The following is a 110,995-nucleotide window of genomic DNA, read 5'->3' on the forward strand; positions in this document are numbered from 1 at the left end:
ACCTATGAATCATTGAAAAATTGATTCGGGAATCCTATAAAGCACGGCAAAATCAACGATCTGCCAAAGTAGTGCTAGTCTCATCGCGCTTTAGTCGAGCGGCGCGCCAGTGCGATCATCGGTGTGGAGCGATTGCGTCTGGAAGCGCACGAACAACGCGACGATCTCCTGCCCATTGTCGAACGAGATGAATAGCGCGCCATCGCCATGGGTGCGGTTGTCGCTCGCGAACTGTCCGCGATTGCCCTGCATCATGTGGATGTCGTGAATCCCGCGCTCGGGCCGGAAGTGGAAATACTGGTCGGTCTGGCCGTGGTCCTCAAAATATTCGCCGAACGCGACCACCATGGCGTTAGGGTCTGCCTTCGCCCGCTTGATGTTGGCGTTGAGCAGGTTCTTCAGCGATACGCCGCGGCCCGTCGCCGGGATCGGCTGCATCGCATCGACCGGGAAGAGCTTGTCGCGGAGATAGTCAAGCCCACCGGAGCCTGACGGACCGGTCTCGAGCCGCCGAAAGCCGCGATTGCCCTGCAGATATGGCTTCAGATCCAGAGTTCCCGACCTTGCGAAGTCGGGGTCGAAAAAGGCCAGCACCTCACTGTCGTCGACGGACTGGACGTTGACGGCGATCCGGTAGTCTCCGGCGCCACCAACGTGAATCTCGTAGTGCGGCGATGAGCCGTCCGAGCTTTGCAGGCCATCGACGACGGTTCCCGCCAGGACACCATAGTGACGAATTGCACCCGGGGGTTTTCTGCGATGGGTCATGACGGCGATCCTCCTGCGAACATCAAAATCGCGCATGTCGCGCGATGCTCCCTCAACCGGATTGACAGGGACAGTAGACACCGCTTCACGACGCCCTGGCGTGATCTAAACCACAGATTGAACGGCATTTTGACGGCTCGCGGCAGGCCCCGCATCGCGAACGTCTACCGGAGGGCCAACAAGTTGCGGTCTTTGCCCGCGCCGCGCGACTGACGGACGGCGGCAGCTGGGGAGTTGACCATCGCCACAATCAGGACCATATCCGCCACCGGGCGCAAGCCGCGCGGGCTTCGGCGGGTTTCACCAGATGATAGCGCAGACGGACATCCAGCGCGATCCGCTCATCGAGCGGGTGGTATCCACGCTTGGCGACGTCGCGGGCGTCGAGGCCATCGTGCTCGGCGGGTCGCGGGCGCGCGGGACGTCGCATGAAAACTCCGACTACGACATCGGCCTGTATTTCTCCGAGAACCGCAAACTCGACACCGATTGCCTGCAACAGGCGGCGCAGCAACTCGCCGACGATCCCGAGGCGACGACGGTCACCTCGGTCGGCGAATGGGGGCCGTGGATCGTCGGCGGTGCATGGCTGACGATCGAGGGGCAGAAGGTCGATCTGCTCTACCGGAACATCGATGCGGTCCGCCGGACGATGGAGGCCTGCCGGGCGGGACAGATCAGCATGGACTATCAGCCCGGACATCCGCACGGGTTCTGCTCGGCGATCTGGATGGGCGAGATCGCCTGCTGTCAGCCGCTGCGCGACGAACGCGCGGTGATCGCGGAGCTGAAGTCGATCGCACTGCCCTATCCAAAGCCGCTGCGTGAGGCGCTGATCCGGCGCTTCCGGTGGGAAATCCTGTTCAGCATCGAGAATGCCGAACTCGCCGCGCTGCACGAAGACCAGACCCACGTCGCGGGCTGCGTCTACCGCGCGCTGACCTGCGTCGCGCAGGTCCTGTTTGCGCTGAACGGAGAATATCTCATCAACGAGAAGGCGGCTCTCCAGCAGGCCGCGGAGTTTCCGCTGACCATTCCGAATCTGATGGAGGAAACGTCGGGGATCTGGCGCCGCATCGGAAATCATGCGTTCGAGAGCGCGCTGGCGCACCTGCGCACGATCGAGCGCATCTTGACCGCGCTGGCATCCCGTTGACTGTTCAGTCCTCGGACGCGCCCGTTCCGAACGTCAGTTGATTGCCGTCGAGATCCACGACGTCGAAATCGCGCATCCCGTAATCGTAGTTCGCGGGCGGCTTGACGATGGTGGCGCCGCGCGCCGCCAGCTCGGCATGAACCTGGTCCACGTCCCTGACGAACACGCAGATGGCGCCGTTGCCGGGAAGGCGCTTGGTGCGGGCCGACGCGATCAGATGCAGGGCGACCTCGTCGCGGCAGAGACAGACATAGGACGTCGGCTCGCCATATTCGAACGTAACGTCGAAGCCGAATGCGTCGCGATAGTGCACGAGGCTCTTTGCGATGTCGCTGACGACGAATACGGTCGCGGCCCCGACCATCATCGGACGTTCGTCGGCCATCCCTTACCTGCCCCAGCGATCCTGCCAGATCTTTTCCCCGATCAGGCAGCTCACGCGCGGCTCCTTCTCGGCAACGTGCACGACGTTGCGCTCAGGCGTGCGGCCGGCGACCTCCATCAGAAGCTTGGTGCGGATCGCCTCCTTGAACTTGTCGCGGTCCTTGATCGCGATCACGAAGGAGCCGGGACCGCCAACCACGCAGTCCTCGTAGTAATAGTCGAGATTGTCGATATCCATGGTCGAATAAGACGGCTCCTTGACCATGATCGGCAGCCCGTTGATGACGATACCCTTCTCCAGCGCGGCATCGCGCGAGACCGTGACCGGCCCGCCATTGTTGTTGGGACCATCGCCGGAGATGTCGATGACGCGGCGCAGGCCGCGATATGGATCCTCATCGAACAGCGGCATCGCGAAATTGATCGCGCCGGAGATCGAGGTGCGCGAGGCGCGCCGGATCGGCGTCTTCAGGATTTCGGCGGCGACCGCATCCGCCGTCTCGGGCCCGTCGATCAATCGCCAGGGAATGATGATCTTCTGGTCGCTGGAAGCGGCCCATTCGAAATAGGTCACCGCGATCCGGCCGTTGGGCCCCGCCTTGAGCGCCTGGAGGAATTCCTTGGATTGGATCGCCTGCGCATAGCCCTCGCGCTGAATCGCAAGCTCGTCCATATCCATCGAGTAGGAGACGTCGACGGCGAGGATCAGTTCGACATCGACGCTCTGCGCGTCCTTGTCTGCTGCTTGCTGCTGATACCTGGTTCCTGGCGCAGCGACGCTCGCAGCGTCACCTCCGGCAAGCATGCCGGCCACCAGCACAGCCCCGATCGAGAACAGCAAGCGCATCGCGCCCTCCCGTCGTATGACGCGATGGTGACATGCAAATGCATTTAAGCAAAGCGCGAAGATCGCCCCTGCTTCACATTCGAGTTAGGCGCGTGAGCTGTAACGCAAAGCTGCCGCAGCGCTGCCACGCTCACGCCGCTTCGGGCAAGCGGCAACCATCACTGTCATTCCGGGGCGGCTCGGAGAGCCGAACCCGGTATCTCGACATTCCGCGTTCTCGCTTCGCGAGCCTCGGAATGACAAGCAACTTCCCCCACCCTATTGTGCGGCGCGATTTCCATGCTAGGCTTGTCACACAGATGGGGATGGAGTCCCCCGATAACCGCCCGACGATGTCAGATTGTATGGGCTGATGACTCCTGCTTGAGGTGAGGCAATTGGAAAGCCTCGCCTTCGGCGGGAGCATGGATAACCCGCCGGTGGCGGGTTTTTTTATTGCCTGAATGCGAAGGGCAAGACGTGACGACGGCGACGCCAAATTCAGCCCTAACCGCGGTCCCCAGGGGAGTCTGGGTGCTCGGCTTCGTTTCGCTGCTGATGGACGTCTCCTCCGAGATGATCCACGCGCTGCTACCGGTCTATCTGGTCACCGTGCTCGGCACCTCCACCATGACGGTCGGCATCATCGAGGGCATCGCGGAGGCGACCGCCTCGATCACGAAGATCTTCTCCGGCGCTCTGTCGGACTGGCTCGGCCGGCGCAAGCTGCTCGCAGCGCTCGGCTATGGGCTCGCCGCGTGCACCAAGCCGCTGTTTCCGCTCGCGCCCAGCGCTGGATGGCTGGTTGCGGCGCGCTTCATCGACCGCGTCGGCAAGGGCATCCGCGGCGCGCCGCGCGATGCGCTGATCGCCGACATTGCACCAGTGCAGTTGCGCGGCGCGAGCTTCGGCCTGCGCCAGTCGCTCGATACGATCGGGGCCTTCGTCGGCCCGCTCGCGGCGATCGGACTGATGTGGTGGACGGCGGATAATTTTACAGCCGTGTTCTGGGTCGCGGTGCTGCCGGCGTTCCTCTCCTTTGCCCTGATAACGTTCGCCGTCAGCGAGCCCGAGCCCGACGGGGCCCGCGCGCCGGCGCCAAACCCGCTCAACACCGCGGCGATGCGGCAGCTCGGCTCGGCCTATTGGCGCGTCGTGGCGGTCGGCATCGCCTTCACACTGGCGCGCTTCAGCGAGGCCTTTCTGATCCTGCGGGCGCAGAATATCGGGCTCAACGCGATGTGGGTGCCGGCGGTGCTGGTGCTGATGAACATCGTCTATGCGCTCTCGGCCTATCCGGCCGGCGCCTTGTCCGACCGCATCAACCGCACCGGGCTGCTGGCGCTCGGGCTCGCTTTCCTCGCCGCCGCCGATCTCGCGCTTGCGCTGCTGCCGAGCCTTGCAGGCCTCGCGCTCGGCGTCGTGCTTTGGGGCCTGCATATGGGACTGACGCAGGGGTTGTTCGCGGCGCTCGTCGCCGATACCGCGCCGCCAAGCTTACGCGGCACCGCGTTCGGCTACTTCAATCTGTTCACGGGGCTCGCGACGCTCGCGGCCAGCATACTCGCGGGCGCGCTATGGGACGCCTATGGGCCGGCGGGCACCTTCCTGGCCGGGCTCGGCTTTGCGCTGATCTCGCTTGCGGGACTGCTTGCGATCGGCAAGAGCTTCGCGAGACCGGCGGGACATTGAGGGAAAAACTGGGGGATCATTCGACGTGTTGAGCGGTGTTCTGGCAATCATGATCGGCAGCGTGCTCGGCGGCTGCGCGCGCTATTTCCTCTCCGGCGTAATCGCGCGGCGCTTCGGCGAGACGTTTCCCTGGGGGACCATGACCATCAACGTCACCGGTGCTTTCCTGATCGGCATTTTCGGCGCGCTGGCAACGCATCCGGGCTCGATCTTCGCCGCGCCGACGCCATGGCTGTTCGCGGTGACCGGCTTCCTCGGCTGCTACACCACCGTGTCTTCGTTCAGCCTCCAGACCCTGACGCTCGCGCGCAACGGCGAGCAGCTTCACGCACTCGGCAACATCGTGTTCTCGGTCGGCCTGTGCCTCACCGCGGTGACCTGCGGCTTCCTGCTTGCTGACAGGCTCGGAGGCTAGAGCCGATGACCACCCTCACCTCCAAGGACCGCTGGCGCACCGCGCTGCTTTATGCCTGGGTCGCCGCCGGCAGCATCGTCGGCGGGATGACGCGCTGGCTCGTCGGGCTCTTGCTCGACACCGGGCCCGGCTTTCCGTTCGCGACTCTGTTCATCAACGCCACGGGGTCCCTCATCATCGGCTTCTATGCGACGCTCACCAGCCCCGACGGCCGCGTGCTGGCGCGGCCCGAGCACCGGCAGTTCGTCATGACCGGCTTTTGCGGCGGCTACACCACCTTTTCGACCTTTAGCCTGGAGACCTTCCGCCTGTTCCATGGCGGCATGAAATACACCGCACTGGCCTATATCGCCGCCTCCCTCATCTGCTGGCTGGTGTCGGTATGGCTCGGTCATATGATGGCGAGCCGCTATAACCGCTTGAAAAGGAGCTGATCATGCAAATTCCGCGACAAGCAGTCCTGCTCCGCATCTTCATCGGCGAGAACGACCATTTCGACGGCAAGCCGCTGTATGAAGCGATCGTGATCAGCGCGCGCGAGCGTCACCTTGCCGGCGCCACCGTGCTGCGCGGGCCGATGGGCTATGGCAAGTCGAGCCGGCTGCACACCTCGAAAATCCTGCGGCTGTCGGAAGACCTGCCGCTGGTGATCGAGATCGTCGACAGTGAGGACAATATCAACGCATTCCTGCCCATCCTGGATGGCATGATGTCGAGCGGGCTGATCACCTTGGAGAAGGTACAGGTCCTGCAATATGGTGAGAAGGCCGCGCCTTGAGCACCGCGGCTGGAACCCCAGGCGTGTTTCGGAGGCGGAATGAACGATACCGTCACCAAGACTAAACCCAAGACGAAGACCAAAGTCGAGCGGCCGCGACTGCACAAGGTGATCCTGCTCAACGACGACTTCACGCCGCGCGATTTCGTCACCCTGGTGCTGAAGGCCGAATTCCGCATGACCGCGGATCAGGCCTACAAGGTCATGATCACCGCGCACAAGCTGGGCGCCTGCGTCGTCGCCGTCTTCACCAGGGACGTCGCCGAGACCAAGGCGACGCGCGCCACCGATGCCGGCCGCGCCAAGGGCTATCCGCTATTGTTCACGACCGAGCCTGAGGAATAGAGCGCGCCAGTCTGCCGCACGCATTTGCGTCAATTTTACCGATCGGCGCTACGACAGGTTTAATCTCCTGTGTCACGACCGTGCGATGACAATCGCACTGCGCAAGCAACTCGAGCTCCGGCCCGGCGCCACGAGACCTCGTTCGGCCCCTTCAAGCTTCTGCATGCCCTGCCCTGGCTGATCCTGAAGGCCGCCATGCACTCTCTTTCGGGCAGGAGCTGGTTCGCAGCGCGATCTGGAATTTCTGGCAGACGTCGCTCGCGAGCCAGTTCATCAAGAACCTGATCTATTTCGTGTTCATCTTCAGCTTCGCCATGCTGCGGCTATGCATCACCCTGGCGATCCCAACGCTCGGCTTGAAGCAGTCGTATATGCATAGGGATCGCAGTTAGTTGCAGCGCGCAGTTGAAGCTGCGCAATAATCTGAAGCGTACCGATTGGCGCTCGGACCCGGGCCTGACGGCCCAGAGACAGAAAGACGCCACGATAACGATCTGGGAGCCCCGCTCTGTCGCGGACGGACGGAGGACGGCAACACCATTGCCTCCCACTTAAATATGTAGCGCGCAAGGGGCTTGCTTCAAGACCCCGACCATCCCGTAGAACCGCCGGCCCAAGGCCAGAAACCTACGGGAGCACGGAATGACTGAATTGCTGTCGACCAGGCATGCGGTGGTGATCGTCGGAGCAGGTCCGACGGGTTTGATGCTGGCGGGCGAGCTGGCGCTGGCGGGGGTCGACGTCGCCATCGTCGAGCAGCGCGTCAGCCAGGACCTCATTGGCTCGCGCGCGGGCGGACTGCATGCCCGCACCATCGAGGTGCTCGACCAGCGTGGACTGGCCGACCGGTTCCTTGCACAGGGCCAGCTGGCGCAAGTTGCAGGCTTCGCCTGGATCCGCCTTGATATCAGCGACTTTCCCACTCGGCATCCCTATGGCCTCGCGCTGTGGCAGAACCAGATCGAGCGCATCCTCGCCGACTGGGTCGATGAATTGGAGGTGCCGATCTATCGGGGACGCAAGGTGACAGACATCGCGCAAGACGAGACCGGCGTCGACATCGCACTCGCCAACCGCCATTCGCTACGGGCGGACTATCTCGTCGGGTGCGACGGCGGACGCAGCGCGATCCGGAAGGGTGCCGGCATCGACTTCCCCGGCTGGGATCCGACGATCAGTTGCCTGCTCGCCGAGATCGAGACGGCCAAAGAGCCGCAGTGGGGCCTTCGCCGCGATGACGGGGGCATCCATTCCTTCTCTCGCCTGGAGAACGGTCCGGTGCGCGTCATGGTGACCGAACGGCACGTCGGACAAACTGCTGAGCCCACACTGAGTGATCTCAGCAAGGCGCTCATCGCCGTCTATGGCACCGATTACGGAATCCACAGCCCTACCTCGATCTCCAGATTCACGGACATGACGCGGCAGGCGGCGTCCTATCGGAGCGGACGGATCCTGCTGGCCGGCGACGCCGCACATGTGCATCCGCCGGTGGGTGGACAGGGCCTCCAGATCGGCGTTCAGGACGCGGTGAATCTGGGATGGAAGCTTGCCCAGGTGGTGAACGGCACCTCGCCGGAAGCTCTCCTCGATACCTACCATTCCGAACGCCACCCGGTCGCCGCACGTGTCCTGCGCAACACGATGGCGCAGTCCGCGCTGCTTCGCCACGACGACCGCGTCGAGGCGTTGCGCGAGGCCGTGTCCGAACTCTTGGGCATGGATGAGCCGCGCAAGCGGATCGCCGCGATGATGTCGGGTCTCGACATTCGCTACGATCTTGGCGCGGGACATCCACTGCTCGGACGCCGCATGCCCGATCTCGATCTCGTCACAGCGAACGGCCCGCTGCGGGTCTTCAGTCTTCTGCACGATGCACGACCGGTCCTGCTCAACTTTGGTGAGCCCATCGGCCTCGACATCGCGCCGTGGCAGGATCGGATTAGGGCGATCGATGCAAGATGCGCCGCGACCTGGGAGCTTCCGGTGATCGGCGCAGTAGCGGCGCCCGACGCCGTGCTGGTTCGGCCCGACGGCTATGTCGCGTGGGTGGGCGACCGGACGCGGTCGGGGCTCGCCGACGCGCTCACCATATGGTTTGGACCGCCCGTTGCGGCGTAGCGTAGAATCTCCGTGTCCCAAAGCGCGATGACCAGGCCATCAGGCTCCTTCCGACCTTGCCCCCGCGGTTCACGCGGTCCGTTAGGCGCCAGCCGAGGTGTCGGGCAGATCGACGCGCTCGCCGCCCGGCTTGCTGACATAGAGATGGCTCGCCAACACGGATTGCATGGTCTCGAACATCGCATAGAGATCGTCGCAATAGACCGAAGGATTGTCATAGCCGTTCTTTTTGGAGAAACGATGCGGAAGATAGCCTCCCCCGCAGGCGTTCATGAACTTGCACTGACGACATTTCGCGCAAAGATTGATTGAAGCATCGCGCGCGGCTTTCCAGCGGGGCTCGTTCCTGACCTCGTCGATCGCATGATCGAAGATGTTGAAGTTCGTGTTCGTAAAGCCGTCGCCTGCGATCCGCAGCACATCGTGGGCCTCCACGGAGCCATCGGTCATGACGGTGCAAAGCTCGACGGGTTTGTGGCCTACGCCCTCGGTCGGCGAATTGTTGCCAAGCAGGGCCGTGATCATGTCGGAAATGATACGGATATTGGTCGTCGGCCTCGCGCGATTCGCTTCCAGCCACAGGTCGAACAGACCCTTGTAGAATGCGGCAATGGATGGCGGCTCCTCATCCACCGTCGCATCGGGGATCATGATGTCGTAATTGGAGATTCCACACGCGGCGAAAAAATCGGCGTATTGCTGCGGAGCGTAGGCGGGATTGCAGACTGCCAGGGCAATGACGCCAATGTCGCGCGATACCAGCATGCGCGCGGCACGTTCCACGGCGGCATGGGTGCCCGTACCCTGAAACGTCTTGCGGTGAATGTCGTGAATATGTGCTGGCCCGTCCATGCTGATCGCAACCGAAATGTTGTGGGCCTCGAAGCAGGCCAGCCATTGGTCGTCGATCAGCACGCCGTTGGTCGTGACCGCGATGGGTACGTCGCAGCCGGTCCGCGACGAAATAGCCTCGCAGGCCTCGGCAAAACGGTGGAAGTTCTCCACGCCCCACAGCAATGGCTCGCCACCGTGCAGAATGATGGGAAAATCGAAGAGCGGGTATCGGACGACGTGCTCCTCGATGCGCTGCAGCAACCGATGCTGCACGTCGGGGCTCATCAGCTTCGGCTTGCTATAAACGGACGCGTCCCGGAACCAGTAGCAGTAGGAGCAGTCGATGTTACATCTCGTTGCGACCTTGACCAGCAACTGCGTGATCGGCTGATCCTCGAAGACCGCACAATCTGAACTGTCAGCCGACATGCCGATACCGCAACGGGCTGGAAGAAATTTGTCTAGTATCCCCTTACAAATCCCCCGCGGCGGAACGCGCCCACGCCGGGAGCGTATCCTCCTCTGCGAAAGGCGCCAGCATTTGGCCCTTTGGCAAAAGCCCCTCGTCTGAAAGCGGCCTGGGTCGCTACGGGTTCGCCGGAGACAACGCCCTGCTCCGCACCCTGCCCACGCAGATCGTTCAGCAATGCGTCGATACCCTGATGGTCGCTCTGAATGGTTGCCCCTGGCCCGTGCAACTGTATGAGGCTCGCCAAGACCTTCAGCGTCGTAATCGACATGGTGATGCTCCTGTTTTCGCGACGCAATGCAGGATCGAACGAAATGCCGGGTGTCGAACCGGCCGAGCAATGACAAATAGTATACCCTTTCTATTGTAGCGGCAATGTGTCGGGCCCGGTCCGCTCGACACGCCCTATGCCATCACCACCGGCGCTTCCTCAGCAAGCCCATACACCCGCTGCGCCTTGGAGAACCCCGCGATCGGAAATTCGCCGAGCTCGTTCCACACGGCGCCGCAAGCGCCGACGAAATTCTCGGAGGCCACCACCGTCCGCCCCATGCGACCGGCGAGCTTCTCCAGTCTCGCCGCGAGATTCACGGCGGGGCCGATGCAGGTGAAGTCGAGACGGTTGCCGCCGCCGATATTGCCGTAGAGGATGTTGCCGACATGCAGCGCGACACCGAAGCGGAAGCGCTCGACCGTCTCGCCGACTGGAAATGCCAGCGCATCGACGCTGCAGCGTGATTCGCGCGCGGCCTCCAGCACACGCGCGCAGACGTGGTTCGCATCCCCGATATATTCGTCGATCGGAAACACCGCGAGCAGCCCGTCGCCCATGAACTTCAGCACCTCGCCGCCATGAGCGCGGATCGAGGTGACCTGGCAGTCGAAATAATGGTTGAGGATCTCGACCACGGTCTCGGCCGGCAGCCGGTCCGACAGCGCGGTGAAGCCGCGCAGGTCCGACAGCCAGATCACAGCCTGCATGGTGTCAGTATGGCCGCGGCGGATCTGGCCGCCCATGATGCGCTCGCCGGCGCGATTGCCGACATAGGTGTCGAGCAACGTCGTGGCCGTGCGTCGCAGCGTGATGATCTCGGTGATGCGGGTCAGAGGTTTCGTCAACGCGCGCAGGGCCGCGACCTGCGCATCGCTGAAGCCGCCGGGTTCTCTGGTGGTCAAGGTCATCGCGTGGACGGTACCGTCGAGGAAGCGCAGCGGCATCGCGACGTAATCCGTGGCGCCCTCCTGCTTGAGATCCCCCAGAAACGGAAAGCGCTCGACGTCGCCGGGGTTGTCGGGATTGCCACGCACCTCGAGGCCCTGGTTGAAGACGAGGCTGAGCGGGCTCTTCTTGAACTCCGGCGTCTCCTGGATCTCGAAATCCACCGTGCCGACCTCGACCTCGGGCGCGCCCTGCCGCCAGATGAAATTGCGGCCGAAGATTTCGGGGTGCAACGTGCGGATGAAGACGCCGACCCGCCACAGCGGCAGGCCGGCTGCGACCATGCGCTCGCAAGCCTGGGCCATCATCTGGCTCGGCATCGGCGCCGAGCGCGCGCCGTCGATCAGCCACTCGGTGATGGCGTTGATTTCGGATGCATCCATGGCGCCACAATTTGCGGACGAACCTTGCACCCCGTCAAGCCGCGCGGGCGGCTAGCGCTGCGTGTTAGCGTCCGACCTGCCCGCGATCACGCAAGAAGTGGTCGGCGAGCACGCAGGCCATCATGGCCTCGCCGACGGGAACCGCGCGGATGCCGACGCAGGGATCGTGGCGGCCCTTCGTGAAGATCTCGGTGTCGGCGCCCTTGCGATCGACGGTCAGGCGCGGCTGCAGGATCGACGAGGTCGGCTTCACCGCAAAACGCACCACCACCGGCTGTCCGGTGGAAATGCCGCCCAGCACGCCGCCGGCGTGGTTGGACAGAAATCGCGTGCCGTCATTGCCGGTGCGCATCTCATCGGCGTTCTCCTCCCCGGTGAGCTCGGCGGCGCCGAAGCCTGCACCGATCTCGACGCCCTTCACCGCGTTGATGGTCATCATCGCGGCTGCGAGATCGGAATCGAGCTTGGCGTAGATCGGCGCGCCCAATCCTGCCGGCACGCCCTCGGCGACCACCTCGATGACGGCTCCGATCGAGGAGCCGCTCTTGCGGATGCCGTCGAGATAGCTCTCGAAGAATGCCGCCTTGTCCTTGTCCGGACAGAAGAACGGATTCTTGGCGACCTCGTCCCAATCCCATTTGGCGCGATCGATCTTGTGCGGACCGATCTGCACCAGCGCGCCGCGCACGGTCACGTCTGACAGCACCTTGCGCGCGATGGCGCCGGCGGCGACACGCATCGCCGTCTCGCGCGCCGAAGAGCGCCCGCCGCCGCGATAGTCGCGCAGGCCGTATTTGGCCTCGTAGGTGAAGTCGGCGTGGCCGGGGCGAAACTTGTCCTTGATCTCGGAATAGTCCTTCGAGCGCTGGTCGGTGTTCTCGATCAGAAGCCCGATCGGCGTGCCCGTGGTCACCTGCTCGCCGGTCTCCGGATGCGCCATCACGCCGGAGAGGATTTTCACCTGGTCCGGCTCCTGGCGCTGGGTCGTGAAGCGCGACTGGCCGGGCCGGCGGCGATCGAGGTCGCGCTGGATGTCGGCCTCATTGAGCGGGATGAGCGGCGGACAGCCGTCGACCACGCAGCCGATCGCCACCCCGTGGCTCTCGCCGAAGGTCGTGACACGGAACATATGGCCGAAGGTGTTGAAGGACATCGCAGCTCGCCGGATCGGTTCCGGCGTGTGGTAACGCGCCCTCGAAGACGGGTCAAATGGCGCGCCTCGTAACCGCGGCGCGGGACGGTCACAACCGCCCCCTGGCTACTTTGCATGGGGTTGTTTTGCGACTTTTTGTCCGGAACCCGAAATGCACTTTCGGGGGTGGTATCGCCCGTTACCCATGCTTCTCCAGCCGGCCGTTGCGGAACACGTAAACCACGCCCTGCTCAATATAGAGCTCGGCGGCGCTCGCGGGCGTCTCCAGCCCAAGGGTCACCATCAGGGCACGCGCGGTGCCGCCATGGGCGACCGCGACCGTGTCGGTCCGGAGCTGGTCGTACCATTCGCCCATGCGGGCCTGGACGTCGGCATAGGTCTCGCCATCCGAGGGCGCCACCGTCCACTTGTCGACCAGGCGTCGCGCGTAGACGTCGGGATCGGCGGCCTCGCTCTCCGGCAGCGTCAATCCCTCCCAGGCGCCGTAGCCGATCTCGCGCAGGCGGTCGTCGAGCGAATAGTCGGCAATCGGCAGGCCAAGCTTGCCGCGCGCGAGCTCCATGGTCATGCGCGCGCGCCCGAGCGGGCTCGAGACATAGGGCAGCGAAGCCTTGTCGCGGCCCTCGCGCGCAAAGAGATCGGCGAGGATGCCGGCGGCCTGCACGGCCTGGCCGCGGCCGCGCGCGTTCAGCGGGATGTCCTGCGTGCCCTGAAGACGCCCGAGCGCATTCCACTCGGTTTCGCCGTGGCGAAGATAGTAGATCGTGGGCGCGGGCATTGTCGGATGGCGTTAGCTCTTACTTTTTGAGCATGATCTTTTCGGAAAACCGCTACACACTTTTCCGGATCATGCTCAGTCCTTCCCGCCCAGCGCCATGTCAGGCGCATCCGGCCGCTTCATGCCGAGCACGTGGTAGCCGGAATCGACGTGATGCACCTCGCCGGTGACGCCGCGCGACAGATCAGACAGGAGATAGAGCGCACTGCCCCCGACGTCCTCGGTCGTCACATTGCGCCGCATCGGTGCGTTGACCTCGTTCCATTTCAGGATGTAGCGGAAGTCGCCGATGCCCGAGGCGGCCAGCGTCTTGATCGGTCCCGCCGAGATCGCGTTGACGCGGATGTTCTTCTCACCGAGATCAGCGGCGAGATAGCGCACACTGGCCTCCAACGCGGCCTTCGCCACGCCCATGACGTTGTAATGCGGCATCCACTTCTCGGCACCGTAATAGGACAGCGTGATGATCGAGCCACCGTCGGTCATCAGCTTCTCGGCGCGCTGCGCGATCGCAGTCAGCGAGTAGCAGGAGATCAGCATCGACTTGGTGAAGTTCTCTTGCGTGGTGTCGACATAGCGGCCGTCGAGCTGCTCGCCATAGGCGATCGCGTGCACCACGAAGTCGATCTTGCCCCATTTCTCCCGCACGACCGCGAACGCCGCATCGATGGTCGCAGCATCCGTGACGTCGCAATGACCGAGCACGAGGCCGCCGATCTCGGCGGCGAGCGGCTCGACCCGCTTCTTCAGCGCGTCACCCTGATACGTGAATGCGAGCTCCGCGCCGGCGGCGTGGCATGCCTTGGCGATGCCCCAGGCGATCGAGCGGTTGTTGGCAACGCCGAGGATCACCCCGCGCTTGCCCTGCATCAGACCCGAATTCTGCGCCATCCCTGTCATCCAATCGAGCTGGTCAAGAGATTTGGAGGTACACCAGCGCTTCCCGGCGGTACAGTCCTAATCCACGGCGTTAACGCTGTTTCGGTTGCCGGAATAGCCGTTCCATTCGGGTGTTATGATGAGTGAAGGCGCTCGCGCCGAACGTGAAGGACAATCGAGGCGGCATGAGCGCGTTTCGCCAGAGTGTTGAAGCCATGATCCCGGCGCTTCGGCGCTATGCTCGTGCGCTCGCACGCGACGCCGACATCGCCGACGATCTGGTGCAGGACACGCTGGTCCGGGCGCTGCGCTCGGAGCGGCTGTTTCTCGGGGGCGACGTCAGGAGCTGGCTCTACACCATCCTGACCAACCTCAACAAGAACCGCCGCCGCTCGCTCGCGAGGCGGCCGCAGTTCATGCAGCTCTCCGAGAACAATCCCGACGCCAGCGGGACGGAAGCAGAAGGGCGGGACATCGAGAAGGCACTGGCGACGCTGGTGGAGGAGCAGCGCTCGGTGCTGCTGCTCGTGATGCTGGAAGGACTGAGCTACCGCGAGGTCGCCGACATCCAGGGCGTCCCGATCGGCACGGTGATGTCGCGCCTGGCGCGCGCCCGGGCCCACATCAAGGCGGCGCTGGACGGCGAGCGGCCGGCGCTGAGAAGGGTGAAGTGATGGCAGGGTCCACGCAAAGGTCCACACATCGGATTTTCAACGCCCTGTGCATGCAGCGGGGACGAATGGATTTGAACGGCGAACGATATTTTGGGCCGACGAGCCAGAGATGACTGATATGACCGAGCGCAGGATTTCAGTGACCGAGGACGAATTGCACGCCTATGTCGATGGCGAGCTGCCGGCCGAGCGCCGCGCCGACGTCGAGGCCTGGCTCGCCACCCATCCCGAGGAGGCCGAACGGGTCAACTCCTGGCGCACGATGGCCGAGTTGCTGCACGCCCGCTATGACACCGTGGCGCAGGAGCCGGTGCCGAGGCGCCTGGAGCTCGAGCGGCTGGAGCGTCGCCCCAGGCAATGGCTCTATGGCGCCGCGGCGGCGGCCCTGCTGGCCTTCGTGGCCGGCGGCGCGGCCGGCTGGGTGGCGCACGGCGCTGCCAATACGCCCTCGACCTTCCAGAGCTTCACCGAGGACGCGCTCGACGCCCACCGCCTCTATGTCGTCGAGGTCCGCCACCCCGTCGAGGTCCCCGGCAACGAGCGCGACCATCTCCAGGCCTGGTTGACCAAGCGCTGCGGCTGGACGGTGTTCGCGCCGAACCTCGAGGCAAGCGGGCTCAAGCTCGTCGGCGGTCGGCTGCTGCCGGGGCCGAGCGGCCCGGCCTCCTTCCTGATGTATGAGGGGGCCTCCGGGGAGCGGTTCACGATCTACACCGCCAAGACCAAGGCCGGCGAGACGCAGATGCGCTACACCACGATGGACAAGGATGGAGCCTTGTTCTGGGCCGACCGTGGCGTCGGCTATGTCGTCAGCGGCGGCGGCGACCGCGACAGGCTCACCAAGGTGGCGCGCGCCGTCTACGACCAGGCGGAGAAGAACGGCACTTGAGCAACGCAAGGGCGCATTCGCCAAAATTCGGTCATTGAAAATTTGGAATCAAGACATCGACACGTCTCATTATCGCACCGGATGATCACGCGAAAATGAGTAGCGTTCGATCCGCCGATCGGCGCAGGCGGCCTCGATTGGGGTTTTTGGTACCGCGCTGGTCCCCCTCTCGAGGCCGCACTCTTTTCGCGGCTGCATTTGCGGCAGCCGGCACGCCGGACACGCTAGCGTCGAAGCGCTACCGCGCTCCATGCGTCTATTGGAGCATTACCTGCTGGGAAAATGCTCGCTGCGAGCGCATGATCCGTTCGGACAAGCCGCCCCGCTTGTCCCGATCATGCGTTAGCCGAGCCCACTACGCGGATTGTAGGGGTGCTGGTCCCGCCACTTTTGCATCAATGCTTCAAGCTCGGCATCGTTCCCGTCCGGCAGCATGATGCGGGTGGTGACGAAGAGATCGCCGGTTCCACCCGATTTCGGCAGGCCTTTGCCCTTCAGCCGGAAAGTCCGGCCGCTCGAGGTGTTCTTCGGGATCGTCAGTTCGACCGCGTTGCCGAGGGTCGGCACACGGACCTTGCCACCGAGCACCGCCTCATAGAGCGTGACCGGCAGGTCGATCCGCAAGTCGGCGCCATCGACCTTGAAGAACGGGTGCGGGCCAATGGTGACGGTGATGAGCAGGTCGCCGGGCGGATGGCCCGGCGCAGTCTCACCCTGCCCTTTCAGCCGGATCTGCTGGCCGCTCGCGACGCCGGCCGGAATCTTGACGTTGAGCTCCTTGCCGGTCGGCAGCCGGACGCGTTTGTCTCCGCCGTTGACCGCCTCCTCCAGCGACACCGTCATGGCGACGTTGAGGTCGAGATCGACGCCGACCCCGCCGGTATCGAACTCGAACTGGGGTCCGCCGCCACCGTGCCGCGCACCGCGCGCCGCGCCGCCGAACATGCTGTTGAGGATGTCCTCGAACGCGCCTCCACCCGGGCCGCCGCCGCCGGAGCGGAATGAATATTCGAAGCCGCCGGGGCCGGCGCGCCCGCGCGCGCCCCCGCCGCCCGGAAAGCCCTGGAAGCGCGGCTTGCCCTCGGCGTCGATCTCGCCACGATCGAACTGCTTGCGCTTGTCCTCGTCGCCGAGGATCTCGTTCGCAGTGTTGATCTCGGCGAAGCGCTCGGCTGCCTTGGGGTCGTTCTTGTTGCTGTCGGGATGATGCTTCTTGGCGAGCTTCCGATAGGCGCTCTTGATCGCGGCAGCGTTGGCGCTCCGCGGCACCCCCAAGACCTCATAGGGGTCGCGCATCCGTCACGTCTCCCTTCACGGAAATCGATGGTGTCAAAAGGGCTCCCCGCCCCCGTCTGGGGATCATCTGGGGTGTCCGTGGCATTTTTGCAACTAGGCTCGCCGAGCGAATCCTAGCTCCGCCATGGCTTTAGCGTATGAATCTCCCAACGGCCATGGCCGCTCCGACAGCCGGCCCCCTGGAGCCAGCTTTCGGTCCGGCCGTTGACGTAGCTCGCCAGGAAATCCCGGCATTTGCGACCGTCCTCGGCGGCGTAGGACTGCGCGATCGGGGTCACCGAGCCGCGTGCGCCGGTCTCCGGATTTTCCCAATGCTGGCTGGCATCCTTGTCGCCCTGGCTCAGCACGTCGGAGGCCGCGTTGCGAGCGAAGGCGAGATCGCCCTCCGTCGGCGCCTGCGTGGTGATCGAGCCGGTGACCTCGCTCTCGTCCATCTTGGCGAACGGCCCCTTGGCCAAGACACCGCCGGCTTCATTGCGTGACAGGCTACAGCCGCCGGCGCCGAGCCCGATTAGAATCATTGTCATGACGAGGCTGGAGGGCCGGATCGCCGATAGGCCAACGGTGCCCCATGCCCTATATAGGGCGGAAGCGGACAACAACGCGCTTTGGGCCGCAGAACGCAACTCGGACTCCAGACATGACCGATACGACCTCGATGAAACACCAGACACCCTTAACATCCGGTGATTTCACCGCCGCCGACGAGCCGTTGGCGCTGTTCGAGGCCTGGCTGAACGAGGCGATCAAGAGCGAGCCGAACGATCCCAATGCCATGGCGCTCTCGACCGTCGATGCGGAAGGCCTGCCCGACGTGCGCATGGTGCTGATGAAAGGCTTCGATTCCGACGGATTCGTCTTCTACAGCCACATCGCGAGCCAGAAGGGCCGTGAACTCGCCGCAAATCCTAAGGCCGCTTTACTTTTTCACTGGAAGTCGCTGCGCCGGCAGGTGCGCATCCGCGGCAACGTGACGCCGGTGACCGACGCCGAAGCCGACGCCTATTTCGCCACTCGCCCCAAGCAGGCGCAGATCGGCGCCTGGGCGAGCAAGCAGTCGCAGCCGCTTGAGAGCCGCTTCGCCTTCGAGCAGGCGATCGCCAAGATCGCCGCCAAATACGTGATCGGCGAGGTGCCGCGGCCGCCGGGCTGGAGCGGCTGGCGCATCACGCCCTTGCGGATCGAGTTCTGGCACGATCGCCCGTTCCGCTTGCACGATCGCATCGAATTTCGCCGTGACGCGGCGGGCCAGCCATGGTCCAAGACGCGGATGTATCCTTGAGCCTCAACGTCAGCTTCGGGCCGACCTGAAAGATGTCCATGCCGCATTCGTCCAATGCGCCACGCCGCACGCTGCTCCTGACTGGGGCGAGCCGCGGCATCGGCCACGCCACCGTGATCCGCTTCTCCTCGGCGGGCTGGCGCGTCATCACCTGCTCCCGGCATGCGTTTCCGGAGGACTGCCCTTGGGACGCCGGCCCCGAAGATCACATCCAGGTCGACCTTGCCGATCCCGAGGATACGGCGCGCGCGATCCATGAGATCCGCCGCCGCCTCGAAGGTGGCGCGCTGCATGCGCTCGTCAACAACGCCGCAATCTCGCCGAAGGGCCCCGGCGGCTCGAGGCTCGGCTCAGTCGACACCGATCTCGACACCTGGACGCATGTCTTCCACGTCAACTTCTTCGCGCCGATCATGATGGCGCGTGGGCTGATCGAGGAGTTGAAAGCGGCGAAGGGATCGGTGGTGAACGTCACCTCGATCGCCGGCTCGCGCGTGCATCCCTTCGCGGGGGCGGCCTATGCCACCTCGAAGGCCGCGCTCGCCGCGCTGACGCGCGAGATGGCTTCCGACTTCGGCCGCGTCGGCGTGCGCGTCAATGCGATCGCGCCGGGCGAGATCGACACCTCGATCCTGTCGCCGGGCACCGAGAAGATCGTCGACCAGCAGATCCCGATGCACCGCCTCGGCACGCCCGACGAGGTCGCCAAGATCATCTACGTGCTGTGCACGGAGACGTCGTCCTACGTCAACGGCGCCGAGATCCACATCAACGGCGGCCAGCACGTGTAAGGCGAGGAAAGGACCGCGGGTGGAGCGATGGGTCGATTTGCGACGACGGCAGCGCTCTACGAGAACCTGCGGCCGCCTTATCCGCCGGAATTCTTTCGCAGTGTCGCGCAGAAGCTCTCCCTCACCGAGCGATCCGCGCTGATCGACCTCGGCACCGGGCCCGGACTGCTCGCACTCGGCTTTGCCCCCTATGTCGGCCGCATCGTCGGCGTCGACCCGGAACCGGGCATGCTCGATGCCGCACAGCGTGCGGCCGCGCGCGCCGGCCGGGACCTCAGGCTGATCGAGAGCAAGGCCGAGGGGCTTCCCGCCGACATCGGGTCCTTCGACGTCGTGACGATCGGGCGCGCCCTGCATTGGATGGATCGTGCGCCTATCCTTGCAGTGTTCGAGCGGCTGGTCGCGCAGGGCGGCGCGATCGCCGTCTGCGCGTCGTTTCCAACCCACGATGGGCGCAATCCGTGGCTCGACGATTACAATGCGGTGCGCCGCAACTGGTCGCCAGCGGGCCTCTGGGAGGATGCTGGCCGCGGCGAGCGAACACACCGCGACCTGCCGGCCTTTTTCCAAGGCAGCGCATTTCACGTGGCGGATGTGATCAGGGTCGAGACGAGGCACGAGATCAGCGTGAGTGATCTGGCGCGGCGCGTTCTCACCTTTTCCTCGTCATCCCCCGAAGCATTGGGCGACAGTGTCGAGGCGATGCTGCGCGATGTCGAGGAGCATCTTACGCCATTCAGCCGCGACGGCATGATCACCGAAACGCTGCTAACCGTGGCCGAGATCGCAAGGCGCTAAGAGCACTGGAATTGCGCGACGATGCGGCGGGTGTTCATGATCCGTGTTTCGAACGGAAGCAAGGCAATCCAGAACAAAGCCGCCGCAAGACCTGGATTGCCTTAACCCCTCCCGTTTCTCAATCGGCACGAAGCCGACGCGACGTCTCGCGCACCCGCGGAGCGGCTACATTGAATGCGGTCGAACAGTCGTCGTCGTTCTCGCCGTCGAGCAGCGGAGCACCACAGTGCCGGCACAGCCGTGCCGACGTCGACGACGCCTTGCCGTTCGCCAGGACCTGACGATAGCTCGCCAGATCGATGACGTTGCGGGGCGTCGTTATGCGTTTTTCAACCATGGCTGTTCCTCGCGGCTTACCCGCTGCTTATCGCAGACAAGTTTCGCCCAAACGTTCAGCCCAACGCTCAAATTTTAGCTGAGGAAATGAGGCAGAGAATGTGACCTAGATACGGCCTACGCAGCGCCACATTTCACAACGCGCGTTCACTGTCTCTCTGTGAGCCATGTAACAGTTCGGTAGCTATCTCACAGCCACTTCTTCCACTTGAAGATCCAGTACGGAACAATCGCAGCGGCGAGCATCATCACCAGCGCCATGGGATAGCCGTGCGCCCATTCGAGCTCCGGCATCGCCTTGAAGTTCATGCCGTAGATGGACGCGATCAGCGTCGGTGGCATCAGGACCACAGCCATCACCGAGAACAGCTTGATGATGTTGTTCTGCTCGAGATTGACGACGCCGAGCATGGCGTCGAGCACGAAGGTGATCTTGTTGGACAGATACGACGCGTGGTCGGTCAACGAAGCCACGTCGCGCTGCATGGTCTTGAGCTGCTCGCGCATGTCCTTGGACCATTTGACGCCTTCCACGATGGCCGAGAGGAACGTGACGACGCGACCGATCGACACCAGGCTTTCGCGAACCTTCGAGGTCAGGTCGCCCTTGCGGCCGATCGCGATCAGAATCTGGGAATATTGCTTGGCGTGACCGTGGCGCTCGCTCTCGGGCTCGAAGATGTCATGCGAGACCTGGTCGATGTCGGCGCCGCAGCGTTCCAGGATGTCGGCGCAGCGGTCGATCACGGCATCCAGAAGTTCCATCAGCACCATCTCGCCGGTGATGGCGGGGGTGCAGGAGCGGGCGAGCTTGGCCTCGACCAGCGCGAAGGGCTTCGGTAGGTCATAGCGTACCGTCACCAGGCGATGGTCGCCGAGGATGAAGGTGACCGCCGTGGTCCGGGGCATGTCGGTATCCGAGTGGCACATCAGCGTCGCCGTCATGTACCGCGCGCTGTTCTCGATATAGAGGCGGCTGGAAATCTCGATCTCCTGCATGTCCTCCCGGGTCGGGATCGCGATACCTGCGAGCCGTTCAACCGCCTTGTCCTCGGCGGCGGTGGGATTGAACAGGTCGATCCACACCGCGTTCTCCGGCAGGACCGCGAGGTCTTCGACGACGGCCTTCTTCAGGGAGGACTCGGAGGGAACGAACACCGAAAACATGAAAAACTCCAGCAGGGGGCCGAAAAGGCCGACTTACGGCCCTTAGCGCGATTCTGACAGGTGCAGGATGACAATCACATTAATGGGGCGTTTGCACTTATGGCTGGGCGGCGGCGCAAACCGTGGCAGGGAATCGACATTCAGGCATTCCTTGCCCAAAAATCGACCTGGAGTCTCAAAAATTGCGGCAAAAAAGCCACAGCTTGGGCTTTGCAGCGCGGGATAAAGCCCTAAAAGCTGGAATTGTGGCAGGTTTCAACCGATAATACGCCCATCGGAATCGTGGAACTTGGGCGGTAAGCTCAGGGCCGCGCATGGGTATTTGTTTCGATTGGAACCAAGCCAATGTCGTCGCTGAAAGTTAAGTTGGGAATTCTGGCCGCCGGTTTGATGCTGTCGGGCTGCATGCAGGCCACGCATTTCGAAGCGACCGATACCAAGGCCTTCAAGCCAAAGGACAAGGAACTCCTTGCCAAGATTCGGTACGAGAACACCCCCGTCGCCGAGCCGTTCCGCCGTGCCATCGTCGATTACCACCGCAAGGAATCGCCTGGCTCGATCGTGGTCGATTCCGACAATCATTACCTCTACTACGTAATGGATAGCGGCAAGGCGATCCGCTACGGCATCACCGTCGGCGAAGAAGCCATGGCCTGGTCGGGTATCGCCAAGATCGGCAGCATGACCGAATGGCCGGCCTGGCATCCGACCCCCGGCGAAATCTCGCGTCTGGGCGTCCCGACCTATGTGGCGCCGGGTCCTGACAATCCGATGGGCTCCCGCGCGATGTACCTGTACTCGGGGGGCAAGGACACGCTGTTCCGCATCCACGGTACAAACCAGCCTGAATATATCGGTGCCTCGATTTCCTCGGGCTGCATCCGCCTGACCAACGAGGACGCGATCGACCTCTACAACCGCGTCAAGGTCGGCACCATCGTGGTCGTGCTCGAGCCGAAGCACGGTGACTCCCCGTACAATTCGCAGCTTGCCCTGCGTGGAGGCGGCAACAGCACTTCACAGTACTGAGCTTTCCTGAGGCTTTCGAAGAAGCGCCGGCTCGCTACCGGCGCTTTTTTGTTGCCCGCTTTCGGGGCGCTTGGGCGGCGCTCGCAGGCTCGCCCGGTTGTGACGTGCCGGACTTCGCCGCATCGCCCTGCTCTGCACCCTCCTTGGTCTCATCCGACTTGCCATCCGACTTGGCATCCGACTTGGCCGCCACCTCGCGCGGCGGGGCGTCCTCCGGCCGCTGGGCCGGCAGCAGCGGGGCGACCTGCGGCAGCGGGTCCCAGACATTCCACTGACAGATCCGGTAATCGTTGCGGCGCTGCATCAGATCGAGATGGATGTGGTCCTCGTGATACCAATCCGATCCCGGCCCCAACACTGTTGAGAAGCGCGTGCAGACCGAATGCAGCACGCGCTCGCGCAGGTCCCGCGGCACGGCGCGGTCGGTCAACCCGATCGACTGGCCGTTGGCAAGTTTGAACGCGCGCACGTCGAGCGCGTTGGCGCGGCCGTGCTCGGACAGCATGGCGCCGACGATGCGGTTGCGGCCACGGCACTCGAAGGAATCGAAATTGTCGAGATCGCTGATGGTGCTTCCAAGGCTCGCCGCGAGCGGCGCCATGTCCGAGCGCACCCAGTCGGCAATGGCCGACGCCATGCTGCAGCGAAGGATCGCGGCCGGCTTGACCTGCACCTTTCGCTTGTCCGGCAGCACGATCGCCTCGAGCCGCACCAGATCCTCGCCACCGCAGCTACCCGGACCATGAATGTCCGGGATCGATGGCGCGATCGCAATTTCCTCGGTCAGGGCGAGGCGGCAGGCCGAGGCCCGCCTCTCAGGCGGGGCCGCCGGTCCGGCCGGCTTGTCGGCAGCAGGTTTTTCTTCCGCCGCCGGCCGCTCCGGCGCAGGCTTGGCCACTTCCTTGGGTGCATCTTCCGGACGCGGTCTCGGCAAGGGAATTTTGGCCGGCATTTTTGCCGGATGAACGGTGGCACGAGGCCGCGGCGGACCGAAGCCGAACAGGTCGAGCGGCGCGGCATATTTCCGCGCCTCGGCAGGCGCAAGCGACAGCCCCAGCGCGACGGTAACCATTGCCGCGCCGGCGGACATATAGCCGCGACAAGGCCATTTGCGGCAAAAGTCCGGCAGGCTAAAGTTCATGACAATTCTTTGGCCCAGACCCGAGAGTAATAACAAGTCCAGCCCTATTCGGAGGAACGTCGGAATGCTTGGTTTGATGCAAGATTGGCCCCTGCTCTGCCACCGGATCATCGAACACGCCGCCAGAATTCACGGCAAGCAGGAGGTCGTCACGCGTTCGGTCGAAGGACCGATCCATCGCACCAACTATGCCGAAATCCACGCGCGCGCCCTGAAGGTTTCGCAAATGCTGGAGGGCGATGGCATCAGGCTCGGCGACCGCGTCGCCACGATCGCCTGGAATACCTGGCGCCACCTGGAGGTCTGGTACGGCATCATGGGCATCGGCGCCATCTGCCACACCGTCAATCCCCGCCTTTTCCCCGAGCAGATCGCCTGGATCATCAACCATGCCCAGGACCGCATCGTGATGACCGACATCACCTTCGTTCCGATCCTGGAGAAGATCGCCGACAAGCTGGGAAGCGTGGAGCGCTTTGTCGTCCTTACCGACAAGGCGCATATGCCGCAGACTACGTTGAAGAACGCAGTCGCCTATGAGGAGTGGATCGCGAAGGCCGACGGCAAGTTCGAGTGGAAGGACTTTGACGAGAACACCGCGGCCGCGATGTGCTACACCTCCGGCACGACGGGCGATCCCAAAGGCGTGTTGTATTCGCATCGTTCCAACGTGCTGCACGCCTTGATGGCCAACAATGTCGACGCTCTCGGCACCAGTGCCGCCGAGACAATGCTGCCGGTGGTCCCGCTGTTCCATGCCAACAGCTGGGGCATCGCCTTCTCCGCTCCCTCGCAGGGCACCAAGCTGGTGATGCCCGGCGCCAAGCTCGACGGGGCCTCGGTCTACGAGCTGCTCGAAACCGAGAAGGTGACGCACACCGCGGGCGTTCCGACCGTGTGGTTGATGCTTCTGCAACACATGGCCGCCAACAATCTGAAGCTGCCGCATCTGAAGATGGTCATTTGTGGCGGCTCGGCGATGCCGCGCTCGATGATCAAGGCGTTTCTCGACATGGGCTCGAACGTGCGCCATGCTTGGGGCATGACCGAGATGAGCCCGATCGGCAGCGTATCGGCGCTGAAGCCGCCGTTTGCCAACGCGATGGGCGAACAGCGGCTTGATGTGCTCCAAATGCAGGGCTATGCGCCGTTCGCCGTGCAGATGAAGATCACCGACGACGCCGGAAAGGAACTGCCTTGGGACGGCACGACGTTCGGCCGCCTGAAAGTGTCGGGACCTGCGGTCGCCAAGGCTTATTACCGCGTCGACGCCAACATCCTTGATGAAGAGGGCTTCTTCGACACCGGCGACGTCGCCACCATCGACGAGGCCGGTTATATGCGGATCACCGACCGCTCCAAGGACGTCATCAAGTCCGGCGGCGAGTGGATCTCCTCGATCGATCTGGAGAACCTCGCGGTCGGCCATCCGGCCGTGGCGGAAGCGGCCGTGATCGGCGTCTTCCATCCCAAATGGGACGAGCGCCCGCTGCTGATCGTGCAGCTCAAGCAGGGCCAGCAGGCGACCCGCGACGACATCCTGAAGTTCATGGACGGCAAGATCGCGAAATGGTGGATGCCCGATGACGTCGCCTTCGTCGACGGCATTCCGCATACCGCCACGGGCAAAATCCTGAAGACGGCGCTGCGGGACCAATTCAAGGATTACCGTTTCCCGAACGCGGCGGCGTAGCGCATCACGAGAACATCGGCGGCGCGGCCCCCTGCGCGACCCGCGGGGGCCACGTCGTTTCCGAGCGCTCACAATCGCAAACGGCGAAAGCCGTCTCCGGCCGCAGAGGGATCCGGAATGGGGATGAAGGCGGGGGATAAACCGCTTCACAGCCCTGCGGAAAATGCGCTAGGTCAGCTTGCTCCCGTCGCCGTGTTCCGCAACCGGCGACTGACATCGGTGATGGAACAGCATGGCCCGCAGGTTTTCCGCTCCCTACCAGTCGGAGCCCGTGTCCGGGCTCGCCAGCTGGGCGCGCAATCTGGCCGTGTTCGCGGTAGTGGCGGTCCTGGTCTCGATCCTCATCGTCCGTTTCGGCTTTCTGGAGATCAAGCCGGCGCTGGCGACCTTCTTCGGCGGGCTTGCGATCGCAGGGCTCTCGATCCTGTTCGGACTCGCGGGCTTTGCGGCGATCTGGCAGAACGGCTCGCGTGGCATGGGGCGCATCCTGCTCGCCTTCCTGATCAACGCGCTGATCCTCGCCTATCCCGCCTATCTCGCCTTCCAATACCGCAGGCTGCCGGCGATCCACGACATCACCACAGATCCGATCGACCCGCCGCGCTTCGAGGCGCTGGCGCGCCTTCGCACCGGCGACGGTGCCAATCCGGCTGCCTATGCCGGCCTCTATTCGGCCGAGCAGCAGCGCCATTTCTATCCGGACATCGAGCCGATCGAGCTCGAGATTTCCGTCGACCGGGCCTACGCGCTGTCGCTCCAGATCGCCAGCAAGCGAAAGTGGCTGATCATCGACGAGCGTCCGCCGCAGCCTCCGCGCCGCATCGGCCGCATCGAGGCGGTAGCGCGCACGCCGATCATGGGTTTCCGCGAGGATGTCTCGATCCGCATCGTGCCTGACGGCGACGATTCCCGCGTCGATATCCGCTCGGCCTCGCGCTATTTCGACAGCGACCTCGGCAGCAACGCCGCGCGCGTCAGCAAGTTCATCGACGATCTCAACACCGCAGCCGACGCCGATGCGCTGAAGCCGGCGAAGAAGGCGCCCGTCGTGCCGGTCAAACCACCGGCGAAAACGGTGAAGAAATAAACCTTCCGTCATACCGGGGCGCGCAAAGCGCGAACCCGGAATCCAGAGATTGTGGCGCGAGATTCCGGGTTCGATGCTACGCATCGCCCCGGAATGACGGAGGCTAGGCTGCGGCCAATCGATACGTGCCCGAAATCACGGGATCGCCGTCCGTCGCCACCACGCCGCGGGCGACGAGGTCCTCCAGATGCGCCAGCACGGAATAGCCGGCCGCGGTCGTGAGCCTCGGATCGATGCCGATATAGATCGCACGCACCATGGTCGGGATGTCGGCCTCGCCCTTGGCGAGGCGATGCAGGATCGAGGCTTCGCGCGCCTTGCGATGGCGGATCAGGAAGCGCACATAGCGCGGCCCTTCGGGAATCTCGGCGCCGTGGCCGGAGAAATACAGATCCTCCTCGCGTGCTGCGAGCCGGTCGAGCGAGTCCATATAGTCGATCATCGAGCCGTCGGGCGGAGCGACGATCGAGGTCGACCAACCCATCACGTGATCGCCGACGAAGCTGAATTTCCGCTCGGGCCAGGCGAAGGCAAGGTGGTTGGCGGTGTGCCCCGGCGTCGCGACGGCTTCGAGCCGCCAGCCTGAGCCTTCGATGACGTCGCCATGGGCAACTGTCACGTCAGGCGCGAAGTCGCGGTCGGCACCCGATTCCGGATTGTGCTTCTCGCTCTCGAAGCGCGGGCGCGAGGCGCGATGCGGGCCTTCGGCATAGACGGTCGCGCCGGTCGCCGCCTTGATCCGGCCGGAGTTGGGCGAATGGTCGCGATGGGTGTGGGTGACCAGGATGTGCGTCACGGTCTCGCCGCTAACGGCATCGAGCAGCGCCGCCGCATGGGCCTCGTTGTCCGGACCCGGATCGATGATCGCCAGCTTGCCCTGGCCCACGATGTAGCTGACCGTGCCGGTGAAGGTGAACGGGCTCGGATTGTTGCAGAGCACACGGCGCACGCCGGGACAGACTTCCTCGACGACGCCCGGCTTCAGCGGAAAATTGCGGTTGAACGGGACGTCGTCATTATCGCTGTCTCTTATACACATCTTGACAGCGGAGCATACCAACCGCGTTCGACTTCCGTGGCGATCAGAAAAACGCCTGGATGCCCGTAATCGCGCGGCCGAGGATCAGGGCGTGGACGTCGTGCGTTCCCTCGTAGGTGTTGACCGTCTCGAGGTTATGGACATGGCGCATCACGTGATATTCGATCTGGATGCCGTTGCCGCCGTGCATGTCGCGCGCGACCCGCGCGATGTCGAGCGCCTTGCCGCAATTGTTGCGCTTGACGATCGAGATCATCTCGGGCGCGAACTTGCCTTCGTCCATCAGGCGGCCGACGCGCAAGCTTGCCTGGAGGCCCAGCGCGATCTCGGTCTCCATGTCCGCGAGCTTCTTCTGCACGAGCTGGGTCGCGGCGAGCGGCTTGCCGAACTGCTTGCGGTCGAGCGTGTATTGCCGGGCGCGGTGCATGCAGTCCTCAGCCGCCCCTAACGCCCCCCAGGAGATGCCGTAGCGGGCGCGGTTGAGGCAGCCGAACGGCCCCTTCAGGCCGGACACGTTGGGCAGCAGCGCGCTCTCGGGCACCACGACGCCGTCCATGACGACCTCGCCGGTGATGGAGGCGCGCAACGACAGCTTGCCGCCGATCTTCGGCGCGGAGAGGCCCTTCATGCCCTTCTCCAGCACGAAGCCACGGATCTGGTTGTCGTGCTCGGCCGACTTGGCCCAGACCACGAACACGTCGGCGATCGGCGCATTCGAGATCCACATTTTGCTGCCGGTCAGGCGATAGCCATCCGAGACCTTCTCGGCGCGGGTCTTCATACCGGCCGGATCGGAACCGGCGTCGGGCTCAGTGAGGCCGAAGCAGCCGACCCACTCGCCGCTGGCGAGCTTCGGCAGGTACTTCTTGCGCTGGTTCTCGTCGCCATAGGCATAGATCGGATACATCACCAGTGAGGACTGCACCGAGTTCATCGAGCGATAGCCGGAATCGACCCGCTCGATCTCGCGGGCGACGAGGCCGTAGGCGACGTAGCCCGCATTGGCACAGCCATATTCCTCCGGCAGCGTGATGCCGATCAGGCCGAGCTCGCCCATCTCGTTAAAGATCTCACGGTCGGTCTTCTCTTCGAGATAAGCCTTGGTGACGCGCGGCAGCAGCTTGTCCTGTGCGTAGGCCCGCGCAGTGTCGCGCACCATGCGTTCATCTTCGGTGAGCTGCTCGTCGAGCAGGAACGGATCGTCCCACTGGAAAGAAGCCGCAGCCGGCTTGTCCTTGGCCTGAGGGCGCACGCTCATGAAACGTCCTTTCGCGTCTGGTTCCGTCTAATTGACCGTTAAATTAAAACGCCGCCGCTCCAGTTGCAATTGCGTCCTGGTTTCGGTCATTCCGGCGCCGCCTGGCGCGCGCACGGAATGACGGCGCATCAGGTCTCGAGCTGCTCGTTGGCGACGATCTCGATGCCGAAGCCGGACAGGCCCTTGTAGTCATGCACCGACGACGTCAGATGCCGGATCGAGGTGACACCGAGATCGCGCAGGATCTGCGCGCCGACGCCGACCTCGCGCCACTGCCGGTTGCGGTCAGCCTCCGCCGTCGACTCGTCCGGCAAGGGCTCCACGGGAACGCCGGCGGCGCCATCGCGCAAGTAGACCAGGACGCCGCGGCCAGCCTTCTTGAAATGATCGAGCACGAGCTGCATGCGCTTATGGCCGGTGAAGATGTCCTTGACGATGTTCGGCTTGTGGAAGCGCGTCAGCACGTTCTTGCCGTCGCCGACGCCGTTATAGACGAAGGCGACATGGGCGATGGAATCGAAGGGCGAGCGATAGGCATAGCCCTGCAACGGCCCGATCGGGCTTTCGGTCACGAAGGTCGCGACCCGCTCGATCAGCTTTTCGCGCGCTTGGCGGTATGCGATCAGGTCCGCAATCGTGACATGCTTGAGCTTGTGCCGGACGGCGAACTGCGCGACCTGCTCACCCTTCATCACGCTGCCGTCGTCGTTCATCAGTTCGCTGATGACACCGACGGGCGGCAGACCGGAGAGCTTGCAGAGGTCGACGGCTGCCTCGGTATGACCGGAGCGGAGCAGCACGCCGCCATCCTTGGCGATCAACGGAAAGATGTGGCCCGGACGGGCGAAGTCGCCGGCGCCGACATTGGGATTGGCGAGCGCGCGACAGCAGGAGGCGCGCTCCTCGGCCGAAATGCCGGTGCCACCGTCGGGCTTGTAGTCGATCGAGACCGTGAAGGCCGTGGTGTGGGCGGAGTCGTTGTGGGCGACCATCGGATCGAGCCGCAGGCGCCGCGCGTCCTCCGTGGTGATCGGCGCGCAGACGATGCCCGAGGTATGGCGGATGATGAACGCCATCTTCTCGGCGGTGCAGAGCGAGGCGGCGACGATCAGATCGCCCTCGCCTTCCCGGTCCTCGTCATCGGTGACGACGACGAGCTCACCCTTGGCGAAGGCCTGCAAAACTTCCTGAACGGTATCGGGCATTTCCCAATCTCTGACTGTTGTGGGCCGGAGGCTTAGCCGGACTCCGATCCGCGCGCTAGTGCGCCGGGCGCAACCGCTTATGCCTTCAACAAGTCCCGCGGGGCCCGGCTTGCACCGGAAATACCAAGGATATAGGCCCCTCCCGGGCCGCGTGGAAGGTTGCCGAGCGCGCCTAGGGCAGCACTTCGCGCCGTTCGCTCAACCGTAGATCAAGCTCCGACCGCTTGTCCTCCAGCAGGCCAGCCTGGGCCGCCTCGATGATCGTGAACAGCTCATGCGCATCGCTGAGGCGGGTGACGGTGACATAGTCGGCGCCCGCCGCGTAGAGGTCGCCGACGTCGGACAGCAGATCGGCGGTCGCCACGATCAGGGCGCTGGGGTTGAGTACGCGGACGTGGCGGACGAGCTTCTCGTTGGTGGCCCCCTTCAACAGCGCATCAGGCACGCTGAGAATGATCATCTCGGACTTGCCGACGCCGGCATGGACGAGCGTGTCGACGTTGCTGATGTCGCCGTAGATGACATGCAGGCCGCGCGAAAGCAGCGTCTGGTACACATTGGGGTTGAAATCGACGACCGTGATCTGCTCGAGCAGCACCGGCGCCTGCCGCTCGATCTCCGCGAGCAGCGCGCTCGCGGCGCGGAAAAATCCGAGGATGACGATGCGCCGCGCCTCGCCATGGCCGCCTTCGTGCCCCTCCTCGGCGTGAGCGTGATCGAGGTCGCGAAGGCCGAACCGCTTCAAGGGACCGATCGCCCGGCGCGTGATCTCGTCGCTCCTCACCATCACGAAGGTCGAGAGCACCGCGAGCACAACGAAGGCGAAGGAGGCAGCGTTGGCGGTCTCCTGGGCGATATGGTTGTCGGTGACGCCGGTCTGGATCACGACCAGCGAGAACTCGCTGATCTGCGCGAGGTTGATCGCCGGCAGCAGGCTCGCGCGCAGGCCCTGCTGCATCAGATAGAGCGGCACGAAAGTGGTGACGAGCCGGCTCACGACCGTGAAGGCCGCAATCATCAGGGCAAGCCCGATCACCGACATGTTCGGCACGGGAATGGTCATGCCGAGCGCGACGAAGAACAGCGTGATGAAGAAATCGCGCAAGGTCGTGACCTTGGCGGTGACATCGAGCGCGTACGGGAAAGTCGAGAGCGAGACGCCGGCGATCAGCGCTCCCATCTCGCGCGATAGCGACAGCCGCTCGGCGGTCTCGGCGACCAGGAAGCACCAGGCAAGCGCGCCGAGCAGAATCAGCTCGGGGCGGCGCGCGATCTGGTGGAACAGGCGCGGCAGCGCGAAGCGGCTGACGAGGAGCGCTGCCGTGACCAGCACCACGACGCGGAGAATTGAGAGCAGGATGACACTCGCTTGCAGGTCGGCAAGGCTCGGCTGCACGGCGAGGAACAGGATGGCGAAGATGTCCTGGAGCACCAGGACGCCAAGGGTAATGCGGCCGGGTAGCGTATCCAGCTCGCGCTTTTCATAGAGCACCTTGACGATGATGACTGTACTGGAGAGCGCGCAGGCTACGCAGAGATAAAGGGCATCGAAATGACCGCCGCCGAGCGTCAGGCCGATGGCGGCGAAGAACGAGATGCCGAGCAAACAGCCGCCGAGGAGCTGGCCACCGGCCGCGAACAGGATCACCCGTCCCGCCCGCACGATCTTCTTCAGGTCGATCTCGAGCCCAATCATGAACAGCATGAAGATCAGGCCAAGCTCCGAAATGACGCTGATCGATTCCTGCGACTTGACCCAGCCGGCGCCGAATGGACCTATGCAGAAGCCGGCGATAAGGTAGGCCAGGATCAACGGCTGGCGGGCGAAATGGGCCAAAAGGCCGAGCATCCAAGCGAACAAAATACAAAGAGTGATATCGCCAATGAGTTCGTGCATCTCAAAGCAGTCCTTTTTGCCGCACCCTAGAGGCACGGTGCAGCGCGGCAAACGAGCAATTCGTCACATGCCAATTGTCCTGCAAATCGTGCTCGCATTGATAGCCGGCCTGCTCGGCGTGACGCTGCCCGCCGCGGCACAGCCGAAGGTCAATATCGAACAGGGCTTTGCTGATTCGCTCACGGTGATGCCGAAGGAGGAACTCGCCGTTTCGGGCGGCTTCTACGTGCCGGCCTATTCCAGCGTCGCGATGAGCCAGGGCAAGTTGCGCGTCGACTTCTCGGTGACCCTCAGCATCCACAATGCGTCGGAGACCCAGCCCCTGGTACTGAATCGGATCGCCTATTTCGACACAGCCGGCAAGATGATCGAGAGCTATCTGAAATCGCCGGTCGCGCTGAAGCCGCTTGCGACGGTCTCAGTCGTCATCCCGACCGAGGACGTGCGCGGCGGGACCGGCGCCAACTTCATCGTCGACTGGGCGGCAGCGAGCGAGATCGCCGAGCCCGTGATCGAGGCCTTGATGGTTGGCGGCGTCGCCAATGCGCACTACGCTTTCATCAGCCAGGGCCGCCCGACCCGGACGGTCGGCAAGAAGTAACAGGCCGGCCGGCGCAATGCCGTCTGGCTCAACAAGAACAGAGGAAACTGCCCATGACTGCCCACTTCGACTTCGCGCCCCTGTTCCCGCCGGGGCTGCCGGCTCCTTCTGCGCGCTGGACCGGGCTTGCAAAATACAGCTTCGTCGGCGGCAACAATGATTCCGAGCAGGTGCCGGTCGATGATTTGATCACGGCGGCCGATGCGGTGCTGCGGCGTGAGGGCCGCAACCTCGCCACTTACGGACTGGCGCATGGTCCGCAGGGCTACCTTCCGTTACGCGAATTCCTGAGCGCGAAGCTGAAACGCGATGCCGGCATTATCTGCACGGTCGACGACCTCCTGATCGTGTCGGGCTCCTTGCAGGCGCTCGACCTCGTCAACCACACGATGCTCGCGCGCGGCGACACCGTGATCGTCGAGCAGGAAACCTACCAGGGCGCGCTCAATCGTCTGACACGGCTCGGCGTGACTACGGTCGGCATTCCCCTCGATGGCGAGGGCATGCGGATGGATGCTCTGGCGTCTGCGCTTGCCGACCTAAGGAGCCGCGGCATCCAGCCGAAGTACATCTACACCATCCCGACAGTGCAGAATCCGACCGGCAGCATCATGCCGGAAAGTCGCCGCGCCGAGCTGTTGCGGCTTGCGGCCGACTACGGCGTGCCAATCTTCGAGGATGATTGCTATGCCGACCTCGTCTGGTCCGGAGAGCGGCCGCCGGCCATCCATGCGATGAGCGACAAGGGCGGCGTCATCCATATCGGCTCGTTCTCCAAATCGATCGCGCCGGCCCTCCGGGTCGGTTTCATCGTCGCGCCCTGGGAGGTGATGTCGCGGATTCTGGCGCTGAAGACGGACGCCGGATCCGGCGCGCTGGAGCAGATGGTGCTCGCCGAATATTGCAGGCCGCATTTTTCGACCCACGTACCGACTCTCACCCGTGCGTTGCGCTCAAAACTCGACACGCTGATGGAGGCGTTGAACGAGCAGTTCGGTACGGCTGCCGAGTTCGAGGAGCCCAAAGGCGGCATCTTCCTCTGGGTGAAGCTGCCAGACCATGTCGATACGCTAAAACTGTACCAGGCCGCACTCGCGGCCGGCGTCTCGATCAATCCTGGTTCGGAATGGTCGACCAGCAAGAGCCATTCCGGCCCGCGGCTGCGGCTCTGCTTTGCCAGCCCCACGCACCAGCAGATCCGCGAGGGTGTCGCCGCGCTCGCCGAAGTCTGCCGCAAGGAGTTCGGGGTGCCGGCGCGAATCGCGAACGTGGAGAGGGCGCAGGGTTGAAGCTGCCTCAGGCCGCCTGTGCCCGGCTGCCGTGGATCGCGGAGGCCAGCCGCAACAGGAGGACGATCGAGACGTTGCCCTTTCCGGCCTCGATCTGCGCGATGTAGCGCTCGGAGATTCCCGACCTGCGCGCGAGCTCCCGCCGCGACAGCTCGCAGCGCATGCGCGAGGACCGCACCCGCTCGCCAAGCTCCGCCAGGAATTCGGTTTCGGAATAACGCGGAACGGCGTCACTGCCCGGCAGCGCTTCGCCCGCGAAATCGGTGACTTCATCCAGCATTGATCTATCCACGATCGCCTCCCGAAGCCGGCATTATGGCGCAGCTTCGGGCCGCCTCATTGACGCGGATCAAATAGCGGAGCGATCGGCTAGCGCACCGCGAACGGCGACTGATACGGCCGGCCGAACGGCACCCCGTTGATCACGGTCTGGACCGGCTTCAGGTAGGCCTTGCCTTCGCGCTTGTTGTTGCGGGTGCCGACGAAGGTAACGGTGCCCTCGACAAGCTCCATGATCGCGACGTCGCCGGGAGCGCCAAGCTGGAGGGTGCCAAGCTTGGGCGCCCGATTGATGATCTTGGCCGGCGCGACCGTTACCATCGACACCACCTGCTCGAGCGAGAAGCCGAGCGTCATGAACTTGCTCATGACGTTGGGGAGGAACGGTATCCCCGGCGAGTTGCCGGAGAAGACGTGGATGTCGGACGAAATGGTGTCCGGCGTGCAGCCGCCGGGAATCGCGACCTCCGCGACCGTGAAATCGAAGCTGCCGCCGCCATGGCCGACATCGAAGATAACGCCGCGCTGCTTGGCGGCGAGCGCGGCGGGCAATAGTCGGCCGTCCTGCACGATGTTGGTGAAAGCGCCCGACATGTTCGGCGCACCGGAATAGGCATGCGTCAGCACGTCACCAGGGCGCAGCAGGTTGAGGATGTCGGACATCAGCTCCTTGGACTCGACGCCGCCGATATGGACCATCATCTTGGCCGGCCAGCCGCAGAGCTCGCAGGCCTGGATGCCGCGCTTGAGCGGCTCCAGCCCATGCTTGAAGATGACGTTCTCGGACATGCGCACCTTGACGCCGATGAGAAAGTCCGGATTTTCCGCGAGCGCCATCGCGCAGGCCTCCATTTGCGCATTGTCGATGTTGTAGAGCTCGGCAACGGGGAACGCCGACAGCCCGTTATTGGCGATATGCACGAAGGCGTAGATTCGCGCCCGCGACTGCGCGACGATGTAGCGGCGCAGCGCCGCGAGATTGTTCACGCCGGCATCGCCAGCCGACACCACGGTGGTGGTGCCCTGAAACTGTACCAGCTCGTCTGCGGGAATGCCGATGGCCGAGCCATAGGGATAGACGTGGCAATGCAGGTCGACGAGCCCGGGCGTCACCAGCTTGCCGGAAGCGTCGATGCTTTTCAGCGCGCGCTCCGCCGGAATCTCGGGTTCGACCGCCTCGATCACGCCCCAGCGGATGCCGATATCGCGTTTGCCGCGAAACGATTGGCTGGGATCGATCACGTCGCCACCCTTGATGACGAGATCGAACTTGTCGCCCGGCCCCATCGCCGCCTCGGCCCGACCCGAGAGAGCCGCCGCGGCAGACGATCCGGCGAACATGAGAAGCTGGCGACGCGACAACCCGGTCATGGCGACGTTCCCCCTTCTATTTATTGTGGAGATGATGCGCCGCGCGGTGTGCAGGTGCAAGCATCATGCATAAGCATGCCGAGTTGCAGTGCGGCATAACAATGCTAGGCTTGAAGCCATTGCGGCGGACCGTGGCGGGGATTTTCGGAAGTGACGGGATTATTCTTGATGCGCGGGATGATGGCCGCGCTGGTCTGGATTACGCTCGTATCCGCAGTCGACGCCGAGACGCTCGCGGCAACGATCGACAATTGGGGGCTGCTCGGCTCCTGGGCGATCGATTGCTCGCTCCCGCCCGATCGCGACAAGGGCGCAATGCTCACCTACGAGGTCAGGCCGGACGGCCGGGTGATGTATCGCCGCGACTTCGGTGATGCCAGAGATGAGAACGAAGTCGTGGGTGCTTCGACCGACGCAGACGGCCTGCTCAACATCATGGTGTTCTTCCCATCGCTGCATCAGGCGCGCGAGTTTGGCCTCGCATTGCAGGAGGACGGCAGCCTGCGCGCGATCTTCAATCGCGGCGAGCGCGGCGACTACACCATCCGCGACGGCAAGTTCGTCAAGACCGGCGCGCCGACACCTGCGCAGCACCGCTGCGGCAACAGCACGTGAGTGCACGCAAGCCGAAACTGAACAACCGTTCAGAATTTTCCTGGCGGTTCCTCCGGAACGTTCGCGCGCATGCGCGGTTTAAATTGGCGTTCATTGGAGGAGGACATCATGAGGAAGCTTGGCTATGTCGTCGCGGCTCTCGGCGCACTTGCGATCGCGGTGCCGACGATGGCGAGCGCCGAGACGGTGGTGATCAAGAACCATCATCACGGCCCCTACGGCGCCCGCGCCGAATTCCGCGAGCACCGTGACTACGGCATGCATCGTGGCTGGCATCATCACGGCGACAGGGTTGTGGTGATCAAGCGTGGCCACCGCCACTACGACTAATGCGCACGCTGAAATGGCCCCGGTGGGGCCATTTCCTTGCATGCGCACGCGGCAAGATCAGTCCCATGCCGGCGCGAAGCCGGGATTGACGCAGCGCCTGTCCTTGGGCAGCGCGGCGATTTTTCTGCGATCGTCGTCATCGAGCGTGATCTTCAGCGCGTCGAGATTGGCCTTTTGGCTCTCCGGCCGCGACGCCTTTGGAATCGCCGCTACATCCTTCCGATCGAGCAACCACTTCAGCGCGACCTGCGCAGCGGTCGCGTTGTGCTTGCGGCCAATCTCGCCCAGGACCGCATCAGAGGCGACGCGTCCCTGCGCCAGCGGGCAATATGCAATCAGCGGAATCGATTTTGCGACGAGATAGTCAATGACCTTCGATTGGTCGAGCATCACGTGATATTCGATCTGGTTGCAGGCGATCGGCGCCCTGATCTCCTCAACCGCGAGCTTGAGCAGCGCGGTGGTGAAATTGGCGACACCGATGGCGCGGGTCCGGCCCTCTTCCTTCAGCCTCATCAGCGTCTCGAAAACCGCCGGCCAGTTCGCACTCCGCGACGGCCAATGCACAAGATAAAGGTCGACGTGGTCGAGCCGAAGCTTGTTGAGGCTGGCGTCGAAGGCGCTGCGGATCGCGTCCGGTGCGAGGTTCTCGTGCCAGACCTTCGTCGTGACGTGCAGCTCGCCGCGCGGCACGCCGGCGCCGGCAATCGCCGCACCGATCGGCTCCTCATTGGCGTACATCTCGGCGGTGTCGATGTGGCGATAACCGAGCGACAGCGCACTTTCGACCGCGGCGCGGCAGACATCGCCCTGCATGCGGAACGTGCCGAGGCCGAGCTTGGGCATGCTGATGCCCTGGGTTTTGAGATTTTCCATGAGAACATTCCTGACGAATTCCAGCCCGCCGGATGCGCGCCGCAAAGGGCCGCGCAAGCAGAATTTTCGGTGGTGGAAGAGCGATGGCGAGCTGAGCACTATAGCTGGGCGGCTAAGGCGGGGCCAATCAAGATCGGGTTAGCTGGCGCCAGCCTCTTACGAATGCTGTGCCACCACGGCAGGCCGCACTTGCGGCTGCGGGAGGATGTCAACCGACCAGAGGTCGCGGTTGTCGACGTCCTTCAGCGTCACTGTCATGACTCCCGTGCGGCCATCGATGTCCACGCGGCCGAAGAACTGGAGTCCGAAGCAGGGCGCAAGGTTCTCACCCTGCTCGGCATTGCAGCCATGCTGGTACATCGCGACCGGTCCAAAGGTGTTGTCGAGCTCGCCCGGTCCCCAGGTGCCGGCATGGAGGGGGCCTGAGACGAACTCCCAGAACGGTTCGAAATCCTGGAAGACCGCGCGGTTGGGATCGTAGTAGTGCGCCGCCGTGTAGTGCATGTCGGCGGTGAGCCAGACGATGTTGCGCTCGCCGGCGCGCCTGATGAAGGACAGCAGATCCGCGATCTCGTGCTCACGCCGGTCGGGCGGACCGTCGCCGAGCGCGACGGCGTCGAGGCTGATCAGCCCGATCGGCAAGTCGGCCGCGATCACCTTCCAGGTCGCGCGCGAAGCGGCGAGTTCCCGCTTCAGCCAGGCGAGCTGCTCGCGGCCCAGGATCCAACCGTTGCGGTCCTCGCCCTTGTTCCAGGTGCCGTCGCGGTAGCTACGCATGTCGATCATGAAGACGTCGAGCAGCGGCCCGTAAGCAATCTTCCGATAGATACGGCCTTGCAGCTGCGGGATCTCGCGGATCGGCATGAAGTCGAAGAACGCGCGCCGGGCGCGCGAAACAAGGCGCGAGGTACCGTTGGCATCAAAGCCGGTCTCGTCGACGCTGCCATAAGGCGACCAATCGTTGGTAACCTCGTGGTCGTCCCATTGCGCGAACATCGGCACCTCCGCATGGAAGGCGCGGAAATTCTCGTCGAGGTGATTGTATTTGTAGTTGCCGCGAAACTGCGCCAGCGTGTGCGCGACTTCCGATTTCTCTTCGGTAACGAGGTTGCGCCAGATCTCGCCGTTCGGCAGCTTCAGTTCGGAAGGAATGGTGCAGTCCGCATAGATATGGTCGCCCGAATGGATGAAGAAGTCCGGACGGTTGTCGAGCATCGTGCGATAGGTGCGCATGCCGCCGCGCGACGTATCGATGCCCCAGCCCTGCCCGGCGGTGTCGCCGGACCACACGAAAGAGACCGACTGGCCAGCGGCCGGCGCGGTGCGGAAATGTCCCGTGCGCGTCTCGCCGGCAACGCCGGTCGCGATGTCGTCGAAGCGCACGCGATAGAAGATGTCCTGCCCGGGCGGGAGGTCGCGCAGCAGCACTTTTGAGGTGAGGTCGGCATCTGGCAGTGCGTTGGCGGATGCCGCGGACAGGATCGTCTTGAAGCTTTCGTCGGTGGCACATTCGACCTGCATCCGCGCGGGCCGATCGGCGCGCGACCAGATGACGGCAGAGCCTTCGGACACGTCGCCCGATTGGATGCCGCCCGCAATCAGCGGGCGGTCAGCGGCGAGGCTGAGATTTGGTTTGGCGAGAGGGCCGAGACCGGCGAGCGCGAGGGAGGATGCAGAGCGGACGAGAAACTGCCGCCGGGTCCATGCGCGCGATGCGCGGAGCGTTGCCATTCAGGAAACCTTCGTCGAATCGCGACGAAAGGTGCCTGCGCTCCTTGACTCCAAGCCGACGGTTTTTTGACTCCGCGCCCACCGTTTTGCGACGGACGGATGACGCTGCGCGTCAACGTTTCCAGTTGCAGATGCCGCCCGACCTGCACGGCCAGGTCTGGACGCGAGCGTCCATAGCCTGCGCGTCCAGCGGATTCGTGTGCCGATGCGCAAGCTTGGTGCGGGCAACGCCACGCGGTTGCGCGCTCTTCGCGCGAGCAACCCGCTGCTCCGGCGCCTTCACGCGCTCGGTCGCGACCGTCTTCGGCGTGACGTCAGGCACGGCACGCGCCGCGTCACTTCTTGCTTCCACCTGGACCGGCGCGAACTGCGTCGTCGGCCCAAGCCGTTTCGGCGACAGCACCGCCTTGGAGAGATCGAGGCCGAGATATTCGTGAGGCTTGTAGTCGTCAGCCATCGCCGCGTTGCTGCATGCCAGCACGAGCGCGGTGGCGAGGCCGAAAGAAACACCTTTCAGGACCAAGAACAGCCTCCTGAAATTCAACTAAGGGCAATTTTACCCTTATTTAGGAGGCGCGAGGCGGATTTCCAGCGGCAGATTGTCATCAGGGTTAGCGGCCGCCGAAGTCGATCCCCCGAGTCACAGGCCTTTCGCAGGCTCAGGAACCTCCGGCCAGCATCTTGACCAACCGATAGAGATACTCCTGTCCCTTGTAGAACGACGCCACGGGAACACGCTCGTCCTTGCCATGGATGCGGTTTTCCCCAATGTCGATCGCCATGCCCGAATGGCCGTAGGTCGGGATGCCCGCATTGCGCAGGTAGCTGCCGTCGGTGGCGCCGGAACTCATGACCGGGAGCACGATGGCGCCGGGGTAGAATTCGCCCGAGAGCTTCTCGATCGCGCCTATGATCTCCTCGTGCAGCTCGCTGGGGGCGCTGATGACAGCCGTATCGATCTGCGTCAGCTTGATGTCGGGATCCGCCAGCACCTGCTCCAACGTCGCCTTGATCTCCTCGACCGGTTCGCCCGGCATGATGCGGCAATTCACCTTGGCGCTCGCCGACTGCGGCAGCGCGTTGATGGCATGCCCGCCCTGGAGCATCGTCGCAACACAGGTGGTGCGGAGCTGGGCGTTGTAGACGGGGTTCGCAGCGAGCCGGACAAAGGACAGCGCCGCCGGATCTGGCTTGTCCGACATCACGGCGCGCATGTCGGCCGCGGTCTGTTCGTTCTCGAACTGCGCGCTCTTTTCGAAATAGCCGCGCGTTGTCGCGTTCAGCTTGAGCGGGAAACTGAACTTGGACAGGCGCACCAGGCCTTCGGCGAGCTTGTAGATCGCGTTGCTCTTGCGCGGCACCGAGCTGTGACCACCGGGATCGGTGACGTCGAGCTGGAAGCTGACGGGGATCTTTTCGCTGGTCTGGACGCCGACGCGGATCGGCTTGCCGTCCTTCAGGCCTACGCCGGCGCCCTCGTTGAGCGCGAATTCGGCGTCGATGAGGTCGCGCTTGTTCCGGATCAGCCACTGAATGCCGAGACCGTCTCGGTCAAATATCTCCTCGTCCGTCTCCAGCGCGACGATGATGTCGCGGTCGGGCTTGTAGCCCTCCTGCTTGAAACGAATCATGCTGGTGATGAAGGCGGACGCCATATACTTGTCGTCGGCCGTGCCGCGACCGTAGTAGTAGCCGTCCTTCTCGGTGAACTTGAACGGATCGACCGACCAGTCCTCCCGCAGTGCCGGCACGACGTCGAGATGCGCGACCAGCAGGATCGGCCTGCGTGCACTGCTGCCGTGCAGACGGCCGACAAGATTGCCCTTGCGCGGCGCGGGCGAGAAGACGTGGACGTCCGAATCGGGAAAGCCCGCCGCCTTCAGTCGCGCCGCCATCGCTTCGGCCGCGCGTGCGGTGTCGCCGGTCGCGGTGGTGGTGTCGATCTCAACGAGTTCCTTGTAAACGTCATGGGAAAGCTGTTGCTGCGGGCTCAGGCCTTCTGCAGCCACCGCCCCGCCGGTGAGCAGCAGGGCCGCGCACGCCACCAGGATGAGCGCGTTCCGGCCTGAAACACCGTTGTTGGTGATCGTCGTCTTCATCGCGTGCTCCAGAATGCAGCCTCGCTGAATTCAGACAGCGGAGGCGCGCTTTGGCAAGCGCGATCGTTCTGCCGTTTTTGCAACCGCCCCCGTCTTATTTCGCGTCCTTCACCGCGATCACCTCGATCTCGACCAGGAAGCCGGGATTGGCAAGCGCAGCGACGCCAACCACCGAACGGGCTGGAAGGTTGGGCTGGCTGCCGCCGTAAAATTGGGTGTAGCCCTCCATGAAGGCCTTGAAGTCCATCGGTGCCGACGCATTGTGCACCAGGAAGACCTGCATCTTGACGACATCGCCCATGGTGAGGCCGAGCCCCTCCAAAATGCCTTTGATGCGGTTGAGCACGCCGACAGTCTGAGTTTTGGTGTCGCCATAGGCCTCTCGGCTCTGAGGATCGGCATTCTTGTTGGCGGCCGGCGGCACCTGGCCGCTGACATAATAGGTCGTGGCATTGCCGGTGACCTGCACCGCCTGCGCGATCGGAAAGGTCGAGTTCGGAATGGGGTGCCGGATGACCTCGGCGTGAGCCGTGCCCGCATGGGCAATCGCAAGCAGCGCGCCAATGACGGCCGCGGTGGTGAATTTCATTGGCTTCCCCTCTTGCCGGGACGTCAACGACGCGCGTCCCTCACCTCGTTCGCCGTCACTGCATCGCCGTACGCATTGCCGAAATGCGTGCGCAGATAATTCACGACGGCGGCGATCTGCGCATCCGTCATCATCTCGCCGAACGGAGGCATGGCGCGCCGGCCGTTAAGCACGAGATAGACGGGATAGCCGCGCGCTTCCAGATTCTTGTCGGCGACGAGCGACGGATAGGCGCCGGCGCCGGAGGCCCCGCCGGCATCCGGCATGTGGCAGCCCTGGCAGACATTGGCGAATAGCTCCTCGCCGGTGGTCTCCGCAAAATTGAAGCCCGAGCTGAAGATGCGGTTTTCGGGACCGTCATGCGCCCGCGCGGTTGCCGACAGCATCATGAGGGCCGACAAGGCAAGCCGCACCGGCCATCGCTCCCATCGAAAACCCTCACTCATCATGTTCTCACCACGCGGTCATGCAGCCTCGCAATCGCGTCAAGCGCGGAGAGGATCGCACCCTCCTGCCAGGCCGGCAGTGCGGAGGCGTGCTCGCCCGCGAGCACGATGCGGCCGTCGATCTGACAGAGGTTGTCGTAGTGCGCGGCGCGCGTCTCGTCGCTCCAGTCGCCGCTGCAACCGAGCACGAAGGGCACCCGGTGCCATGCGACGGCGATGCCATTTTCGAATTCGCTTTTGTATTGCGGGTGAATGACGGCGCCGAACTCGACGGCGCGCGCGATCCGCTCGGCCGGCGACATCGCAGTGAATTCGTAGGAGTTAGGGCCGTCGAACAGATAGGCGCCGAGCAGCACACCGCGCCCGGCGCGGTTGTAGTGATAGTTCGGATAGGCGATCTGGCGGATCGGGAGATCGGTGTAGCTGATGCCGCCATAGATTGCCTCGTCCTCCTCCCAGAACCGACGCTTGAATTGCAGGCCGATCTTGACGGAAGCGGCATAGGGAACGGCATCGATCGCCGACTTCATGGCGGCGCTGACGTCAAGCGGCAATTGGCTCAGAATCGTCAGCGGGATGGTGCAGACACACCAGTCGGCATGGACCTGCTGCACCGCGCCGGGCTTCTTGGCATCGACATAGCTGACGGTGACGCCGCGCGCGTCCTGCTGGATCTGCGTCACCTTGGCGTTGTAGCGGATGAGATCGCCGACCTCCTTCGTAAAGGCCTTGCCGATCATGTCCATGCCGCCGACCGGCTGGAACATCGTGGTCTGAAAATTGTAGTGCGCAAAGCCGCGCAAATAGCGCCAGAGCCGCGACTTCAGCACTTCCGACAGACCCACCGGTTCGCTCGGCTCCGGCATCGCGGTCAATCCGCCACCGGGATCCTTGGTGTAGCCGCGGAATTCCGCCGAGATCAGATTTGCCTTGTAGCCATAGCCATTATCGAGCGCGCCCCAGGAGCGCAGCGCCTGGAGCAGGATCTCCTGATCCTCCTTCGAGACGGTCTCGTCGAGCTTGCCCTGCTGCGTGACCTTTGCGAGCAGCTCGGCGATCTGGCCCTGGAAATCCGCCTTTACGGCGCGCAGGCGCTGCGGCTTGCCGTCGAAGGCGCGCACCGAATGCAAGAGGGCGTTGTGATTGAGCTGATTGAACGGCTCGAGAGCGACGCCCAGGCGCCTGCAGTAATCGAGCAGCGCGCGGTGATGATAGGGAATGCGCCACGGTCCGGGATTGAGATAGAGACCATCCTCGAACTCGCACACCTGCTTGTGGCCGCCGAGCTCGGTGAAGGCATCGCCGCCACGCAGCGTCCAATTGCGGCCGCCGGCACGACCGTTGAATTCGAGGATCTGGACTGTGTAGCCTGCCTTGCGCAACTCCAGCGCCGCGGTCATGCCGGCAAGGCCCGCGCCCAGCACGAGCACGGAGGCGCCTTTGGGATCGCCTTCCAGCCGGATCGGCCCCTTGTAGCGCGATTCCGATGCGAGCCCGAGGCTCGTCATCGCATGATACATGGCAGCGCTGCCGGCTACCGTGCCGATCAACGCAAGAAGATCACGTCGCCTGACGGTTACGGGTTCGCTGTCCATGGCGTTTCGGGAGAGGCCCCAGTCCTGACCCGTCAGCAAACAGTACGCCGCGGAGCGAGGCAACACACGCGTTGTTGATCGGCTCGCCATGACGCGGCGCGATGAGGATCGCTGATCGCGATCCTCATCGTTTGGGTCGCAAATTCAACGTCACGCGACCTTGCGCGCCGCCGCCTTGCCGTCGAGGAAGCCCATCAGCCTGTCGCGGATGATCTCGTCGGCCTCGCTCATGATGCGGTCGACGAGTTCCTTGCAGGAGGGAATGTCGTGGATGAGGCCTGCGACCATGCCGCAGCTCCAGGCGCCGGCATCCATCTCGCCCTCGATCATGATTCTGGGATAGACACCAGCCACCTGGTCGTGGATGTCGTCGATCTTCAATTTGTCGCGCTTATCGCGCTCGATCTCCAGCAGACGGTCGACATTGGCGTTCTTCAGCACGCGCTCGGTGTTGCGCAGCGCACGCATGATCAGGCGGGTATCGAGCTCGCTCGCTGCGACCAGCGCGTTCTTCACGTTCTGGTGCACCGGGGCTTCCTTGGTGGCGATGAAGCGCGTGCCCATGTTCATGCCGCTGGCACCCAGCGAAAGTGCTGCGACGAGGCTGCGTCCGTCGGCCATGCCGCCGGAGGCAACGAAGGGGATCTTCAGCTCCTCCGCCGCGCGCGGCAGCAGGATCATGTTGGGGATGTCGTCTTCGCCGGGATGGCCGCCGCATTCAAAGCCGTCGACGCTGACCGCATCGCAGCCGATCCGCTCGGCCTTCAGGGAATGGCGCACCGAAGTGCATTTGTGGATCACCTTGACGCCGGCTGCCTTCAGCGCCGGCATGTATTGCTCCGGGCTGCGGCCCGCGGTCTCGACGATTCTGACACCACCCTCGACGATGGCTGCAATGTACTCGGGATAAGGCGGTGCCGAGAAAGTCGGGAGGAAAGTGAGGTTCACGCCGAACGGCTTGTCGGTCATCTCGCGGCACCGCGCGATCTCCTTGGCGAGCAGCTCCGGCGTCCTCTGGGTGAGCCCGGTGATGATGCCGAGTCCGCCGGCGTCGGAGACGGCGGAGGCGAGCTCGGCAAAGCCGACGAAATGCATGCCGCCCTGGATGATCGGGTGCTCGATGCCGAAAAGTTCGGTGATCGCGGTCTTCACGTAAGCGTCCTCCTCCCGGATGTTTGTCTGGCGCGAGTTTAGCCGTAGATCCGCGCCACGGTCACCATTTCTCTCCGAAGGGACGGATCTCCATCTCGAAGGTCCAGGCGCTCTTGGGCTGCTGATAGAGCTGCCAATAGGACTCCGCGACCGAGGCCGGCGGCATCAGGAGATCGGGATTGTCGAGCGCATCGGGACCGAGCGCCTCCAGGCGACGCTGCCGCACCCATTCGGTATCGACACCGGAATCGATGATGAGATGCGCGACGTGGATGCTCTTCGGGCCTAGTTCGCGCGCCATCGCCTGGGCGACCGCGCGCAGGCCGAACTTGGCGCTGGCGAACGCCGCATAGCCGCTGCCGCCGCGCAAGGAGGCCGTCGCGCCCGTGAAGAAGATGTTGCCTCCGCCACGCGGCAGCATCAGCCGCGCCGCCTCGCGCCCGGCAAGGAAGCCGGAATAGCATGCCATCTCCCAGACTTTGCGGAATACGCGCTCGGTGGTGTCGAGGATCGGAAAATTGACGTTGGCACCGACATTGAAGATGCAGACCTCGAGCGGCGCGTGCTTGTCGGCGTCATTGAGGAAGGAGATGATCTCCTCCTCCTTGCGCGCATCGAGCGAGCGGGCGTGGATCTCGCCGCCGGCCGCTTCAACGTCCTTCACCAGCGGTGCGAGCTTGTCGCCGTTGCGACGGCCGGCGAAAACGGTGAAGCCTTCAGATGCGAACTTCTTCGCGATCTCGGCGCCGATATAATCGCCGGCGCCGATGATGGCAGCCGTGGCGTTTCGCTTGGACAAGGTCGCCTCCTCATGAGGGCTGCGCCGTGGCGGTATCGACCGCCCACGCAGCACAGGTCGTCGGGTGATATCGACAGCAAACCTATAGTTCTAAAATAGAACTGTCAAATTTTCGCTGCACTTCCAGGGTAGTAGGCCAAAATATCCTGATCTTTCAGATTAGTTCCTTTTTCAGACTTAGGTCATTGGACCGTTGCGAACGGCCAAGCAATTAATGCCCGCGCGCCGGGGCATGCAGGTCGATCGGACGAAGCATCGCAGCGACGGGGATCATCAGGACGGCGATGATCGCAAGCGTCCAGAACACGTCGATATAGGCGAGGAAGTCGACCTGCTGCTGCAAGGTCCTGCCGACCCAGGCGATCGCCTGCGAGGCCGCATCCGATGCATTCGAGCCTTGCGCCTGAAAGAACCGTGTCATCGCATCCACACCCTGCTGATAGCCGAGATCGGACGGCGCAAGATGCTCAATCAGCCGGCTCTGGTGAAATTGCTGGCGCTGCGCCAGGATGGTCTGCGCGAGCGCAACGCCTATCGAGCCGCCGATATTGCGCGCGACGTTGATGAGCGCAGATGCCTGGTTGGTCTTGTCCGGCGGCACGCCATCATAAGAGGCCGTCGTCACCGGCAGGAACAGGAAGGGCAGACCGAGGGCGAGTAAGATGCGCGCCATCGCCGCATAGCCATAGGTGATGTCGCCGTTGAGTCCGGTGAGATGCCACATCGCGACGGCGCAGATGGCCGCACCCGTCATGATGAGATATTTCGGCTGCACCATGCTGACGAGGCGGCCGACCACCGGCATCAGAACCAGCGTTGCGACGCCGCCGGGCGACAGAGCGAGGCCCGCAAGCATCGCCGTGTAGTTCAGCTCGGTCTGCAAGAGCTGCGGAATGAGCTGCGTCGTCGAGATCAGCACCGCGCCGGTGCCCAACATGACTACGAAGCAGGCGCCGAACTGTCGCCGCCCGAGCAGGCGAATATCGACGATGGGATCGTCGCGCAGCAATTCCCAGGGAACTAGCGCTAGCAGGCAAAAAGCGGAAAGACAGGCAAAGGCGACGATCATGTTCGATCCGAACCAATCGTTGCGCTGGCCTTCATCGAGCACGAATTCGAGCGAGCCAAGACCGACCGCGACAAGAATAAATCCGATATAGTCGACACGTAGCCCTCTCGCGAGCAGGGCTGCCCTCTCCTCTTCCGCACCGGATGGTTCTTTCACCAGCGTGCCGACCAGGAACAACGAGACGAGGCCCATCGGTACGTTGATCAAGAACACCCAATGCCAGGAATAGGTGTCGGTGATCCAGCCGCCGAGCGTCGGGCCGATCACGGGCGCGACCACGACGGCGACGCCATAGATCGCGAACGCCTGCCCGCGCTTGTGAGGCGGAAAGGAGTCGGCAAGGATTGCCTGCTCGCTCGTAGCCATGCCGCCGCCACCGAGACCCTGCAAGATACGGAACAGCACCAGAGCCTCGAGACTCCAGGCGAAGCCGCAGAGCAGCGATGCCGCCGCAAAGGTCGCAACGCACATCATGTAGAAGCGCTTGCGGCCGATCACGGTGGAGAGCCAGCCCGAGATCGACAGCACGATGGCGTTGGCGACGAGGTAGCTCGTGATGACGTAGGTACTTTCGTCGAGGCCGACCGCGAGCCCGCCGGCGATGTGGCGTAGCGAGACGTTGGCGATGGTGGTGTCGAGCACCTCCATGAAGGTGGCGATGGAGACCACGAAGGCGATCAGATAGGGATTGTGTCCGCCCGCCGCGGAGCGCTCCGGCGACCAGCCACCCGCCGCCGCGCCACCCTGCGCGATGTCGGTCATCGCACCTTCGTCCAGGGCACGACCGACATGCCCGGTCCCACCGGCAGATCGGCCGGCCAGCTGTCGACCACGATCTTCACGGGCACGCGCTGCACCACCTTGACGTAATTGCCGGTCGCGTTCTCCGCCGGCAGGAGGCTGAATGCAGTGCCGGAGCCCGGCTGCACCGACGCCACGCGACCAGTGAGCTTGCGGTCGGGATAGGCGTCGACGCGGATCTCGACAGACTGGCCAGGCCGCATGTCCTTGAGCTGCGTTTCCTTGTAGTTCGCAACGATCCAGACATCATCGGGCACGAACATCATCAAGCTCTGGCCCGGCGTGACGTAGGTGCCTTTGGCACCGCTGAGCTTGACGACGCGCCCAGGCTGCGCCGCTAGCACGCTGGTGTAGTCGACGTTCAGCCTGGCCTGATCGCGCTGCGCCTCGGACTGCTTCGCCTGCGCCTTCGCACCTTCGAGCTGCGCCTCAAGCGTCTTGATGCCGAGCTCGGCGCTGATTACCGCAGTCTTCGCACGCTCGGTGTTGGCCTGCTGCGCCTGAAGGTCAGAGTGGGTCTGCTGCGCGCGCTGAACAGTGCCGGCGCCCTTCTGGACGAGATCCTGCGCCCGCGCGTCCTCTTCCTGCGCGAATTTGAGCTGGGCCTGGGCCTGTTCGAGCTGTGCCTTGGCCTGGTTGATCTGCTCCTTCTGGGAGTCGATCTGGGCCTCGACGTTGCCGATATTGGCCTGCGAGGCCGCGAGCTGCGCCTCGGCCTGGTCAAGCGCGATCCGATAGTCGCGCTCGTCGATCCGCGCCAGCAGATCGCCGGCATTGACGTGCTGGTTGTCGGTGACAGGGACGTCGGTGACGTAGCCGGCGACCTTCGAGGCGACGGAAAAGCTGCGCGCGGCCACAAAAGCATCGTCGGTCGATTCAAAGTGCCGGATGTTGAGCCAGTAGACGATGCCGGCCACGAGCAGAGCGACCAGGACGAGGGCACCCGCGGCCGTGAGCAGCCAGTGCTCGCGCAGGCGGTCGCGCAACGAGGGCGCGGGTGATGCATCCGCCGCCTCGCGGGCCTTGTTCGAGACGTCCTGGGGGCTGTCCTTGTGCGGGGGCAACAGCGGCTGCTCCGGCAACAGCGGCTGCTCCGCGGACGGCCCACGCGCTCGTGTTTGAGCATCCACGATTCAGTACCTCGATTAGTTCAGACGTACTGACAGCTCGTCCGCATTTCACGCGTGCGACCGCCGTCATGCCCGGTTGACCGGGGCCTCCAGTACGCCGCGGCTCATCCGCGAAGCCACAACCGTCTCTGGAATACTGGATCGCCCGGTCGCGCCGGGCGATGACACCGACAAAGTGGCGCGCGCTTTCGCCCGTTGAGACGAACTCCCCGGCCCTCGCACGGTCAATGCGTCTTGCTCTCGTGCCACTTCTCCAGATCGGGCTTCGCCTCGCCCGATCTCTGTTCCTTCTCCGGATTGCCTTTCCAGGGCTTGTCCGTCTGTGCATGCGATCCCCAGTCGTTTTGCTGTCGGGGATCGTCCGTGGGCTTTTCCCTGCTCATCGGAAACTCCTATTCGGAATTTGCGCTAGATGATCGGCACGCCATAGTAGGCGTTCAGCGCGCGCACCTTGGCCTCGTCGCTCCAGTTCCACTCGGCGGCCTGGCCGTAGTGTGGGGCACCGCGCAACTCCTTGGCGGTGATGCCGGTGACGTAGCCGCCGAGGTCGGTGTCGTATTTCAGAGACTGCCAGGGCAGCGGATAGTGATCGTTGCCGAGCCCGAGGAACCCGCCGAACCCGAGCACGGCGTAAGAAACCCTGCCGCTCTTCTTGTCGATCATGACGCGCTCGATCGAACCGATCCTGTTGTGGTCGACGCCATAGACCGAAGTCCCCTCGACCTTGTCGCTGCCGATCAGCGCGCCTGTTTCGCTTTGATCCATCATGGTGAGATCTCCGTTGAGACTCGCTTTTGCGGATCAACCAAACCGCGAAGCGATCGTTCCGGCGCTCCCGCCACGTGTTCCCCGCCGCGGCCTGGAACAAGGCTGAAAAGCAGCGGTTTTCCCTGACGCGAATTCAAGAGCACCGCGCGCCATATGCTCGAATCCATCCTGCCTTGAAAGGAGTGAGACATGAGCGACTTCCGCGACATCCAGCATGGCGTCAATGATCCCGTCGGCGGCGTCGACGTGAAGCGGCGGATTAACAACAACGAGACCCCGCATGAGAGGGCGCAGCGCTACGCCGACGTGCGCGCGATGCCGAGTGCGCAAGCCGGCGAGCCGTTCCTGCCTGAAGGGCTACGGCGGCCGCCGACCAAGCCGCTCAACCCGCGCACCGGCCGCAATCCGACTGACTAGCGGGGGCATTGGAACAAGCGCTCAAACCGAATGTTGGTCGCCCCACAACACCAGCGCGGCGACCACGTTCTGAACGCCGCCAAGTCGGAGGATGAGGAACCATGAGACGCACACTGATCGCAGTCGGCTGTTGCCTGCTCGCAGGCCCCGTGCTCGCGCAATCGGTCGGCGAGAAAACCGGCGTGAACTCGGTGCTCGGCGTGGCTCCCGCCACGGCCGATTTCGTCAAGGAAGTTGCGATCAGCGACATGTTCGAAATCGAATCAAGCAAGCTCGCCGAGCAGAAGGGCAATGCGCAGGAGAAGACCTTCGCGCAGCAGATGGTGACCGATCACACCAAGACCTCGACGGAGCTGAAGCAGCTCGTCAGCAGCGGCAAGGTCCAGGCGACGGTGCCGACGATCCTCGACAGCTCGCATCAGAGCAAGCTCGACAAACTCAAGGGCGCATCAGGCAAGGATTTCAGCTCGGATTACGACTCCTACCAAGCCAGCGCACACAAGGACGCGGTATCGTTGTTCGAGCGCTATGCCAATGGCGGCGACAATCCCGAGCTGAAGAACTGGGCCAGCAAGACGCTGCCCGCACTGAAACACCATCTCGACATGGCACAGGAGCTCGGCAAGGCGCCGAGCGTCGGCCAGTCCAGAAAGTGAGAACTGCGCCGCTTTGTGAATGCCGACAGACTTGTCGGCATCTCACCGCCTCTTAACTAAAAGCACTAAGAGCGCGATGAGATATCGTCATCGCGCGTCTACGTGCCGAACGAGGAGCCGGATGCACAGGACGTCATCACGCTGATCAAGAAGGAAGGCCGCATCGGCATTGCCATTCCCGGCGACCTTCGGAGCGAAACGTTCTGCAAGGAGCTCGTCGAACGCACGATGCAGGGCCTCGGCGGGCTCGACGTCATCGTCTGCAACGCCGCGCGGCAGCAGGCACGCGACTCGATCCTCGATGTCTCCTCGGATGATTTCGATGCGACAATGAAGACCAATATCTACGCGCCGTTCTGGATCATCAAGGCGGCGCTGCCGCATCTGAAGCCGGGGGCCTGCATCATCGGCACCACGTCGGAGCAGGCCCACGATCCCTCGCCCTACGCACGGACCAAGGCGGCGACGATGAACTACGTCAAGTCGCTGGCAAAGCAGCTTGGCCCAAGCGGTATCCGCGTCAACGGCGTCGCGCCAGGCCCGATCTGGACGCCGCTTCAGGTCTCCGGCGGAAGCTGGAAAAGTTCGGCGGCCAGACGCCGATGGGTCGTCCCGGCCAGCCGGCGGAACTCGCCTCGATCTATGTGCAGCTGGCCGCAGCGGACGCGAGCTACGCCACGGGGCAGATCTATGGTTCGGCGGGCGGATCGGGGCAGCCTTAAAGGCCACGGAAGCGGAACTTCGCTCGCGCCCCCGCTTTACAACCTTGACACGGAGCTCCTTCGCCGACCGACCAACGATGGCACTCGCTACAGTCAAGCCGACCTGGATCGATATTGCGATCGCCGATGAAATCGCCGCTCATGCCAACCCACGCATGGAAGAGGCCGCGGAGGCCCTCACTTGGGGCGCCGACGAGCACGTGCTGCTGGCCCTCGCCGCCGCCGGCTGGCTCTACGCCTCGACGCGACGTCCGGCAGCGCGGCCGGTTGCCAACCACGTGCTTGCGGTGTCGCTCGTGACGGCGGTGCTGCCGCATATTCTGAAATCGGTCTTTGATCAGACCAGGCCGGACAGGCTCACCATCCGCGGCCATCGCCGCGGCATTCCGATGTCGGGGAAATCGCGCGACGCCTTTCCATCCGGACATGCCGTTCACATGGGTGCGCTTGCCTCTGCTGCTGGCCTGTTACCGCGCGGTCCGCGTCGCGCTTTGCGCGCCGTTGCCATCGGACTGTCGCTGACACGCATCGTCCTGCTGGCGCATTGGGCGAGCGACGTGGTGGCGGGCTTTGCGCTCGGCGCCGCGGTCGAGCGGCTGTTGAGACCGCGCGCGCTCATGAAGCGCAATGCGCGGGAACGGCCGTGACGGAGCAGGTCCTACGCTTCGTTGCGGGAGGCCTGATCGTATCCGCCTTCGCGATCCTGAGCGACATGCTGCGGCCCAAGAGCTTTGCCGGCCTGTTGAGCGCCGCACCCTCGGTCGCGCTGGCGACACTCGGCATTGCCGTCGCCCAGCATGGCGCGACTTACGCCGCGGCCGAAAGCTGGACAATGATCTATGGCGCCGTTGCGCTCGCCTGCTACAGCTTCGTCGTGTGCCAATTGCTGATGCGATGGCACATGGCGGCACTGTCCGCGACGATCATCTCTTTCGTCGTCTGGCTCGCCGTCGCGTTCGGACTGCTGACGAGCTTCGGGGGATTCACGTGATGCCCGTCAAGCTGTCGACGTCATCCCTGAAGCAAACGCATTGGTACGAATATCTCATCCGTTTCGTGCTCGGCGGTGCCGCGACCGTCCTGGCCGGTCTCATCGGCAAGCAATTCGGTACGTCCGTGGGCGGCCTGTTCCTCGCGCTGCCCGCGATCTTCTGTGCCAGCGCCACGCTGATCGATCGCCACGAACGCCACAAGAAGGAGAAGGCTGGTCTGAGCGGCGAAAGACGTGGCCGACAGGCTGCCGCACTCGATGCCGCGGGCGCCGGATTGGGAAGCGTCGGCCTCGTCACCTTCGCAGCTGTGTTCTACATCACCGTCCTGGCAAGCGTTGCAGTGGCCTTCGCAGTCGCGCTGCTCGCGTGGGGAATCGTTGCCGTGTCGATGTGGTGGCTGCGTCGCAAGCTGCGCGTCGCACGCCATGACCGGCAGCACGGCCACACATCTGCCGACCGGCTAGCGTCGTAGTGACAGAAACTCGTGCATCTCGGCGGCAGACTGAAGCTGCTCGAGACGCGCCAGAAGCAACTCGCGCTGCCGTCCACCTCGCAGTTTTGCAAGCTCGTCCTCGAGCCGGCGACGGTGCTCTTCGAGCCGTTGCTCGAATGTGTGGGGATCAGAACGTTTCCGTTTCCGCATCGCGACCTCGTGGGGGTTGCAGGCCCGGGCTATTGGCCCACCGGTCGAGTTGCTCAATCACCCTCCGATGACTTGGCCGGCGCGGCTCCGGCGCCTCGGGCTCTTCGGATAGTCTGCGCGGCAGTCTGACCTGATCGGGCATCGCTTCTCTCCAGTTTCTTGGAGCGATATTGAAGTCCAGCATGCACACTTATAGCCGCTCCCGCAATTACATAAGTTATTGATTTTGCGTGATAAATTCACTCATTTGGCGAAATTTGAGGAGCTTGCGGAACCCGCGCCGAGTTGGTTCGTTGAGTAAACTACTAACCTTGCCAATTTTGAGTGGCTGAACATGAACGATCTTCGCGCCGAGCGACTGCAAGTCATGCTCTCGCCTGAAGAACTGAGTGCAGTCGACGATTTCCGCTTCCGCCACCGCATGCCGACACGCGCCGCCGCGGTGCGCGAACTTCTCAAGCTTGGTCTCGCCAGTGCCGGCATCGATGGCCTGGCTGGTGTCAAGTCGAGCGACTATGGCGTGTTCGGTCGCGGCCCTGCCGGCCACACGCCGAGCGATGCCGAGGATTGATCGCACTTGCGAGAGCACAACGGCAAACGACCCCGGCACGGGTATGCCAGGGCCGTCCTTGGAGATTGCTTCCGGCCCACCGGGGTATGAAGCCGCAAGCAATCCACTTACGCGTCCGAGATGAATTCGTTCCTCTAGGTCTCAACCGGTCGGCGGCGTGCCGGAATCATCAGGGGTCATGCCCGACCCCGGCGTCTTGGCCTGATCGTTCAACTCGGGATCGCGCGTTGCTTCCTTCGACGGCGAACCCTTCGCACCGGATTTGTGTACGGACTGCGCGCGCTGCTTGTCGCGCGGCTGCTCCTCGGCGCGCTTGTCGCGAACGATGCCATGGTTGGAATGCGTCATGATTGTACTTCCCGCGTTTCGTCTGTCTTAAAGACGCTTACGCGCCGCAACCGCAATGGTTCCGGAGCAGCGGGGAATCAGGGAGGTCAACCGTGCCTAACTGCGCGCATGCTGCGCGACAGGCCGCGACGAATGCGCCAAATGGACTTGCCGCAGCGTCGTCACCGTCGCGAAGGTGGCGGAAATGCCAAACGCCATGATGAGGACGAACAGAGCCAGACGGGGAGCCATTGCAATCCTCCTGCTGGAAATGAACAAACGGGGTCTGTAGTGACCTTACTCCGGATCATCGTCAGTTGGTCGCGCATCGTCCGTGAGCGGTCTCACACGAGGACTCACGAACGCGAGAGCGGCTATGATGTCGGCTTCTTTTGCGGCACGCGTTGGGTGACTGGCGGGATTTCGCCGTCGAGCCAGTCCTGCTCCTCCGCCAGCGCCGACCAGGCTTCCGCCATCCGCTGGTAGCGTTTGAAGGCGGGTTGTCCCTCGGCCCGCTCGGCAAGATGCAGGCAGTTCTCGGCGTTTTCCCTGAAAATATCGGATTGCTTCATATCGGACAGGTGGGAAGCAAGGGTGCTGCACGCAACCGCCCTTACCGGATCGTAATGTCGCGGGAACTTCTGCTGCAACCCGCTATTGACGGTCCATGCGCATGATCGTCGCCACCGTCCTGTTGTTCATCAACACCGCCGTGCTCGCCGACAGTAGCGACGAGCGAACATGGGCAGGGCACGATTCCGTGCGCACACCGACGGCAACCGACGTCATCAGCGGCCTCTATGCGTTCGGGCGATTCCAGCAAGGCCTGCTCGAGAGCGCCGATCTCAGGGGCAATCAGGAGGTCAAGACCCTGGCGATCTCGCGGGCCGAGGATGCAGCAAAGCGCGACAAGGCGCTGAAGCAGATCCAGCAAGCGATCGGCGCCGAGCCGAACGTTCGCAAGGCCTCGACAGCGGGCGCCGCACTCACCGGCCCCGACGACTCTGAAGGGCCGACCTACGTCAGGCAATTCTACGCGGCGCAAGTCGCCGAATATGAAGAGACCATCGCCCTGCTCGAGCGCTATCTGCGAGCGCCCGACAATGACGCGCTCAGCGTCTTCGCGCGCGAACAATTGCCGGTCCTGCGGTCGCAGCTCAGGGACGCCGCGCGTACGATGGCCGACAAGTAGACACTCACCGTTCGGGATGATGCTGCTCGCTCTCCGGCTTCACGGTGCGATTGCTCTCGGGCATCTTGTCCCTGCCCTGGTCGCCATTGTTGTCCCGGCCGCCCGAGGTAGATGTGCCGCTGCCGCTCCGGCTCGGCTGCGTTGCCGCTCCCGTTGTCGGTGCGGAGCCGGGTGTAGCTGAACTCGCCGCCGGGTCTCCCGTGACGGCCCCTCGGCCGCTCGGTGCACCGTTTTGCGCATAGGCCGCGCCGGCGATCAGCAAGGTGGCCGCAATGGCTACGGTTACTATTCTCATAACACGCTCCTTCTTTTCACGGGCTAACCGGAGGTCGCGCGCTCCGTTCCGAACGTCCCGTTCTGCCGTTCCGCGTTGGGAACGACGCTCGCAAGCCGAAGAAAAAATTCCTGAAATCGATGGAACCCTGTTCCCTCCCCCGCGTTGTCTCGGCCGGGCTGAGCGAGGCAGGTTCCAGTTATTCGTGCTCCAATGTTGTAGCTTGATTTGGAATTTCGCTGACGTTCTATTTCCAGAACTGCGTACTGCTTTGGATTCGGAAACGCACCTGCGGGGGGAATGAAATGAGCGACCTCGATCCCGGACCACTTTCGCAATCCGGTCGTCGCGTCCCCAAACGAAAAGTGAATGGCACTCCGGAAGCCGACTCCCGGCAGGAATTGCTGCTGGCATTGCAAGCGATGCGCAGCGGTGATTTCTCCGTGCGCATGAGCGGCGACTATCTCGGCATCGATGGCAAGATCGCCGACACCTTCAATGAGATCATCGCCGCGAACCAGCGCATGGCACAGCAGCTCGAGCTGGTCGGCCAGGTGGTGGGGCGTGAAGGCAAGACGCGCCAGCGCGTCAAATTCGGCCTCGCCTCCGGCTCATGGGCCGACATGGAAGGCTCGGTCAACACGCTGATCGACGATCTCCTATGGCCGACCCGCGAGGTGACGCGCGCAGTCGCGGCGGTGGCGCAAGGCGACCTGCTGCAAACCGTCAAGCTCGACGTCGACGGCCGCCCCTTGCGCGGCGAATTCTTGCAATCGGCGACCATCGTCAACACCATGATCAAGCAGCTCGGCGTGTTCACCTCCGAGGTGACGCGCGTGGCCCGCGAGGTCGGCACCGAAGGCAAGCTCGGCGGTCAGGCCCAGGTACCGGAAGTGACCGGCGTCTGGAAGGATTTGACCGAGAGCGTCAACTCGATGGCGAACAACCTGACCAACCAGGTGCGCAACCTCGCAGAGGTGACGATCGCGGTGGCCAATGGCGACCTTTCCAAAAAGATCACGGTCGACGTCCGCGGCGAAATTTTGCAGCTCAAGGAAGCCATCAACACGATGGTGGACCAGCTTCGCTCCTTCGCCTCGGAAGTGACGCGCGTGGCGCGCGAGGTCGGCACCGACGGTAAGCTCGGCGGCCAGGCCATCGTGCCCGGCGTCGCCGGCACCTGGAAGGACCTCACCGACTCCGTCAATGCAATGTGTGGCAACCTGACCGCGCAGGTTCGCAATATCGCCCACGTGACCACCGCCGTGGCGCGCGGCGACCTGTCCCGCAAGATCACCGTGGACGTGCGCGGCGAAATTCTGGAGCTGAAGGACACCATCAACACCATGGTGGACCAGCTCAACTCCTTTGCATCCGAAGTGACGCGCGTCGCGCGCGAGGTCGGTACGGAAGGAAAGCTCGGCGGCCAGGCGCAAGTGCCCGGTGTGGCCGGCACCTGGAAGGACCTCACCGACAACGTCAACTTCATGGCCTCGAACCTGACTGCGCAGGTTCGCAACATCGCCGACGTCGCGACCGCGATCGCGAGCGGCGACCTCTCCAAGAAGATCACGGTGAACGTGTCGGGCGAGATCCTTCAGCTCAAGGAAACGCTCAACACCATGGTCGACCAGCTCAACGCGTTCGCCGGCGAAGTGACACGCGTGGCGCGCGAAGTCGGCACCGAAGGGCGGCTCGGCGGCCAGGCCAACGTGCTCGGCGTCGCCGGCACCTGGAAGGACCTCACGGAGAGCGTCAACTCGATGGCGTCGAACCTTACGGCGCAAGTCCGCAACATCGCCGAGGTGACGACGGCCGTCGCGGGCGGCGATCTCTCGAAGAAGATCACCGTGGACGTGCGCGGCGAGATCCTGGAGCTGAAGGACACCATCAACACCATGGTGGACCAGCTCAACGCATTCGCAGGCGAAGTGACGCGCGTCGCGCGCGAGGTCGGCACCGAAGGCAAGCTCGGCGGTCAGGCTCAGGTGCGTGGCGTCGCGGGCACCTGGAAGGACTTGACCGACTCGGTCAACTCGATGGCCTCGAACCTGACCGGCCAGGTCCGCAACATCGCCGAGGTCGCGACCGCCGTGGCCAAGGGCGACCTGTCGAAGAAGATCACCGTGAACGTGTCGGGCGAGATCCTTCAGCTCAAGGAAACGCTGAACACGATGGTCGACCAGCTCAACGCCTTCGCCGGTGAGGTGACGCGCGTCGCGCGCGAGGTCGGCACCGAAGGCAAGCTGGGCGGCCAGGCCGAGGTGCCCGGCGTCGCCGGCACCTGGAAGGATCTCACCGATAGCGTGAACTCGATGGCGGGTAACCTCACCGCCCAGGTCCGCAACATCGCCGAAGTGGCAACCGCAATCGCCGGCGGCGACTTGTCACGAAAAATTACCGTCGACGTGCGCGGCGAGATCCTTCAGCTCAAGGACACGCTGAACACGATGGTCGACCAGCTCAACCGCTTCGCGGGCGAGGTGACACGCGTGGCGCGCGAGGTCGGCACCGAAGGCCGTCTCGGCGGCCAGGCCAACGTGCCCGGCGTCGCCGGGACCTGGAAGGACCTCACCGATAGCGTGAACTCGATGGCGGGCAACCTCACCGCCCAAGTCCGCAACATCGCCGAAGTGACGACTGCCGTGGCGCGCGGCGACTTGTCGCGCAAGATCACCGTCGATGTGCGCGGCGAGATCCTTGAGCTGAAAAACACCATCAACACCATGGTGGACCAGCTCAACGCCTTCGCTTCGGAAGTGACGCGCGTCGCGCGCGAGGTCGGCACCGAAGGCAAGCTCGGCGGCCAGGCACAAGTGCCTGAAGTCGCCGGCACCTGGAAGGACCTCACCGACAACGTCAACTTCATGGCTTCGAACCTGACCGCACAGGTGCGCAACATCGCCGAGGTCGCCACCGCCATTGCCGGCGGCGACCTTTCGAAGAAGATCACGGTCGACGTGCGCGGCGAGATCCTGCTGCTGAAGGACACTCTGAACACGATGGTCGAGCAACTCCGCTCCTTCGCCGCCGAAGTGACGCGCGTCGCGCGCGAGGTCGGCACCGAGGGTCGGCTCGGCGGTCAAGCCGTGGTGCCCGGCGTGGGTGGCACCTGGAAGGACCTCACCGACAACGTCAATCTCCTGGCCGCAAATCTCACCACGCAGGTGCGCAACATCGCCGAGGTCACGACCGCCGTGGCCCGCGGCGACCTCTCCCGCAAGATCACCGTCGATGTGAAGGGCGAGATCCTCGAGCTGAAGAACACCATCAACACCATGGTGGACCAGCTCAACGCCTTCGCCGGCGAGGTGACGCGCGTCGCGCGCGAGGTCGGCACCGAAGGCAAGCTCGGCGGCCAGGCCCAGGTGCCTGGCGTCGCCGGCACCTGGAAGGACCTCACCGACACCGTGAACTTCATGGCGGCGAACCTCACCGAGCAGGTGCGCGGCATCGTCAAGGTCGTGACCGCGGTTGCCAACGGCGACCTGAAGCAGAATCTCACGGTGAAATCGAAGGGCGAGGTCGCCGCTCTGGGCGATACCATCAACAACATGACCGAGACGCTCGCGACCTTCGCCGATCAGGTTACGTCGGTGGCGCGCGAGGTCGGCGTCGAGGGACGCCTTGGCGGCCAGGCCAACGTGCCGGGCGCGGCCGGCACCTGGAAGGACCTGACCGGCAACGTCAATCTGCTGGCGGCGAATCTCACCTCGCAGGTGCGCGCCATCGCGGAGGTCGCGACCGCCGTGACCAAGGGCGACCTGACCCGGTCGATCCAGGTCGATGCCCGCGGCGAGGTCGCAGAGCTGAAAGACAACATCAACACCATGATCACCAACCTGCGTCTCACCACGGACGTGAACACCGAGCAGGATTGGCTGAAGACGAACCTTGCCAAATTCACCAACATGCTCCAGGGCCAGCGCGACCTCACCACCGTCGGCCGTCTCCTGCTCTCCGAGCTGTCGCCGCTGGTGAATGCCCATACCGGCGTGATCTACCAGATCGAGAACGAGGACAGCCCGCAGCTCCGCCTACTAGCCTCCTATGCCGGCGACGGCGCCTATCCCTATCCGCAGGTGCTGCAATTCGGTGACGGTCTCTCCGGGCAATGTGCGCTCGACAAGCGCCCGCGCGTGATCGCGGACATCCCGGCCGACGTGGTGCCGGTCAACTCGGCGCTGCTGCGCGCCGTGCCGAAGAATCTGGTGGTACTGCCGGTGCTGTTCGAGAGCCAGGTCAAGGCTGTGATCGAGCTCGCCTCGCTCGCCTCATTCACGACCTCGCAAATGACTTTCCTGGAGCAGCTCACGGACTCCATCGGCATCGTGCTCAACTCGATCGAGGCGACGATGCAGACCGAAGGCCTGCTCAAGCAGTCGCAACAGCTTGCAGGTGAGCTCCAGGCCCAGCAGCGCGAATTGCAGCAGACCAACGACCAGCTCGAGCAGAAGGCGCAGCAGCTCGCCGAGCGCAACGTGGAAGTCGAGCGCAAGAACCAGGAGATCGAACAGGCCCGCCGCGCACTCGAGGAGAAAGCAACCGAACTTGCGCTGACCTCGAAATACAAGTCCGAATTCCTCGCCAATATGAGCCACGAACTGCGTACGCCGCTGAACTCGATCCTGATCCTCGGCCAGCAGCTCACCGACAATCCGGATGGCAACCTCTCGGCGAAGCAGGTCGAGTTCGCCCGCACGATCCACGGCGCCGGCACCGACCTGTTGAACCTGATCAGCGACATTCTCGATCTTTCCAAGATCGAGTCCGGCACAGTGACGGTCGATGCCGAGGAGATCCTGACCGCGAACCTGCTGGAGACCGTCGGGCGTCCGTTCCGGCACGAGGCGGAGAACCGCAACCTGTCCTTCAACATCGAGGTCGATCCGAACCTCGCCCGCAGCATCGTCACCGACTCCAAGCGGCTGCAACAGGTGCTGAAGAACCTGTTGTCGAACGCCTTCAAGTTCACGGCCGATGGCGGCGTGCGCCTGAAGGTCGCCGATGCGCCCGGCGGCTGGACACCGGATCACCCCGTGCTCAACGCTGCACCGGCAGTGATCGCGTTCGAGGTCTCGGATACCGGCATCGGCATTCCCCTGGAGAAGCAGAAGCTGATCTTCGAGGCCTTCCAGCAGGCCGACGCCGGCACCAGTCGCAAATATGGCGGCACCGGCCTCGGGCTCGCTATCAGCCGCGAGCTCGCAAGCCTGCTTGGCGGCGAGATCCATCTGCGCAGCGCGACTGGCAAGGGCTCCACTTTCACGCTGTACCTGCCGCTCAAATACTCGGGGCCGACGCTCGCGCCACGGGCCGCGCCCACGGCCAACCAGCCGCCCGCGCTCCAGGCGCAGGCGACTGCGCCCGAGCGGGTCATCGAGCAACTTCCTGACGACCGGCTCAATCTCGAGCCGGGAGACACCATTCTGTTGATCGTCGAGGACGACCCGCATTATGCCCGCGTGCTGGTCGATCTCGCCCGCGACAAGGGTTTCAAGGTGCTGGTCGCCGCACGCGGCGCTGAAGCCCTGGAGCTCGCCAAGCAATATCAGCCGACGGCGGTGTCGCTCGACGTCTTCCTGCCGGACATGCTGGGCTGGACGGTGTTGAGCCAGCTCAAGCATAATCCACTGACCCGCCACATCCCCGTGCAGATCATCACGCTGGACGAGGACCGCCAGCACGCACTCGCTCGCGGTGCCTTCTCCTTCGTCAACAAGCCGACGACGACCGAGGGCGTTTCCGCCGCGCTGACCCAGATCAAGGAATACGCAAGGCCGCGGCGCAAGCGGCTCCTCATCGTCGAGGACAACGAAGCGGAGCAGCTCTCGATCCGCGAGCTGCTGCATCACGACGACATCGAGATCGTGGCGACCGACACCGGCGCTGGCGCGCTCTCGACGCTGCGCGACGCTCCTTGCGATTGCGTGGTGCTGGATCTACGCTTGCCGGACATGAGCGGGTTCGAGGTGCTGGACCAAATCCGCAGCGACGAGAGGCTGTCGAACATTCCGGTCGTGGTCTTCACGGGGCGCGAGCTCTCGGCCGAAGAGGATGCCGAGCTCCACACCATGGCGCGCAGCATCGTGGTCAAGGGTGTGGAGTCGCCCGAACGCCTGCTTGACGAGACCGCGCTGTTCCTGCACCGGGTGATCACGGAGCTGCCGACCGAGAAGCAGCGCATGCTGGAGAAGCTGAACAGTTCCGACGAGGACCTGATCGGCAAGACCGCCCTGCTCGTCGACGACGATGCCCGCAACATCTTCGCGCTGTCGAGCGTGCTGGAACGTCGCGGCATGAAGGTGCTGACCGCCACCACCGGCCGCGAGGCGGTGGCGCTGGTGGAATCCAATCCGGAGATCGCGATCGTGCTGATGGACATCATGATGCCGCAGATGGATGGCTATCAGACCATCGGCGTGATTCGGGAGAACCCGGCCTTTTTGCGCCTGCCGATCATCGCGCTGACCGCGAAGGCGATGAAGGGCGATCGGGAGAAATGTCTGGAAGCGGGCGCTTCCGACTATCTCGCCAAACCCGTCAACACCGATCAATTGCTGCTTGCGATCCGCATGTGGCTGCATCGCTGAGTGGGATCCGAATATGGACCACGAAAAGGTCAACATCCTCCTCGTCGACGACCAGCCGGCCAAGCTGCTCGCCTATGAGGTGATCCTGAAGGACCTCGGCGAGAACCTCGTGATCGCCTCCTCCGGCCGCGAGGCGCTGGAAATCCTGCTGAAGAGCGAGATCGCGGTGATCCTGGTCGACGTGTGCATGCCCGAGCTCGACGGCTTCGAGCTCGCGGCGATGATCCGCGAGCATCCGCGCTTCCAGAAGATCGCGATGATCTTCATCTCGGCAATCCAGGTTTCCGACATCGATCGCCTGCGCGGCTACGAGATGGGCGCGGTCGACTACGTTCCGGTGCCGGTCGTGCCGGAGGTGCTGCGAGCCAAGATCAAGGTGTTCGCTGAACTCTATCGCAAGACGCGCGAGCTCGAGCGGCTGAACCAGGAACTGGAGGATCGCGTTCGCGCGCGCACCGCCGAGCTTGAGAGCTCCACCGCCAAGCTGCTCGAGAGCGAGCAACGGCGCAGCATGGCGATCGCCGCCGGCAAGATGGGATCCTGGGACTGGGACTGGATCAACGGCGACTGGATGTGGGACGAAGGTCAGTATCGCATCTTCGGCGTCAGCCCGGAGACCTTCTACGTCACCTCGGCCAGCGTGCAGGCGCTGCTGCACCCCGACGATGTCGATCAATTCCGCAAGGCGATCGCCGAATTCAACACGGGCACGCGCGCCTACGAAGCCGAATTCCGCATTCAGCGGCCGGATGGCGAGGTGCGCTGGTGCGTCGGAACGGCGGCGGCAACGCTGGACGGAAACGGTCGCGTGGTGCGGGTGAGCGGCGTCACTGTCGACATCACCGAGCGCAAGCGCGCCGAAGATCGGCAGAACCTGCTCGCCCGCGAAGTCGACCACCGCGCCAAGAACGCCCTGGCGCTCGCGCAATCAATCGTCCGGCTGACCCGCGCCGACGACGTCAAGACCTACGTCAATGCCGTCGAAGGACGTATCAATGCGCTGGCGCGCGTGCACACCATCCTGTCGCTGTCGAGCTGGCAGGGCGCCGAGATCAACAAGCTCATCGAGGAGGAGCTCGCGCCCTATTCACTCGGCGGCCAGATCCGTCTGTCGGGTCCCGAAGTGCAGCTCGTGCCGGCTACCGCGCAAACGCTGGCGCTGGCGCTGCACGAGCTGTTCACCAATTCGGCCAAATACGGCGCGTTGTCGACACGGTCGGGGCGGCTTGCGATCGGCTGGGAGGTGAGTGGCGAGATGCTCGCGCTGACCTGGGAGGAATCCGGGGGGCCCCTGGTCAGGCAGCCGAAGGCGCGCGGCTTTGGTACCAAGAGCCTGCTCGCGAGCGTCGAGTCCCAACTCGGCGGACAGGCGCAGTTCGATTGGCGCGCCGAGGGTCTTCTGTGCCGCCTCGAAGTGCCGCTGACACGGAAGGCGACGCTGCCGGCAGCCGGAAATTTCGACGCAGCGATCGCCGGCGAATTGCAGCGCGCCTCGGGCTAGCGCCGGGCCCGCACCCTCACCGCCTGCATCTGCAACGGCGCATCAGCGATGCGCCCCTCAAGCCAGGCTTCGCTCCGCTCCAGATCGCGCAATGCCATCGCGTAGCTTCGCGCGGCGCGCTGCTCCGCACCACGCGGCAGCGTGCGCGCCTTGCGCAGCATTTCCGCCGCCGCGTTGCGATAGGCAAGGGAGCGGTACAGAAAGATCACCTTTCCCATTCGAGCTTTCCTTGTCGTTGCTCCAGTCCCGACCTTCTCACGCCTCTCATGAACGCCACCTGAAGATCGCGCACTATGAATATTTGTTCAGGAAGACGCGGCCTCAGAGGAACTCGCGATGATCCAGTGCGTTTTTCCGGACGATTGCCGAGGGCGACAATGCGAACGCGAAAATCGCCACGTTTGGTTTCGACGGCCGGCGCCATCACGTTGATGACGCAGGCGATGATGGGCGCCGCCCTCGGACTCACCTTCGGCCTCGCGCTGGTGCTCATCAATCCTGCCGTTGCGACACTGCTCAGGGCTGGCGGAAGCCCGACCATTTTCGTGTTCGTCATCACACTCGTGACGAGCTTTGCGATCGGCGCAACGCTGACCGGTGCCGTATTCGTTTTGATGGATGACAAGGAAACTTGAAGCACGCGCGACGGCGCATGTTGAGCTCGCGCTGGAACTCTCGCGCCCAATCGCTGTTGGCTCCCTGCGTCAATTTTACTCAAGGGAGTTCCGCGCATGAACAAAACCAAGCTCGCCTTAGCCATGATCCTGGCCACCGGCCTCGCCGCCGCGCCATTGGCTGCCCAAGCCAAAACGCACAAAAAGCACCATTCGTCCGCGACGTCGTCGCAGACCACGACCGGTGCGAACATGAAATCGAGCGGCGGCGGAGCCGCCAATCCATCGAGCCAGGGCAATGTCGGCCCGGGCACCAATCAAGCCGGCAGCATGAACACGCCGAGCAGCTCGAAGTGAGCGCATTTGCACCACCCGGAAGAGCCCCGCATCTGCGGGGCTTTTTCTTGCTTGACAGGATCCGACGCGCGATGCGGCTAACTAAGGCGCAATGAGATGAGGACGAATCGTCATCGCGCTTTGGGATGTTGTTTAAGCATGATCTCTTCGGAAAAAACGCTCCAGACGCTTCCGGATCATGATTTAGCGCCACATCGTGGGGGCACGGTTGAGCGCATCGCGGCCGGCGCGACTGAGTTCGTCGGCCGAGCAGCAGCCCATCCGGATCATCTCGATGACTGTCGCGGCAACGCGCTCGCGCGCGGCCGTCTCGGATGCGGGTATGCCCGCGCAGATCTCAGCGAGAACCGCGCGCAGCAGCGCTGTCGTCTCGGTGTCCGACATCGGAAAACTCCGGCACGTCGCGGGACGTGTCCGACATAGCCCCGTCGGATGTCAGGCATGTTAAGGCTTAAGGTCGGAACGGGACAGCGCTATGCTTTGCGGCTCGCACTTCACGAGGGTTTCGAGCATCGCGCGCTTTCGCGCAATCAAAAGCAGGGCTGCGGCATCGTCGAGGCCCGCACGCTGCAACTGGCGAATGGCTGAGCCCAGTTCGAGAATCTCTGCACGCAGTTTCAGAATCCGGTACGAGTCCGGGTCCTCATCCACGGCGAGCCTCCGAAAAGTTTAGCAGCGAGCAGCGATGCGCTGCGGTTTGCCCGCATTCTTCACCTCGGCGCGTAGTCTTACCCGCTCTCCGATATTAGGCACGAAATCGCCGCCACCGGCCGACTTCCAGTCGGCGATCAGCCGCTTCATGTCCTGGCGCAATCCGAGCAATCGCACCGCGCTTTCGCTGCAATCGCGATCGCGGTTGACCAGGTCGCGCACCGACGTCTCAAGGTCGATCATACCCGACCTTAAAGCACTGATTTTACGACGAATTTCATTAATTCTGTTGTCCATGGCTTGTTAGAACAAAATAAGAACATATAGTCAAGTCACGATTCAGGGATGGAGAGTGGAAATGCGAGTGGAAGGTAAATACGACGCCAAGGATTTCCTCACCGCGCAGATGACGCGGGCCCAGGTCCTGCGGCTGAGGCGGCTGAGCGAGGAAGCCTATCAGCCCGGTCAGTATGCGAGGGATCTCAGCTTCGACGAGGCCGCAAAGCGCATCCAGGCGTTGGAGGCCGAGATCGAGCTTGCCAATTCGTTCTGACCTGCCGGCTCACTTCCGCGCAAAGGCCTCCTTGAGGAAGCAGAGCCCGTCATAGGTAAGCCGCGACTCGCCCGTCTCCCCTCTGGCGATCTCCGCTTCGAGGAAGGTCTCGAGCTCAGGGAGCGCGCGTTCGAACTTGTCGCGCGCGCCCATCATCTCGCAGGTCTCGCGGATGCGTTCGATCGGCCTGTCGAGGATGTTGATCGTGACCATTGCGGTTAATCCGCACTGCTGCCGGTCCGTTCCGCGCGGGATGATTTTGTTCTCCGCCACGCGTCAACCGCCGGCGGTGACGCGCCAGACGGTGTTGCCGGAATCATCCGCAATCAGAAGCGCGCCGGATTTGTCGACCGCCAGCCCCACCGGACGACCGCGCGCCTTGTTGTCGCTGTCGAGAAAGCCGGTCACGACGTCCTGTGCCTTGCCGTCGGGCTGGCCGTCCCTGAACGGTACATACACGACCTTGTAGCCGTTGAGCGTCTGGCGATTCCAGCTACCGTGCTCGCCGACGAAGGCGCCGCCGCGGTAGCTCTCTGGCAGCGCGCTCGCTGTGTAGAAGGCAAGCCCCAGGGGAGCGACGTGCGAGCTCAGCGCATAGTCGGGTACAATCGCGCTTTCCACGAGATCCGGCCGCTGCGGCTGCACGCGCGGATCAAGGTGCTTGCCATAATAACTGTACGGCCAGCCGTAGAAGCCGCCGTCCTTCACCGAGGTCAGATAGTCGGGCACGAGATCGGGACCGAGCTCGTCGCGCTCGTTGACGATGGTCCAGAGTTTTCCGCTCTGCGGCTCGAAGCCGAGCCCGGTTGGATTGCGCAAACCTTCCGCGAACAGGCGCGAGCGTCCCGTCTCACGATCGACCTCCCAGATCGCGGCGCGATCGCGCTCGGCGCCGATCCCGTTCTCAACGATGTTGCTGTTGGAGCCGACGCCGACATAGAGCTTCGAGCCGTCCGGGCTCGCGATCATCGCCTTGGTCCAGTGGTGGTCGATCGGACCGCCCGGCAACGGCGTCAACACCGTGCCGGACGCGGTGATCCTGGTGTCGCCCTCATGGTAAGGATATTTCACGATCGCATCGGTGTTGGCGACGTAGAGATCGTTGCCGACTAACGCCACGCCGAAGGGCGATTTGAGTTGATCGAGGAAGGTGCTCTGCACCTCCGGTACGCCGTCGCCATTGCTGTCGCGCAACAGCGTGATCCGGTTGCTCGCTGCCTCCTCGCCGCCGGACGTCGCCATCTTCTCGATCCAGCCCATGACTACGGATTTGGGACGATGGACCGGCTCGATCGCCGGCGATTTGGACTCGACCACCAGCACGTCGCCATTGGGCAGCACGAAGATCGATCGCGGATGCTGCAATCCCTTGGCGAGGGCCTTGATCTTCAAGCCTTTCGCTACAGCCGGCGTCTCGTTCTCCTTCCAGCCGATGATGCGGGCAACGTTCATGGGCGGAAACAAATATTGCTGAATCGCGGGCAGATTGGGCTGCGATCCGACCTGCGCCGCCGGATCGCCACCGCCATCATTGCAGCCAGCGAGAAGCGCCAGAGACGTTCCGGCAAGTGCGAGCTTCGCGATCTGCCGTTTGCACGAGAACGACATCATCGCGCGATCCCGATCCGGTCACGATAGACCATCGTCCAGCCCTGCCAGCCCGTGAACAACAACAGCAGCACCACGATGGCGGAAAGGATCAGCCCAGTGGGCACGACCGAGGTCCAGCCGTCGCGGCTGTGGACGAAGGCGTTGGCGAGCGACAACACCATGACCAGCACATTGCCGGCCAGATGCAGCCAGGCTGCGCTATGCGCTCGCACCAGGCGATTGCTGAGAAAATCCGTCAGCCCGGCAATCGCGGCCAGCGTTCCCATGACAAGGCCCGCCAGCAGCAGCCAGGATGAAAAGTTCGCCCACATCACGTCCGCCGTCCGCCAATAGGCGAGATCGGTGACCAGCGTTCCGACGAAGCAGACGATCGGAAACGGCACCAGCATTGGATGGATCGGATGCTTGGCAATGTGGACGGTGGGGCCGAGATCGGTGGTCGTCAAGACTGAGAACCTCACGCTGAGGAATGCGTGTTGGACCAACAGTTTCATATCGCGGCCGTTCCTATCTCGGCCGCTCCAAACGGAACCATGCATATGTGGAGCGGTTCTGTCCTTGAAGGGAGGATGCTCATGGCACGCAAGGCAAAGAAACGGCGCTATTCGAGAAGCTCCGGCAAGGACGTCGAAAGCGAGATGCGTCGCTACAAGAAAGGCACGGCCAAGAGCGGTCGTGGTGGACGCGGTGGGCGCGTAAAGAGCCGCAAGCAGGCGATCGCGATCGGCTTGTCGAAGGCGCGCAAGAAGGGCAAGAAGGTCCCGAAGAAGAAGACGTCGAAACGGAAGAGCTCGAAGAAGAAGTCGAGCAAGAAGCGTTCCGGGTGAGACGACATCCGGCGGCGCGCGAAGTTCTCGTGCGCCGCGCAATGTCGATGCCTGCCCTTCAGATCATGGTGCCGGGCATGAAGCAGCGGATCGAAATGCCGAACGCCGTTTTCACCGGCCAGACCATGGTTCGCCCGGCGCGGTTTGGCTCCGTGATAACGGCCTCATCGGGCACCTCGACCCACTGACCGTCGATGCGCACGCGATAGTGCCCCCCATATGATTCCCAATCGGGATCGGCTACAGCCACGCCATCGGCATCTGAGCAACATGGACCGAGATGGCTGCGCAGGCTGTCGAACCATGGCTTGAGCGGCGAATCCGCATAGCGTCCGTCGTCGCGACCCAGCGCGCTTTGGGTGCAGAGCACAAGCGGCACCAGCAGTAACGCGCGCCTGCTGAAGGCCTTCAATCGATCCATCGTTGCACCGATCCCTGACGAGGTCCGGTTCCACAAAGCAGCCCCCTCGGGGAGTTCCGCCGATGCAACCGTTGCTCGCCCGCCGAGTCGCAAAGGCGACTCGCGACCACTTTGAGTGAATGTGGATTTTTGGGCCGAACCCTGTCCGTAACAGATCCGTTAACGCGAATGTTATCGGTCGCCGCCGGCTTATCCCCTCAACTGAGCCGCTTTCGCCGATGGCGATCATCGTGGAACGCGGCCAAACTTCCAAATCAAACCAGCAGCGTTCCCGAAACGGTTATCGGCGGCAGGTGTTGGTCCGGCGTGTGAAGACAACGGAGACAGCACATGAACTGGAAACGATTTGCCGCAGCCGCAGTCCTCACCACCGCCATGGCTGCGCCTGCGTTGGCGCAGGAGCCTCACGCGCGTTCGGTAGCCGCAAGGAACCACCATGGAGAGGTTTACTACCATGAGGGCTCGGGTTTCTGGCCGGGCGACCTAGCCGCCGGCGTGGTCGGCGGCGCGATCGGAACGGCAGGTGCGATTGCGACCGCGCCGTTCCGCGGCGGGTATTGCGAACCCGGCATGACCTATATCGGTCCAGACGGCTTGCGACACCGCTGCTGGTAAGCCGCGTCGATACGAAAGAGGCGGCCGCGAGGCCGCCTCTTTACTTTTTGCGCAAACTTTCTTTGCTCAGGCGAGTGGCACCGCGACGAATTTCGTCGCCTCCGCGCTCTTCACCTGCAACAGCACGCTGCGCTTGCCAGCGGATTTCGCCTGCTTCAGCTCAGCGCGGACGTCGTCGATGCTGGCGACAGCCTTGCCGCCGACATTGAGGATGACGTCGCCGGTTTGGATGCCGCGGCTCGCCGCTGGGCCTTCCGGATCAACCGAGGTGACGACGACACCCTTTTGGCCCGCGCCCTGTACGTCCCCGGCCGGAGCGAGGCTGAGGCCGAGACGCGGCGTGCCTGCGGTCGGCTGACCTTCGTCCGCCTTGCTATTCGCCTTGGCCTGACGCTCGTTCGGAAGCTCGCCGAGGTTCACGCTCACGGTCTTGCTCTCACCCTTGTGCCAGACGTCGAGCTTTACCGAGCTGCCCGGCGCCATCGTGCCGATGGTACGGGCAAGATCGCGGGAGTCCTTGATCGCCGTGCCGTTGACGGCAACGATGACGTCACCGGCCTCGATGCCGGCTTTGGACGCCGGGCTGTTGTCCTGCGGGGTATCGACGATCGCGCCGCGGGCTTCCTTCAGCCCGAGGCTGTCGGCAATATCAGCCGTCACCGGCTGCACCTGGACGCCGAGCCAGCCGCGCGTGACCGAGCCGTTGTCCTTGAGCTGGGCGACGACGAGCTTCGCGGTATTGGCCGGAATGTCGAAGCCGATGCCGACCGAGCCGCCAGACGGCGAGAAGATCGCAGTGTTCACGCCGATCACGTTGCCGTTCATGTCGAAGGCCGGACCGCCGGAATTGCCCTTGTTGATGGGCGCGTCGATCTGGATGTAATCGTCATAGGGACCCGCGCCGATGTCGCGGCCATTGGCCGAGACGATGCCCGCCGTCACCGTGCCGCCGAGGCCGAACGGGTTCCCGACGGCAACCACCCAGTCGCCGATCCGCGGGCGCTGCTCGGAGAATTTCACGAACGGAAAGTCCTTCTTGCCGTCGACCTTGATCAGCGCGAGGTCGGTCTTCGGATCGGTGCCGACAACCTTCGCCGTGTAGATCGTACCGTCGTCCGCCGTCACCTGCACGGACTGGGCGTGGTCGACGACGTGATTGTTGGTCACCGCGTAGCCGTCGGCCGAGATGAAGAAGCCCGAGCCCTCGCCGGTGATCACGCGGTGGCGCTGCGGCATGCCATTGGGCATCTGCTGCATGCCCTTCGGCAGGCGGAAGCCGAACTCCTTCGGGAACTGATCGAACGGTGAATCCTCATCCGAATCCATCCGGTTCTGCTGCAGCATCGCATTCTTGTCGTCGGTCTGGTCGATCTTGACGCGCACCGAAATGACGGCGGGCTTCACCTTGGCTACCAGATCGGCAAAGCTGGGTGGAGTCTGCGCCGACTCGGCAGCCAGCGCCGGCGAGGTGAAGGACGCGCCGTTGAACGGCGAGTTCGAAGCACCGGCAAGCACGGCAACGCCGAGCGCGGCCACGGTGCCGAGCAGCGCGAGGCGCCGGGGTTTCAGGATCGCACGCGGCTTGGCGGAATCGGAATTGATGTGATCGTTCATGTCGAAATGTCCATGTTGTATGAGCAGTCGCCTTGCTCCCAACATTGACGACGCAACATTACGACGTCCCGTCCACGCGATTAATTCTTGGCAAAGAAGCTGCGACGCGCCGCCGCGGCTGGCCGGCTTGATGCAGGTCAACGCGCATCGAAGGATCGGTGAAAAATTACGGCGTGGAAATGATCTCCGCCGGAGGCGTCGCCATGATCAAAGACATTCTCGTCCACATTCCGACCGAACGACCAATGCGCCCGGTCATCGACGGCGCGGTGTCGCTCGCAGCCGGCTTCAACGCCCACCTCGATGCGGTGTCGGTCGGCTATGTCGCAACCAGCACGGCCTATGTGATGGAAGGCGGAGCGGCGGTGGCCGCCGTGTTCGAGATGGAGCGCGAACGAGCGATGGAGCGCGCTGAAACGGCGCTCACGGTGTTCGAGACGGAAGCCGAGCGTGCCGGCATTTCCCATCACTGCCACCCAATCGGAGCGATCCCGGCGGATGCGATCGACATGGTGGGCGCGATGGCGCGTCTCCATGACCTCAGCGTCGTGCTGCAGCCCGATGCAGATTATGGATCCTTCGACAGCGACCTGCCGCAGGAAATCCTGTTCCAGGCGGGTGGGCCGGTGCTGTTCCTGCCGCATATCTTCCGCGCCCCCTTCAAGACACGGCGTATCGGCATCGCCTGGGATGGCAGCCGCGTCGCGGCGCGCGCCCTGCGCGACGCGATGCCGTTCCTGTCGCGGGCCGGGGAGATCGTCATCATGACGGTGAACGAATCGACGTCAGGGCCCGGCGCGGCTCCGGCCGATCAGCTCGCAAGGCATCTGGCACGGCTCGGGCTGGAAGCACGGATCGTCGGCCTGTCGGCGACCCGCGCCGACATTCAGCCGACCATCCTGTCACTCGCGGCCGACGAGAGCCTCGATCTCCTCGTGATGGGCGGCTATGGCCATTCGCGCTTGCAGGAGCGCGTGCTGGGCGGCGTCACGCGCGCGATGCTGCAAACCATGACGGTCCCGACGCTGATGTCGCATTAGCGCCAGCTTTGCGCCTCACGCGGCGGCGGTATGCTGCCAATCTGCCGGGGCTGCTGCGTCGTCAGAGCCCTTTGTATTGCACGCATCGAAGTGAGCCTTCAGCTCGGCTTCGGCGAGATGTTCGAAATGCTCGGCTTGACCGAGAAGATCCCAGCTCTGCAGGGGTCGATATGCCGCCTGCTGACGGCACAAGGACGCCAGAGCACGGTACCGACGCACGTTCTCCATGAGAATCTCCCACCTTGGCTACGCCCGGCTTATTTCGCCGGTTTGCGTCACACCCATTGCACTCGTGCGAAACATTTGTTGCGTGGACCACTCTTTACTCTGAAAGAGTTAACGCGAACGTCGACCCGCTGGCATTGCCCTGGGTCAAACTTTGGGAAAGTTTCGCCGAGCCCTCAATTCTGTTGGTGCCACAAAGTTGCGGCATCTGTGGGGCAAGTCACAACCAAATGCAGCAATTTTCGGTACAAATTTTCTCGTATGGCCGCAAACAAGGTAACGGCGGTACACAGGGGCTTGCGACAGATCAGCATGCAGCTCGCGACTTCCCGAGCCGCGCGGAACTGGAACCGGCGGCTCTCTTATTTGGTGCAGCGGAGATTGAGCCGATCGGATCGGAATACCGTTCGACCAAGTGGATGCCCGACTTCGTACCCTACATCGCCCCGAAGGCGTCGCTTGCCCCGCGATTATCGAATCAGCTCGCTCTTGCCCTTTCGCGCCAGCGAAGACGAACCATATTGCAGCTTCGGAACCCGGCCGGCCTCCGCAGCCAGTCGGATCGCGGCGATGTTGTCCGCGTAGTTGGTACTGCCGTCGCCGCGGAACACCGCCGATCCCGCCACCAGCGCATCCGCGCCGGCAGCCGCAACGACGGCCGCGTTGTCGCGCGTGACGCCGCCATCGACCTGAAGCCGGATCGGCCGATCGCCGATCATCGCGCGGATACGCTGGATCTTCTCGATCTGAGATCCCAGGAACGATTGCCCGCCGAAGCCCGGATTGACCGTCATCACAAGAATGAGGTCGACGCGATCGAGTATGTATTCGATCGCGGCTTCCGGCGTTGCCGGGCACAGGCTCACGCCGGCCTTCTTGCCAAGCGCGCGGATCGCCTGCAAGGAGCGATCGAGATGCGGACCGGCTTCGGCATGGACCGTGATGATGTCGGCACCTGCCCTGGCAAAGGCTTCGAGATAGGGATCGGCCGGCGCGATCATGAGATGAACGTCGAACGTCTTGGTCGTGAACGGCCTGATCGCCTTGATCACGTCGACACCAAAGCTGATGTTGGGCACGAAATGCCCATCCATCACGTCGCAATGAATCCAGTCGGCTCCGGCCGCATCGATCGCGGCGATCTCTTCACCGAGACTCGCAAAGTTCGCGGCAAGGATCGAGGGGGCGATGACAATCTCGGGTATCATGGCTTTGCGCTCCGCTCACCGGCCCCGCCGCCGCTGAATACGCGGCTCGCCAGCACGTCCGAGGAATCGATGGTCTCGAGATCCGCGATCCCAAGCATGCGATCGAGATCGGTAACCAACCGATCGGCCTGCCGCAGGCGGATGCGATCGACCGCGTTGCGGATCGAACGCGCATTCGAGAAGAACGGCTGCGTACGGCGCAGCGCGATGTACCTTTCGAAAGCCTCGCGCGCGGCAGTAGAGAAGCGATATCCCCGCTCCTGTAACATCAAGTCCGCAATAAAGAGCAATTCCGGCTCCGAATAGTCGGGAAATTCGATGTGGTGGGCGATGCGCGAGCGGAAGCCGGGATTGGAGGCAAAGAAATTCGTCATCCGCTCGCCATAGCCGGCGAGAATGACCACGAGGTCCTCGCGCTGGTTCTCCATCACCTGGAGCAGGATCTCGATCGCCTCCTGGCCGTAGTCTCGCTCGTTGTCGGGACGATGCAGGTAGTAGGCTTCGTCGATAAACAGCACGCCGCCCATTGCCTTCTTCAAGATCTCCTTCGTCTTCGGCGCAGTATGGCCGATATATTGCCCGACGAGATCATCACGCGTCACCGAGATCACCTGCCCCCGCCGCACGAAACCGAGGCCGTGAAGGATCTTTGCCATGCGCAGCGCGACGGTGGTCTTGCCGGTGCCCGGATTGCCCGTGAAGGACATGTGCAGCGTCGGTGGCGCCGCGACGAGGCCGGCGCGTTGGCGTATCCGCTCGATGAGGAGGAGCGAAGCGATCTGGCGCACCCGGCTTTTCACCGGCTTTAGTCCGATCAGCTCCTGATCGAGCTCGCGCAGCGTCTCGGTGATTCCTGCCGCTTCGGCCTCCTTGCGGAGATCGAAAATGCCCTCGCTCGTCTCGGTGGCTTTCACATCGGGCAGATCAAGCATGGGCATCTCGAAAAAAAGGGCTTCGCCGCGAACGAACGGCGAAGCAGTTGTCCGCCAAGGAAGCGGAGCAGGGAGAGCTCCGCGCGGAAATGAATGCTCTCTAAGTCGAAGCGTGCTCAACCGGCTTGCGAACGGTGGTGTAGCGGATCGCGCGTCCAGCAACCTCCTGCCGCACCAGCTCGAATTCGGCTTCCTTTGCAGGCCGGTTGACGAGGAAGGAGATCCGCACCGACTCCCAGCCATGGCTGGAATCGAAGCCGCTGATGCGGATATAGCGGTCGCCATAAACTCTGCGGCATTCGGCGAGCTCCATCATCACGCCGGCGGCGTCCGCGAGATCGAACATCGGCAGACCCCACATCTCCCAATAGGTGTTGCGGGGATGCGGATCATCGGTGAACTCGATGTTCACGGCCCAGCCGTTGGCGAGGCAGTACTGCACCTGCTTGTAGATCTGATCATCGGTGAGATCAGGCAGGAAGGAAAAACACCCTTGCGTCAACTTCATCGCATGTCTCCTCAAACGGATTCCAGCGCCGTGGGCACGAAGTCCGGCGTGTCGGTGGATTGGTAGTTGAAGGTCACGTCCTTCCAGACCTCGAGCGCAGCCTTTAGCGGCGTGCAGGTCTGCGCTGCCTTAGCCAGGATCTCCGGCCCCTCGTGGACGTAGTCGCGGCCCTCGTTGCGGGCGAATATCATCGCTTCCAGCGCCACGCGGTTGGCTGTCGCGCCTGCAGCAATCCCCATGGGATGACCAATCGTGCCGCCGCCGAATTGCAGCACGACGTCCTCGCCCAAAAGGTCCAGCAACTGGTGCATCTGGCCGGCATGGATGCCGCCGGAGGCAACCGGCATCATCTTGTTGAGGCTCGCCCAGGACTGGTCGAAGAACAGGCCATGCTCGAGCTTCAATGGGTTGAAGTCCTCGCGGCAGACGTCGTAATAGCCGCGCGTGGTGTTCGGGTCACCTTCGAGCTTGCCGACCACGGTGCCGGCATGGATGTGGTCGACGCCGGCAAGCCGCATCCATTTGGCGATGACGCGGAACGACACACCGTGGCTCTTCTGCCGCGTATAGGTCGAGTGACCCGCACGATGCAGATGCAGGATCATGTCGTTGCGGCGCGCCCATTTCGCCATGGACTGGATCGCGGTGTAGCCGATGACGAGGTCGATCATGACAATGACCGAGCCGAGCTCCTTGGCGAACTCGGCGCGCTCATACATATCCTCCATCGTCGCAGCGGTGACGTTGAGATACGTGCCCTTCACCTCGCCCGAGGCGGCCTGTGCGCGGTTGACGGCCTCCATGCAATAGAGGAAGCGGTCGCGCCAATGCATGAAAGGCTGCGAGTTGATGTTCTCGTCGTCCTTGGTGAAGTCGAGCCCACCTTTAAGTGCTTCGTAGACGACACGGCCGTAGTTGCGCCCGGAGAGGCCCAGCTTCGGCTTCACCGTTGCCCCTAGCAGCGGCCGGCCGAACTTGTCGAGCCGCTCACGTTCGACCACGATACCGGTGGCTGGCCCCTGGAACGTCTTCACATAGGCGACCGGGAAGCGCATGTCCTCGAGTCGCAACGCCTTCAGTGGCTTGAAGCCGAAAACGTTGCCGATGATCGAAGCCGAGAGGTTCGCGATCGAGCCCGGTTCAAACAGGTCGAGGTCGTAGGCTATATAGGCAAAATACGAGCCCGGCGTGCCCGGCACCGGATCGACGCGGTAGCACTTGGCGCGATATTTCTCCGCCGCGGTCAGACGATCAGTCCACACCACCGTCCAGGTCGCGGTCGAGGATTCACCGGCGACCGCCGCCGAGGCCTCGATTGGATCGACACCCTCCTGCGGCGTCACGCGGAATAGCGCGATGACGTCGGTATCCTTCGGCGTGTAGTCGGGCTCCCAATAACCCATGCGCTTGTATTCCATGACGCCGGAGCGATAGCGCTCTTTGCCGCGGACCGTGCCTGCATGTGCGTTCATGTCTCTCTCCTGCTCTTCTCTGCTCTTTCTGATTGATTAGGCCGCGACGGGTTCGCGGGCGTCGATGCGCGGGTCCAATTCGCCGGCGCGGTATCGCCGCGCCATCTCGCTCATGGAAATGACCTTGATCTTGCTGGCGTGGCCCGCGGTGCCGAACTGCTCGAAGCGTTCACGGCAGAGATCGCGCATCGCGTCCATCGCAGGCTTGAGGAATTTGCGCGGATCGAACTCCGAGCGCGCCTGCGATGCAACCTTGCGGAACACGGCTGTCATCGCCAGACGGCAGTCGGTGTCAATGTTGACCTTGCGCACGCCGCTCTTGATGCCGCGGACGATCTCCTCCACCGGCACGCCCCAGGTCTGGGGCATCTCGCCGCCGAACGCGTTGAACATGTCCTGGAGTGGTTGCGGCACCGATGAAGACCCATGCATGACGAGATGCGTGTTCGGCAGCCGACGATTGATATCCTCGACCACCCGCATCGCCAGAATGTCGCCATCCGGCTTGCGGCTGAACTTGTAGGCGCCGTGCGAGGTGCCCATCGCGATCGCCAGCGCATCGACCCCGGTGGCACGGACGAAATCGACGGCCTGATCGGGATCGGTCAGCAACTGATCGTGGCTAACCTTGCCCTCGACACCGTGGCCATCCTCTTGCTCGCCTGCACCATGTTCGAGTGAGCCGAGCACACCGAGTTCGCCTTCGACGGAGGCGCCGACCCAGTGCGCGAGGTCGGCGACGCGGCGGGTGATTGCAACGTTGTAGTCGTAGTCAGCCGCCGTCTTGGCGTCGGCCTTCAGCGATCCGTCCATCATGACGGAGGTGAAGCCATGGGCGATTGCACTGGCGCAGGTCGCCTCGTCATTGCCGTGGTCCTGATGCAGGCAGAGTGGGATGTCCGGATAGGTCCGCTCCAGCGCATCGATCATGTGCGAGAGCATGAGATCGCCGGCATAGCTGCGCGCGCCGCGCGAGGCCTGCATGATCACGGGCGCATCGACCTCGGCCGCCGCCTGCATGATCGCGATGCCCTGCTCCATGTTGTTGATGTTGAACGCCGGAACGGCATAGCCGTGGTGAGCTGCGTCATCCAGCAGTTGCCGAAGGGTAATGCGAGCCAAGGGACGTCTCCGTTCGTTTCTCGTCTTTCGGTTCAGATCAGCCGGCCCATCGCTACCGCGGTGTCGGCCATGCGATTGGAAAAACCCCATTCGTTGTCGTACCAGCTCATCACCCGCACCAGATTGCCGTCCATGACCTTGGTCTGGTCGAGATGGACGATGCTGGAGCGCGGGTCGTGGTTGAAATCGGTCGAGACGTTGGGCGCGCCGGTAAAGCCCAGAACGCCCTTGAGCCGGCCATTCGCGGCGGCCTGCACGGCGTCATTGATCTCCTTCGCGCTCGTTGCGCGCCTGGCCACGAACTTGAAATCCACCGCCGAGACGTTTGGTGTCGGCACGCGGATCGCCACGCCGTCGAGCTTGCCCTTGAGCTCCGGCAGGACCAGCCCGACCGCCTTGGCCGCGCCAGTCGATGTCGGGATCATCGACAGCGCCGCGGCGCGGGCGCGGTAAGGGTCCGTGTGAAGAGTATCGAGGGTCGGCTGATCTCCGGTGTAGGAGTGGATCGTGGTCATGAAACCCTTCTCGATGCCGACGGTCTCATTCAACACCTGGGCAAGCGGCGCGAGGCAGTTGGTCGAGCACGAGGCGTTGGAGACTACGACGTGATCGCCCGTCAACTTAAGATGGTTGACGCCGAACACGACGGTGAGATCGACCTCGCTCGCGGGCGCCGAGACCAGCGCGCGCTTTGCACCGGCCTGAAGATGCGCAGCCGCCTTGTCGCGGGAGGTGAAGAGGCCCGTGCATTCGAGCGCAATATCGATGCCGAGCGCGCGATGCGGAAGCTGCGAAGGGTCCTTGATCGCGGTCACCTTGATTGGACCTCGACCTATGTCGATGGTGTCGCCGTCGACCCTGACTTCGCCCGGGAAGCGGCCGTGGACAGAGTCATATCGGAGCAAATGTGCATTGGTTTCGACCGGTCCGAGATCGTTGATCGACACCACCTCGATATCGTTGCGGCGGGACTCTGCGATCGCGCGCAGCACGTTGCGGCCGATCCGTCCAAATCCGTTGATGCCGACACGCAAGCTCATGCTGCTTTTCCTTCCCTCGCGCGGGCGACCGAGCGCCTGGCCGCTTCCGCAACGCTCGGTGGTGTGATGTTGAATTCGCGGTAGAGAACAGGCGCCGGCGCAGAAGCGCCGAAGCCGCGCATGCCGACGAACTCGCCGTCCGCGCCGATCCAGCGCGGCCAATCGCCGAGGACCGCGGCTTCGATGCCGACGCGCGGCGCAGTGCCCAGCACGGCAGCGCGGTACTCCTCTCGCTGCTCCCAAAACAGCGCGAAGCAGGGCGCGGAGACAACAGCCGCGCGGATGTGCTCGGTCGCGAGCAGGCGCGCGGCCTCGATCGCAATCGAAACCTCCGAGCCGGTTGCAATCAGCGTCACATCGCGGCCGCCGTCAGGCGTGACGACGAGATAGGCGCCGCGTGCAACGCGATTTGTGCCGCGCGCATCGCTGCGGAAGGTCGGCAAAGCCTGACGCGACAGACACAGCACGGAGGGACGCGTCGTCGCTTCCAGCGCGCAGTCCCAGGCTTCCAGCGTCTCAACGGCATCAGCGGGACGGAACACCAGGAGATTCGGGATCACGCGCAGCGCCGCGAGATGCTCGACCGGCTGGTGCGTGGGCCCGTCCTCACCAAGTCCGATGGAGTCGTGGGTCATCACGTGGATGACACGCAGCTGCATCAGGGCTGCAAGCCGGATCGCCGGCCGGCTGTAGTCGGAGAATGCGAGGAACGTCCCGCCATAGGGGATGAAGCCGCCATGCAGCGCAATGCCGTTCATCGCGGCCGCCATGCCGTGTTCGCGAATGCCGTAGTGGATATAGTCGCCCGCGAACCTGCCGCGCGTGACGGGAGCCTGCGTCTTCGCATGCGTCAGGTTCGAATGGGTCAGATCGGCCGAGCCGCCGACGAGGCCCGGGATCGACGAGGCGATGCCGTCGAGCACCTGTTGCGAAGCCTGCCGCGTCGCAAGCTTCGGACGCTCGGTGGCAAAGCGCTCGCGCAATTTCGCCGACGCCTGGGCATAGGCATTCGGCAGGGCCAGAACCTTGCCCTCGATGAACAGCTCGCGCTGCGCAGGGCTCGCGCACTCATAGCGATCGAGCCAAGCGAGACGGTCGACCTGCCCGCGCTGCCCGATCATGCGCCACGCCTTGAGGATCGGGATCGGTACCACGAAGGGCTGATAGTCCCAGCCGAGAGTCCTTCGCGCTGCCGCCGTCTGCTCGGTGCCGAGCGGCGCGCCATGCGCTTTCTCGGTTCCCTGACGATCCGGCGCGCCGTAGCCGATGATGGTCCGGCAGGCGATCAGTGACGGCCCTGCGGTTTGGCGCTCTTCCGCGATCGCCTGCGCGACCGCCTCCGGATCGTGCCCGTCGACGCGGCGCACCGACCAGCCGGACGCAGCGAAGCGTGCTAGCTGGTCGTCCGAGGTCGCAAGCGAGGTCGGCCCGTCGATGGAGATGCCGTTGTCGTCGAACAGGACGATCAGGCGGCCGAGCTGGAGATGGCCGGCGAGCGAGATCGCCTCCTGGCTGATGCCTTCCATCAGGCAACCGTCGCCGGCGATCACGTAGGTGAAGTGATCGACGAGGCCATCGCCATGCTGCGCGTTGGCCATGCGCTCGGCGAGCGCCATGCCGACCGCGGTAGCGATCCCCTGCCCGAGCGGACCCGTTGTGGTCTCGACGCCTGGCGTGTGGCCATATTCCGGATGACCCGGCGTCTTCGAGCCCCATTGCCGGAAAGCCTTGATGTCGTCGAGGCTGACGGCGCCGCCGGTAAGATACAGCAGCGCGTAGAGCAGCATCGAGCCATGGCCCGCGGAGAGCACGAAGCGGTCGCGATCCGGCCAGTTGGGATGCGCCGCGTCGAACTTGAGGAAGCGCGAGAACAGCACGGTCGCGACGTCGGCCATGCCCATGGGCAGGCCGGGATGGCCGGACTGCGATTGCTCGATGGCATCGACCGCGACGAAGCGGACGGCGTTGGCGAGGTCAGCATGGCTGACCGCGCTGAGGTCGGCTTCGGCATGAACCGAGATGTTCATCGGACCCTCCCGTTGTTGTCGTTGCTGTGCATCACTTCATGCTTCGCTTGCGCTCGATCAGCTGCATGATCAAAGGTGTCAGGATGAGCTGCATCGCGAGATCGAGCTTGGCGCCCGGACAGACGATCGAATTTGCACGCGACATGAAGCTGTGCGGCAGCATCGAGAGCAGATAGGGAAAGTCGATGCCGCGCGGGTTCTTGAAGCGGATCACGACCATCGATTCATCCGGCGTCGGGATCCAGCGCGCGATGAATGGATTGGACGTGTCGACCGTCGGCACCCGCTGGAAATTGATGTCGGTCTCGGTGAATTGCGGGCAGATGTAGTGGATGTAGTCTGGCATCCGCCGCAGAATGGTATCGGTGACGGCCTCGGTCGAATAGCCCCGCGCGCTGCGGTCGCGGTGCAGCTTCTGGATCCATTCGAGATTGATGACGGGCACGACACCGATCTTCAGATCGGCATAGCGCGCGACGTTCACCTTGTCGGTGACCACGGCGCCATGCAGGCCTTCGTAGAACAAGAGGTCGGAATTCTCCGGCAGCTGCTCCCATTCGGTGAAGGTGCCGGGAGGCGCGCCATACAGTGCAGACTCTTCGGTGTCGTGGATGTAGTGGCGCGTCACCGCGGTGCCGGTCTCGCCATAGTCGCGGAACGCCCGCTCAAGCTCCTCGAACAGGTTGGTCTCGGGACTGAAATGGCTGAAATGCTTGTTGCCGCGCTCGGCCTCCTTCGCCATCTGCGTGCGCATCTCCGCGCGGTCGTAGCGGTGAAACGCATCACCCTCGATGTAGACAGCATTGACGCGCTCGCGAAAGAAGATCTGCTCAAAGGTCTTCTTGACCGAGGTCGTGCCGGCGCCGGACGAGCCGGTGATCGAGATGATCGGATGCTTCCTGGACATACGCTATCCTCCTCACAGCCGGAAGAAGCCGCGCCGCGCGAACAGCGGCGCGGAGACGCTCGCGACCAGCAGCGGATCGCAATGCAGCTCCTCGACCCGCCGCACCTCGTGGTGCGAGCCCATGATCAGCGGCGCGCGCTGGTGCAGATTGTGCGCAGCGAGATCGAGGATGCGCTCGCGCCCGGTCGAAGCCGCACCACCCGCCTGCTCCATGATGAAGGCCATCGGATGCGCCTCGTAGGTCAGGCGCAGGCGGCCGTCGCCGTAACCGGGGCGCGCGTCGGAGGGATAGAGGAACACACCGCCGCGAGTCAGGATGCGATAGGCTTCCGCGACGAGCGAGGCGACCCAGCGCATGTTGAAATTGCGGTTTGCCGGACCGTCGACGCCGGCAAGGCATTCGTCGACGAAGGAGCGCACCGGCGCATCCCAGTGCCGGCGGTTCGAGGCGTTGATCGCGAACTCGTCGGCCGTCTCGGGGATCTGCACGCCGCGCCGCGCCAGGCGGAAACAGCGCGCGCGATCCAGCGTGAAGACGTCAACGCCATCGCCAAGCGTCAGGACCAGCGAGGTCTGCGGACCGTAGGTGACGAAGCCCGCCGCAAGCTGCGCCGAGCCGCGCTGGTGGAAGGCGAGGCCAAGATCATCAGGGGCCGGCAGGATCGAGAAGATCGTGCCGACCGTCATGTTGATGTCGATATTGGAGGAGCCGTCGAGCGGATCGATCGCTACGCAGATTTTTGCCGCGCGGTCGACGATCTGAGGCTCGCGCATCTCCTCCGAGGCAAGCGCCGCGATCTGCGCTTGGCCGAGGCAGCGGCGCAGGACAGCATCCGCCCGCAGATCGAGGTCGCGCTGCAGATCGCCATCGCTGTTGCAGCCGGTGGTCAGACCCGAGGCATCTGACAGCTGTCCGGTGCCGGTGAGGTCGGCGATATCGATCGCAGCGGCGGCGATGGCATCCACCGCACCTGCCACGGCCAGCGCCTCAGGGGCGGTTTCAGAATACCGTTGAAGATAGTCGTCCAGCCTGAGTTGCCCGGTCATGTTGCGTCCATCCCCTCGCGGCCGCCGCTATCCTTGTTCCCGGATCGGGAGTGGAGCGGCTGGTCCCAGCACGAAGAAATTGACAGAGCTGACGCAATAAGGAAAATTTCTATTCATAATGACCATCAAAGAATTTTCTTATAATGGCCATCCAGCGACCCAGCTCCGGCATCTGACGATCCGGCAGCTTCGGTCACTCGCCGCGCTGTCGGCAAAGGGCAGCGTGACGGCGGCCTCGACGCACCTCGGGCTGACGCAGCCGGCAGTCACCCAGCAACTTCGGCAATTGCAGGATCTGGCGGGGCTGCCGCTGGTGCAGCGAACCGGCGACGGCATGTTGTTGACGGAAGCGGGCAAGGAGGTGCTTGCGCTCGCCGATCGCGTCGAAGCTGCGATCGCGGATTGTCAGGGCGCGCTCGATCTTCTGGCCGGGCGAACCGGCGGCACGGTTCATCTCGGCGCGGTCTCGACCGCAAAATACTTCGTGCCGCACGCGATTGCGGCGTTCTCGCAGCGCTATCCGAAGATCGAGATCAAGCTCACTATTGGCAATCGCGAGGACATCCGCGAGGCCATGCACGGCTACGATCTCGATTTCGCGGTGATGGGCCGGCCACCGGCCGATGTCACGGTCGACGTGCGTCAGCTCGGGCGCAACCCGCACATCATCGTCGCGCGCAAGGGACATTGGCTGGAGAAGGATTCCGGCCTCAACCTGACCGACCTCGTGCACGAGACTTTCCTCACCCGCGAGCCCGGATCCGGCACGCGGACGCTGATGGAAGGCATGTTTCAGAAGTCCGATCTCGAGCCGATCATCGGCATGGAGATGAGCAGTAACGAGACCATCAAGCAGGCGGTGATCGCAGGCCTCGGCATCGCGTTCATCTCCGCGCACACGGTCGCGCACGAACTCGCCGAGGGCCGTCTCATCATCCTCGACGTCGCGGGCCTGCCAATCGTCCGGCAATGGTACGTGATCCGCCGCAGCGACAAGGTGCTGCTGCCACCGGCGCAGGCGATGTTCGATTTTCTGGGCTCGGAGGGTTCGAACTACCTGCCGGACGTGCCGGAATTGCGCGGACGCTGACTGAGGCCGCGTTTATTCCGCGGGAAGCAAGCTCTCCGGCCGGCCGGTACCCTCGCTGGCCCCCGCAGTAGCCGCATCGATGCCCCGGTCGAACGTCAGCTTATCAGCTTCATGATCAGCGCCGCTGCCAGGACGCAGATGATCTGGAGCAAGCGCTCGGTGGTGAATATCCTATTGAAGGTCGTCATTACAGTCCCAGCCCGCGATTCGTTCAGCAGAGTGCTAGCACGCCTTCACCGAAGCAATGAAACATCGCGATGATTGGAACCGCATGGCGTGAGATGGTACCGGAACTTTCGCCGGCCTCACTGCGAATTACGGGCGACAGTCTTCTCCGTGCCCTTCAGGCCGCCGCCATTGATGATCGTCATGGTCTGACGACAGAGATCGGCAAAGCCGATCAACAGCACGCTGAACAGGAAGAACAGATTGATGTCATGCGCGTCGGCGCGGGTCAGCGTGCTGAACTCGAAGAAGGGCGGCATGAACGCCCACCAGACCAGCGGAACGGCGAGCAGGATGGCGAATACCGCCGCAGGCGCTCCTGCAACGATCCCCACGATGAACACGGCCGGCAGGAACGCGGCGAAGTAGAGCTGGGCTCCAAGGAGAACGCAGACGCCCTGGAGACTAGCCGAGGCCGCCAGCACGATGAAGGCAAACGCAAAGGCCTGCCAGGACCACGGCCGTATTTTCGGTCCAGAGAACGCTCCCGGGCGGCTCATTGGAAATCCCCTTTTGCGCCGCGAACACGGCTGAGGTTCCAACCAAACTAGCACACCCGTTCAGGGCCGCGATAGATGTGCACTGCGGAAACAGACCATGTGAGTCCCGGTAAATAGCCACCGCGCAGCCACGGTTGACGCCGTAACTCGTCTCGGCCGTTTGCGGATTGGCGCCTATGCCGCCATCAGTTCCCGACCGGCTTGAGCGGGCCCGGACCAGCGACGATCGCCGCAGGCGAAGTACGCCTCGAGCTCCGCCAGCGCGCGGGATTCCCATTCGCCCGCCTGCTCCAGCAGAGACCAGCTCTGGTGCGGCCGGAACGCGGCGGTCTGGCGGTGCAGTGACGCGATCGCCCGATAGCGTCGTACGTTCTCAAGGATGGCTTTCCCGTCCATTTCGAAAACTCCCCAATTCCCATTCGCTGGAGCCAAAGTTGCGTCAGAACCTTTTTCGATTCGTTAGCGGCGGACGGAGAGACGCCAGATAGTTTCCGAATCCTTGCCCGTGCCGCCAGGTGCCTCACTCGAAGGCAGCGTAGATCAACGCCGCGGCCGGCAGCGCAAAGCCGATCCAGGAGGCAAGGATCCAGCCGCCATGCGCAAAGGCAAAGCCGCCGAGCGCGGAGCCCGCGGCACCAGCCGTGAAGAACGTCGCCATATAGAGACCGTTGAGACGGCTGCGGTGTTCCGGGCCGAGCGCGAAGATCGCGCGAAAGCCAAGGACGACGTTGCCCTGCACGCCGAAATCGATCGCGATCGCCGCGATGACGAGGCAGGCGAGATTCAGCGTGGAGCCGGCGACGCCGACATGCGTGATCAGAAAGGCGGCGGCGACCAGCAGCATGGCGGCGAGCGTCGCGCCGCGGCTATGTCCGCGATCGGCGATCCGTCCGGCGATCGGCGCGGCCACGGCGCCGGCGACGCCAGCGAGCGCGAACAGCGCGATGCCGCGCTGCGACAGGCCGAACGCAGGGCTCGACAGCAGAAGCGGCGTCACCGTCCAGAACAGGCTGAACGCTGCGAACAGAAAGGCCTGATAGAGCGCGCGGCGCTTCAGGACCGGCGTGCTCCGCGCCAGCTGCGGCATCGATCGCAGCAAGTCGAGATAATGCAACCGCTCAACCGGCATGCGCCGCGGCAGCGCCCACCAGAGCACGAAAGCAAGCGCGATCATGAGCACAGTCGAGCCAAAGAAGACGGCATGCCACGAGGCGATCGACGTCAGGAAGCTCGAAACCGGCCGCGCCAGCATGATGCCGAGCATCAGGCCGGTCGAGACATTCCCGACAACGCGTCCGCGCGTTGCTGCCGGCGCAAGGTGCGCGGCATAGGGAATGATGATCTGGACCGCGACCGAGCCAAGCCCGATGAAGAGGGCAGCGAGAAGAAATGGCAGGGCCTCCGTCGCGCAGGCGGCGGCCAGCAATGCAGCGGCGCCAAGACCGATCACGGAGCAGATCAACGTGCGGTTTTCGACGAGATCCCCGAGCGGGACGATCAGGAGGAGCCCGACGCCATAGCCGATCTGCGTCATGGTAACGATCAGGCCCGCAGCGTCGTGTGAGAGGCGCAGCGCCGTGCTGATCGGCCCGATCAGCGGTTGCGCATAATAGATGTTCGCCGCGACCATGCCGCAGGCGGCGGCAAGCAGAAGGGTCAAGCGTCGCGAAACCGCGCCCTCGTCGGACACGGCTTCGATCGTGGCATTCATCGTCATCACACACTCCGTGCATAGGAAACGATCGTTTCCTAATTAGTCAAAAATTCAGGCGAGCAGCTTCATCGCGACCTCGACCAGACGCTCGCCGTCGAGCGGCAGTCGCGCCTTGCCGACGACGCGCAGTCCCTGCGTCATGCAGATCATCAGGCGCGCGGTATCGTCGGGATCGACATGGCGAGGGACCGAGCCGTCTGCCTGCCCTTCGCGAATGAGGCCGGCGAGAAAAGCTTCATTGGTTTTGAGCCGGGCCGCAACCCACGCCGCGATCTCCGGATCGACGGCGGCCAGTTCGACGGCACTGCCGACCACGAGACAGCCGCGACGTCCTTCGCTGCCCTGGGACGCCTCAACGTAGGAAAGCAGCACGTTGCGCAGGCGGTCGCGTCCGCTTGTGCCCTGCGCGGCAGCGCGCCGAACTTCGTCCTGGCGCCGCGCCGTGTAGCGCTCGAGCGCGGCGAGGAACACGGCATGCTTGTCTCGAAACGCCTTGTATATGCTGCCTGTCGCAAGCTCCATTGCCGCGGTCAGATCCCCGATCGACGTGGCATGGTAACCGCGTTCGCAAAACACTCGCACCGCCTTGTCGAGCGCCACGTCCAGGTCAAACTCGCGCGGCCGGCCGGGCGGACGGGAGATGGGCTGCAATTCTCGTGCGCTCCTTCGCATTCGCACAATTTAGAGAACAATCGTTTCCAAATCAAGCAGCTCTTGATCGATGATACCTTGACCGCCATTCGCGGCTCTCGGACCAAACTGTCGCAGAGTCTTGTTCAACATCCGTAAGGAACCAACCGGCCTCGCCACGATTTCTCTCGAAAAGAAGAGGAGAGGAACATGGCAAGGCACCTGACACGCGCCCGCCTCGCGCGCTGCGTCGCCGGCGCGGTTTCGACGCTGGTTCTCTGCGCGACCGCTGTCTTCACGATCGCCCGTCACTTCGCTGCGTGAGGGAGAAGTCGCATGACATCCGACCCGGAGGAGTCAGTTCGCTTGCAAGGCTACGGCGAGATGACGCTGCGCACCGCGCTCGCCACGCTGATGGCGCTGCCGGCGCGCGATCGCGCGGAGGCTGCGATCTTCCGCATCCGCGACGCCTCAAGACTTACATCGCGCGAAATCGGCATGCTTGCATCGGAATGGGGTATCTGGCCGACAGGCGAGACCGGCACCGACCAACATTGGCCAGACATCGTCCGCGGCATGGTTCGCGAGGCGCCGCTGCCATCGTTGCTGGTGGCCTTTCTGCTTGGCGTACTGGTGGCGCGCAGATGATGGCGCGCGCTCGCTAAATCGGACTCATGTAAACGAGATCACGGTGTTCCGCGAAACCCGGTGAAACCCGATGGCTCGCGAAATCGCGACCGTTCGTTGAGGAACGGCTGCTAGCGGCAGGGATTGGTCCCCTGTCAAACCGGGACATGGAGACAACCATGACACGTATGAAACTTGTGAGCGCGGCCGCACTGATGGCCACGATTTTGCCGCTCGCGACTGCAAGCCCCAGCCTCGCCGCGGGACGCGGTCCGGGCTGGTGTACCCCGTCGAGTGAAAACGCCGTAGGCGCGTCCGGCCCCGCGATGAGCGGCGGCCAGTTGATGGCCGGGGTCGGCCAGTGCCGACGCCTCGGCGGCTGGCACCACACCAACACGTATGGCTACTGGGGCCCGGGTTATGGATACGCCGAGCCCGGCTGGGGCGCGCCGGCCTACGCTCCGGATGAGTACTGACGCTTCAGCTCTGTAGTGCAAGGCACAGCGGCGCGGTCGATCTCGGCCGCGCCGCATGTGTTTTGCGGAAGCGCCGACCGGAGAATCGTGCCAGGTGGCGGCGACGATGCTCAGCGCGTCGCCGCAATCCTGGCGCGGAAGCTCGCCTGCCCCTGCATGATCTTGTCGACCAACGCATCGAGCGCCCAGAAGCGCTCATGGATGTCGAAGTCGACGGCCCGGCTTCCGATGCAGGAGAATGTACCGAGCCGCTGGTGATACAATTTCGCCAGCTTGGGATAGCCCATCGGCTCGGCCATCGCGGCAAGCGCGAGACAGACGGAAAGATCGTCCGCCAGTGCCGGCTCGGTGGAATGGCGTATCATGAGCCACTTGTACAGATCCGGGTGAAAGTTCGTGAACACGCCAGTGAAACCTCGCGAGCCGGCCTTCATCGCATCGAAGGCGATCGCCGCATTGGCATTCACGACGGCAAGTTTTGAGTTCTTCGTCAGCGCCACCCGGCGTTGCACGGTGGCGAGATCGCAGGATACGTCCTTGAGAATCACGAACCGTCCGCTCTCGGCGCAGAATCTCAGCTCCTCGTCGGAGAGGAGCCGGCGGAACGGCGCGGGGCATTCGTACAGGCCGAGCGGCAGATCGGCCGGCAGGCGATCGAGCAGCCAGCGCAGATGATCCATGAAGGCGGCGCTTCCCTCGTCCTTTGGATCGAGGCGGTTCGTCACCAATACCAGGCCGTCGACACCGGTGGCGGCAATCGAGGTGAGCTCGGTCAACTGATCTTGGCGCGATTCGCTGATATGGCCGGACGCAATAACCGGCAGCCGGCCTGCTGCCTTTCGCGCGACAAAACGGGCGAGCTCAACGCGCTCATCGAGGCCAAGAAACTGCATCTCGCTCGACTGGGCCACGGCGAACAGCGCATCCGCGCCGTTTGCTATGTACCACTCAATGAGGTTTTCGAGCCCCTGAAAGTCGATGGCATCCGCTTCGGTGAAGGGGGTCAGCATCACGGGAATGATGCCTTGGATTGGTGCGGTCACGGGCCAGCTCCTAAAACGGCGGAATCACGTCGATGATAACGACGAGGCCGACGTTGCGCGCCTCGATGGGGAAGGTCAACAGCAGGACGCCGTTATGTAGCGCGGTCGGCACCACGCCGCGCGCTTGGATCGGTGCCTTGTCCCTGTGTCACGTCCGAGCGGACGAGAGATGACGGGCGAGAAATGCGACCCCGCGCGCGGCGCCATCGGCGCTCACGCGATGGGTGGCGAACGCATCACCGACAAATTCGAGGCGGGCGCCATAGCCGTGGGAGAGCAGATCGGCCTGCAGTCGAACGCTTTCTGCATAGGGAACCACTTCGTCGCGCTGACCGTGCCACATGAAAAGCGGCCGCGAACCGATCTCATGCAACCGGTTTGTCACCTCGTAATCGGCAAGGCTCTTCAGGCGTCGATCATGTTCCTCGCGCGTCTGCTCGGCAAAGCTGCCGAGCGGTGGATGGACAGTCCGCGCGGCATCCCGGAAATAGCCTGATGCCATGTAGCTTGCGGCAGCCGCAATCCAATCGTAGCGCGCGAGGCAACCCAGCGTGACGAAGCCGCCCATGGACGTCCCGGCAACACCGATCATCCGGGTATCGAGGAGTCCGCGCCGCTCGTAGAAATCGCGATAGGCCGGAAGCTCGTCGATCGAGCGTTTGAGTATCTCGTAGAAGCGGCCGAGCCGGACCGCGTCATCGCCATCGAAGCGCGCGCCATGCGTGTCTGCTTCCGGCAGGATGGCCCTGAGTCCGGCCCTCGCTAGCATGTATCCGAAGAACGCGCTGACTTCCTTGGACGATCGATAGCCGTGAAAGAAGAAGACGGTCGGCAGCGGCCGTTCCATGGCATCGCGTGGTGCCGCGTGAATCGCCGGGATGCCGTCAATGCTGTCTTCGAACATCAAGATCACGGATACGCTCCTCGGATGGTCCCTAAGCCTTGCAGCCTGCGCTGGAGATCCATCGTGAACCTGGCCGGATCCGAGACGTCCTGCCCGACGATCAGAGGTGCCACCATGTCGAGGATCGCGGCCGAAACGGCTGGCCGGCACGCGTAGGAAAAGCATTCCCCCCAGCCGACAAGTCCGTTCTCCGCTGTGATCCGTACGAGGACGGTTTCGAACCGGTCCCACCGCTGCGGCGTGAGATCAATGCCATCTCCTCCGTCCGCGAACGGTATGTCGAGCTCGTAAACTTCAACTGCTGCAATGCGCATTCTGCATTCGCATTCTGGTCGTTTCTCACCACTCGGAAAGGCGGCTTGGAGAGCCGACGAACTCGCCATCGACGAACGAACCGCCCTGCGCGAATTCGCCGGGCCTCAAGATTGCGTCCATGGCGGGGTACGGATCTTTCTCGATGATCGCAGCCGCATAGTCTTCCGCCCGGTCGAGTGGCCTGTAACCGAGCACGTCGGCCTCGGCGCCATCATAGAAGGAACGCGCATTGTCCGAGACACCATATGCCACCGCGTATCTCAAATCGGGCTTCCGTACGCCAATGGCCACGAGCTGCGCGAAATCGCGAGGACTGAGCCAAATCGAGAGTCGTCGTCGATCGATCGGTTCCGGTTCGGCCGAACCGATCCGGATGCAGAGCACGCGGAGTCCGTACTTGGCAGCGAAGAACGCACCGAGCAGCTCGCCGAAGGCCTTGGTCACCCCGTAGCGGCTGTCCGGACGCAAGGGACTATCGGCGCTCAGGCGGCGATTGCGGGGATACATGCCGACCACGTGATTGCTGCTGGCGTAGATGACACGCTCGACACCGGTTGCTCGCGCCGCTTCAAAGACGGCGATGCACCCCTCGATGTTCCCGGCGATCTGATCCTGCCACGGAGCATCCGTTGTGCAACCAGCCAAATGCAGGACGGCACGGCAGCCCGACATGGCCGCGCGCAACCCGTTCTGGTCGGCAAGGTCGCACACGACCTGCTCGTCTTCGCTGGACTCAATGAACTTGCTCCGGTCGAGCAGACGCAGTTTGAATCCAGCGCGCCGCAAGTGGGGAATCGTCATCCTCGCCACGCTGCCCGCCCCGCCCGTTAGCAGCAGCCGATCTTCCGCGCTCATATCGATATCTCCCTCTGCACGCCTCAAGCCTCCAGCGAAATGTGGACGGCCCCCTGAAGGCTTCGGCCCGGCTGCAAGACCACTCGGCCGGCGCCCTGTATCCCGGCTTCCGTCATATTGAATCCGTCAGCCGCGTGACTGGTCGGCTCGACGCAAAGGTATTGCACCTATCCAGGCTGGTGCACGACCAAGTGTCCGAACGTCGCATCCGCCCATATGCGGATGACGTCGCGGTTGAACCTGCGAATTTCGAACGTTCCATCCCAGCCGCTGCGATAGAGCGTGACTGGCTCCTCCGGCAGAGAACGTTCGGGACAAGAATGTCTCGTGGCACGCCGTCGCGCCCCAGACGAAGATCGATCACGCGACCTCCGAGCGCCGGAGCGATCTGGAGTCGCGCCCCACTCTCGGCCAGCTCAAAGATCCCTTGCAACTTCGTTCTCCGTCATGCTGGGTTCGGCGGCCTCCTTCGCTTTGGGGAAGAAGGCCGTCCGGTTCTCGTTACGCAGAAGCAAGACCGCTGACCTGTGTTGCCGTCGCGCGCCGCTCACCGATGACTATCGCGACGACCAGAAAGGCAACAATGTCAAAGACGGAGAGCAAGACGAACAACGGCTCGTAACCGAACACGCCAGATAGTTGCCCGAGCAGGAGCGAGAATAGCGTTCCACCGATCCAACCTGCCATGCCGCACATCCCTGTCGCCGCCGCGATATCCCGTTTCTCGAACACGTCCGTGCCGAGGGCATAGAGGAGGCTGGACAGCATTCCATGCGCGAACGCACCAAGGGAGAAGAGCATGATCGCAGCGATCGGGCCGCTGACCAGCCCGAGGAGCCCCGGACCGATCATGCAGGATGCGCCTATACCGACGACCGCAATCCGCGAATTGATGCGCGTCATGCCGAACATTCTGACGAGCAGCGGGGCCAAATATCCGCCGAGGATGCAGCCGAGGTCGGAGCCAAGGAACGGCAGCCATGCGAACAAGGCAAACTGCTTGATGTCCATTCCGCGCGCGGTGATCATATAGAGCGGAATCCAGAAGCTGAAGGTTTGCCAGGCCGGCTCGGTCAGGAACCGCGCGACCGCGATGGCCCAGAACTGACGCTTCGCCAGAACCTCGCTGAACGAGGGCTTGGCAAGCACGGATGCGTCCTGTCCCGCCAGGATGTACGTGCGCTCCTCCTCGCCGAGGCGGCCATGCTGCTCCGGATCGCGATACAGAAAGAACCACAGCAGCCCGTAGACGGCAGCCATCGTGCCGCTGATCACAAACGCGACCTGCCATCCCCAAGCGAGCGATAGCCAGATTACGAGGGGCGGGGCGATCGCACCGCCGATCGAACTGCCTGTGGTGACCCAGCCGGCTGCGACGGATCGTTCCTTCGCCGGAAACCAAATGCCAAACGTCTTCACTGCGGATGGAATGGCCGCGGCTTCAGAAACTCCCAGCAAGGCCCGGAAAAGCGCCAGCGACAGCCAGCCGCCCGCCAATGCATGCAGTGCGCAGGCAGCCCCCCAAGCAACGGAAAAAAGAGAAAATCCGCGTCGAAGGCCAATGAAGTCGACGATGTAGCCCGCAAGAGGCTGCATGAACGCGTAGCAGAGGCCGAACGTTGCAACGATATAGGAATATTGTTGGGTCGAGAAATTCAGCTCATGCTGGAGCGTTGGGGCCAAGACGCCCAATATGTTTCGGTCGATGTAGTTGATCACGGTCCCGGTTGCGACCAGCGCCAACATGTACCAACGTAAGCCAGGCAATGCCTTCATGTTTCCTCTCCAAGAGTGACCTCTCCGGGTCATTCGTTTCCGTAGATGCCCGCGATGTCCTGCTACCATCGACGGAGGAACTCAGCGCTGAGGTAAAAATTGGCAGCGCACAGGGCGCAACGACCTTCACCCGCCGAAGCGCCACGGCCCAATTCGCGCTCGAATACGTCGCACGCCACCCCGATATCAGTTGTTTTCAGAGCACGGAGCAGTGACGTCCTTTTTGTCAGAGCAGGAAGTCGAATTCCGCGAATTTTGTCGCCTCGCGGAACGAGCCATCGATCACGGTTACTGCCGATGCTGCCGTAAGAAGCGCGCGTCTCCTTCTCTCGATTTTTCTTTGAAGGCGATGTTGCGCACGGTTGCTCTTTGAGCTCAAGTTACGCCAGTCATTCACGGCGTCCGCAGTCCCACGAAGTGAGACTAAAGCGCGATAGCTGGATGAATCGTCATCCCTCTTCAGGTTATTGTTTGAGCATGATCTTCGCGCAAAACGCGTTCCGCGTTTGTCGCAAGGGAAAACCGCTTCACACTTTGCGCTAACGCGGCCCTTCGGGCCGGATCGTGCTCTAGAAAATAAGCTTTGGCGTCATGCCCATCAGGCCGCGTCTACGTGCTGGCGGCTGAGCTAACGTGCAGTTCGCAGGATGTTGGCCATCCGGAGGAAATCGTGTCTCTGAGCAGAAACTTCGCCACCACATCGATCTGCTCGGATGCCATCAATGGCGGGACGTGTCCGCAATCGTCGAACTGAAAGACGTTGGCCACTCGATTGCGCTTGCGCATCTCGGCCGCGAGATCGAACGACAGCAGGTCCGAATTTATGCCGCGCAGCACCAGCACGGGCACGTTGATGGCTTCCCAATAGTCCCACAGGTTCAACGCCGCGAACCAGGGCAACCTGAAGCCCTTGGCGATAGCGGGATCGCATAGCAGCGCATAGCCCTGCCGGCCGTCATCCCAGCGGACGCTATGTTCGGTCAGGTGACGCCAGTGCTGATCGGCGAGCTTGCCGTAAGGCGCCAGCACCGTCCGGAAGTACGTCTCGGCATCCTCGATGGACTTGAACAGCGCCGGCATGTTGCCGATGTACTGGCCGATCCGTTGCAACCCCGTCGACGACACGAAGGGACCGATGTCGTTGATGACGAGCCTGCGCACGATGCTGCCGGAGAAACCGGCCATGATCATGCCGATCAGGCCGCCCAGCGAGGTCCCGACCCAATCCACCTCGGACACGCCGAGACGCGCGATCAACGCGTTCATGTCGGCGCAGTATTGCGGCAGCGTGTAGTGGTCGGGGTTGTCGATCCAGCCGCTGCGGCCTCGGCCCGGCAGGTCCGGGCAGATCACGCGACGGCCGGCAGCGACCAGCCGTGCCGCAAGATGATCGAAGTCCCGCCCCTGCCGCGTCAGCCCGTGAACGCAGACGATCGGCCTCTTGTCGTCGACGGGCCCCCAATCGGTGTACGCCAGCTGGTGGAAACCAGACGGCGAAAGGCCCTGCACGACACCCTGGCGATCAGGCCGAGGCTGCTGCGACCCGTCCCTTCGAACCCTCAATGCCGCCTCTTCCGAACCGTCAGACATCCCGCCTCTCCTGGCAAGTCACGACACGAACGCTTGCCGCGCACGGCGCCGACAACCCGTGAGCCAATTGACGTTCGTTCAACAACGCTACGATTTCCAGTTTTTGCGCATCTCTTCGAAATTGTCCGTCATGCGCTGCTTGATCAGGTTGAACACCTCGGCGTTGGACTTCGCCGTCATCTCGGCAAACTCGCGAGCGCTGGTCAGTGCCGCCTCGAACGACTTGGCCGCCAATTCGCGTCCCTGCTCGCCGGAAAGCTTCATGTCACGCATCATCGCCGCCGCGTGCTCCGATGCGGAGCGAAGAATTTCCAGCTGATGGCGCGACACCTCGGCCGCCGTTTCGTTCGACAGCTGAGCCGCCTTGGAGATGGCATCGATCGTGTTGCGCTGCCTCTCGAGCAATGCGGGCACGTCGACATCGGGCAATTTGAACGTCCGTGAGAGTTGCTCCATCTGCTCTTTCACGGCCTGAGCGATCTTGTCGGCGTCTGTCGTCATACATCTCTCCTTGAATATTCTACCTGTTCGCTGGATCGATCGATGCTTGAGAGCGTGCAAAGCGCTGTGCTTCGGCCTGCGTCTCGAAGATGTGCGGGGCGACGTGGCGCTCGGCGAGCCCTTCGCCCAGCTTCAGGCGCATGAAGGCGCTGGTGGTGTAGCGCGAGGCCGAGCTGTAGTAACGCTGCTCGAGATAAGCGATCATCGAGAAATAGGTGTCACTGACGCTCGGCTCCAGATGGAAGCCGTCGTAGTTTGCGACCAGCGCCACCGGCTTGCCGACGGCGCGACAGGCGCGCTCGACCTCGCGCCGGACCAGATCGACGTCCTCGACGGTCCTGACGTCAAAGCCCTCGAAATTGACGAACAGCGTGTTGCGCTCGGCATCATAGCCGATACGGTCGGCGAGACCCCGGCCGAGCAGCATGTGGGCGAGCCCCATCGGTCCCTCACGGAAGATGCGCGGGTCCATCGGGCGCACGTTGCGGATCTGCGGCTCGAAATCCATCTGACCGAGAATGTCGCGGTCGATGTCGATGCCGGGCGCCACCTCGATCAGCTCGACGCCGACCGGCGTCCGCTGCAGCACGCAGCGCTCGGTGACATAGAACACCGGCTGGCCGGTCTCGGCGGCATGCTCGCCGCTGAAGGTGATCTGCTCGACCGCGGAGATGAACTTCTTCGCGGAGCCTTCGCGCAGGACGTGCAGCGCGCCGTCCTCGACCGCGACCTTCAGGCCGCCGCTGGTGAAGGTGCCCGCGAACACCAGCTTCTTCGAGCTCTGCGAGATGTTGATGAAGCCGCCGGCGCCGGCAAGCCGCGCGCCGAAGCGGCTGACATTGACATTGCCCGCGCCATCCACCTGCGCCATGCCGAGGCAGGCCAGATCGAGCCCGCCGCCGTCATAGAAGTCGAACTGCTGGTTCTGGTGGATCACCGCGTCCGGATTGAGCGCGGTGCCGAAATTGAGCCCGCCCTGCGGCATGCCGCCGATGATGCCGGGCTCGGCGGTCAGGGTCAGGAATTTCAACATGTGCTCTTCGGCGGCAACCGCGGCGACGCCCTCGGGCATGCCGATGCCGAGATTGACGACGCCGCCCGGCGGCAGCTCGAAGGCGCAGCGCCGCGCGATGATCTTGCGCTCGTCGAGCTCCAGCGGCTTGACGCGGTCCATCGGCACGCGCTGGCGGCCGGAGAAGGCGTGGCTGTAGGTCGCGCCGTAGGTCTGGACGTGATTGGTGGGGTCGGCGACGACGACGCAGTCGACCAGGATGCCGGGTATCTGCACCTCGCGCGGGTTGAGCGAGTTGCTCGCCGCGATGCGTTCGACCTGGACGATGACGAAGCCGCGCGAATTCTTCGCCGCCATGGCCATCGCCAGATTGTCCAGCGTCAACGCCTCGCGCTCCATGGTGATGTTTCCGGCCGGATCGGCCGTGGTGCCGCGCAGCAGCGCCACGTTGACCGGAAAGGACTTGTAGCGCAGCCACTCCTCGTCATTGATCCGCATCAATTCGACGAGGTCTTCGGTGGTGCTCTCGTTGAGCTTGCCGCCCTGCAGGCGCGGATCGACGAAGGTCTTCAGACCCACCTTGGAGATCACGCCGGGACCGCGCGCGGCGATGTTGCGATAGAGATGGGAGATGCAGCCGAGCGGCAGATTATAGGCCTCGATCCGGTTGGCGAGCGCGAGCTCACCGAGCTTGGGTACCAGCGCCCAGTGACCGCCGACCACGCGCTTCAGAAGACCGTCATGGGCGAGCCGATTGAGGCCGCGGTCGGCGGCATCGCCGGGCGCGGCGGCGAACATCAGCGTCAGATCCGACGGATGGCGGGTCTCGCGAAACCGCTTCTCCAGCGCGATCAGGAGCTCGTCGGGGGTGCCGATGCCGACGAAGCCGGATGTGCAGACCGTGTCGCGATCGCGGATGATGGCGACAGCCTCGTCGGCGGAAACGATCTTGTCTTTGCTCATCATGCGAGTTCCCGGGTCATCGCGCTAGTCCCTGGCTGCCAGCCACGCCGATATGCCCTTGCTCAGCGATCCCTGCGACTTGCTCGACACGAACAGGCCGACATGGCCGCCGGGCAGCTCGATCTCCGAATAATCCTTGGTGCCGACATGCTCACCGAGCGCGCGCGAGCAGGTCGGCGGGATGATGTGGTCGTTCAGCGCAAACACGTTGAGCACCGGCGCGGTGAGCTTCGAAAGATCGACGCGCCGTCCCGACAGGACGAACTCGCCCTTCACCAGCTTGTTGTCCTGGTAGAGGTCCTTGAGCCACTGCTTGGCGGCCTCGCCCGGATGGGCCGGCCGGTCGGCAAGCCACTTCTCCATCCGCAGGAAGTTCATCAGCCTGGCTTCGTCGTCGAGGACGTCGATCAGGTCGACGTTGTATTTGGTCAGCGAGCGCATCGGCGTCATCAGGGAGAACACCGAGCTCATGAACTCGCCGGGCAGCCCGCCATAGGTATCGACGAGCTTGTCGACGTCTGCACGATCGAGGCTGCGGGTCCAAAGGTTGAGGAAGCCGTGATGGGTGTCGGGATCGTCGCGGTCGGCATGGAAGTCGATCGGCGTGATCGTCAGCACCAGACCCTTGACCTTGTCCGGATGCAGCGCGGCATAACAGGTCGTGAACACCCCGCCTTCGCAGATGCCGAGCAGCGTGATCCGGTCATGGCCAGTCTCGCGGCAGACCCGCTCCACCGCGGCGTGGATGTAGTCGTCAACGTAATCGTCAATCGTCAGCCAGCGCTCGGTGCGGTTGGGCTGGCCCCAATCGACCAGCCAGAGATCCAGCCCCTGGCGCAGCAGGCTGCGGACCAGCGAGCGGTCCTCCTGCAGGTCGGCCATGGTGTAGCGGCCGATCAGGCCATAGGCCAGCAGCACCGGCGTCCTGACCTTCTGCTCGGCGATGGGGGCGTAGCGAAACAGCTCGACCTTGTCGCGGCGCATGATGAGCGTCTTCGGCGTCGCGCCGACATCGACGTCATCGTCCCTGATGGTCGACAACAGCTTACCGGCCTTCAGCAGCTTGTCGGTCATCTCGGCGAACGGGCCGGTCCCGTTTGGCTGGTCGCTGCTCATGCCTCTCCCCGCGATCCCGCTTCACCCAAGCGCCGCTCCAGCGCCCGCACCTCACGCCTGAGCTCGGTGAGCTGGCGCGTCACCTCGTCGAAGTCGCGCTGGGTCGGGATGCCCAGCACGGCAGCGATGGTGTCGGCGATCTCGGATTGCCGCGCTCGGTATTCGGTCGCGGCCTGCAGCAATTGCTTCTGCGCGACCAGAAACTCCTCGGTGCGCTGGTTGGCGATCAGCTCCTCATTGGCAAGCTCGTTCCAGGCCCCAAGATGCTCGCGCCAGCCGGCGTCCTTGGCCTTTCCATCCGGTTGCCTTGCGCTGAACTGCTCCGCCGCGCGCATCCAGGGTTTTGCGGCCACCACTTGATAGGCCGCGAGCTTGCCTTGCAGGTCGCTCCAGGCCGCCGTCAGATGCGCGAGCTTGCGGTCGAAATCCAGCACGTCGGCAAGTCGCGGCCCCTTCGCCATCCGCTCAATGGCTTCAGCGAGGTCATTGCCGGCGGTCATGCCAAAACCGCTCTCGGCGGCGCGCTTCATGATGAAGGGCAGCATCGAGCTCGACCAGGTCTCGCCGATTCCGGCGGTGACGCCGGCCATCGCGCGCCAGGATTCCATCCATTGCGCGGCGAGCGGCCCAAACGGATTGGCCTGGCTCTCCTCAGCCATGGGAGGCCTGCACATAGCGGTTGCTGCCGTCGTCGAAGGCCGCGCTGTAGATCGCGTAGGCATCGTCCAGCGTCAGCTCCCTGGGATTGTTGACCAGGAGGCGCGTCTGCTTCATCGCATCCTCGGCAAGCTTCTTCAGATCGTCGCGGCCGATCCCGACGTCGGCGAGCGAGGGCGGCACCTTGCAGTCGCGACCGATCGAGGCCATCTCGTCGATGAAGGCCCGCGCCTTCTCCGCCTGACTGCCGCGTAGGCCGGGCTTCACGATCTCGGCCAGCTCCGCATAGAGCGGCTCGGCCGCTGCCAGGTTGAACTCGAGCACATGCCGCAGCACGAGCGCATTCGACAAACCATGGGGCACGTGGAAGATCGCGCCGATCGGATAGGCCAGCGCGTGAACGGCTGCCACGGGAGCATTCGCAAACGCCATGCCGGCGAGCATCGAGCCCAGCAGCATCTGCGAGCGGGCCTCGAGGTCTTTGCCATTCTCGCAGACGCGACGCACATTGGCCGACAGCAGCGCCAGCGCCTGCCGCGCGAGCTGGTCTGACATCGGGTTCTTCTTGACCTTGCTGGTGTAGGCCTCGATGGCGTGCACCATGGCGTCGATGCCGGTCGCCGCGGTGACGGCCGCCGGCAGGCCCAGCGTCAGTTCGGGATCGAGGATCGCCCAGTCCGGGATCAGGACCGGCGAGACCACGCCCTTCTTCTCCGTGGTCGGCGTGGTGACGATCGCGATCGGCGTCACCTCGGAGCCGGTGCCGGCCGTGGTCGGCACCAGCAGCAGCGGCAGGCGCTTTCCTTTGGCCAGCCCGACGCCATAGATGTCATCCAGGCGATCCGGCGTCTTGGCGAGGTAGGCGACGAGCTTTGCGGTATCGAGCGCGCTGCCGCCACCGATCGAGAGTACGAGCTCGATGTTGCCCGCCTGGCAGGCCGCGACCGCCGCTTCGACGACATGGGAGGGCGGATCGGCGACGACGTCGTCGAACACGCTGACCTCGATCCCGGCTTCGGCCAGCGAATCCTCGGCGCCCTTGGTCAGGCCTACGCCGCGCACGCCCTTGTCGGTCACCAGCATGACGCGGCGGGCACCATAGCTGGCGACGAGTTCGTCGATCTTCCGCGAGGCACCCGGCTCGAACAGGATGTTCGACGGCGACTGGAAGGTGAATTTTCCGATCATGTTCCCTCTCCTCTTCTCAATGGTGCCCGGACTCACGCTCGCCGATGCAGCACCACCATCTTTTCCTGTGTCATGTCGCGCATGGTGTAGGGGATGCCACCGACGCCGTAGCCCGCCTCGCGCCGTCCGGCGAACGGCATCCAGTCGGTCCGGAACGTGGTGGGGTCGTTGATCATGACCGCCGACGCATCGAGCCGCTCGCTGGCGCGCAGCGCGACGTCGATGTCCTCGCTGAACACGCAGGCCTGGAACGGTACCCGCAGCGAATTCGCCTGCGCGATCGCCTGGTCCAGATGCGCGTAACGATAGACGCACACGGCCGGACCGAACACCTCCTCGCGCGACACCCTTGCGTCGGCCGGCGGCTCCAGCAGGACCGTCGGCTGCATCGTGGTGGCCGACAGCCGCTCACCGCCGATCGCCCGCTGCGCGCCGGCCGCCACCGCCTCACCGATCCAGTCGGTGATGCGGTCGACCTCCTTGGGATTGATCAGGGGCCCGACCTCGGTCTCCAGCAAGGTCGGATCGCCGGTCCGCAGCTTGGCGACACGGGCGACCAGGCGCTCGGTGAAGGTCTTGAAGATGGCTTCGTGCACGAAGATGCGCTGGGTCGACACGCAGACCTGGCCGGCATGGTAGAAGCCGCCCTTCACCAGCGGCTCGATGATGCGATCGAGATCGGCGCTGCGATCGACGATCGCGGGTGCCACGCCGCCATGCTCGAGCGCCGAACGGGTGCCATGCGCGAGCTTGCTGTGCAGCCGCCAGCCGACGCTGGCCGAGCCGATGAAGCTCAGGAAGCTGATGCGGGGATCGCAGGCGAGCTGTTCGGCAAGCGCGTTGCCGCGCGGCATGAAGGTCTGGCACCAGGCCTCCGGCAGGCCGGCCTCATGCAGCAGCGCGACGAAATCACGGCAGCTCAGCGGCGTCGCGCTCGCCGGCTTGACGATGACGGGACAGCCGACCGCGACGGCCGGCGCCACCTGGTGCACGATCAGATTGAGCGGATGGTTGAAGGCGGAGATCGCGAACACGACACCGATCGGCTCGCGCGTCGTGAAGGCCCAGCGCTTGGCGGAGGCCGCCGTCAGTCCCATCGGGATCTCGCGTCCGGCAAAGGCCCGGAGCTCGTCGGCGGCGCAGTGCAGGCCGTCGATGGCCCGCGTCACCTCGATGATCGCGTCCGTCAGCGGCTTGCCGCCTTCGCGCGCGATCTGGCGCGCGAATTGGTCCCGCCGTCCGTCCAGAAGACCGGCAGCCCGCCGCAGCACCGCAATGCGCGCATGCGGCGCCAACCAGCCGTCGCGATCGCCGAGGACGCGCACCGCCGCCCCAAGCTTGGCTTCCATTGCCTCGACATCGTCGACCGGGACCTCGGCAAAGGCGACCCGGTCGAACGCTTGTACAACCTGTAGCATCATTCTCTCGTCAGGACGGCTCAACGCCGAGCTTGCGGTTGCGCAGCTCATCGACCAGCACGCGCGTGTTCTCGGAATAGTCGATGGCCACATCGACGAGATGGACGCCGCCGCCCTTGAAGGCCGCTTCCAGCGTCGGCAGCAGCCCGTCCACCGAGGTGACGCGCGAGCCCTTGGCGCCGTAGGACTCCGCATAGCGGACGAAGTCGGGATTGCCAAAGGAGAGGCCGAAGTCCGGGAAATTGTCGACCGCCTGCTTCCAGCGGATCATGCCGTAGGCACCGTCGTTGAGGATCAGCACGACCAGGTTGAGCTTGAGGCGGACCGCGGTCTCCAGCTCCTGGCTGTTCATCATGAAGCCGCCGTCGCCGCAGATCGCCATCACCCGGCGGTCCGGATAGAGCATCGCCGCCATCATCGCCGACGGCAGGCCGGCGCCCATGGTGGCGAGCGCGTTGTCGAGCAGCAGCGTGTTGGCGACATAGGTCCGGTAATTGCGCGCGAACCAGATCTTGTACATGCCGTTGTCGAGCGCGACGATGCCGTTCTCGGGGATCACCTGGCGGATGTCGTGCACCAGCCGCTGCGGCGTCACCGGCCAGCGGCTTTCCGTGGCGCGGTCGGAGATCCGGCCGAGAATGCCTTCGCGCAGCGGCAGCAGCGCCCTGGCGTTCGGCAGCCGGCCTTCGAGCCGATCGGCGAGCAGCTCGAGGCTCGGGCCGACGTCGCCCACCACCTCGGCATGCGGGAAATACACTTGTTCCACCGTTGCCGGCGTATAGCTGACATGGATCACCTGCGGCCCCTTCGGGCCCATGATGAAGGGCGGCTTCTCCACGGTGTCGTGGCCGATGGCGATGATCAGATCGGCCTGGTCGATCGCCTCATGCACATAGTCGCGTTCGGACAGCGCAGCCGTGCCCATGTAAAGGCTGGTGCCGCCGGGCACGGTGCCCTTGCCCATCTGGGTCGTGAAGAAGGGAATCCCGGTCCGCCGCACGAAGCCGGCGATGCCGAAGGTCGAGCGTGGCCGGCTGGCGGCCGCGGCCAGCATGATCAGCGGCTTCTTCGCTGTCAGGATCATCTCGGCCGCGCGGTCCAGGGCTGCGCGATGCGCCACCGGAATCTCGATCGGGTGGATCGGCACCATCGGCACCGGCTCGACCTCGTCGCCAGCGATGTCCTCAGGGAGCTCGAGCAGGACCGGGCCCGGACGCTCCTCCATCGCGACACGGAAGGCATCGCGCACCAATGTCGGAATGCTGGCGGCGCTGACGATCTGCCGGGACAGTTTTGTGAGCGGCTTCATCGACGCGACCACGTCGACGATCTGGAAGCGCGCCTGACGGCTGCTCATGATCGCCTTCTGGCCGGTGATCATCACCATCGGCATCGCGCCAAGATGCGCATAGGCCGCGCCGGTCGAGAAGTTCAGCGCGCCCGGACCGAGCGTCGAGATGCACACGCCGGGCCGTCCCGTCAGCCGGCCATGCGTCGCCGCCATGAACGCCGCCGCCTGCTCATGGCGGGTCAAGATCAGCTGGATCTTCGAATTCCGGAGCGACTCGACGACGTCGAGATTTTCCTCCCCCGGCACGCCGAAAATCCGGTCAACGCCCTCATGTTCCAATGCTGCGACCAACAGGTCAGAGCCCTTCGTCATCTTCCTCTCCTTGTTGCCGAGCACCGCAGTGCACCACGTAATCGCGCCAGGCTTCTCTTCCATCGGCTTTCAGTTTCTTGTTTCCTGCCGAACTATACGATGCGGGACGACAGTCCTGCCAATTGCAGGGTGGACCGTCATAAAGCTCGAAGGCCTTCCGTCTCAGATAGCGAGACTGCCGGGCCGGGAGTTCGCCTGATAACCCACCGATCGGAGATGTGCTGGCCTGGTGACCAGCGATCCGAACGGCCGCCTCATGCTCCCGTGACGATCAATGGCTCAGAGCGCTTCACCACATTCCATTCCCCGCCTTTGCAGAATCAGGTCACCAGGCGCTTGATCACCGCGCCCGCAAAATCCGCCGTCGAGACCTTGCCGCCGAGATCGGCGGTGCGAACATTGTCGACCTGCAGCGTCTGCTCGATCGCCGCGCGGAGCCGCGTCGCAAGATCGTCCCTGGCGACGTGCTTGAGCATCAACCCGGCCGCGAGCAGCAGAGCGAGCGGATTGGCAATCCCCTTCCCGGCGATATCAGGTGCCGAGCCGTGCACCGCCTCGAAGATCGCGGCCTTCTCGCCAATATTGGCGCCGGGCGCCATGCCCAGCCCGCCGACGAGGCCAGACATCTGATCGGACAGGATATCGCCGAACAGATTGGTCGTGACGATGACGTCGAACTGCCACGGGTTCATCACGAGCTGCATGGCGCAGGCATCGACAATGCGGTCATCCATCGCGATCCGCCCCTCATATTCTTTGGCGATCTCGCGGCCGGCTTGCAGGAACAGCCCGGTCAGCGCCTTCAGCACGTTGGCCTTGTGCACCACGGTGACCTTCTTGCGGCCGTGCGCGAGCGCGTATTCAAACGCGAAGCGGACGATGCGCCGTGCCTCCGCGTGCGTGTTGACGCCCGAGGAGATCGCAACCGCGTGCGGATCGTCACCGACGGCGATGAAGTGCTCGAACGCCACATAGAGGCCTTCGATGTTCTCGCGGATCAGGACGAGGTCGATGTCCTCGTAGCGACCGCCGGGCACCATCGTCTTCACTGGACGCAGATTGGCGTACAGCCCGAACTCCTCGCGCAGGCGGACGTTGACCGAGCGGAAGCCGCCACCCACCGGCGTCGTCAACGGCCCCTTCAATGCAAGCTTGGTGCGGCGGATGCTGTCGACCAGAGCTCCCGGCAGCGGATCGCCGGCGCTCTCGATCCCGGCCATGCCGCCCTGCTGCACGTCCCACTCGAACGGCGAACCCAGCGCATCGAGAATGCGCGTCACCGCTGCCGTGATCTCGGGACCGATCCCGTCACCGGGTATCAATGTCGCCGGAATTTTGCCTGCCATCTTCATTTCCTCTGTCTTGATCTTGCCTGAGAGACCGGCGGCGCGTCACGCCGCAAGCTGGCGCAGCACGTAAGGCAGGATGCCGCCGTGCTTGTAGTAGTTGAGCTCGTCGAGCGTATCGATGCGGCAGGTCAGCGGGACCTGCTTCGCCGTGCCGTCCGCCATCGCGATGTCGATCGTGATGCGCTGGCCCGGTGTGATGTCGGTGAGCCCCCTGATCGAGACCTGCTCGGCGCCGGTCAGGCCGAGGCTCTTCCATGACGTGCCTTCATCAAAGACAAACGGCAGGATGCCCATGCCCACCAGGTTGGAGCGATGGATGCGCTCGAAGCTTTGCGCGATCACCGCACGGACGCCAAGCAGTTTGGTACCCTTTGCCGCCCAGTCGCGCGAGGAGCCGTTGCCATATTCGACGCCGGCGAACACGACCAGCGGGACCTTGTCACGCTCGTAGCGCATCGCCGCATCGAAGATCGACATCCGCTCGCCGGACGGCTGATGCACGGCCCAGCCGCCTTCCGGCGTCGCGCCACCCTCGCCCGTCACGGCAAAATTCTTGATGCGGATGTTGGCGAAGGTGCCGCGCACCATCACCTCGTGATTGCCGCGCCGCGTGCCGTATTGATTGAAATCCTCCTGCCGGACCTGGCGGCCGCGCAGGAACTCTCCTGCCGGCGACGATAGCTTGATCGAGCCCGCCGGCGAGATGTGGTCGGTCGTGATCTTGTCGCCGAACAGACCGAGGATGCGCGCGCCGACGATGTCGCCGGTCGGCGCGGGCTTCATGGTGATGCTTTCAAAGTAAGGCGGGTTCTGCACGTAGGTCGACGACATGTTCCAGCGGTAGGTCAGGTCGGTCGCGACCTTGACCGCCTTCCAGTTGGCATCGCCCTCGAACACGTCGGCATACTTGGTCTCGAACATCGTACGCGTGACATTGTCGCGGATGAACTGTTCGATCTCGGCATTCGACGGCCAGATGTCCTCGAGGTAAACAGGCAGGCCGTCAGGGTTCTTGCCGAGGGGCTCATTGACGAGATCGACCTGGAGGGAGCCGGCGAGCGCGTAGGCCACCACGAGCGGTGGCGATGCGAGATAGTTTGCCTGCACGTCAGGCGAGATGCGGCCTTCGAAGTTGCGGTTGCCGGAGAGCACGGCTGCGCCGATCACACCATTGTCGTTAATCGATTTGGAAATCTCCTTCTGCAGCGGCCCGGAATTGCCGATACAGGTCGTGCAGCCGAAGCCCACGAGATAGAAGCCGAGAGCGTCGAGGTCCGCCTGCAGTCCGGACTTCGCAAGATACTCCGCCACCACCTGCGAGCCCGGCGCGAGCGAGGTCTTGACCCAGGGCTTCACGGTGAGGCCCTTGCGCACCGCATTGCGCGCCAGAAGCCCGGCGCCGATCAGCACCGACGGGTTGGAGGTATTGGTGCAGGAGGTGATCGCCGCGATGACGACATGGCCGTGGCCGAGCTTGAAATCCTTGCCTTCGACGGCGAACTGCCTTTCGGCCTGGCCCTGCTTGCTGTACTCGCCCTCGAGCGCGGTGACGAAGTTCGTTTTGGCGACGGACAGGCCAAGCCGGCCCTCGGGGCGCTTCGGTCCTGCGAGCGAGGGCACGACCTCTTCGAGATTGAGCTCCAGCGTGTCGGTGAACACCGGATCCGCCATGCCTGGCGTCCGGAACAGGCCCTGCGCCTTGGCATAGGCCTCCACCAGTGCGATGCGGTCGCTCGCGCGGCCGGAGAGATTGAGATAGTTCAGCGTCTCCCGGTCGACCGGGAAGAAGCCGCATGTTGCGCCATATTCCGGCGCCATGTTGGAAATGGTGGCGCGGTCGGCCAAGGTCATGTGATCGAGGCCGGGCCCGTAGAACTCCACGAATTTGCCGACCACGCCCTTCTTGCGCAGCATCTGAGTGACGGTGAGCACGAGGTCGGTCGCCAGTACGCCCTCGCGGAGCTTGCCGGACAGCTTGAAACCGATCACCTGCGGCACCAGCATCGACAGCGGCTGGCCGAGCATCGCGGCTTCGGCCTCGATGCCGCCGACACCCCAGCCGAGCACGGCCAAACCATTGGCCATGGTGGTGTGGCTGTCGGTGCCGACCAGCGTGTCCGGATAGGCGAAGGTCTTGCCGTCGCGCTCGGCGGTCCACACCGTCTGCGCCAGATATTCGAGATTGACCTGATGGCAGATGCCGGTACCGGGCGGCACCACGCGGAAATTGGCGAACGCACCCTGTCCCCATTTCAGGAAATTGTAGCGCTCACCGTTCTGCTCATATTCGCGGGTGACGTTGTCGTGCAGCGCCTGCGCATTGCCGAAATGATCGACCACGACGGAATGGTCGATCACGAGGTCGACCGGCACCAACGGATTGATCTTCGCGGGATCGCCGCCGAGCTTCTCCATGCCGTCACGCATCGCCGCGAGATCGACCACGGCGGGGACGCCGGTGAAATCCTGCATCAGCACGCGCGCCGGCCGAAAGCCGATCTCGGCCCCGGCTGATCCGCGGTCTTCGGTCCAGCGCGCGAGCGCCTCGATGTTGGCGCGCGTCACCGACTGGCCGTCCTCGAACCGCAGCAGATTCTCCAGCAGCACCTTCAGCGAGAACGGCAGGCGAGAGATGCCGGCAAGGCCGTTCTTCTCGGCGTCCGGCAGCGAGAAATAGGTGTAGGCCTGCCCGCCGACGACCAGTGTCATGCGGCATTTAAAACTGTCGAGACTGCTCATGGACGGTCGATCCTCTTGCGCGGATGATTTTTAAGGGAGACCCCTGCAATGCTCGGCTGCGCGATCATTTCATGTAGCCCATGATGATCAGCACCAAGGTGACGGTGACCGCGCCGCCGATGCGGGTCGCGATCTGCGCGAACGGCATCAACTGCATGCGGTTTGCGGCAGTGAGGATCGCGACGTCGCCGGTGCCGCCTTGACCGCTGTGGCAGGCGTTCACGATCGCGGTCTCGATCGGGTACATGTTCATGAAGCGACCGACGGCAAAGCCGGTCGCCATGATCGTGACCACCGTCGACGCGATGGTGATGATGTTGGCGAAGTGGAACGCCGCGACCAGCTTGTCCCATGGCGTCAGGGCGACACCGATCGCGAACAGCAGCGGATAGGTCATGTTGGTGCGGACGAATTCGTAGACCACCATTCCGCCCTGCTGCAGCTCCGGGGATACCGCGCGGCTGAGCTTGGCGAGCACTGCCAGGAACAGCATCGCCACCGGCGCCGGCAATCCGAACAGGTGATGACAGAGAACGCCGAGCAGATAGAGTGTGATCGCGGTCAAGCCTGCGGCTGCGATCGTGCTGACGCCGACATGTCCGACGCCCTGCTCGTTGCCGCCTTCCTCGTGCACGGCGTGGACGTCGAGCTCGTCCTCGCCATGCGGCTGCAGCCGGCCTTCGCCGGTCAGATGCGGATATTTCTTGCCGACGAAGTTGAGCGCGCCGGACAGCAGGATCGCGGTCAGGCTGCCCAGCATCACCGGCGGAAGGACCTCGGCGAACACCTCGCCCTGCGGCACGCCGGTCAATGCAGCATAGCCGATCGACAGCGGGATGGCGCCCTCGCCGACGCCGCCGGCCATGATCGGCACCACGACATAGAAGAAGGTGTGTTTTGCTCCGAGGCCGAGCGCGGTGCCGACCACGGTACCGACGATCGCCGCGGCGATCGAGCCGACGACGAGCGGTATGAAGATCTTCAGGAAGCCGCGGATCAGGACCTCGCGATCCATCGCGAAGATACTGCCGACGATGATCGAGGCGATGAAGAGGTAGAGGAAGTTGGTCGACTTGGTGAAGTCGATGATCGACTTCTCGACCTGCGGCGGGATCCAGTGATAGAACGCCAGCGCCGAGGGAATGAAGGTGGCGAAGATTGCGCCGGCGCCTATGCTGCGCAGCACCGGCAATCGCTTGCCGATCTCGGCGCAGGTGAAGCCGCCAAGCACAAGCACCGCGATCATGGTCGGTCCGTCCGACTTGATCTCGCCAGTATAGACCAGCGCACCGACGAGAACGATGAGAAGGAGATAAATCGGAATCGGGATGATCCCGATCCGGATGTCCGTCAGCCGCCACCATCCTTCGGGCCAGAACCGGCTCACGGCATTCGCCGAGTTAAGATGTTCCGATCCCGCTTCTCTCCCGCGATGCGGAACGATACCGTCTGCGTCCTGCGCTGACATGCTCGTATTCCTCCCAATGTTTTTATGTTCGCAAGGAGTAGTCGTTCGCCCACGCTCCACAATCGTGGGCGCGGTGCGAGGGTTTTCCGTGTCTTCTTGTTGAGGGCAGGATATGTCGCCGAACCTGTCAGCAACCTGTCACGCAGGGCCGCCCGCTCAATGCTCGCTCAGCGCGCCTTTCCAATCCCTGAGGAATCGACGGCGCTTTGCCTGGTCCTGATATGTCAGCAGGTCGATGCTCAATGCTATCGGCCGAAGGGCTTTTTCTGCATCCACGAAGCCCGGAATCGCCGGCTTCATGTCCTCACGAACCGATCCAAGGGAATGTCGGGCCAACAATGTCTGGCCGGCGCGCGACAACAGGAAATCGACGAAGCGCCTGGCCAGTTCGGGCTGCTCCGCAGATCGCGGGATGAGCGCAATTCGTGACAACAGCAGCGTGTAATCGCTCGGAAAGATGACACCCAGGTCCGGCTCACGCTTGGCGCGCTCAAGCGCGTATGAGCCGAGGACGTTATAGGCCAAGACGAGCTCGCCGGCACTCACGCGATCGATCATCGCTGCAGATGAGGTGTAGAGCTTGACCCCCGACTGCCCCATCGTCGTCACGAGCTTCCATGTCTCGGCGGTGACGCGCACGTCCTGGCTCAAGAACAGCAGGCCCGTTCCGCTGAGTTCGGGATCGTAGGTCGCGATCTTCCCGTGGAACACCGCCGGATGATCTATCAGCAGACGCGACAGTTCTGCGTGGTCCTTCGGCACCAGGTTGCCTCGAAGCAACCGCTTGTTGAAGACGATCACAACCGGCTCGGCCGTAATGCCGTAAGCGCGATCCTTCCATCGGGCCCAACCCGGGATGCCCTCGATCTCCGTGGAACGGTATTCGGACGCATATCCGTCATTGGCAAGCTTGATCTGGAGATCCATCGCTGAGCTCCAGGCGACATCGACAACCTGCCCGGAAGGCTTCGCGATCTCGTCGTACAGCTCGGTGGACGAGATCTTGGAGTACTGAACGCGAACTTCGGGATTGAGCTTCATGAACTCGGCAACGAGCTCGCTCGCCTCTGCGACGTCGGTGGTAGCCTTGACCACCAGACGGGCCCGCGTATCGCCGGAGCCAACCTTTCCGTCCGAGCCGGTATCCCCGGCGAGAGCTGCGGCGCACAGCAGGAACCATGCCGCAGACACCCGGAGGCCGACGAGCAGACGGTCTAGCGGCGACGCGTGATGGCGTGTTCTCATCGATGGTGCGCAATCTTTTGACCTCGGGATGCATCTGAACTTACATTGTGCCACTTGGCAACGCCCCCCACCCCTGCCCGAGGTTCGTCGTCTTGCGTATCCTGATCGTTGAGGATGACATGTCGCTGGTGAAGGGCCTCAAGAAGGCCCTGACGCAAAGCGGCGTCGCCGTCGATCACGAGGCGAGCGGTTCGGGGGCCATCGAGATTGCCCCGTCCGAGGCATATTCGCTCATCATACTCGATCTTGGCCTGCCGGATTTGCCGGGGCAGGAGGTGCTTCGCAGGCTGCGCAGCAATGGCTGCGAAGTGCCGATTCTGATTCTCACCGCGCTCGGGGAAATCAAGGACAAGGTCAGGTGCTTCAATCTCGGGGCCGACGACTATCTCACCAAGCCGTTCGACCTCGACGAGTTCGAGGCGCGGGTCAAGGCATTGGTGCGGCGCGGCAAGGGTCGTCTCGATCCGGTCCTGAAATGCGGGGCCCTGATGCTCGAGACCTCTTGTGCAACGGCGACGCTGGCCGGCAAGCCACTGGTTCTGCGCCGGCGTGAAGTCACCGTACTCGAAATCCTGATGTCACATGCCGGCCGGCTCGTGCGGAAGGATCGCCTGATTTCCGAGGTCTTCGGCTTCGACGAGCCCGTAGCCCCGAACGCGATTGAACTCTACATCGCTCGGTTGCGGCAGAAACTTGCTCCCGACGGCCCCATGATCAAGACGGTCCGAGGTCTCGGCTATCTCATGGAGGACAGGTGACACCGAAACGCGCACCGTCGCTGCGCCGCGCGCTTCTGCTCAACCTGCTTATTCCAACCAGCGCGTTGGCTGCTGCCCTTGCTCTTGCCGGCCTGGTGCTCATCAATCAGACCATCGAAACGGCCTACGACCGTGTACTCGACGGCTCGGTGAAAGCCATCGCCGAGCGGATTGCCGTGGAAGACGGAGAGATCTCCGTCGATCTTCCACAAGTCGCTCTTGGAATGCTCGAAACGCGAGCTAACGACAGCGTCTACTACAGCGTTTCGTACGAGCAGACGCCAGTCACCGGCTACCAGGACTTGCCGCGGGCTGATCCGGCCACCATCCCGGTCGGCACCATCAAGCATTTCGATGCTCACTACAAAGGCGCATCGGTTCGCGTTGCGGCCACGACTCAGGCCACCTATGGCAAGCCATCGCCGGTCCTGGTCCAAGTTGCCGAGACAACGAAGGCGCGGACCGCGGCGAAACGCGAGCTTCTCCTCCCTCTCATCGTGCTGGAAATCGGTATCATCGCGACAGCCGCGGCGCTGGGATGGTTTGCGGTCCGTCGCGGACTTGCGCCGCTTGTGGATCTCGGACGTGAGATCGACTCCCGGCAATTCGGCGCCGGAACAGGTCTCCGCCGGCTGGAGCTCGAGAACATTCCCCATGAGGCGCATCCGCCCGTTCGGGCAATGAATGAGCTCTTCGCGCGGCTCGAGGCCGCGATCCAACTGATCCGTGATTTCATAGCCGACGCGTCGCACCAGATGAAGACGCCGCTCGCGTCACTGCGAGTCCATTTGGCGCTGCTGCAACGTGATGGGGGACACTTGCCGGACAACGTCGACACGATAGCCGAGATCGAACGATCTACCAAACATCTCGATCGGCTGGTCGCCCAGCTCATCGCGATGGCCCGCGCCGAGCAGGCCGCTGTCACTGAACCCGGCGTTCATGCCACGCCAGCCAATCTCGTTGCAAGCGCGAGCGAGGCAGTTGGAATGATGGCGCCATTTGCGGCAGCAAAGAACGTCGATCTGGCATTTGATCCCGCCGTTGAATGCGCGCTCGTCAGCATAGATTCCTCAATACTGCACGACATACTGACCAACCTGATCGACAACGCGATCAGGTACAATCGAGAAGGCGGTTCGGTCGTCGTCAGCGTGCTCGCACTCAGCGAC

Annotated in this window: 116 protein-coding genes, 1 pseudogene and 1 riboswitch (1 of these 118 cut by a window edge); of the genes and pseudogenes, 40 read left to right on the plus strand and 77 right to left on the minus strand. The window is 63.6% G+C overall.

The genetic code is table 11. The annotated features are described in order from the left end of the window. Positions 1 to 90: 90 nt before the first annotated feature. Entirely contained in the window at positions 91 to 768 is a 678-nt protein-coding gene (locus SO180_RS09975; RefSeq protein WP_449378637.1) for a DUF2278 family protein, read from the minus strand. Between the two features lie 307 nt (positions 769 to 1,075). Between SO180_RS09975 and SO180_RS09980 the strand changes: the two genes are divergently transcribed. Further along, the gene (locus SO180_RS09980) at positions 1,076 to 1,924 is read left to right on the plus strand and encodes a nucleotidyltransferase domain-containing protein (protein ID WP_449378638.1); all 849 of its coding nucleotides are present in this window, start codon (positions 1,076 to 1,078) and stop codon (positions 1,922 to 1,924) included. Between the two features lie 4 nt (positions 1,925 to 1,928). Here the strand turns inward: SO180_RS09980 and SO180_RS09985 are convergent, their stop codons facing one another. Both SO180_RS09985 and SO180_RS09990 read right to left on the minus strand, forming a co-directional pair. After that, positions 1,929 to 2,309: a bleomycin resistance protein gene (locus SO180_RS09985; RefSeq protein ID WP_449378639.1), complete on the minus strand. Its 381-nt coding sequence runs from the start codon at positions 2,307 to 2,309 to the stop codon at positions 1,929 to 1,931. A 3-nt stretch (positions 2,310 to 2,312) separates the two neighbouring features. Continuing rightward, complete coding sequence (locus SO180_RS09990; protein ID WP_449378640.1) at positions 2,313 to 3,155, minus strand: DUF1194 domain-containing protein; 843 nt, start codon at positions 3,153 to 3,155, stop codon at positions 2,313 to 2,315. A 292-nt stretch (positions 3,156 to 3,447) separates the two neighbouring features. Continuing rightward, positions 3,448 to 3,524, plus strand: a riboswitch (Fluoride riboswitch). A gap of 90 nt (positions 3,525 to 3,614) precedes the next feature. Between SO180_RS09990 and SO180_RS09995 the strand changes: the two genes are divergently transcribed. The 6 genes from SO180_RS09995 to SO180_RS10020 all read left to right on the plus strand — a co-directional run bounded on the left by SO180_RS09995 (position 3,615) and on the right by SO180_RS10020 (position 8,485). After that, on the plus strand, positions 3,615 to 4,826 hold the full coding sequence (locus SO180_RS09995) for an MFS transporter (protein WP_449378641.1): 1,212 nt from the start codon (positions 3,615 to 3,617) through the stop codon (positions 4,824 to 4,826). A 25-nt stretch (positions 4,827 to 4,851) separates the two neighbouring features. Beyond that, positions 4,852 to 5,241, plus strand: a complete 390-nt coding sequence (crcB, locus tag SO180_RS10000) for a fluoride efflux transporter CrcB (protein ID WP_449378642.1) — start codon at positions 4,852 to 4,854, stop codon at positions 5,239 to 5,241. 5 nt (positions 5,242 to 5,246) lie between these two features. Continuing rightward, complete coding sequence (gene crcB / locus SO180_RS10005; RefSeq protein ID WP_449378643.1) at positions 5,247 to 5,675, plus strand: fluoride efflux transporter CrcB; 429 nt, start codon at positions 5,247 to 5,249, stop codon at positions 5,673 to 5,675. Between the two features lie 2 nt (positions 5,676 to 5,677). Further along, complete coding sequence (locus tag SO180_RS10010; RefSeq protein WP_449378644.1) at positions 5,678 to 6,019, plus strand: DUF190 domain-containing protein; 342 nt, start codon at positions 5,678 to 5,680, stop codon at positions 6,017 to 6,019. Between the two features lie 39 nt (positions 6,020 to 6,058). Then, complete coding sequence (gene clpS, locus SO180_RS10015; RefSeq protein WP_449378645.1) at positions 6,059 to 6,364, plus strand: ATP-dependent Clp protease adapter ClpS; 306 nt, start codon at positions 6,059 to 6,061, stop codon at positions 6,362 to 6,364. Between the two features lie 642 nt (positions 6,365 to 7,006). Continuing rightward, positions 7,007 to 8,485, plus strand: a complete 1,479-nt coding sequence (locus SO180_RS10020; RefSeq protein WP_449378646.1) for an FAD-dependent monooxygenase — start codon at positions 7,007 to 7,009, stop codon at positions 8,483 to 8,485. An 81-nt stretch (positions 8,486 to 8,566) separates the two neighbouring features. On the opposite strand, the gene SO180_RS10025 is transcribed toward SO180_RS10020, so the two are convergent. From SO180_RS10025 to fabI, 5 genes are all read right to left on the minus strand, one after another. Further along, a complete protein-coding gene (locus SO180_RS10025; RefSeq protein WP_449378647.1) occupies positions 8,567 to 10,135 on the minus strand; it encodes a radical SAM protein in 1,569 nt (522 codons plus the stop codon). A gap of 58 nt (positions 10,136 to 10,193) precedes the next feature. Next, complete coding sequence (locus SO180_RS10030; protein ID WP_449378648.1) at positions 10,194 to 11,390, minus strand: adenylate/guanylate cyclase domain-containing protein; 1,197 nt, start codon at positions 11,388 to 11,390, stop codon at positions 10,194 to 10,196. Between the two features lie 64 nt (positions 11,391 to 11,454). Then, the gene (gene aroC / locus SO180_RS10035; RefSeq protein WP_449378649.1) at positions 11,455 to 12,543 is read right to left on the minus strand and encodes a chorismate synthase; all 1,089 of its coding nucleotides are present in this window, start codon (positions 12,541 to 12,543) and stop codon (positions 11,455 to 11,457) included. A gap of 178 nt (positions 12,544 to 12,721) precedes the next feature. Beyond that, positions 12,722 to 13,321, minus strand: coding sequence for a histidine phosphatase family protein (locus SO180_RS10040; RefSeq protein ID WP_449378650.1), 600 nt, complete (start codon positions 13,319 to 13,321; stop codon positions 12,722 to 12,724). A 75-nt stretch (positions 13,322 to 13,396) separates the two neighbouring features. After that, positions 13,397 to 14,212 (minus strand): enoyl-ACP reductase FabI, encoded by an 816-nt coding sequence (fabI, locus tag SO180_RS10045; RefSeq protein ID WP_449378651.1) that lies wholly within the window; start codon positions 14,210 to 14,212, stop codon positions 13,397 to 13,399. A 173-nt stretch (positions 14,213 to 14,385) separates the two neighbouring features. On the opposite strand from fabI, the gene SO180_RS10050 reads away from it, so the two are divergent. After that, entirely contained in the window at positions 14,386 to 14,874 is a 489-nt protein-coding gene (locus SO180_RS10050) for a sigma-70 family RNA polymerase sigma factor (protein WP_449378652.1), read from the plus strand. A gap of 118 nt (positions 14,875 to 14,992) precedes the next feature. Next, positions 14,993 to 15,763, plus strand: coding sequence for an anti-sigma factor family protein (locus tag SO180_RS10055; RefSeq protein WP_449378772.1), 771 nt, complete (start codon positions 14,993 to 14,995; stop codon positions 15,761 to 15,763). A 342-nt stretch (positions 15,764 to 16,105) separates the two neighbouring features. Here SO180_RS10055 and SO180_RS10060 read toward each other — a convergent pair whose 3' ends face one another. Both SO180_RS10060 and SO180_RS10065 read right to left on the minus strand, forming a co-directional pair. Then, the gene (locus tag SO180_RS10060) at positions 16,106 to 17,059 is read right to left on the minus strand and encodes a DnaJ C-terminal domain-containing protein (RefSeq protein ID WP_449378653.1); all 954 of its coding nucleotides are present in this window, start codon (positions 17,057 to 17,059) and stop codon (positions 16,106 to 16,108) included. 113 nt (positions 17,060 to 17,172) lie between these two features. Beyond that, positions 17,173 to 17,586 (minus strand): RT0821/Lpp0805 family surface protein, encoded by a 414-nt coding sequence (locus SO180_RS10065; RefSeq protein ID WP_449378654.1) that lies wholly within the window; start codon positions 17,584 to 17,586, stop codon positions 17,173 to 17,175. 113 nt (positions 17,587 to 17,699) lie between these two features. Here SO180_RS10065 and pdxH point away from each other — a divergent pair, with 113 nt between their 5' ends. The 3 genes from pdxH to SO180_RS10080 are packed head-to-tail and all read left to right on the plus strand — an operon-like array spanning position 17,700 to position 19,930. Further along, complete coding sequence (pdxH, locus tag SO180_RS10070; RefSeq protein ID WP_449378655.1) at positions 17,700 to 18,341, plus strand: pyridoxamine 5'-phosphate oxidase; 642 nt, start codon at positions 17,700 to 17,702, stop codon at positions 18,339 to 18,341. 38 nt (positions 18,342 to 18,379) lie between these two features. Next, positions 18,380 to 19,132, plus strand: a complete 753-nt coding sequence (locus SO180_RS10075) for an SDR family NAD(P)-dependent oxidoreductase (protein ID WP_449378656.1) — start codon at positions 18,380 to 18,382, stop codon at positions 19,130 to 19,132. A 27-nt stretch (positions 19,133 to 19,159) separates the two neighbouring features. Continuing rightward, a complete protein-coding gene (locus SO180_RS10080) occupies positions 19,160 to 19,930 on the plus strand; it encodes a class I SAM-dependent methyltransferase (protein WP_449378657.1) in 771 nt (256 codons plus the stop codon). Positions 19,931 to 20,048: 118 nt separating this feature from the next. Here SO180_RS10080 and SO180_RS10085 read toward each other — a convergent pair whose 3' ends face one another. Continuing rightward, positions 20,049 to 20,267: a hypothetical protein gene (locus tag SO180_RS10085; RefSeq protein WP_449378658.1), complete on the minus strand. Its 219-nt coding sequence runs from the start codon at positions 20,265 to 20,267 to the stop codon at positions 20,049 to 20,051. A 188-nt stretch (positions 20,268 to 20,455) separates the two neighbouring features. Further along, positions 20,456 to 21,433, minus strand: a complete 978-nt coding sequence (locus SO180_RS10090; protein WP_449378659.1) for a magnesium transporter CorA family protein — start codon at positions 21,431 to 21,433, stop codon at positions 20,456 to 20,458. A 345-nt stretch (positions 21,434 to 21,778) separates the two neighbouring features. Here SO180_RS10090 and SO180_RS10095 point away from each other — a divergent pair, with 345 nt between their 5' ends. Further along, complete coding sequence (locus SO180_RS10095; RefSeq protein ID WP_449378660.1) at positions 21,779 to 22,462, plus strand: L,D-transpeptidase; 684 nt, start codon at positions 21,779 to 21,781, stop codon at positions 22,460 to 22,462. 34 nt (positions 22,463 to 22,496) lie between these two features. On the opposite strand, the gene SO180_RS10100 is transcribed toward SO180_RS10095, so the two are convergent. Then, positions 22,497 to 23,603, minus strand: a complete 1,107-nt coding sequence (locus SO180_RS10100) for an extensin family protein (RefSeq protein WP_449378661.1) — start codon at positions 23,601 to 23,603, stop codon at positions 22,497 to 22,499. Positions 23,604 to 23,667: 64 nt separating this feature from the next. Between SO180_RS10100 and SO180_RS10105 the strand changes: the two genes are divergently transcribed. Both SO180_RS10105 and SO180_RS10110 read left to right on the plus strand, forming a co-directional pair. Continuing rightward, entirely contained in the window at positions 23,668 to 25,296 is a 1,629-nt protein-coding gene (locus tag SO180_RS10105) for a fatty-acid--CoA ligase (RefSeq protein WP_449378662.1), read from the plus strand. A gap of 232 nt (positions 25,297 to 25,528) precedes the next feature. Then, entirely contained in the window at positions 25,529 to 26,383 is an 855-nt protein-coding gene (locus tag SO180_RS10110; protein ID WP_449378663.1) for a DUF1499 domain-containing protein, read from the plus strand. Between the two features lie 103 nt (positions 26,384 to 26,486). On the opposite strand, the gene SO180_RS10115 is transcribed toward SO180_RS10110, so the two are convergent. From SO180_RS10115 to SO180_RS10130, 4 genes are all read right to left on the minus strand, one after another. Beyond that, complete coding sequence (locus SO180_RS10115; RefSeq protein ID WP_449378664.1) at positions 26,487 to 27,422, minus strand: MBL fold metallo-hydrolase; 936 nt, start codon at positions 27,420 to 27,422, stop codon at positions 26,487 to 26,489. A gap of 43 nt (positions 27,423 to 27,465) precedes the next feature. Beyond that, a complete protein-coding gene (locus SO180_RS10120; RefSeq protein ID WP_449378665.1) occupies positions 27,466 to 28,680 on the minus strand; it encodes an acyl-CoA dehydrogenase in 1,215 nt (404 codons plus the stop codon). 128 nt (positions 28,681 to 28,808) lie between these two features. Beyond that, complete coding sequence (gene ribB / locus SO180_RS10125; protein ID WP_449378666.1) at positions 28,809 to 29,885, minus strand: 3,4-dihydroxy-2-butanone-4-phosphate synthase; 1,077 nt, start codon at positions 29,883 to 29,885, stop codon at positions 28,809 to 28,811. 172 nt (positions 29,886 to 30,057) lie between these two features. Next, a complete protein-coding gene (locus SO180_RS10130) occupies positions 30,058 to 31,782 on the minus strand; it encodes a cation:proton antiporter domain-containing protein (RefSeq protein ID WP_449378667.1) in 1,725 nt (574 codons plus the stop codon). Positions 31,783 to 31,849: 67 nt separating this feature from the next. Here SO180_RS10130 and SO180_RS10135 point away from each other — a divergent pair, with 67 nt between their 5' ends. Beyond that, complete coding sequence (locus SO180_RS10135; protein WP_449378668.1) at positions 31,850 to 32,383, plus strand: DUF3124 domain-containing protein; 534 nt, start codon at positions 31,850 to 31,852, stop codon at positions 32,381 to 32,383. A gap of 53 nt (positions 32,384 to 32,436) precedes the next feature. Next, the gene (locus tag SO180_RS10140; RefSeq protein ID WP_449378669.1) at positions 32,437 to 33,672 is read left to right on the plus strand and encodes an aminotransferase-like domain-containing protein; all 1,236 of its coding nucleotides are present in this window, start codon (positions 32,437 to 32,439) and stop codon (positions 33,670 to 33,672) included. Between the two features lie 7 nt (positions 33,673 to 33,679). Here the strand turns inward: SO180_RS10140 and SO180_RS10145 are convergent, their stop codons facing one another. Both SO180_RS10145 and SO180_RS10150 read right to left on the minus strand, forming a co-directional pair. Next, a complete protein-coding gene (locus tag SO180_RS10145; protein ID WP_449378670.1) occupies positions 33,680 to 33,952 on the minus strand; it encodes a helix-turn-helix domain-containing protein in 273 nt (90 codons plus the stop codon). An 89-nt stretch (positions 33,953 to 34,041) separates the two neighbouring features. Continuing rightward, positions 34,042 to 35,322 (minus strand): amidohydrolase family protein, encoded by a 1,281-nt coding sequence (locus SO180_RS10150; protein ID WP_449378671.1) that lies wholly within the window; start codon positions 35,320 to 35,322, stop codon positions 34,042 to 34,044. Between the two features lie 168 nt (positions 35,323 to 35,490). Here SO180_RS10150 and SO180_RS10155 point away from each other — a divergent pair, with 168 nt between their 5' ends. Together SO180_RS10155 and SO180_RS10160 are read left to right on the plus strand one after the other, a co-directional pair. Continuing rightward, positions 35,491 to 35,937, plus strand: a complete 447-nt coding sequence (locus tag SO180_RS10155) for a hypothetical protein (RefSeq protein ID WP_449378672.1) — start codon at positions 35,491 to 35,493, stop codon at positions 35,935 to 35,937. Between the two features lie 108 nt (positions 35,938 to 36,045). Then, positions 36,046 to 36,267 carry a hypothetical protein gene (locus SO180_RS10160; RefSeq protein ID WP_449378673.1) on the plus strand — a complete coding sequence of 74 codons (222 nt, stop codon included), beginning with the start codon at positions 36,046 to 36,048 and terminating at the stop codon, positions 36,265 to 36,267. A gap of 57 nt (positions 36,268 to 36,324) precedes the next feature. On the opposite strand, the gene SO180_RS10165 is transcribed toward SO180_RS10160, so the two are convergent. The 13 genes from SO180_RS10165 to SO180_RS10225 all read right to left on the minus strand — a co-directional run bounded on the left by SO180_RS10165 (position 36,325) and on the right by SO180_RS10225 (position 49,322). Then, complete coding sequence (locus SO180_RS10165) at positions 36,325 to 37,143, minus strand: aldo/keto reductase (RefSeq protein WP_449378674.1); 819 nt, start codon at positions 37,141 to 37,143, stop codon at positions 36,325 to 36,327. Positions 37,144 to 37,299: 156 nt separating this feature from the next. Then, on the minus strand, positions 37,300 to 38,874 hold the full coding sequence (locus SO180_RS10170; RefSeq protein ID WP_449378675.1) for an alkaline phosphatase D family protein: 1,575 nt from the start codon (positions 38,872 to 38,874) through the stop codon (positions 37,300 to 37,302). A 112-nt stretch (positions 38,875 to 38,986) separates the two neighbouring features. Then, complete coding sequence (locus SO180_RS10175; protein ID WP_449378676.1) at positions 38,987 to 39,397, minus strand: hypothetical protein; 411 nt, start codon at positions 39,395 to 39,397, stop codon at positions 38,987 to 38,989. A 136-nt stretch (positions 39,398 to 39,533) separates the two neighbouring features. Beyond that, positions 39,534 to 40,973 (minus strand): M20/M25/M40 family metallo-hydrolase, encoded by a 1,440-nt coding sequence (locus SO180_RS10180; RefSeq protein WP_449378677.1) that lies wholly within the window; start codon positions 40,971 to 40,973, stop codon positions 39,534 to 39,536. A gap of 94 nt (positions 40,974 to 41,067) precedes the next feature. Beyond that, positions 41,068 to 41,562, minus strand: coding sequence for a RidA family protein (locus SO180_RS10185; RefSeq protein WP_449378678.1), 495 nt, complete (start codon positions 41,560 to 41,562; stop codon positions 41,068 to 41,070). Between the two features lie 23 nt (positions 41,563 to 41,585). Further along, a complete protein-coding gene (locus tag SO180_RS10190) occupies positions 41,586 to 42,008 on the minus strand; it encodes a c-type cytochrome (protein ID WP_449378679.1) in 423 nt (140 codons plus the stop codon). After that, a complete protein-coding gene (locus SO180_RS10195; protein WP_449378680.1) occupies positions 42,008 to 43,603 on the minus strand; it encodes a flavin monoamine oxidase family protein in 1,596 nt (531 codons plus the stop codon). The genes SO180_RS10190 and SO180_RS10195 overlap by 1 nt, the downstream gene beginning before the upstream one ends. A gap of 150 nt (positions 43,604 to 43,753) precedes the next feature. Continuing rightward, entirely contained in the window at positions 43,754 to 44,755 is a 1,002-nt protein-coding gene (locus SO180_RS10200; protein ID WP_449378681.1) for an NAD(P)H-dependent flavin oxidoreductase, read from the minus strand. Between the two features lie 61 nt (positions 44,756 to 44,816). Next, entirely contained in the window at positions 44,817 to 45,554 is a 738-nt protein-coding gene (locus SO180_RS10205; protein WP_449378682.1) for an SDR family oxidoreductase, read from the minus strand. Between the two features lie 211 nt (positions 45,555 to 45,765). After that, positions 45,766 to 47,385 carry a DHA2 family efflux MFS transporter permease subunit gene (locus SO180_RS10210; protein WP_449378683.1) on the minus strand — a complete coding sequence of 540 codons (1,620 nt, stop codon included), beginning with the start codon at positions 47,383 to 47,385 and terminating at the stop codon, positions 45,766 to 45,768. Then, positions 47,382 to 48,410 carry an HlyD family secretion protein gene (locus SO180_RS10215; RefSeq protein WP_449378773.1) on the minus strand — a complete coding sequence of 343 codons (1,029 nt, stop codon included), beginning with the start codon at positions 48,408 to 48,410 and terminating at the stop codon, positions 47,382 to 47,384. Before SO180_RS10215 ends, SO180_RS10210 begins: the two co-directional genes overlap by 4 nt. Before the next feature lie 368 nt (positions 48,411 to 48,778). Next, positions 48,779 to 48,937 carry a hypothetical protein gene (locus SO180_RS10220; protein ID WP_283036784.1) on the minus strand — a complete coding sequence of 53 codons (159 nt, stop codon included), beginning with the start codon at positions 48,935 to 48,937 and terminating at the stop codon, positions 48,779 to 48,781. A gap of 25 nt (positions 48,938 to 48,962) precedes the next feature. After that, positions 48,963 to 49,322, minus strand: coding sequence for a PRC-barrel domain-containing protein (locus tag SO180_RS10225; RefSeq protein WP_449378684.1), 360 nt, complete (start codon positions 49,320 to 49,322; stop codon positions 48,963 to 48,965). A 189-nt stretch (positions 49,323 to 49,511) separates the two neighbouring features. On the opposite strand from SO180_RS10225, the gene SO180_RS10230 reads away from it, so the two are divergent. The 6 genes and pseudogenes from SO180_RS10230 (at position 49,512) to SO180_RS10255 (ending at position 52,581) form a co-directional block, all read left to right on the plus strand. Next, complete coding sequence (locus SO180_RS10230; RefSeq protein ID WP_449378685.1) at positions 49,512 to 49,739, plus strand: hypothetical protein; 228 nt, start codon at positions 49,512 to 49,514, stop codon at positions 49,737 to 49,739. Positions 49,740 to 49,840: 101 nt separating this feature from the next. Beyond that, on the plus strand, positions 49,841 to 50,395 hold the full coding sequence (locus tag SO180_RS10235) for a DUF4142 domain-containing protein (RefSeq protein ID WP_449378686.1): 555 nt from the start codon (positions 49,841 to 49,843) through the stop codon (positions 50,393 to 50,395). 99 nt (positions 50,396 to 50,494) lie between these two features. After that, a pseudogene (locus SO180_RS10240) lies at positions 50,495 to 51,117 on the plus strand (SDR family oxidoreductase); the annotation flags it as partial. Between the two features lie 77 nt (positions 51,118 to 51,194). Further along, the gene (locus tag SO180_RS10245; RefSeq protein ID WP_449378687.1) at positions 51,195 to 51,764 is read left to right on the plus strand and encodes a phosphatase PAP2 family protein; all 570 of its coding nucleotides are present in this window, start codon (positions 51,195 to 51,197) and stop codon (positions 51,762 to 51,764) included. Further along, the gene (locus SO180_RS10250; RefSeq protein ID WP_449378688.1) at positions 51,761 to 52,108 is read left to right on the plus strand and encodes a DUF3147 family protein; all 348 of its coding nucleotides are present in this window, start codon (positions 51,761 to 51,763) and stop codon (positions 52,106 to 52,108) included. Before SO180_RS10245 ends, SO180_RS10250 begins: the two co-directional genes overlap by 4 nt. After that, positions 52,108 to 52,581 (plus strand): DUF3147 family protein, encoded by a 474-nt coding sequence (locus SO180_RS10255; RefSeq protein ID WP_449378689.1) that lies wholly within the window; start codon positions 52,108 to 52,110, stop codon positions 52,579 to 52,581. Before SO180_RS10250 ends, SO180_RS10255 begins: the two co-directional genes overlap by 1 nt. Here the strand turns inward: SO180_RS10255 and SO180_RS10260 are convergent. Beyond that, positions 52,570 to 52,752, minus strand: coding sequence for a hypothetical protein (locus tag SO180_RS10260; RefSeq protein WP_449378690.1), 183 nt, complete (start codon positions 52,750 to 52,752; stop codon positions 52,570 to 52,572). The two genes, SO180_RS10255 and SO180_RS10260, sit on opposite strands and share 12 nt — an antisense overlap. Positions 52,753 to 53,086: 334 nt before the next feature. Between SO180_RS10260 and SO180_RS10265 the strand changes: the two genes are divergently transcribed. Beyond that, positions 53,087 to 53,323 (plus strand): hypothetical protein, encoded by a 237-nt coding sequence (locus tag SO180_RS10265; RefSeq protein ID WP_449378691.1) that lies wholly within the window; start codon positions 53,087 to 53,089, stop codon positions 53,321 to 53,323. 141 nt (positions 53,324 to 53,464) lie between these two features. Here SO180_RS10265 and SO180_RS10270 read toward each other — a convergent pair whose 3' ends face one another. The 3 genes from SO180_RS10270 to SO180_RS10280 form a co-directional block, all read right to left on the minus strand. Next, complete coding sequence (locus tag SO180_RS10270; RefSeq protein WP_449378692.1) at positions 53,465 to 53,671, minus strand: hypothetical protein; 207 nt, start codon at positions 53,669 to 53,671, stop codon at positions 53,465 to 53,467. A 96-nt stretch (positions 53,672 to 53,767) separates the two neighbouring features. Further along, on the minus strand, positions 53,768 to 53,902 hold the full coding sequence (locus tag SO180_RS10275; protein WP_449378693.1) for a hypothetical protein: 135 nt from the start codon (positions 53,900 to 53,902) through the stop codon (positions 53,768 to 53,770). Between the two features lie 122 nt (positions 53,903 to 54,024). Then, on the minus strand, positions 54,025 to 54,222 hold the full coding sequence (locus SO180_RS10280) for a hypothetical protein (RefSeq protein WP_449378774.1): 198 nt from the start codon (positions 54,220 to 54,222) through the stop codon (positions 54,025 to 54,027). 95 nt (positions 54,223 to 54,317) lie between these two features. Between SO180_RS10280 and SO180_RS10285 the strand changes: the two genes are divergently transcribed. Then, a complete protein-coding gene (locus tag SO180_RS10285) occupies positions 54,318 to 54,842 on the plus strand; it encodes a DUF4142 domain-containing protein (RefSeq protein WP_449378694.1) in 525 nt (174 codons plus the stop codon). A 4-nt stretch (positions 54,843 to 54,846) separates the two neighbouring features. On the opposite strand, the gene SO180_RS10290 is transcribed toward SO180_RS10285, so the two are convergent. Then, positions 54,847 to 55,137, minus strand: a complete 291-nt coding sequence (locus SO180_RS10290) for a hypothetical protein (RefSeq protein ID WP_449378695.1) — start codon at positions 55,135 to 55,137, stop codon at positions 54,847 to 54,849. Between the two features lie 284 nt (positions 55,138 to 55,421). Here SO180_RS10290 and SO180_RS10295 point away from each other — a divergent pair, with 284 nt between their 5' ends. Continuing rightward, positions 55,422 to 61,709, plus strand: coding sequence for a HAMP domain-containing protein (locus SO180_RS10295; protein WP_449378696.1), 6,288 nt, complete (start codon positions 55,422 to 55,424; stop codon positions 61,707 to 61,709). A 13-nt stretch (positions 61,710 to 61,722) separates the two neighbouring features. Then, positions 61,723 to 63,210, plus strand: coding sequence for an HWE histidine kinase domain-containing protein (locus tag SO180_RS10300; RefSeq protein ID WP_449378697.1), 1,488 nt, complete (start codon positions 61,723 to 61,725; stop codon positions 63,208 to 63,210). Here the strand turns inward: SO180_RS10300 and SO180_RS10305 are convergent. Beyond that, the gene (locus SO180_RS10305; RefSeq protein WP_254107440.1) at positions 63,207 to 63,428 is read right to left on the minus strand and encodes a hypothetical protein; all 222 of its coding nucleotides are present in this window, start codon (positions 63,426 to 63,428) and stop codon (positions 63,207 to 63,209) included. The genes SO180_RS10300 and SO180_RS10305 overlap by 4 nt on opposite strands. 159 nt (positions 63,429 to 63,587) lie before the next feature. Here SO180_RS10305 and SO180_RS10310 point away from each other — a divergent pair, with 159 nt between their 5' ends. Both SO180_RS10310 and SO180_RS10315 read left to right on the plus strand, forming a co-directional pair. After that, positions 63,588 to 63,845 (plus strand): hypothetical protein, encoded by a 258-nt coding sequence (locus tag SO180_RS10310; protein WP_449378698.1) that lies wholly within the window; start codon positions 63,588 to 63,590, stop codon positions 63,843 to 63,845. Between the two features lie 96 nt (positions 63,846 to 63,941). After that, positions 63,942 to 64,181 carry a hypothetical protein gene (locus SO180_RS10315; RefSeq protein WP_449378699.1) on the plus strand — a complete coding sequence of 80 codons (240 nt, stop codon included), beginning with the start codon at positions 63,942 to 63,944 and terminating at the stop codon, positions 64,179 to 64,181. 183 nt (positions 64,182 to 64,364) lie between these two features. Here the strand turns inward: SO180_RS10315 and SO180_RS10320 are convergent, their stop codons facing one another. Genes SO180_RS10320 through SO180_RS10330 form a run of 3 tightly spaced genes read right to left on the minus strand, consistent with a single transcriptional unit; the run spans position 64,365 to position 65,129 of the window. Continuing rightward, positions 64,365 to 64,565, minus strand: a complete 201-nt coding sequence (locus SO180_RS10320) for a hypothetical protein (protein WP_449378700.1) — start codon at positions 64,563 to 64,565, stop codon at positions 64,365 to 64,367. Positions 64,566 to 64,625: 60 nt separating this feature from the next. Further along, on the minus strand, positions 64,626 to 64,832 hold the full coding sequence (locus tag SO180_RS10325; RefSeq protein ID WP_449378701.1) for a hypothetical protein: 207 nt from the start codon (positions 64,830 to 64,832) through the stop codon (positions 64,626 to 64,628). An 18-nt stretch (positions 64,833 to 64,850) separates the two neighbouring features. Continuing rightward, on the minus strand, positions 64,851 to 65,129 hold the full coding sequence (locus SO180_RS10330) for a hypothetical protein (RefSeq protein ID WP_449378702.1): 279 nt from the start codon (positions 65,127 to 65,129) through the stop codon (positions 64,851 to 64,853). A 61-nt stretch (positions 65,130 to 65,190) separates the two neighbouring features. Here SO180_RS10330 and SO180_RS10335 point away from each other — a divergent pair, with 61 nt between their 5' ends. Beyond that, the gene (locus SO180_RS10335) at positions 65,191 to 65,385 is read left to right on the plus strand and encodes a DUF3072 domain-containing protein (RefSeq protein ID WP_449378703.1); all 195 of its coding nucleotides are present in this window, start codon (positions 65,191 to 65,193) and stop codon (positions 65,383 to 65,385) included. A gap of 9 nt (positions 65,386 to 65,394) precedes the next feature. On the opposite strand, the gene SO180_RS10340 is transcribed toward SO180_RS10335, so the two are convergent. The 3 genes from SO180_RS10340 to SO180_RS10350 all read right to left on the minus strand — a co-directional run bounded on the left by SO180_RS10340 (position 65,395) and on the right by SO180_RS10350 (position 67,442). Then, positions 65,395 to 65,598, minus strand: coding sequence for a hypothetical protein (locus tag SO180_RS10340; RefSeq protein WP_449378704.1), 204 nt, complete (start codon positions 65,596 to 65,598; stop codon positions 65,395 to 65,397). A gap of 63 nt (positions 65,599 to 65,661) precedes the next feature. Beyond that, complete coding sequence (locus SO180_RS10345) at positions 65,662 to 66,996, minus strand: PQQ-dependent sugar dehydrogenase (protein WP_449378705.1); 1,335 nt, start codon at positions 66,994 to 66,996, stop codon at positions 65,662 to 65,664. Continuing rightward, positions 66,993 to 67,442, minus strand: coding sequence for a DUF2231 domain-containing protein (locus SO180_RS10350; RefSeq protein WP_449378706.1), 450 nt, complete (start codon positions 67,440 to 67,442; stop codon positions 66,993 to 66,995). The genes SO180_RS10345 and SO180_RS10350 overlap by 4 nt, the downstream gene beginning before the upstream one ends. A 129-nt stretch (positions 67,443 to 67,571) precedes the next feature. On the opposite strand from SO180_RS10350, the gene SO180_RS10355 reads away from it, so the two are divergent. Next, entirely contained in the window at positions 67,572 to 67,823 is a 252-nt protein-coding gene (locus tag SO180_RS10355) for a DUF6496 domain-containing protein (protein ID WP_449378707.1), read from the plus strand. Positions 67,824 to 67,881: 58 nt separating this feature from the next. Here SO180_RS10355 and SO180_RS10360 read toward each other — a convergent pair whose 3' ends face one another. Beyond that, entirely contained in the window at positions 67,882 to 68,244 is a 363-nt protein-coding gene (locus SO180_RS10360) for a hypothetical protein (RefSeq protein ID WP_449378708.1), read from the minus strand. A gap of 330 nt (positions 68,245 to 68,574) precedes the next feature. Between SO180_RS10360 and SO180_RS10365 the strand changes: the two genes are divergently transcribed. Continuing rightward, positions 68,575 to 68,859, plus strand: a complete 285-nt coding sequence (locus tag SO180_RS10365) for a hypothetical protein (protein WP_449378709.1) — start codon at positions 68,575 to 68,577, stop codon at positions 68,857 to 68,859. A gap of 66 nt (positions 68,860 to 68,925) precedes the next feature. On the opposite strand, the gene SO180_RS10370 is transcribed toward SO180_RS10365, so the two are convergent. Next, positions 68,926 to 70,473, minus strand: a complete 1,548-nt coding sequence (locus tag SO180_RS10370) for a Do family serine endopeptidase (protein WP_449378710.1) — start codon at positions 70,471 to 70,473, stop codon at positions 68,926 to 68,928. A 203-nt stretch (positions 70,474 to 70,676) separates the two neighbouring features. Between SO180_RS10370 and SO180_RS10375 the strand changes: the two genes are divergently transcribed. Further along, on the plus strand, positions 70,677 to 71,513 hold the full coding sequence (locus SO180_RS10375; protein WP_449378711.1) for a universal stress protein: 837 nt from the start codon (positions 70,677 to 70,679) through the stop codon (positions 71,511 to 71,513). A gap of 15 nt (positions 71,514 to 71,528) precedes the next feature. Here SO180_RS10375 and SO180_RS10380 read toward each other — a convergent pair whose 3' ends face one another. The 10 genes from SO180_RS10380 to SO180_RS10425 form a co-directional block, all read right to left on the minus strand. After that, positions 71,529 to 71,741, minus strand: coding sequence for a hypothetical protein (locus tag SO180_RS10380; RefSeq protein ID WP_449378712.1), 213 nt, complete (start codon positions 71,739 to 71,741; stop codon positions 71,529 to 71,531). Positions 71,742 to 72,208: 467 nt separating this feature from the next. Continuing rightward, positions 72,209 to 72,946 (minus strand): ribulose-phosphate 3-epimerase, encoded by a 738-nt coding sequence (gene rpe / locus SO180_RS10385; RefSeq protein ID WP_449378713.1) that lies wholly within the window; start codon positions 72,944 to 72,946, stop codon positions 72,209 to 72,211. Further along, on the minus strand, positions 72,943 to 73,878 hold the full coding sequence (gene cbbX, locus SO180_RS10390; RefSeq protein WP_449378714.1) for a CbbX protein: 936 nt from the start codon (positions 73,876 to 73,878) through the stop codon (positions 72,943 to 72,945). Before cbbX ends, rpe begins: the two co-directional genes overlap by 4 nt. 100 nt (positions 73,879 to 73,978) lie before the next feature. Next, positions 73,979 to 74,386, minus strand: a complete 408-nt coding sequence (locus SO180_RS10395; RefSeq protein ID WP_449378715.1) for a ribulose bisphosphate carboxylase small subunit — start codon at positions 74,384 to 74,386, stop codon at positions 73,979 to 73,981. Positions 74,387 to 74,397: 11 nt separating this feature from the next. Continuing rightward, positions 74,398 to 75,858 carry a form I ribulose bisphosphate carboxylase large subunit gene (locus tag SO180_RS10400; RefSeq protein ID WP_449378716.1) on the minus strand — a complete coding sequence of 487 codons (1,461 nt, stop codon included), beginning with the start codon at positions 75,856 to 75,858 and terminating at the stop codon, positions 74,398 to 74,400. Positions 75,859 to 75,894: 36 nt separating this feature from the next. Next, a complete protein-coding gene (gene fba, locus SO180_RS10405; RefSeq protein ID WP_449378717.1) occupies positions 75,895 to 76,980 on the minus strand; it encodes a class II fructose-bisphosphate aldolase in 1,086 nt (361 codons plus the stop codon). Between the two features lie 32 nt (positions 76,981 to 77,012). Next, positions 77,013 to 78,020, minus strand: coding sequence for a type I glyceraldehyde-3-phosphate dehydrogenase (gap, locus tag SO180_RS10410; RefSeq protein WP_449378718.1), 1,008 nt, complete (start codon positions 78,018 to 78,020; stop codon positions 77,013 to 77,015). Continuing rightward, positions 78,017 to 80,047: a transketolase gene (tkt, locus tag SO180_RS10415; protein ID WP_449378719.1), complete on the minus strand. Its 2,031-nt coding sequence runs from the start codon at positions 80,045 to 80,047 to the stop codon at positions 78,017 to 78,019. Before tkt ends, gap begins: the two co-directional genes overlap by 4 nt. 31 nt (positions 80,048 to 80,078) lie before the next feature. Further along, positions 80,079 to 80,954, minus strand: coding sequence for a phosphoribulokinase (locus tag SO180_RS10420; protein WP_449378720.1), 876 nt, complete (start codon positions 80,952 to 80,954; stop codon positions 80,079 to 80,081). A gap of 12 nt (positions 80,955 to 80,966) precedes the next feature. Beyond that, the gene (locus tag SO180_RS10425; protein WP_449378721.1) at positions 80,967 to 82,001 is read right to left on the minus strand and encodes a class 1 fructose-bisphosphatase; all 1,035 of its coding nucleotides are present in this window, start codon (positions 81,999 to 82,001) and stop codon (positions 80,967 to 80,969) included. Between the two features lie 118 nt (positions 82,002 to 82,119). Here SO180_RS10425 and SO180_RS10430 point away from each other — a divergent pair, with 118 nt between their 5' ends. Continuing rightward, positions 82,120 to 83,091 carry a LysR family transcriptional regulator gene (locus SO180_RS10430; protein WP_449378722.1) on the plus strand — a complete coding sequence of 324 codons (972 nt, stop codon included), beginning with the start codon at positions 82,120 to 82,122 and terminating at the stop codon, positions 83,089 to 83,091. Positions 83,092 to 83,396: 305 nt separating this feature from the next. On the opposite strand, the gene SO180_RS10435 is transcribed toward SO180_RS10430, so the two are convergent. The 4 genes from SO180_RS10435 to SO180_RS10450 all read right to left on the minus strand — a co-directional run bounded on the left by SO180_RS10435 (position 83,397) and on the right by SO180_RS10450 (position 86,202). After that, a complete protein-coding gene (locus tag SO180_RS10435; RefSeq protein ID WP_449378723.1) occupies positions 83,397 to 83,816 on the minus strand; it encodes a DUF4118 domain-containing protein in 420 nt (139 codons plus the stop codon). A 174-nt stretch (positions 83,817 to 83,990) separates the two neighbouring features. After that, positions 83,991 to 84,212, minus strand: a complete 222-nt coding sequence (locus SO180_RS10440) for a hypothetical protein (RefSeq protein ID WP_449378724.1) — start codon at positions 84,210 to 84,212, stop codon at positions 83,991 to 83,993. 124 nt (positions 84,213 to 84,336) lie between these two features. Further along, positions 84,337 to 85,533 carry an MFS transporter gene (locus SO180_RS10445; protein ID WP_449378725.1) on the minus strand — a complete coding sequence of 399 codons (1,197 nt, stop codon included), beginning with the start codon at positions 85,531 to 85,533 and terminating at the stop codon, positions 84,337 to 84,339. A gap of 48 nt (positions 85,534 to 85,581) precedes the next feature. Next, the gene (locus SO180_RS10450) at positions 85,582 to 86,202 is read right to left on the minus strand and encodes a TetR/AcrR family transcriptional regulator (protein ID WP_449378726.1); all 621 of its coding nucleotides are present in this window, start codon (positions 86,200 to 86,202) and stop codon (positions 85,582 to 85,584) included. Between the two features lie 294 nt (positions 86,203 to 86,496). Between SO180_RS10450 and SO180_RS10455 the strand changes: the two genes are divergently transcribed. After that, a complete protein-coding gene (locus SO180_RS10455; RefSeq protein WP_449378727.1) occupies positions 86,497 to 86,808 on the plus strand; it encodes a hypothetical protein in 312 nt (103 codons plus the stop codon). A 158-nt stretch (positions 86,809 to 86,966) separates the two neighbouring features. Beyond that, positions 86,967 to 87,263, plus strand: coding sequence for a hypothetical protein (locus SO180_RS10460; RefSeq protein WP_449378728.1), 297 nt, complete (start codon positions 86,967 to 86,969; stop codon positions 87,261 to 87,263). A 110-nt stretch (positions 87,264 to 87,373) separates the two neighbouring features. Here SO180_RS10460 and SO180_RS10465 read toward each other — a convergent pair whose 3' ends face one another. From SO180_RS10465 to SO180_RS10545, 17 genes are all read right to left on the minus strand, one after another. Next, the gene (locus SO180_RS10465) at positions 87,374 to 88,306 is read right to left on the minus strand and encodes a dihydrodipicolinate synthase family protein (protein WP_449378729.1); all 933 of its coding nucleotides are present in this window, start codon (positions 88,304 to 88,306) and stop codon (positions 87,374 to 87,376) included. Between the two features lie 148 nt (positions 88,307 to 88,454). Then, positions 88,455 to 89,210, minus strand: coding sequence for an esterase (yjfP, locus tag SO180_RS10470; protein ID WP_449378775.1), 756 nt, complete (start codon positions 89,208 to 89,210; stop codon positions 88,455 to 88,457). A 5-nt stretch (positions 89,211 to 89,215) separates the two neighbouring features. After that, on the minus strand, positions 89,216 to 89,524 hold the full coding sequence (locus SO180_RS10475) for a hypothetical protein (protein ID WP_449378730.1): 309 nt from the start codon (positions 89,522 to 89,524) through the stop codon (positions 89,216 to 89,218). Positions 89,525 to 89,549: 25 nt separating this feature from the next. Continuing rightward, positions 89,550 to 90,380 carry an NAD-dependent epimerase/dehydratase family protein gene (locus SO180_RS10480; RefSeq protein WP_449378731.1) on the minus strand — a complete coding sequence of 277 codons (831 nt, stop codon included), beginning with the start codon at positions 90,378 to 90,380 and terminating at the stop codon, positions 89,550 to 89,552. A 501-nt stretch (positions 90,381 to 90,881) separates the two neighbouring features. Continuing rightward, positions 90,882 to 92,099: an MFS transporter gene (locus tag SO180_RS10485; protein ID WP_449378732.1), complete on the minus strand. Its 1,218-nt coding sequence runs from the start codon at positions 92,097 to 92,099 to the stop codon at positions 90,882 to 90,884. A 666-nt stretch (positions 92,100 to 92,765) separates the two neighbouring features. Further along, positions 92,766 to 93,746 carry an alpha/beta fold hydrolase gene (locus tag SO180_RS10490; RefSeq protein WP_449378733.1) on the minus strand — a complete coding sequence of 327 codons (981 nt, stop codon included), beginning with the start codon at positions 93,744 to 93,746 and terminating at the stop codon, positions 92,766 to 92,768. Positions 93,747 to 93,833: 87 nt separating this feature from the next. Continuing rightward, positions 93,834 to 94,247, minus strand: a complete 414-nt coding sequence (gene phaP / locus SO180_RS10495) for a TIGR01841 family phasin (protein WP_449378734.1) — start codon at positions 94,245 to 94,247, stop codon at positions 93,834 to 93,836. 19 nt (positions 94,248 to 94,266) lie between these two features. Beyond that, positions 94,267 to 96,225 carry an acyl CoA:acetate/3-ketoacid CoA transferase gene (locus tag SO180_RS10500; RefSeq protein WP_449378735.1) on the minus strand — a complete coding sequence of 653 codons (1,959 nt, stop codon included), beginning with the start codon at positions 96,223 to 96,225 and terminating at the stop codon, positions 94,267 to 94,269. A gap of 21 nt (positions 96,226 to 96,246) precedes the next feature. Continuing rightward, positions 96,247 to 97,338 (minus strand): class III poly(R)-hydroxyalkanoic acid synthase subunit PhaC, encoded by a 1,092-nt coding sequence (phaC, locus tag SO180_RS10505; protein WP_449378736.1) that lies wholly within the window; start codon positions 97,336 to 97,338, stop codon positions 96,247 to 96,249. Then, a complete protein-coding gene (locus tag SO180_RS10510) occupies positions 97,335 to 97,997 on the minus strand; it encodes a poly(R)-hydroxyalkanoic acid synthase subunit PhaE (protein ID WP_449378737.1) in 663 nt (220 codons plus the stop codon). Before SO180_RS10510 ends, phaC begins: the two co-directional genes overlap by 4 nt. Further along, positions 97,990 to 99,180 carry an iron-containing alcohol dehydrogenase gene (locus tag SO180_RS10515; RefSeq protein WP_449378776.1) on the minus strand — a complete coding sequence of 397 codons (1,191 nt, stop codon included), beginning with the start codon at positions 99,178 to 99,180 and terminating at the stop codon, positions 97,990 to 97,992. Before SO180_RS10515 ends, SO180_RS10510 begins: the two co-directional genes overlap by 8 nt. Before the next feature lie 35 nt (positions 99,181 to 99,215). Further along, positions 99,216 to 100,601 carry an aldehyde dehydrogenase family protein gene (locus tag SO180_RS10520; protein ID WP_449378777.1) on the minus strand — a complete coding sequence of 462 codons (1,386 nt, stop codon included), beginning with the start codon at positions 100,599 to 100,601 and terminating at the stop codon, positions 99,216 to 99,218. A 10-nt stretch (positions 100,602 to 100,611) separates the two neighbouring features. Further along, positions 100,612 to 102,264: an acetolactate synthase large subunit gene (locus tag SO180_RS10525; protein ID WP_449378738.1), complete on the minus strand. Its 1,653-nt coding sequence runs from the start codon at positions 102,262 to 102,264 to the stop codon at positions 100,612 to 100,614. A gap of 320 nt (positions 102,265 to 102,584) precedes the next feature. After that, positions 102,585 to 103,610 carry an isocitrate/isopropylmalate dehydrogenase family protein gene (locus SO180_RS10530; protein ID WP_449378739.1) on the minus strand — a complete coding sequence of 342 codons (1,026 nt, stop codon included), beginning with the start codon at positions 103,608 to 103,610 and terminating at the stop codon, positions 102,585 to 102,587. A gap of 45 nt (positions 103,611 to 103,655) precedes the next feature. Next, positions 103,656 to 106,352 (minus strand): aconitate hydratase AcnA, encoded by a 2,697-nt coding sequence (gene acnA, locus SO180_RS10535; RefSeq protein WP_449378740.1) that lies wholly within the window; start codon positions 106,350 to 106,352, stop codon positions 103,656 to 103,658. A gap of 64 nt (positions 106,353 to 106,416) precedes the next feature. After that, complete coding sequence (locus tag SO180_RS10540; RefSeq protein ID WP_449378741.1) at positions 106,417 to 107,739, minus strand: 2-hydroxycarboxylate transporter family protein; 1,323 nt, start codon at positions 107,737 to 107,739, stop codon at positions 106,417 to 106,419. A gap of 237 nt (positions 107,740 to 107,976) precedes the next feature. Further along, a complete protein-coding gene (locus tag SO180_RS10545; protein WP_449378742.1) occupies positions 107,977 to 109,065 on the minus strand; it encodes an ABC transporter substrate-binding protein in 1,089 nt (362 codons plus the stop codon). Positions 109,066 to 109,157: 92 nt separating this feature from the next. On the opposite strand from SO180_RS10545, the gene SO180_RS10550 reads away from it, so the two are divergent. Together SO180_RS10550 and SO180_RS10555 are read left to right on the plus strand one after the other, a co-directional pair. Then, positions 109,158 to 109,823 (plus strand): response regulator, encoded by a 666-nt coding sequence (locus SO180_RS10550; RefSeq protein WP_449378743.1) that lies wholly within the window; start codon positions 109,158 to 109,160, stop codon positions 109,821 to 109,823. Continuing rightward, positions 109,820 to 110,995, plus strand: partial view of a sensor histidine kinase gene (locus SO180_RS10555; protein ID WP_449378744.1) — the 5' portion only. The gene runs 237 nt beyond the window's last position; 1,176 of the gene's 1,413 nt are visible here — the first part of the coding sequence; the start codon lies at positions 109,820 to 109,822; its stop codon lies off the right edge, out of view. Before SO180_RS10550 ends, SO180_RS10555 begins: the two co-directional genes overlap by 4 nt.

The organism is Bradyrhizobium sp. UFLA05-112 (assembly GCF_053572325.1).

Excerpts from the sequence above, each read along its gene's own strand:
- SO180_RS10490 (WP_449378733.1), bottom strand. The coding sequence starts at position 93,746 with ATGTCTGACGGTTCGGAAGAGGCGGCATTGAGGGTTCGAAGGGACGGG.
- SO180_RS10420 (WP_449378720.1), bottom strand. The coding sequence starts at position 80,954 with ATGTCCAGGAAGCATCCGATCATCTCGATCACCGGCTCGTCCGGCGCC.
- SO180_RS10145 (WP_449378670.1), bottom strand. The coding sequence starts at position 33,952 with ATGCTGGATGAAGTCACCGATTTCGCGGGCGAAGCGCTGCCGGGCAGT.
- rpe (WP_449378713.1), bottom strand. The coding sequence starts at position 72,946 with ATGATACCCGAGATTGTCATCGCCCCCTCGATCCTTGCCGCGAACTTT.
- SO180_RS10220 (WP_283036784.1), bottom strand. The coding sequence starts at position 48,937 with ATGAGCAGGGAAAAGCCCACGGACGATCCCCGACAGCAAAACGACTGG.
- tkt (WP_449378719.1), bottom strand. The coding sequence starts at position 80,047 with ATGAACATCTCGGTTCATGCCGAAGCCGACCTCAGCGCGGTCAGCCAT.
- SO180_RS10315 (WP_449378699.1), top strand. The coding sequence starts at position 63,942 with ATGAACAAAACCAAGCTCGCCTTAGCCATGATCCTGGCCACCGGCCTC.
- SO180_RS10110 (WP_449378663.1), top strand. The coding sequence starts at position 25,529 with ATGGCCCGCAGGTTTTCCGCTCCCTACCAGTCGGAGCCCGTGTCCGGG.
- SO180_RS10165 (WP_449378674.1), bottom strand. The coding sequence starts at position 37,143 with ATGGAAAATCTCAAAACCCAGGGCATCAGCATGCCCAAGCTCGGCCTC.
- SO180_RS09975 (WP_449378637.1), bottom strand. The coding sequence starts at position 768 with ATGACCCATCGCAGAAAACCCCCGGGTGCAATTCGTCACTATGGTGTC.
- SO180_RS10300 (WP_449378697.1), top strand. The coding sequence starts at position 61,723 with ATGGACCACGAAAAGGTCAACATCCTCCTCGTCGACGACCAGCCGGCC.
- SO180_RS10075 (WP_449378656.1), top strand. The coding sequence starts at position 18,380 with ATGCCGCATTCGTCCAATGCGCCACGCCGCACGCTGCTCCTGACTGGG.
- SO180_RS09985 (WP_449378639.1), bottom strand. The coding sequence starts at position 2,309 with ATGGCCGACGAACGTCCGATGATGGTCGGGGCCGCGACCGTATTCGTC.
- SO180_RS10545 (WP_449378742.1), bottom strand. The coding sequence starts at position 109,065 with ATGAGAACACGCCATCACGCGTCGCCGCTAGACCGTCTGCTCGTCGGC.
- SO180_RS10520 (WP_449378777.1), bottom strand. The coding sequence starts at position 100,601 with ATGCTACAGGTTGTACAAGCGTTCGACCGGGTCGCCTTTGCCGAGGTC.
- SO180_RS10010 (WP_449378644.1), top strand. The coding sequence starts at position 5,678 with ATGCAAATTCCGCGACAAGCAGTCCTGCTCCGCATCTTCATCGGCGAG.
- SO180_RS09990 (WP_449378640.1), bottom strand. The coding sequence starts at position 3,155 with ATGCGCTTGCTGTTCTCGATCGGGGCTGTGCTGGTGGCCGGCATGCTT.
- SO180_RS10040 (WP_449378650.1), bottom strand. The coding sequence starts at position 13,321 with ATGCCCGCGCCCACGATCTACTATCTTCGCCACGGCGAAACCGAGTGG.
- aroC (WP_449378649.1), bottom strand. The coding sequence starts at position 12,543 with ATGTCCTTCAACACCTTCGGCCATATGTTCCGTGTCACGACCTTCGGC.
- ribB (WP_449378666.1), bottom strand. The coding sequence starts at position 29,885 with ATGCCCGATACCGTTCAGGAAGTTTTGCAGGCCTTCGCCAAGGGTGAG.
- SO180_RS10345 (WP_449378705.1), bottom strand. The coding sequence starts at position 66,996 with ATGATGTCGTTCTCGTGCAAACGGCAGATCGCGAAGCTCGCACTTGCC.
- SO180_RS10080 (WP_449378657.1), top strand. The coding sequence starts at position 19,160 with ATGGGTCGATTTGCGACGACGGCAGCGCTCTACGAGAACCTGCGGCCG.
- SO180_RS10065 (WP_449378654.1), bottom strand. The coding sequence starts at position 17,586 with ATGACAATGATTCTAATCGGGCTCGGCGCCGGCGGCTGTAGCCTGTCA.
- SO180_RS10095 (WP_449378660.1), top strand. The coding sequence starts at position 21,779 with ATGTCGTCGCTGAAAGTTAAGTTGGGAATTCTGGCCGCCGGTTTGATG.
- SO180_RS10355 (WP_449378707.1), top strand. The coding sequence starts at position 67,572 with ATGGCACGCAAGGCAAAGAAACGGCGCTATTCGAGAAGCTCCGGCAAG.
- SO180_RS10320 (WP_449378700.1), bottom strand. The coding sequence starts at position 64,565 with ATGTCGGACACCGAGACGACAGCGCTGCTGCGCGCGGTTCTCGCTGAG.
- SO180_RS10150 (WP_449378671.1), bottom strand. The coding sequence starts at position 35,322 with ATGACCGGGTTGTCGCGTCGCCAGCTTCTCATGTTCGCCGGATCGTCT.
- SO180_RS10280 (WP_449378774.1), bottom strand. The coding sequence starts at position 54,222 with ATGAAGCAATCCGATATTTTCAGGGAAAACGCCGAGAACTGCCTGCAT.
- SO180_RS10340 (WP_449378704.1), bottom strand. The coding sequence starts at position 65,598 with ATGGTCACGATCAACATCCTCGACAGGCCGATCGAACGCATCCGCGAG.
- SO180_RS10020 (WP_449378646.1), top strand. The coding sequence starts at position 7,007 with ATGACTGAATTGCTGTCGACCAGGCATGCGGTGGTGATCGTCGGAGCA.
- SO180_RS10130 (WP_449378667.1), bottom strand. The coding sequence starts at position 31,782 with ATGCACGAACTCATTGGCGATATCACTCTTTGTATTTTGTTCGCTTGG.
- SO180_RS10395 (WP_449378715.1), bottom strand. The coding sequence starts at position 74,386 with ATGAAGTTGACGCAAGGGTGTTTTTCCTTCCTGCCTGATCTCACCGAT.
- SO180_RS10335 (WP_449378703.1), top strand. The coding sequence starts at position 65,191 with ATGCGAGTGGAAGGTAAATACGACGCCAAGGATTTCCTCACCGCGCAG.
- SO180_RS10245 (WP_449378687.1), top strand. The coding sequence starts at position 51,195 with ATGGCACTCGCTACAGTCAAGCCGACCTGGATCGATATTGCGATCGCC.
- SO180_RS10225 (WP_449378684.1), bottom strand. The coding sequence starts at position 49,322 with ATGATGGATCAAAGCGAAACAGGCGCGCTGATCGGCAGCGACAAGGTC.
- yjfP (WP_449378775.1), bottom strand. The coding sequence starts at position 89,210 with ATGTTCGAAGACAGCATTGACGGCATCCCGGCGATTCACGCGGCACCA.
- SO180_RS10060 (WP_449378653.1), bottom strand. The coding sequence starts at position 17,059 with ATGCGCGACCCCTATGAGGTCTTGGGGGTGCCGCGGAGCGCCAACGCT.
- SO180_RS10290 (WP_449378695.1), bottom strand. The coding sequence starts at position 55,137 with ATGAGAATAGTAACCGTAGCCATTGCGGCCACCTTGCTGATCGCCGGC.
- SO180_RS10120 (WP_449378665.1), bottom strand. The coding sequence starts at position 28,680 with ATGAGCGTGCGCCCTCAGGCCAAGGACAAGCCGGCTGCGGCTTCTTTC.
- SO180_RS10210 (WP_449378683.1), bottom strand. The coding sequence starts at position 47,385 with ATGACCGACATCGCGCAGGGTGGCGCGGCGGCGGGTGGCTGGTCGCCG.
- phaC (WP_449378736.1), bottom strand. The coding sequence starts at position 97,338 with ATGAGCAGCGACCAGCCAAACGGGACCGGCCCGTTCGCCGAGATGACC.
- gap (WP_449378718.1), bottom strand. The coding sequence starts at position 78,020 with ATGAGCTTGCGTGTCGGCATCAACGGATTTGGACGGATCGGCCGCAAC.
- SO180_RS10370 (WP_449378710.1), bottom strand. The coding sequence starts at position 70,473 with ATGAACGATCACATCAATTCCGATTCCGCCAAGCCGCGTGCGATCCTG.
- SO180_RS10455 (WP_449378727.1), top strand. The coding sequence starts at position 86,497 with ATGACATCCGACCCGGAGGAGTCAGTTCGCTTGCAAGGCTACGGCGAG.
- SO180_RS10435 (WP_449378723.1), bottom strand. The coding sequence starts at position 83,816 with ATGAGCCGCCCGGGAGCGTTCTCTGGACCGAAAATACGGCCGTGGTCC.
- SO180_RS10255 (WP_449378689.1), top strand. The coding sequence starts at position 52,108 with ATGCCCGTCAAGCTGTCGACGTCATCCCTGAAGCAAACGCATTGGTAC.
- acnA (WP_449378740.1), bottom strand. The coding sequence starts at position 106,352 with ATGAGCAGTCTCGACAGTTTTAAATGCCGCATGACACTGGTCGTCGGC.
- SO180_RS10360 (WP_449378708.1), bottom strand. The coding sequence starts at position 68,244 with ATGGATCGATTGAAGGCCTTCAGCAGGCGCGCGTTACTGCTGGTGCCG.
- SO180_RS10185 (WP_449378678.1), bottom strand. The coding sequence starts at position 41,562 with ATGAAATTCACCACCGCGGCCGTCATTGGCGCGCTGCTTGCGATTGCC.
- SO180_RS10260 (WP_449378690.1), bottom strand. The coding sequence starts at position 52,752 with ATGCGGAAACGGAAACGTTCTGATCCCCACACATTCGAGCAACGGCTC.
- SO180_RS10330 (WP_449378702.1), bottom strand. The coding sequence starts at position 65,129 with ATGGACAACAGAATTAATGAAATTCGTCGTAAAATCAGTGCTTTAAGG.
- SO180_RS10500 (WP_449378735.1), bottom strand. The coding sequence starts at position 96,225 with ATGATGAGCAAAGACAAGATCGTTTCCGCCGACGAGGCTGTCGCCATC.
- SO180_RS10275 (WP_449378693.1), bottom strand. The coding sequence starts at position 53,902 with ATGGCTCCCCGTCTGGCTCTGTTCGTCCTCATCATGGCGTTTGGCATT.
- SO180_RS10140 (WP_449378669.1), top strand. The coding sequence starts at position 32,437 with ATGACTGCCCACTTCGACTTCGCGCCCCTGTTCCCGCCGGGGCTGCCG.
- SO180_RS10510 (WP_449378737.1), bottom strand. The coding sequence starts at position 97,997 with ATGGCTGAGGAGAGCCAGGCCAATCCGTTTGGGCCGCTCGCCGCGCAA.
- SO180_RS10115 (WP_449378664.1), bottom strand. The coding sequence starts at position 27,422 with ATGTGTATAAGAGACAGCGATAATGACGACGTCCCGTTCAACCGCAAT.
- SO180_RS10430 (WP_449378722.1), top strand. The coding sequence starts at position 82,120 with ATGACCATCAAAGAATTTTCTTATAATGGCCATCCAGCGACCCAGCTC.
- SO180_RS10100 (WP_449378661.1), bottom strand. The coding sequence starts at position 23,603 with ATGAACTTTAGCCTGCCGGACTTTTGCCGCAAATGGCCTTGTCGCGGC.
- SO180_RS10285 (WP_449378694.1), top strand. The coding sequence starts at position 54,318 with ATGCGCATGATCGTCGCCACCGTCCTGTTGTTCATCAACACCGCCGTG.
- SO180_RS10310 (WP_449378698.1), top strand. The coding sequence starts at position 63,588 with ATGCGAACGCGAAAATCGCCACGTTTGGTTTCGACGGCCGGCGCCATC.
- phaP (WP_449378734.1), bottom strand. The coding sequence starts at position 94,247 with ATGACGACAGACGCCGACAAGATCGCTCAGGCCGTGAAAGAGCAGATG.
- SO180_RS10445 (WP_449378725.1), bottom strand. The coding sequence starts at position 85,533 with ATGACGATGAATGCCACGATCGAAGCCGTGTCCGACGAGGGCGCGGTT.
- SO180_RS10525 (WP_449378738.1), bottom strand. The coding sequence starts at position 102,264 with ATGACGAAGGGCTCTGACCTGTTGGTCGCAGCATTGGAACATGAGGGC.
- SO180_RS10055 (WP_449378772.1), top strand. The coding sequence starts at position 14,993 with ATGACCGAGCGCAGGATTTCAGTGACCGAGGACGAATTGCACGCCTAT.
- SO180_RS10295 (WP_449378696.1), top strand. The coding sequence starts at position 55,422 with ATGAGCGACCTCGATCCCGGACCACTTTCGCAATCCGGTCGTCGCGTC.
- SO180_RS10030 (WP_449378648.1), bottom strand. The coding sequence starts at position 11,390 with ATGGATGCATCCGAAATCAACGCCATCACCGAGTGGCTGATCGACGGC.
- clpS (WP_449378645.1), top strand. The coding sequence starts at position 6,059 with ATGAACGATACCGTCACCAAGACTAAACCCAAGACGAAGACCAAAGTC.
- SO180_RS10085 (WP_449378658.1), bottom strand. The coding sequence starts at position 20,267 with ATGGTTGAAAAACGCATAACGACGCCCCGCAACGTCATCGATCTGGCG.
- SO180_RS10475 (WP_449378730.1), bottom strand. The coding sequence starts at position 89,524 with ATGCGCATTGCAGCAGTTGAAGTTTACGAGCTCGACATACCGTTCGCG.
- SO180_RS10375 (WP_449378711.1), top strand. The coding sequence starts at position 70,677 with ATGATCAAAGACATTCTCGTCCACATTCCGACCGAACGACCAATGCGC.
- pdxH (WP_449378655.1), top strand. The coding sequence starts at position 17,700 with ATGACCGATACGACCTCGATGAAACACCAGACACCCTTAACATCCGGT.
- SO180_RS10425 (WP_449378721.1), bottom strand. The coding sequence starts at position 82,001 with ATGACCGGGCAACTCAGGCTGGACGACTATCTTCAACGGTATTCTGAA.
- SO180_RS10365 (WP_449378709.1), top strand. The coding sequence starts at position 68,575 with ATGAACTGGAAACGATTTGCCGCAGCCGCAGTCCTCACCACCGCCATG.
- SO180_RS10270 (WP_449378692.1), bottom strand. The coding sequence starts at position 53,671 with ATGACGCATTCCAACCATGGCATCGTTCGCGACAAGCGCGCCGAGGAG.
- SO180_RS10170 (WP_449378675.1), bottom strand. The coding sequence starts at position 38,874 with ATGGCAACGCTCCGCGCATCGCGCGCATGGACCCGGCGGCAGTTTCTC.
- SO180_RS10460 (WP_449378728.1), top strand. The coding sequence starts at position 86,967 with ATGACACGTATGAAACTTGTGAGCGCGGCCGCACTGATGGCCACGATT.
- SO180_RS10135 (WP_449378668.1), top strand. The coding sequence starts at position 31,850 with ATGCCAATTGTCCTGCAAATCGTGCTCGCATTGATAGCCGGCCTGCTC.
- SO180_RS10480 (WP_449378731.1), bottom strand. The coding sequence starts at position 90,380 with ATGAGCGCGGAAGATCGGCTGCTGCTAACGGGCGGGGCGGGCAGCGTG.
- SO180_RS10530 (WP_449378739.1), bottom strand. The coding sequence starts at position 103,610 with ATGGCAGGCAAAATTCCGGCGACATTGATACCCGGTGACGGGATCGGT.
- SO180_RS10400 (WP_449378716.1), bottom strand. The coding sequence starts at position 75,858 with ATGAACGCACATGCAGGCACGGTCCGCGGCAAAGAGCGCTATCGCTCC.
- cbbX (WP_449378714.1), bottom strand. The coding sequence starts at position 73,878 with ATGCTTGATCTGCCCGATGTGAAAGCCACCGAGACGAGCGAGGGCATT.
- SO180_RS10380 (WP_449378712.1), bottom strand. The coding sequence starts at position 71,741 with ATGGAGAACGTGCGTCGGTACCGTGCTCTGGCGTCCTTGTGCCGTCAG.
- SO180_RS10265 (WP_449378691.1), top strand. The coding sequence starts at position 53,087 with ATGAACGATCTTCGCGCCGAGCGACTGCAAGTCATGCTCTCGCCTGAA.
- SO180_RS09980 (WP_449378638.1), top strand. The coding sequence starts at position 1,076 with ATGATAGCGCAGACGGACATCCAGCGCGATCCGCTCATCGAGCGGGTG.
- SO180_RS10440 (WP_449378724.1), bottom strand. The coding sequence starts at position 84,212 with ATGGACGGGAAAGCCATCCTTGAGAACGTACGACGCTATCGGGCGATC.
- SO180_RS10230 (WP_449378685.1), top strand. The coding sequence starts at position 49,512 with ATGAGCGACTTCCGCGACATCCAGCATGGCGTCAATGATCCCGTCGGC.
- crcB (WP_449378643.1), top strand. The coding sequence starts at position 5,247 with ATGACCACCCTCACCTCCAAGGACCGCTGGCGCACCGCGCTGCTTTAT.
- SO180_RS10105 (WP_449378662.1), top strand. The coding sequence starts at position 23,668 with ATGCTTGGTTTGATGCAAGATTGGCCCCTGCTCTGCCACCGGATCATC.
- SO180_RS10195 (WP_449378680.1), bottom strand. The coding sequence starts at position 43,603 with ATGGACAGCGAACCCGTAACCGTCAGGCGACGTGATCTTCTTGCGTTG.
- SO180_RS10235 (WP_449378686.1), top strand. The coding sequence starts at position 49,841 with ATGAGACGCACACTGATCGCAGTCGGCTGTTGCCTGCTCGCAGGCCCC.
- SO180_RS10180 (WP_449378677.1), bottom strand. The coding sequence starts at position 40,973 with ATGAAGACGACGATCACCAACAACGGTGTTTCAGGCCGGAACGCGCTC.
- SO180_RS10090 (WP_449378659.1), bottom strand. The coding sequence starts at position 21,433 with ATGTTTTCGGTGTTCGTTCCCTCCGAGTCCTCCCTGAAGAAGGCCGTC.
- fabI (WP_449378651.1), bottom strand. The coding sequence starts at position 14,212 with ATGGCGCAGAATTCGGGTCTGATGCAGGGCAAGCGCGGGGTGATCCTC.
- SO180_RS10155 (WP_449378672.1), top strand. The coding sequence starts at position 35,491 with ATGCGCGGGATGATGGCCGCGCTGGTCTGGATTACGCTCGTATCCGCA.
- SO180_RS10305 (WP_254107440.1), bottom strand. The coding sequence starts at position 63,428 with ATGGGAAAGGTGATCTTTCTGTACCGCTCCCTTGCCTATCGCAACGCG.
- SO180_RS10190 (WP_449378679.1), bottom strand. The coding sequence starts at position 42,008 with ATGAGTGAGGGTTTTCGATGGGAGCGATGGCCGGTGCGGCTTGCCTTG.
- SO180_RS10160 (WP_449378673.1), top strand. The coding sequence starts at position 36,046 with ATGAGGAAGCTTGGCTATGTCGTCGCGGCTCTCGGCGCACTTGCGATC.
- SO180_RS10050 (WP_449378652.1), top strand. The coding sequence starts at position 14,386 with ATGAGCGCGTTTCGCCAGAGTGTTGAAGCCATGATCCCGGCGCTTCGG.
- SO180_RS10450 (WP_449378726.1), bottom strand. The coding sequence starts at position 86,202 with ATGCGAAGGAGCGCACGAGAATTGCAGCCCATCTCCCGTCCGCCCGGC.